Annotated in this window: 101 protein-coding genes, 7 tRNA genes, 1 other RNA gene and 1 pseudogene (2 of these 110 only partly in view); 56 read left to right on the top strand and 54 right to left on the bottom strand. The window is 71.7% G+C overall.

Features of this window, described 5'->3' with window-relative positions:
- Positions 1-507, top strand: the 3' portion of a protein-coding gene (locus tag ACZ3KJ_RS06115; protein ID WP_467525751.1) for a hypothetical protein. Its footprint begins 30 nt before the window's first position; 507 of the gene's 537 nt are visible here — the last part of the coding sequence; its start codon lies off the left edge, out of view; its stop codon occupies positions 505-507.
- A 276-nt stretch (positions 508-783) separates the two neighbouring features.
- On the opposite strand, the gene ACZ3KJ_RS06110 is transcribed toward ACZ3KJ_RS06115, so the two are convergent.
- The 3 genes from ACZ3KJ_RS06110 to ACZ3KJ_RS06100 all read right to left on the bottom strand — a co-directional run bounded on the left by ACZ3KJ_RS06110 (position 784) and on the right by ACZ3KJ_RS06100 (position 3,616).
- Positions 784-1,749 (bottom strand): DUF5926 family protein, encoded by a 966-nt coding sequence (locus ACZ3KJ_RS06110; RefSeq protein WP_467525009.1) that lies wholly within the window; start codon positions 1,747-1,749, stop codon positions 784-786.
- Positions 1,750-1,959: 210 nt separating this feature from the next.
- Positions 1,960-2,511, bottom strand: a complete 552-nt coding sequence (locus tag ACZ3KJ_RS06105; protein WP_389518921.1) for an ATP-binding protein — start codon at positions 2,509-2,511, stop codon at positions 1,960-1,962.
- 283 nt (positions 2,512-2,794) lie between these two features.
- On the bottom strand, positions 2,795-3,616 hold the full coding sequence (locus tag ACZ3KJ_RS06100) for a glycerophosphodiester phosphodiesterase (protein WP_467525008.1): 822 nt from the start codon (positions 3,614-3,616) through the stop codon (positions 2,795-2,797).
- A 311-nt stretch (positions 3,617-3,927) separates the two neighbouring features.
- On the opposite strand from ACZ3KJ_RS06100, the gene ACZ3KJ_RS06095 reads away from it, so the two are divergent.
- The 5 genes from ACZ3KJ_RS06095 to ACZ3KJ_RS06075 all read left to right on the top strand — a co-directional run bounded on the left by ACZ3KJ_RS06095 (position 3,928) and on the right by ACZ3KJ_RS06075 (position 8,160).
- The gene (locus tag ACZ3KJ_RS06095) at positions 3,928-5,511 is read left to right on the top strand and encodes a S1C family serine protease (protein WP_467525007.1); all 1,584 of its coding nucleotides are present in this window, start codon (positions 3,928-3,930) and stop codon (positions 5,509-5,511) included.
- A 106-nt stretch (positions 5,512-5,617) separates the two neighbouring features.
- A tRNA-Ser gene (locus ACZ3KJ_RS06090) sits at positions 5,618-5,704 on the top strand.
- 481 nt (positions 5,705-6,185) lie between these two features.
- Positions 6,186-6,260: transfer RNA gene (locus tag ACZ3KJ_RS06085), tRNA-Trp, on the top strand.
- Positions 6,261-6,598: 338 nt separating this feature from the next.
- Positions 6,599-7,480 (top strand): GNAT family N-acetyltransferase, encoded by an 882-nt coding sequence (locus ACZ3KJ_RS06080; RefSeq protein WP_467525006.1) that lies wholly within the window; start codon positions 6,599-6,601, stop codon positions 7,478-7,480.
- A gap of 107 nt (positions 7,481-7,587) precedes the next feature.
- Positions 7,588-8,160, top strand: a complete 573-nt coding sequence (locus tag ACZ3KJ_RS06075) for a GNAT family N-acetyltransferase (protein WP_467525005.1) — start codon at positions 7,588-7,590, stop codon at positions 8,158-8,160.
- 89 nt (positions 8,161-8,249) lie between these two features.
- On the opposite strand, the gene ACZ3KJ_RS06070 is transcribed toward ACZ3KJ_RS06075, so the two are convergent.
- The gene (locus tag ACZ3KJ_RS06070) at positions 8,250-9,134 is read right to left on the bottom strand and encodes a bifunctional DNA primase/polymerase (RefSeq protein ID WP_467525004.1); all 885 of its coding nucleotides are present in this window, start codon (positions 9,132-9,134) and stop codon (positions 8,250-8,252) included.
- Between the two features lie 347 nt (positions 9,135-9,481).
- Between ACZ3KJ_RS06070 and ACZ3KJ_RS06065 the strand changes: the two genes are divergently transcribed.
- The 3 genes from ACZ3KJ_RS06065 (at position 9,482) to ACZ3KJ_RS06055 (ending at position 12,431) form a co-directional block, all read left to right on the top strand.
- Complete coding sequence (locus ACZ3KJ_RS06065; RefSeq protein ID WP_467525003.1) at positions 9,482-9,796, top strand: hypothetical protein; 315 nt, start codon at positions 9,482-9,484, stop codon at positions 9,794-9,796.
- 281 nt (positions 9,797-10,077) lie between these two features.
- Positions 10,078-10,626 (top strand): SigE family RNA polymerase sigma factor, encoded by a 549-nt coding sequence (locus tag ACZ3KJ_RS06060; protein WP_467525001.1) that lies wholly within the window; start codon positions 10,078-10,080, stop codon positions 10,624-10,626.
- Between the two features lie 149 nt (positions 10,627-10,775).
- The gene (locus tag ACZ3KJ_RS06055) at positions 10,776-12,431 is read left to right on the top strand and encodes a long-chain fatty acid--CoA ligase (RefSeq protein WP_467524999.1); all 1,656 of its coding nucleotides are present in this window, start codon (positions 10,776-10,778) and stop codon (positions 12,429-12,431) included.
- 246 nt (positions 12,432-12,677) lie between these two features.
- Here ACZ3KJ_RS06055 and ACZ3KJ_RS06050 read toward each other — a convergent pair whose 3' ends face one another.
- Positions 12,678-13,940 (bottom strand): MFS transporter, encoded by a 1,263-nt coding sequence (locus tag ACZ3KJ_RS06050; RefSeq protein WP_467524997.1) that lies wholly within the window; start codon positions 13,938-13,940, stop codon positions 12,678-12,680.
- A 146-nt stretch (positions 13,941-14,086) separates the two neighbouring features.
- Between ACZ3KJ_RS06050 and ACZ3KJ_RS06045 the strand changes: the two genes are divergently transcribed.
- Entirely contained in the window at positions 14,087-14,689 is a 603-nt protein-coding gene (locus tag ACZ3KJ_RS06045; RefSeq protein ID WP_389518912.1) for a TetR/AcrR family transcriptional regulator, read from the top strand.
- A 38-nt stretch (positions 14,690-14,727) separates the two neighbouring features.
- Here the strand turns inward: ACZ3KJ_RS06045 and ACZ3KJ_RS06040 are convergent, their stop codons facing one another.
- Together ACZ3KJ_RS06040 and ACZ3KJ_RS06035 are read right to left on the bottom strand one after the other, a co-directional pair.
- On the bottom strand, positions 14,728-19,668 hold the full coding sequence (locus ACZ3KJ_RS06040) for a hybrid sensor histidine kinase/response regulator (RefSeq protein WP_467524995.1): 4,941 nt from the start codon (positions 19,666-19,668) through the stop codon (positions 14,728-14,730).
- Positions 19,669-19,970: 302 nt separating this feature from the next.
- The gene (locus ACZ3KJ_RS06035) at positions 19,971-20,450 is read right to left on the bottom strand and encodes an SSI family serine proteinase inhibitor (protein ID WP_467524993.1); all 480 of its coding nucleotides are present in this window, start codon (positions 20,448-20,450) and stop codon (positions 19,971-19,973) included.
- Positions 20,451-20,606: 156 nt separating this feature from the next.
- On the opposite strand from ACZ3KJ_RS06035, the gene ACZ3KJ_RS06030 reads away from it, so the two are divergent.
- A tRNA-Ser gene (locus ACZ3KJ_RS06030) sits at positions 20,607-20,697 on the top strand.
- A 209-nt stretch (positions 20,698-20,906) separates the two neighbouring features.
- Positions 20,907-20,979 (top strand) — tRNA-Arg (locus tag ACZ3KJ_RS06025).
- A gap of 104 nt (positions 20,980-21,083) precedes the next feature.
- On the opposite strand, the gene ACZ3KJ_RS06020 is transcribed toward ACZ3KJ_RS06025, so the two are convergent.
- Positions 21,084-21,431, bottom strand: coding sequence for a tyrosine-type recombinase/integrase (locus ACZ3KJ_RS06020; RefSeq protein ID WP_467524992.1), 348 nt, complete (start codon positions 21,429-21,431; stop codon positions 21,084-21,086).
- 250 nt (positions 21,432-21,681) lie between these two features.
- Positions 21,682-21,792, bottom strand: a pseudogene (locus ACZ3KJ_RS06015) (hypothetical protein); the annotation flags it as partial.
- Between the two features lie 430 nt (positions 21,793-22,222).
- On the opposite strand from ACZ3KJ_RS06015, the gene ACZ3KJ_RS06010 reads away from it, so the two are divergent.
- A complete protein-coding gene (locus ACZ3KJ_RS06010) occupies positions 22,223-22,501 on the top strand; it encodes a hypothetical protein (RefSeq protein WP_467524991.1) in 279 nt (92 codons plus the stop codon).
- Between the two features lie 145 nt (positions 22,502-22,646).
- Here ACZ3KJ_RS06010 and ACZ3KJ_RS06005 read toward each other — a convergent pair whose 3' ends face one another.
- From ACZ3KJ_RS06005 to chvE, 3 genes are all read right to left on the bottom strand, one after another.
- The gene (locus ACZ3KJ_RS06005; RefSeq protein WP_467524989.1) at positions 22,647-24,428 is read right to left on the bottom strand and encodes a SulP family inorganic anion transporter; all 1,782 of its coding nucleotides are present in this window, start codon (positions 24,426-24,428) and stop codon (positions 22,647-22,649) included.
- Positions 24,425-24,568, bottom strand: coding sequence for a hypothetical protein (locus tag ACZ3KJ_RS06000; RefSeq protein ID WP_467524988.1), 144 nt, complete (start codon positions 24,566-24,568; stop codon positions 24,425-24,427). The genes ACZ3KJ_RS06005 and ACZ3KJ_RS06000 overlap by 4 nt, the downstream gene beginning before the upstream one ends.
- A gap of 100 nt (positions 24,569-24,668) precedes the next feature.
- Positions 24,669-25,757 (bottom strand): multiple monosaccharide ABC transporter substrate-binding protein, encoded by a 1,089-nt coding sequence (chvE, locus tag ACZ3KJ_RS05995; protein WP_467524987.1) that lies wholly within the window; start codon positions 25,755-25,757, stop codon positions 24,669-24,671.
- A gap of 943 nt (positions 25,758-26,700) precedes the next feature.
- Between chvE and ACZ3KJ_RS05990 the strand changes: the two genes are divergently transcribed.
- From ACZ3KJ_RS05990 to ACZ3KJ_RS05960, 7 genes are all read left to right on the top strand, one after another.
- Positions 26,701-27,600, top strand: coding sequence for a DUF2797 domain-containing protein (locus ACZ3KJ_RS05990; protein WP_467524986.1), 900 nt, complete (start codon positions 26,701-26,703; stop codon positions 27,598-27,600).
- Between the two features lie 243 nt (positions 27,601-27,843).
- Positions 27,844-28,584: a response regulator transcription factor gene (locus ACZ3KJ_RS05985; RefSeq protein ID WP_385079160.1), complete on the top strand. Its 741-nt coding sequence runs from the start codon at positions 27,844-27,846 to the stop codon at positions 28,582-28,584.
- The gene (locus tag ACZ3KJ_RS05980; protein ID WP_467524984.1) at positions 28,581-30,218 is read left to right on the top strand and encodes an ATP-binding protein; all 1,638 of its coding nucleotides are present in this window, start codon (positions 28,581-28,583) and stop codon (positions 30,216-30,218) included. The genes ACZ3KJ_RS05985 and ACZ3KJ_RS05980 overlap by 4 nt, the downstream gene beginning before the upstream one ends.
- Before the next feature lie 14 nt (positions 30,219-30,232).
- The gene (locus tag ACZ3KJ_RS05975) at positions 30,233-31,729 is read left to right on the top strand and encodes a bifunctional glycosyltransferase family 2/GtrA family protein (protein ID WP_467524982.1); all 1,497 of its coding nucleotides are present in this window, start codon (positions 30,233-30,235) and stop codon (positions 31,727-31,729) included.
- Entirely contained in the window at positions 31,726-33,963 is a 2,238-nt protein-coding gene (locus ACZ3KJ_RS05970) for a glycosyltransferase family 39 protein (protein WP_467524980.1), read from the top strand. The genes ACZ3KJ_RS05975 and ACZ3KJ_RS05970 overlap by 4 nt, the downstream gene beginning before the upstream one ends.
- A 171-nt stretch (positions 33,964-34,134) precedes the next feature.
- Positions 34,135-35,643, top strand: a complete 1,509-nt coding sequence (locus ACZ3KJ_RS05965; RefSeq protein WP_467524978.1) for an MFS transporter — start codon at positions 34,135-34,137, stop codon at positions 35,641-35,643.
- Positions 35,644-35,735: 92 nt separating this feature from the next.
- Positions 35,736-36,500 (top strand): TetR/AcrR family transcriptional regulator, encoded by a 765-nt coding sequence (locus tag ACZ3KJ_RS05960; RefSeq protein ID WP_467524976.1) that lies wholly within the window; start codon positions 35,736-35,738, stop codon positions 36,498-36,500.
- Positions 36,501-36,649: 149 nt separating this feature from the next.
- Here the strand turns inward: ACZ3KJ_RS05960 and ACZ3KJ_RS05955 are convergent, their stop codons facing one another.
- The 4 genes from ACZ3KJ_RS05955 to ACZ3KJ_RS05940 all read right to left on the bottom strand — a co-directional run bounded on the left by ACZ3KJ_RS05955 (position 36,650) and on the right by ACZ3KJ_RS05940 (position 41,177).
- A complete protein-coding gene (locus ACZ3KJ_RS05955; RefSeq protein WP_467524974.1) occupies positions 36,650-37,120 on the bottom strand; it encodes a PPOX class F420-dependent oxidoreductase in 471 nt (156 codons plus the stop codon).
- A 49-nt stretch (positions 37,121-37,169) separates the two neighbouring features.
- Positions 37,170-37,991 carry a YceI family protein gene (locus tag ACZ3KJ_RS05950; RefSeq protein WP_467524972.1) on the bottom strand — a complete coding sequence of 274 codons (822 nt, stop codon included), beginning with the start codon at positions 37,989-37,991 and terminating at the stop codon, positions 37,170-37,172.
- Between the two features lie 104 nt (positions 37,992-38,095).
- Entirely contained in the window at positions 38,096-40,564 is a 2,469-nt protein-coding gene (locus ACZ3KJ_RS05945) for an MFS transporter (protein WP_467525749.1), read from the bottom strand.
- Positions 40,565-40,658: 94 nt separating this feature from the next.
- Positions 40,659-41,177, bottom strand: a complete 519-nt coding sequence (locus tag ACZ3KJ_RS05940) for a MarR family winged helix-turn-helix transcriptional regulator (protein ID WP_467525747.1) — start codon at positions 41,175-41,177, stop codon at positions 40,659-40,661.
- Positions 41,178-41,403: 226 nt separating this feature from the next.
- Here ACZ3KJ_RS05940 and ACZ3KJ_RS05935 point away from each other — a divergent pair, with 226 nt between their 5' ends.
- Positions 41,404-41,601 (top strand): hypothetical protein, encoded by a 198-nt coding sequence (locus tag ACZ3KJ_RS05935; RefSeq protein ID WP_467524970.1) that lies wholly within the window; start codon positions 41,404-41,406, stop codon positions 41,599-41,601.
- A gap of 272 nt (positions 41,602-41,873) precedes the next feature.
- On the opposite strand, the gene ACZ3KJ_RS05930 is transcribed toward ACZ3KJ_RS05935, so the two are convergent.
- The 8 genes from ACZ3KJ_RS05930 to ACZ3KJ_RS05895 form a co-directional block, all read right to left on the bottom strand.
- A complete protein-coding gene (locus ACZ3KJ_RS05930) occupies positions 41,874-42,788 on the bottom strand; it encodes an RNA polymerase sigma factor SigF (RefSeq protein ID WP_389518897.1) in 915 nt (304 codons plus the stop codon).
- 316 nt (positions 42,789-43,104) lie between these two features.
- A complete protein-coding gene (locus tag ACZ3KJ_RS05925) occupies positions 43,105-43,962 on the bottom strand; it encodes an RNA polymerase sigma factor SigF (protein WP_385077004.1) in 858 nt (285 codons plus the stop codon).
- Between the two features lie 454 nt (positions 43,963-44,416).
- Entirely contained in the window at positions 44,417-44,710 is a 294-nt protein-coding gene (locus ACZ3KJ_RS05920; RefSeq protein WP_385077001.1) for a Dabb family protein, read from the bottom strand.
- Between the two features lie 43 nt (positions 44,711-44,753).
- Positions 44,754-44,930 (bottom strand): hypothetical protein, encoded by a 177-nt coding sequence (locus ACZ3KJ_RS05915; RefSeq protein WP_385076999.1) that lies wholly within the window; start codon positions 44,928-44,930, stop codon positions 44,754-44,756.
- Between the two features lie 139 nt (positions 44,931-45,069).
- A tRNA-Ser gene (locus tag ACZ3KJ_RS05910) sits at positions 45,070-45,154 on the bottom strand.
- A 45-nt stretch (positions 45,155-45,199) separates the two neighbouring features.
- Positions 45,200-45,631, bottom strand: a complete 432-nt coding sequence (gene tadA, locus ACZ3KJ_RS05905; RefSeq protein WP_389519380.1) for a tRNA adenosine(34) deaminase TadA — start codon at positions 45,629-45,631, stop codon at positions 45,200-45,202.
- A 221-nt stretch (positions 45,632-45,852) separates the two neighbouring features.
- Entirely contained in the window at positions 45,853-46,374 is a 522-nt protein-coding gene (locus ACZ3KJ_RS05900) for a tRNA adenosine deaminase-associated protein (protein WP_467525745.1), read from the bottom strand.
- A gap of 324 nt (positions 46,375-46,698) precedes the next feature.
- Positions 46,699-46,893: a hypothetical protein gene (locus ACZ3KJ_RS05895; RefSeq protein WP_467524968.1), complete on the bottom strand. Its 195-nt coding sequence runs from the start codon at positions 46,891-46,893 to the stop codon at positions 46,699-46,701.
- A gap of 137 nt (positions 46,894-47,030) precedes the next feature.
- Here ACZ3KJ_RS05895 and upp point away from each other — a divergent pair, with 137 nt between their 5' ends.
- A complete protein-coding gene (upp, locus tag ACZ3KJ_RS05890; protein WP_467524966.1) occupies positions 47,031-47,666 on the top strand; it encodes a uracil phosphoribosyltransferase in 636 nt (211 codons plus the stop codon).
- A 270-nt stretch (positions 47,667-47,936) separates the two neighbouring features.
- Here upp and ACZ3KJ_RS05885 read toward each other — a convergent pair whose 3' ends face one another.
- Together ACZ3KJ_RS05885 and ACZ3KJ_RS05880 are read right to left on the bottom strand one after the other, a co-directional pair.
- Positions 47,937-48,575 (bottom strand): LytR C-terminal domain-containing protein, encoded by a 639-nt coding sequence (locus ACZ3KJ_RS05885; protein ID WP_467524964.1) that lies wholly within the window; start codon positions 48,573-48,575, stop codon positions 47,937-47,939.
- Positions 48,576-48,743: 168 nt separating this feature from the next.
- Positions 48,744-49,040, bottom strand: coding sequence for a type II toxin-antitoxin system VapB family antitoxin (locus tag ACZ3KJ_RS05880; RefSeq protein WP_004943146.1), 297 nt, complete (start codon positions 49,038-49,040; stop codon positions 48,744-48,746).
- Positions 49,041-49,144: 104 nt separating this feature from the next.
- Between ACZ3KJ_RS05880 and ACZ3KJ_RS05875 the strand changes: the two genes are divergently transcribed.
- Positions 49,145-50,728 carry a helicase HerA-like domain-containing protein gene (locus ACZ3KJ_RS05875; protein ID WP_467524963.1) on the top strand — a complete coding sequence of 528 codons (1,584 nt, stop codon included), beginning with the start codon at positions 49,145-49,147 and terminating at the stop codon, positions 50,726-50,728.
- Positions 50,729-50,746: 18 nt separating this feature from the next.
- On the opposite strand, the gene ACZ3KJ_RS05870 is transcribed toward ACZ3KJ_RS05875, so the two are convergent.
- The 3 genes from ACZ3KJ_RS05870 to ACZ3KJ_RS05860 all read right to left on the bottom strand — a co-directional run bounded on the left by ACZ3KJ_RS05870 (position 50,747) and on the right by ACZ3KJ_RS05860 (position 51,968).
- Complete coding sequence (locus ACZ3KJ_RS05870) at positions 50,747-50,881, bottom strand: hypothetical protein (protein WP_401692403.1); 135 nt, start codon at positions 50,879-50,881, stop codon at positions 50,747-50,749.
- A gap of 73 nt (positions 50,882-50,954) precedes the next feature.
- A complete protein-coding gene (locus tag ACZ3KJ_RS05865) occupies positions 50,955-51,293 on the bottom strand; it encodes a hypothetical protein (RefSeq protein ID WP_467524961.1) in 339 nt (112 codons plus the stop codon).
- A gap of 78 nt (positions 51,294-51,371) precedes the next feature.
- A complete protein-coding gene (locus tag ACZ3KJ_RS05860) occupies positions 51,372-51,968 on the bottom strand; it encodes an HhH-GPD-type base excision DNA repair protein (RefSeq protein ID WP_467524960.1) in 597 nt (198 codons plus the stop codon).
- 203 nt (positions 51,969-52,171) lie between these two features.
- On the opposite strand from ACZ3KJ_RS05860, the gene ACZ3KJ_RS05855 reads away from it, so the two are divergent.
- The 5 genes from ACZ3KJ_RS05855 to ACZ3KJ_RS05835 all read left to right on the top strand — a co-directional run bounded on the left by ACZ3KJ_RS05855 (position 52,172) and on the right by ACZ3KJ_RS05835 (position 58,714).
- Positions 52,172-54,430: a penicillin acylase family protein gene (locus tag ACZ3KJ_RS05855; RefSeq protein WP_467524958.1), complete on the top strand. Its 2,259-nt coding sequence runs from the start codon at positions 52,172-52,174 to the stop codon at positions 54,428-54,430.
- The gene (locus ACZ3KJ_RS05850) at positions 54,423-55,130 is read left to right on the top strand and encodes a GNAT family N-acetyltransferase (protein ID WP_467524956.1); all 708 of its coding nucleotides are present in this window, start codon (positions 54,423-54,425) and stop codon (positions 55,128-55,130) included. Before ACZ3KJ_RS05855 ends, ACZ3KJ_RS05850 begins: the two co-directional genes overlap by 8 nt.
- A gap of 47 nt (positions 55,131-55,177) precedes the next feature.
- Positions 55,178-55,618, top strand: a complete 441-nt coding sequence (locus ACZ3KJ_RS05845; RefSeq protein WP_467525743.1) for a cupin domain-containing protein — start codon at positions 55,178-55,180, stop codon at positions 55,616-55,618.
- On the top strand, positions 55,615-56,379 hold the full coding sequence (locus ACZ3KJ_RS05840; protein WP_467524954.1) for an SDR family NAD(P)-dependent oxidoreductase: 765 nt from the start codon (positions 55,615-55,617) through the stop codon (positions 56,377-56,379). Before ACZ3KJ_RS05845 ends, ACZ3KJ_RS05840 begins: the two co-directional genes overlap by 4 nt.
- Before the next feature lie 316 nt (positions 56,380-56,695).
- Positions 56,696-58,714, top strand: a complete 2,019-nt coding sequence (locus ACZ3KJ_RS05835) for a copper resistance CopC family protein (protein WP_467524953.1) — start codon at positions 56,696-56,698, stop codon at positions 58,712-58,714.
- Positions 58,715-58,801: 87 nt separating this feature from the next.
- Here the strand turns inward: ACZ3KJ_RS05835 and ACZ3KJ_RS05830 are convergent, their stop codons facing one another.
- Both ACZ3KJ_RS05830 and ACZ3KJ_RS05825 read right to left on the bottom strand, forming a co-directional pair.
- Positions 58,802-59,626 carry a hypothetical protein gene (locus tag ACZ3KJ_RS05830; RefSeq protein WP_467524951.1) on the bottom strand — a complete coding sequence of 275 codons (825 nt, stop codon included), beginning with the start codon at positions 59,624-59,626 and terminating at the stop codon, positions 58,802-58,804.
- Between the two features lie 372 nt (positions 59,627-59,998).
- On the bottom strand, positions 59,999-60,520 hold the full coding sequence (locus ACZ3KJ_RS05825; RefSeq protein WP_467524949.1) for a hypothetical protein: 522 nt from the start codon (positions 60,518-60,520) through the stop codon (positions 59,999-60,001).
- Positions 60,521-60,673: 153 nt separating this feature from the next.
- On the opposite strand from ACZ3KJ_RS05825, the gene ACZ3KJ_RS05820 reads away from it, so the two are divergent.
- Positions 60,674-60,919, top strand: coding sequence for a PLDc N-terminal domain-containing protein (locus ACZ3KJ_RS05820; RefSeq protein ID WP_467524948.1), 246 nt, complete (start codon positions 60,674-60,676; stop codon positions 60,917-60,919).
- 141 nt (positions 60,920-61,060) lie between these two features.
- Here the strand turns inward: ACZ3KJ_RS05820 and ACZ3KJ_RS05815 are convergent, their stop codons facing one another.
- The 8 genes from ACZ3KJ_RS05815 to ACZ3KJ_RS05780 form a co-directional block, all read right to left on the bottom strand.
- Positions 61,061-61,483 carry a PIN domain-containing protein gene (locus tag ACZ3KJ_RS05815; protein WP_467524946.1) on the bottom strand — a complete coding sequence of 141 codons (423 nt, stop codon included), beginning with the start codon at positions 61,481-61,483 and terminating at the stop codon, positions 61,061-61,063.
- A complete protein-coding gene (locus ACZ3KJ_RS05810; RefSeq protein ID WP_467524944.1) occupies positions 61,480-61,695 on the bottom strand; it encodes a type II toxin-antitoxin system VapB family antitoxin in 216 nt (71 codons plus the stop codon). Before ACZ3KJ_RS05810 ends, ACZ3KJ_RS05815 begins: the two co-directional genes overlap by 4 nt.
- Before the next feature lie 102 nt (positions 61,696-61,797).
- Complete coding sequence (locus ACZ3KJ_RS05805; protein ID WP_467524943.1) at positions 61,798-64,224, bottom strand: helicase-associated domain-containing protein; 2,427 nt, start codon at positions 64,222-64,224, stop codon at positions 61,798-61,800.
- A 548-nt stretch (positions 64,225-64,772) separates the two neighbouring features.
- On the bottom strand, positions 64,773-65,447 hold the full coding sequence (locus ACZ3KJ_RS05800; protein ID WP_467524942.1) for a nitroreductase: 675 nt from the start codon (positions 65,445-65,447) through the stop codon (positions 64,773-64,775).
- A 118-nt stretch (positions 65,448-65,565) separates the two neighbouring features.
- Complete coding sequence (locus tag ACZ3KJ_RS05795) at positions 65,566-66,177, bottom strand: flavin reductase family protein (RefSeq protein WP_467524941.1); 612 nt, start codon at positions 66,175-66,177, stop codon at positions 65,566-65,568.
- Positions 66,178-66,180: 3 nt separating this feature from the next.
- Positions 66,181-66,408, bottom strand: a complete 228-nt coding sequence (locus ACZ3KJ_RS05790; protein ID WP_467524939.1) for an MbtH family protein — start codon at positions 66,406-66,408, stop codon at positions 66,181-66,183.
- Between the two features lie 51 nt (positions 66,409-66,459).
- Positions 66,460-67,179 (bottom strand): tryptophan 2,3-dioxygenase family protein, encoded by a 720-nt coding sequence (locus ACZ3KJ_RS05785; protein WP_467524937.1) that lies wholly within the window; start codon positions 67,177-67,179, stop codon positions 66,460-66,462.
- Positions 67,180-67,181: 2 nt separating this feature from the next.
- Positions 67,182-67,901 (bottom strand): thioesterase II family protein, encoded by a 720-nt coding sequence (locus ACZ3KJ_RS05780; protein ID WP_467524936.1) that lies wholly within the window; start codon positions 67,899-67,901, stop codon positions 67,182-67,184.
- Positions 67,902-68,193: 292 nt separating this feature from the next.
- Here ACZ3KJ_RS05780 and ACZ3KJ_RS05775 point away from each other — a divergent pair, with 292 nt between their 5' ends.
- From ACZ3KJ_RS05775 to ACZ3KJ_RS05765, 3 genes are read left to right on the top strand one after another with little or no spacing between them, the layout of a single operon-like run.
- Positions 68,194-69,390: a cytochrome P450 gene (locus tag ACZ3KJ_RS05775; RefSeq protein WP_467525741.1), complete on the top strand. Its 1,197-nt coding sequence runs from the start codon at positions 68,194-68,196 to the stop codon at positions 69,388-69,390.
- Positions 69,391-69,436: 46 nt separating this feature from the next.
- Entirely contained in the window at positions 69,437-69,643 is a 207-nt protein-coding gene (locus ACZ3KJ_RS05770; RefSeq protein WP_467525739.1) for a ferredoxin, read from the top strand.
- Positions 69,644-69,648: 5 nt separating this feature from the next.
- Positions 69,649-70,953, top strand: a complete 1,305-nt coding sequence (locus ACZ3KJ_RS05765) for a cation:proton antiporter (RefSeq protein ID WP_467524934.1) — start codon at positions 69,649-69,651, stop codon at positions 70,951-70,953.
- A 20-nt stretch (positions 70,954-70,973) separates the two neighbouring features.
- Here ACZ3KJ_RS05765 and ACZ3KJ_RS05760 read toward each other — a convergent pair whose 3' ends face one another.
- On the bottom strand, positions 70,974-71,861 hold the full coding sequence (locus ACZ3KJ_RS05760) for a sigma-70 family RNA polymerase sigma factor (protein WP_467524933.1): 888 nt from the start codon (positions 71,859-71,861) through the stop codon (positions 70,974-70,976).
- Positions 71,862-71,993: 132 nt separating this feature from the next.
- On the opposite strand from ACZ3KJ_RS05760, the gene ACZ3KJ_RS05755 reads away from it, so the two are divergent.
- Positions 71,994-73,586 (top strand): MFS transporter, encoded by a 1,593-nt coding sequence (locus ACZ3KJ_RS05755; RefSeq protein WP_467524931.1) that lies wholly within the window; start codon positions 71,994-71,996, stop codon positions 73,584-73,586.
- 487 nt (positions 73,587-74,073) lie between these two features.
- Complete coding sequence (locus ACZ3KJ_RS05750; protein WP_467524929.1) at positions 74,074-74,478, top strand: winged helix-turn-helix domain-containing protein; 405 nt, start codon at positions 74,074-74,076, stop codon at positions 74,476-74,478.
- Between the two features lie 96 nt (positions 74,479-74,574).
- On the opposite strand, the gene ACZ3KJ_RS05745 is transcribed toward ACZ3KJ_RS05750, so the two are convergent.
- The gene (locus tag ACZ3KJ_RS05745) at positions 74,575-75,129 is read right to left on the bottom strand and encodes a YceI family protein (RefSeq protein WP_467524928.1); all 555 of its coding nucleotides are present in this window, start codon (positions 75,127-75,129) and stop codon (positions 74,575-74,577) included.
- 87 nt (positions 75,130-75,216) lie between these two features.
- Between ACZ3KJ_RS05745 and ACZ3KJ_RS05740 the strand changes: the two genes are divergently transcribed.
- The 8 genes from ACZ3KJ_RS05740 to ACZ3KJ_RS05705 all read left to right on the top strand — a co-directional run bounded on the left by ACZ3KJ_RS05740 (position 75,217) and on the right by ACZ3KJ_RS05705 (position 84,318).
- A complete protein-coding gene (locus ACZ3KJ_RS05740; protein WP_467524927.1) occupies positions 75,217-76,101 on the top strand; it encodes a sigma-70 family RNA polymerase sigma factor in 885 nt (294 codons plus the stop codon).
- A 144-nt stretch (positions 76,102-76,245) separates the two neighbouring features.
- The gene (locus ACZ3KJ_RS05735; protein ID WP_467524926.1) at positions 76,246-77,838 is read left to right on the top strand and encodes a tryptophan halogenase family protein; all 1,593 of its coding nucleotides are present in this window, start codon (positions 76,246-76,248) and stop codon (positions 77,836-77,838) included.
- A gap of 100 nt (positions 77,839-77,938) precedes the next feature.
- Positions 77,939-78,466: a flavin reductase family protein gene (locus tag ACZ3KJ_RS05730; RefSeq protein ID WP_467524925.1), complete on the top strand. Its 528-nt coding sequence runs from the start codon at positions 77,939-77,941 to the stop codon at positions 78,464-78,466.
- Positions 78,463-79,533, top strand: coding sequence for an LLM class flavin-dependent oxidoreductase (locus tag ACZ3KJ_RS05725; protein WP_467524923.1), 1,071 nt, complete (start codon positions 78,463-78,465; stop codon positions 79,531-79,533). Before ACZ3KJ_RS05730 ends, ACZ3KJ_RS05725 begins: the two co-directional genes overlap by 4 nt.
- The gene (locus ACZ3KJ_RS05720) at positions 79,530-81,290 is read left to right on the top strand and encodes a non-ribosomal peptide synthetase (RefSeq protein ID WP_467524921.1); all 1,761 of its coding nucleotides are present in this window, start codon (positions 79,530-79,532) and stop codon (positions 81,288-81,290) included. Before ACZ3KJ_RS05725 ends, ACZ3KJ_RS05720 begins: the two co-directional genes overlap by 4 nt.
- A gap of 48 nt (positions 81,291-81,338) precedes the next feature.
- Positions 81,339-82,550: a cytochrome P450 gene (locus ACZ3KJ_RS05715; protein ID WP_467524919.1), complete on the top strand. Its 1,212-nt coding sequence runs from the start codon at positions 81,339-81,341 to the stop codon at positions 82,548-82,550.
- Positions 82,551-82,592: 42 nt separating this feature from the next.
- Positions 82,593-83,936 carry an FAD-dependent oxidoreductase gene (locus tag ACZ3KJ_RS05710; protein ID WP_467524917.1) on the top strand — a complete coding sequence of 448 codons (1,344 nt, stop codon included), beginning with the start codon at positions 82,593-82,595 and terminating at the stop codon, positions 83,934-83,936.
- A gap of 55 nt (positions 83,937-83,991) precedes the next feature.
- A complete protein-coding gene (locus ACZ3KJ_RS05705) occupies positions 83,992-84,318 on the top strand; it encodes an antibiotic biosynthesis monooxygenase family protein (RefSeq protein WP_467524915.1) in 327 nt (108 codons plus the stop codon).
- A gap of 16 nt (positions 84,319-84,334) precedes the next feature.
- Here ACZ3KJ_RS05705 and ACZ3KJ_RS05700 read toward each other — a convergent pair whose 3' ends face one another.
- On the bottom strand, positions 84,335-85,360 hold the full coding sequence (locus tag ACZ3KJ_RS05700; RefSeq protein ID WP_467524913.1) for an isocitrate/isopropylmalate dehydrogenase family protein: 1,026 nt from the start codon (positions 85,358-85,360) through the stop codon (positions 84,335-84,337).
- 288 nt (positions 85,361-85,648) lie between these two features.
- Here ACZ3KJ_RS05700 and ACZ3KJ_RS05695 point away from each other — a divergent pair, with 288 nt between their 5' ends.
- Positions 85,649-86,215: an MFS transporter gene (locus ACZ3KJ_RS05695; protein ID WP_467524912.1), complete on the top strand. Its 567-nt coding sequence runs from the start codon at positions 85,649-85,651 to the stop codon at positions 86,213-86,215.
- Between the two features lie 33 nt (positions 86,216-86,248).
- Here ACZ3KJ_RS05695 and ACZ3KJ_RS05690 read toward each other — a convergent pair whose 3' ends face one another.
- Both ACZ3KJ_RS05690 and ACZ3KJ_RS05685 read right to left on the bottom strand, forming a co-directional pair.
- Entirely contained in the window at positions 86,249-86,749 is a 501-nt protein-coding gene (locus ACZ3KJ_RS05690; RefSeq protein ID WP_467524910.1) for an NUDIX domain-containing protein, read from the bottom strand.
- Positions 86,750-86,785: 36 nt separating this feature from the next.
- A complete protein-coding gene (locus tag ACZ3KJ_RS05685) occupies positions 86,786-88,138 on the bottom strand; it encodes a tetratricopeptide repeat protein (protein WP_467524908.1) in 1,353 nt (450 codons plus the stop codon).
- A 225-nt stretch (positions 88,139-88,363) separates the two neighbouring features.
- Between ACZ3KJ_RS05685 and ACZ3KJ_RS05680 the strand changes: the two genes are divergently transcribed.
- From ACZ3KJ_RS05680 to ACZ3KJ_RS05665, 4 genes are all read left to right on the top strand, one after another.
- Positions 88,364-89,113 carry a hypothetical protein gene (locus tag ACZ3KJ_RS05680; protein ID WP_467524906.1) on the top strand — a complete coding sequence of 250 codons (750 nt, stop codon included), beginning with the start codon at positions 88,364-88,366 and terminating at the stop codon, positions 89,111-89,113.
- Positions 89,114-89,195: 82 nt separating this feature from the next.
- Positions 89,196-90,107, top strand: coding sequence for a phosphotransferase family protein (locus ACZ3KJ_RS05675; RefSeq protein WP_467524904.1), 912 nt, complete (start codon positions 89,196-89,198; stop codon positions 90,105-90,107).
- 1 nt (position 90,108) lies between these two features.
- Positions 90,109-90,801 (top strand): class I SAM-dependent methyltransferase, encoded by a 693-nt coding sequence (locus ACZ3KJ_RS05670; protein WP_467524902.1) that lies wholly within the window; start codon positions 90,109-90,111, stop codon positions 90,799-90,801.
- A gap of 30 nt (positions 90,802-90,831) precedes the next feature.
- Positions 90,832-91,413, top strand: a complete 582-nt coding sequence (locus ACZ3KJ_RS05665) for an HAD domain-containing protein (protein ID WP_467524900.1) — start codon at positions 90,832-90,834, stop codon at positions 91,411-91,413.
- A 160-nt stretch (positions 91,414-91,573) separates the two neighbouring features.
- Here ACZ3KJ_RS05665 and ACZ3KJ_RS05660 read toward each other — a convergent pair whose 3' ends face one another.
- The 4 genes from ACZ3KJ_RS05660 to ACZ3KJ_RS05645 form a co-directional block, all read right to left on the bottom strand.
- Entirely contained in the window at positions 91,574-93,337 is a 1,764-nt protein-coding gene (locus ACZ3KJ_RS05660; protein WP_467524898.1) for a relaxase/mobilization nuclease domain-containing protein, read from the bottom strand.
- On the bottom strand, positions 93,327-94,172 hold the full coding sequence (gene mobC, locus ACZ3KJ_RS05655; RefSeq protein ID WP_467524896.1) for a plasmid mobilization relaxosome protein MobC: 846 nt from the start codon (positions 94,170-94,172) through the stop codon (positions 93,327-93,329). Before mobC ends, ACZ3KJ_RS05660 begins: the two co-directional genes overlap by 11 nt.
- Before the next feature lie 164 nt (positions 94,173-94,336).
- Positions 94,337-95,278 (bottom strand): DUF2637 domain-containing protein, encoded by a 942-nt coding sequence (locus ACZ3KJ_RS05650; protein WP_467524895.1) that lies wholly within the window; start codon positions 95,276-95,278, stop codon positions 94,337-94,339.
- A 417-nt stretch (positions 95,279-95,695) separates the two neighbouring features.
- Complete coding sequence (locus ACZ3KJ_RS05645) at positions 95,696-96,886, bottom strand: DUF3631 domain-containing protein (RefSeq protein ID WP_467524893.1); 1,191 nt, start codon at positions 96,884-96,886, stop codon at positions 95,696-95,698.
- A gap of 382 nt (positions 96,887-97,268) precedes the next feature.
- Here ACZ3KJ_RS05645 and ACZ3KJ_RS05640 point away from each other — a divergent pair, with 382 nt between their 5' ends.
- The 3 genes from ACZ3KJ_RS05640 to ACZ3KJ_RS05630 all read left to right on the top strand — a co-directional run bounded on the left by ACZ3KJ_RS05640 (position 97,269) and on the right by ACZ3KJ_RS05630 (position 99,452).
- On the top strand, positions 97,269-97,784 hold the full coding sequence (locus ACZ3KJ_RS05640) for a helix-turn-helix domain-containing protein (protein WP_467524892.1): 516 nt from the start codon (positions 97,269-97,271) through the stop codon (positions 97,782-97,784).
- A gap of 125 nt (positions 97,785-97,909) precedes the next feature.
- Positions 97,910-98,206, top strand: coding sequence for a helix-turn-helix domain-containing protein (locus ACZ3KJ_RS05635; RefSeq protein ID WP_467524891.1), 297 nt, complete (start codon positions 97,910-97,912; stop codon positions 98,204-98,206).
- 10 nt (positions 98,207-98,216) lie between these two features.
- Positions 98,217-99,452, top strand: coding sequence for a tyrosine-type recombinase/integrase (locus ACZ3KJ_RS05630; RefSeq protein ID WP_467524889.1), 1,236 nt, complete (start codon positions 98,217-98,219; stop codon positions 99,450-99,452).
- Positions 99,453-99,545: 93 nt separating this feature from the next.
- Here the strand turns inward: ACZ3KJ_RS05630 and ACZ3KJ_RS05625 are convergent.
- Positions 99,546-99,630, bottom strand: a tRNA-Ser gene (locus ACZ3KJ_RS05625).
- Between the two features lie 72 nt (positions 99,631-99,702).
- Between ACZ3KJ_RS05625 and ffs the strand changes: the two genes are divergently transcribed.
- The 6 genes from ffs (at position 99,703) to ACZ3KJ_RS05595 (ending at position 109,170) form a co-directional block, all read left to right on the top strand.
- Positions 99,703-99,801, top strand: an RNA gene (gene ffs, locus ACZ3KJ_RS05620) — signal recognition particle sRNA small type.
- Between the two features lie 141 nt (positions 99,802-99,942).
- Entirely contained in the window at positions 99,943-102,354 is a 2,412-nt protein-coding gene (locus ACZ3KJ_RS05615; RefSeq protein ID WP_467524888.1) for a DNA polymerase III subunit gamma and tau, read from the top strand.
- A gap of 482 nt (positions 102,355-102,836) precedes the next feature.
- Complete coding sequence (purD, locus tag ACZ3KJ_RS05610) at positions 102,837-104,102, top strand: phosphoribosylamine--glycine ligase (protein WP_467524886.1); 1,266 nt, start codon at positions 102,837-102,839, stop codon at positions 104,100-104,102.
- Positions 104,103-104,412: 310 nt separating this feature from the next.
- Positions 104,413-106,326 carry a M48 family metalloprotease gene (locus ACZ3KJ_RS05605; protein ID WP_467525737.1) on the top strand — a complete coding sequence of 638 codons (1,914 nt, stop codon included), beginning with the start codon at positions 104,413-104,415 and terminating at the stop codon, positions 106,324-106,326.
- A gap of 355 nt (positions 106,327-106,681) precedes the next feature.
- Positions 106,682-108,181 (top strand): N,N-dimethylformamidase beta subunit family domain-containing protein, encoded by a 1,500-nt coding sequence (locus tag ACZ3KJ_RS05600; RefSeq protein WP_467524884.1) that lies wholly within the window; start codon positions 106,682-106,684, stop codon positions 108,179-108,181.
- 89 nt (positions 108,182-108,270) lie between these two features.
- Complete coding sequence (locus ACZ3KJ_RS05595) at positions 108,271-109,170, top strand: phosphoribosylaminoimidazolesuccinocarboxamide synthase (RefSeq protein ID WP_467524883.1); 900 nt, start codon at positions 108,271-108,273, stop codon at positions 109,168-109,170.
- Between the two features lie 169 nt (positions 109,171-109,339).
- On the opposite strand, the gene ACZ3KJ_RS05590 is transcribed toward ACZ3KJ_RS05595, so the two are convergent.
- From ACZ3KJ_RS05590 to ACZ3KJ_RS05570, 5 genes are all read right to left on the bottom strand, one after another.
- A tRNA-Gly gene (locus ACZ3KJ_RS05590) sits at positions 109,340-109,412 on the bottom strand.
- A gap of 23 nt (positions 109,413-109,435) precedes the next feature.
- Positions 109,436-110,044 (bottom strand): response regulator, encoded by a 609-nt coding sequence (locus tag ACZ3KJ_RS05585; RefSeq protein ID WP_467524882.1) that lies wholly within the window; start codon positions 110,042-110,044, stop codon positions 109,436-109,438.
- On the bottom strand, positions 110,041-111,426 hold the full coding sequence (locus ACZ3KJ_RS05580) for a sensor histidine kinase (RefSeq protein ID WP_467524881.1): 1,386 nt from the start codon (positions 111,424-111,426) through the stop codon (positions 110,041-110,043). Before ACZ3KJ_RS05580 ends, ACZ3KJ_RS05585 begins: the two co-directional genes overlap by 4 nt.
- Before the next feature lie 286 nt (positions 111,427-111,712).
- Positions 111,713-112,456 (bottom strand): ABC transporter permease, encoded by a 744-nt coding sequence (locus ACZ3KJ_RS05575; protein WP_467525735.1) that lies wholly within the window; start codon positions 112,454-112,456, stop codon positions 111,713-111,715.
- Between the two features lie 95 nt (positions 112,457-112,551).
- Positions 112,552-112,858, bottom strand: partial view of an ABC transporter ATP-binding protein gene (locus ACZ3KJ_RS05570; protein ID WP_467524879.1) — the end only. It continues 689 nt past the right edge of the window; the window shows 307 of its 996 coding nt (coding positions 690-996); its start codon lies off the right edge, out of view; its stop codon occupies positions 112,552-112,554.

Below are 112,858 nucleotides of genomic sequence, written 5' to 3'. Positions count from 1 at the left end.
GGTCGAACGGGAGCGGAGGACGGGCGCCGTACGGAGGCGGACTCCCGCGCGGACGCCAAGGCGGCCCCCGCCGGTCCGTCCCGCTCTCCCCTGCTGCTCGGCCACGGCCTGGCCACCGCGGCCCGCTGCGGTCCCGAACTCAGCTCCCCCGACGGTGTCGAGGCACAGACCTGCGTGCTGGTCCAGGGCGAGGAGACATGGGCGCGCACGTACTACCGCAACGCGACCGGCCGGTTCCTGGACGCCGTTCTGAGCTTCATGGGACCCCAGGGGCGTACGGTGCGGATGCGTTGTGCGGTGGGCGCCGACGACGAGCCGGGGACCTGTGAGACGCCCCGCGAGCGACTCCGGGGCCGGCCGACGGATTACACCGCGGTCGCGGAGTTCGCCGCGGCGGCCGGCGCCGGGCCGCTGCTGTTGCGGTCCGGCAGCAACGCGGCGGGCGACGCGGCGGGCGACGCGTCCAGCCACTCGTTCGGCAACATGGCGGAGGCCAAGGGAAGTTGAGGCCGGGCGGCTGCCGTGACGGCGTGCGCGGGCATGCAAAGACCCGGTTGCTGGCGACGGGGGATGCACCAGCAACCGGGCTACTGGAACGGTAACAAGAGATCGGCCCCAGGCAAATTCGATCTCTTGTCTTCATTACCTTTCCGGACACCGGAAGATGGCCGCTTCCGGCCTCGACTCGCCCTGGTCGCCCGGTAGTTGTGAGCGGAGTCACGCCGGCCGGCCGTAGTGACGTGCTGACCGGTCGGTCAGCACGCCGGTGTCCGGGACCACGGTTCAGCTGAGCGTCACCTGTCGGTTGGTCAGACCGCCGCGCGCGCGGCGCTCGTCGGCGGTGAGCGGAGCGTCCGAGGCCAGGGCGGTGGCGAGACGCTCGGCGAACTCCGCGGCCGGCTTCTCCACGTCATCGGCCGAGACCCCGCTCGGCAGGTCCCAGACCGGCACCGTCAGGCCGTGCGCCCGGAAGGAGCCCACCAGACGGGTGCCCTCGCCGAGGCTCGAACGGCCCGCCGCGTGCAGCCGCGCGAGGGCGTCCAGAAGCCGCTCCTCCGCGTGCGGCATGACCCAGCGCAGGTGGTTCTTCTCCGGCGTCTCGCACCAGTAGGCGGCGTCCACGCCGGTCAGCTTCACGGTCGGGATCGCCGCCGCGTTGGCCCGCTCCAGGGAGGCGGACACCTCCGGCGTGGCGTTCTCCGGATCCGGCACCCAGAACTCGAAGCCGGCGTGCACAACTGGCTCGAACGCGCCTTCGGGGTCGAGCAGGTCCTGCATCCGCGGGCCGTCGGCCGGAGCGCGGCGGCCCTGCACGGGCGTGCCGGGCTGCGCCTCGAGGGCGCGCTGGAGCGTGTCGGCGAGGTCGCGGCTGAGGTCGCCCGACGCCGTGTCGTTCTGGAGACCGAGCAGGACGGAGCCGTCGTCGCGGCGCAGCGCGGGCCAGGCCATCGGCAGGACCGTGGCGAGCGTGACCGACGGGACGCCCTCGGGCAGTCCGTCCTTGAGCGTCAGCTCGACGGTGGCGGCCGGGACCAGTTCGCGCAGCGCCACCCAGTCGCACTCGCCCGGCAGGCCCTCGAACGGACGCTGCACCAGCTCGGTGACGGCGTGCGCGGCGGCCCGGCCGTGACAGGCCTTGTAGCGGCGGCCGCTGCCGCAGGGGCAGGGCTCCCGGGCACCGACGACCGGGATCTCCCCGTCGGTGATCTGCGGCCGGCCGGCCTTCGTCTGGGGTCGCTTCTTGGCCATCTGGGTGTCTCCCGGGTACGGCTCGTCTGGTACGGCGGGAGCCTAGCCGCTCGTCCGCTCCGTCACGGGAACCTGTGGACAACGGACGGGCTCGTGGACCCGGGAGAGTGCCCGGAGGTGACTGCGGATGGCCCTGAGACGGCCTCTGGGCCGGGCTGGCGGCCCATGCCGCCAGCCCATGCCGCCGGTCCATGCCGTCGGTCCGGGCCGTCAGTCCAGATCGTCGAACACGTCCGCGAAGTCCAGGCCGGGGATCGACACCACTGCGGGGGCCGTGATCCGGGAGGCGAAGTCGTCGCGTCGTCCGCCGGCGTCGGGGTCGTGCACGTCGTCGTGGACGACGACCCACACGGTGACCTCGCCCCGGGCGTCGTCGCGGACGCCCCAGTCGTCGGACAGTGCCGTGATGATGTTGAGTCCGCGGCCGCCGTGCGCGGTGACCGACGGGGTCGCCGGGGCCGGCCGGGTCGGACCGCCGCCGTCGGTCACCTCGACGACCAGGCGGCCGCCGGGATCCACGCGCCAGGCGGCCCGCACGTCACCGTCCCCGGCGAGGGCGTCGCCCAGGGGCCGGCCGTGCTTGCACGCGTTGCTCAGAAGCTCCGACAGGATCAGTACGGCGTCGTCGATGACCGCTTCCGGCACCCCGCCCCTGCGCAGTTGGTCGCGCATGCGGTGTCTCGCCTTCCCCACGCCCGCAGGGCCATGGGGTACGGCCATGCTTGACGACGTGGGCACCTCCTGTGCCACCACCAACGCCACCCCCGAGACCTCCTTCGCCCCACGCCACGGTGTGGATGCCCCATTGGCCTGTACCGGAAACCGGCCAATCCATGTGCTGTGGGGCACTCGCGACGATCGAATACGGACCGAACGCGCCGGAGCACTCCCCGTGACGGCACGGTCTGCGGTGGCTGGATTTTTTCGGTATGGCTGATAACGGAGGATCCTTCAGGTGGCCAGTGTGGTCAAGGGGTCTGAGAGGGACTTGTGCGACTTCTGTGGTTTCTCTCGGAGGTATTCCCCCGTCGCCGGGCCGCTCGTCTCAGCCCCTGTTCAGCCGGTGCAGCACCGCGCGCGGGCGGTTGGTGATGATGGCGTCGACACCCAGCTCGACGCAGAGGTCGACGTCCTCCGGTTCGTTCACCGTCCACACGTGCACCTGGTGGCCGGCCCGCTTCAGCCGCCGCACGTAGGCGGGGTGGCTGCGCACGATCCGGATCGACGGGCCCGCGATCCCCACGCCCGCGGGCAGCCGTCCGTCGCGCAGCCGGGGCGAGACGAACTGCATCAGGTAGACGGTCGGCAGCGTCGGCGCGGCGCTCCGCACGCGGTGCAAGGAGCGGGCCGAGAAGCTCATGACCCGCACCGGGGACTCGGCCGGCGTGGCCGGCGCGTCCAGGCCGAACCGCTTCAGCAGGAGCAGCAGCCGTTCCTCCACCTGTCCGGCCCAGCGGGTCGGGTGCTTGGTCTCGATGGCGAGCTCGACCCGCCGCCCCGCGTCGGCGACGAGCGCCAGCAGCCGCTCCAGGGTCAGTACGGAGGTCTCCTCGCGGTCCTCGGGCCGGACCTCCCAGTCGGGCTCCTCGCGCGCGTCCCGTGCTTTCCAGGAGCCGAAGTCGAGGGCCGCGAGGTCGGCGAGCTCCAGGGCGGAGACGGCGCCGCGGCCGTTGGACGTACGGTTGATCCGGCGGTCGTGCACACAGACCAGATGGCCGTCCGCGGTCAGCCGTACGTCGCATTCGAGGGCGTCCGCACCGTCCTCGATCGCTTTCCGGTAGGCGGCCAGAGTGTGCTCGGGGGCCTCTTCGGAGGCTCCTCGGTGGGCGACGACCTGGATCATGTGCTGCTGCCGTGCGTGGGTCACCGCGTCATGGTGCCACCGGGGCGGGGTACGCGTCCGGCGAAGGAATGCGGGCATCGGGGACCGGTCTTCTGAGAACCCTCTGAGAACCGCCTGAGATGTTCTGATGAAGTGCCCGAATTGCAGAATATTGCCCCATGTAAAGAATGGCCATGAACCCACAGCCACCGCTTATGGTGCTCTGACGGCCCGTGGGAAAAGCTGAGACGTACAAAAGCACATGCACAGCTGCAGCGCGCCGGGTCGACGAAAAGCGTGAACGAGCGTGACCGAGTGCGACCGAGGACAACAGCCGTGGATCGAGGAGAAGAGCTGTGAGCACCGAGAACGAGGGCACCAACGAGGGCACCACGGTTCCCCCGGCCCCGTCCGCACCCCCCGTGCCGGTGGATTCTCCCTCGGCCGCCCCCCAACCGCAGTCCCAGGCACAGCAGCCGCCGCAGGCGCAGCCGCCCGTGCCCGACACCGGCGCGCCGCGGGGTGACTGGCCTCCGCCCACGGTTCCCCAGGGTGCCGCCGCGCCCGGCTCGTCCGCGCCGGAGGCCCACTGGCCGCCGCCCCAGCCGCCGGCCACTCCGCCGTACGCCGACGGCCTCGGCGGGAATCCGGGGCAGCCCGGCCACCCCGAGCAGCCCGGCCACCCCGATCACGTCGCCCCCACCGCCCCCACCGGCCCCACCGCGCACTTCGACCACGCAGCCCCCTCCGACCACGCGGCCCACGCCGCCGGTGAGCCGGTCTGGGGTGCCGCCTACCAGCAGCCCGCTCCCCCCAAGGCCCGTCGCGGGCGCGGCGCGCTGGCCGCCGCGGTCCTGGTGGCCGCGCTGGTCGCCGGCGGCCTGGGCGGTGGTCTCGGCTACACCCTCGCCAAGAACGACGACGACTCCGGCTCCACCACCGTCTCCGCCTCCGACAGCGGCGGCTCGGTCAAGCGCGACCCCGGCACGGTCGCCGCGGTCGCCGCCACCGCGCTGCCCAGCACGGTCACCATCGAGGCCGAGTCCAGCAGCGGTGAGGGCGGCACCGGCACCGGCTTCGTCTTCGACACCCAGGGCCACATCGTCACCAACAACCACGTGGTGGCCGACGCGGTCGACGGCGGCAAGGTCACGGCCACCTTCCCGAGCGGCAAGAAGTACGACGCCGAGGTCGTCGGACACGCCCAGGGCTACGACGTGGCGGTCATCAAGCTCAAGAACGCCCCCTCGGACCTGAAGCCCCTGACGCTGGGCGACTCCGACAAGGTCGCCGTCGGCGACTCCACCATCGCGATCGGTGCGCCCTTCGGCCTGTCCAACACGGTGACGACGGGCATCATCAGCGCGAAGAACCGCCCGGTGGCGTCGTCCGACGGCACCGGCAGCTCCTCCTCCTACATGAGCGCCCTGCAGACGGACGCGTCCATCAACCCGGGCAACTCCGGCGGCCCGCTGCTGGACGCCAAGGGCAACGTCATCGGCATCAACTCCGCGATCCAGTCCACCGGCAGCGGCGGTATGGGCGGCACCAGCCAGTCCGGCTCGATCGGCCTGGGCTTCGCCATCCCGATCAACCAGGCCAAGTACGTCGCCCAGCAGCTGATCGAGACGGGCGAGCCCGTCTACGCCAAGATCGGCGCCTCCGTCTCCCTGGAGGACACCGCGGGCGGCGCGAAGATCACCGACGAGGGCCAGAGCGGCTCCGCCGCGGTCGAGTCGGGCGGCCCCGCCGACAAGGCCGGCCTCGAGCCCGGCGACGTCATCACCAAGCTCGACGACACGGTCATCGACAGCGGCCCGACCCTGATCGGCGAGATCTGGACCCACCAGCCCGGCGACAAGGTCACCATCACCTACGAGCGCGACGGCAAGTCCCACACCGTGGAACTCACCCTCGGCTCCCGCGAGGGCGACAGCTGATCCGGCCCACGCGCGCGTAGCTCCCCGGTCCGGCCACGACCGAACCACACGCGCACGTGCCCACCCGTTACTCTTGTCCCCGCGCCGCGGACCACCCACGGCGCGGGGAGGCGTGCCCGAGCGGCCGAAGGGAACGGTCTTGAAAACCGTCGTGGCAGCGATGTCACCGTGGGTTCAAATCCCACCGCCTCCGCGCAGGTAGAAGCGTCGCAGGTCAGAAGGGGTGCCTCTCACTGAGGGGCACCCCTTCTGCATGGAGCCTGTCTCACGTTGATCCGGCCGTGTCGCGTTCTGGATCAGTGCGTGTGGACCAGGCGTGGACCGGAAATCGGCTGACCGAGGCCGGGAACCCGCTGGTCAGCGGCCTAGTGCGGTCCAAAGCGTGGACCATGCCCAGGACAGCGAGAGGCGCGCCAGCCTCACCCTGGTAGGGGTGAGGCTGCTGGCGCCTTTGGTCGGAGTGCCGCCCGGTCTATTCGCCGTCGTCAGCCTCCAAGGCCCTCTCGATCTCTTCGTTCGCGCGCGCTGCTGATTGCGGTGGAGCGCGTTGGCGTAGAAGCGGAACAGGACTGCGATGCTGTGGCCAGCGCGTGGAACAAGTTCCTGTCCGATCGGCACGGTAGGGGCACGGAACCTTTGACGGCAGCGGGAGTCCATAGGATGACGGACGGGGCGGAGCCGTAGCGCAGAGGTCGTCGCGCGCGGTCTCCAAAATCGCGAGGACGCCGGTTCGAATCCGGCCGGTTCTGCCTTCCCGCCCGTCCTACCGTTGACGTGAGGTGCAATGCCGGAGGCTTGCGACTTTGCCGAGTTGCTGTGCTTCGGAGCCTTCTAGCCAGAGTGCCGATCCGGCCCGAGGCGTGCAACGTGTCGGTGGGGGAGCCGACCACGTGAACGATCCGGCGCTGGTATGCACTACCTACTCCGCCGCAGTCGGGCGGGGACGAGGCGGGCCTGCCCGAGTGGCCGAAGGGGTGTCTCTCTCCGGAGGGGCACCCCTTCCACGTGGGCCTGTCTCGCCGTGAGGTGGGTCCGTCGCGAAGGGGAAATCAGGGGCGCGGGCCTGTGGTGTACGAAATCATGGACCATGCGACCGGATGACTGGCACCTCACCGACGACGTGAACGACTTCCTCGCCCGAGCCGGGGACTTCCTGCGCTCACGGCCGGGCCCGCACGTCATGCAGCTGACGTGGGCCGAGAGAGTACGAGCGCGTGGGGCGGAGGCGTTCGGCACCGGAGCTCCTGTCTTCGGCGCGCTGGAGCGAGCGGGCGAGGTCCGCGCCACCTTCCACTACCTTCCGCCCCGCGGGGTGGGCCTCTCCCCTCTCTCACCCGATCAGGCCGACTCGCTCGCCGCTCGCCTGGCCGCCCTCGGCCACGTCCTTCCCTCCGTCGGCGCGGACCACAGCACCGCCACCGCTTTCGCCGAGGCGTGGCAGCGGCACACCGGGGCGACGCCCGAACTCCGTGACACGAGACTCCGTCTGTACCGCCTCGGCACGCTCACCCCACCCGAGCCGCTGCCGGCGGGCCGGGGCCGTGTCCTGGGCGAGCAGGACCTCGAACAAGTCATGTTCTGGTGCGGCGAGTTCGCCAAGGCCGTCGGGGAGGACGTCTCCATCGACGCCGACACGTGGGCCGACACGCGCTTCGCCGACAAGCGCTACACGCTCTGGGAGACCCCGGACGGCACGCCCGTCTCCATCGCGGGCATGAACCCGTTGATCGGTGGCCAGATCCAGGTGGACATCGTCTACACCCCGGCCCACCTGCGCGGTCGCGGCTACGCCGGCGCCGTGACGGCGGAGGTGAGCCGGGCCGCGCTGGCCGCGGGCGCGAGGGACGTCGTCCTCTTCGCGGACCAGGCCAACCCCACCAGCAACGCCCTCTACCAGCGCCTCGGTTATCGCACACTTAGCGACTGGGCGGCGTACGACTTCTCGTACACCGCACCGGACGTCGGTTGAGCGGGGCCGCCCACTCGGACCCCGTCAGCACCGTGAACGGGCCGCGCAGGCCGGTTCCGGTGCGGCGGGCGGGGGCGTGCCCAGCCCGCCGTGGGTAGGCTCCCGGCATGTATCCGGTCACCCGCTCCGGTGCACGGCTGAGCCTCCGTGAGTTCGCCGCCGACGACGTCGACGCGGTGCACGCCGTTTACGGCAGCCCCGAGGCGACCGCGCACCTGTCGTTCGAGCCGCGCACCCGTGACCAGGTCGCCCGGACCCTGAGCCGGTCCGTCGCCGCCGCGACCGCAGCCCCGCGCACCGAGTACGCGCTCGCCGTGGTCGAGCGGGCGACGGACCGGCTGATCGGCTTCGGGCGTCTGGCCACCGACCCGCACCAGCAGGGCGGAGCCACCCTCGGCTTCGCCCTGCGTCCGGACGCCTGGGGCGTGGGGTACGGCGTGGAGACGGTGCGGCTGCTGCTCGGCGTCGGGTTCGAGGACCTGGGCCTGCACCGCGTCTGGGGAGCGAGGTCGCCCCTCAACGAAGCCTCCGCCCGGACGATGGCGGCCGTCGGCATGGTCGAGGAGGGCGTGATCCGCGAGCACGTGCTGAAGGGCGGGGCCTGGCGGGACTCCGTCGTGCACGCGATCCTCGACCGCGAGTGGCGGTCCGCCGGCGGGAGGGCGGCGGGGGTGCGCTGACGCGGAGGGTGGCGGCAGAGCGCTGACGTGGACGGCGGCGGGGACGGGGGGCGAGGACGGGGGCGGGCGACGTCCCGTTTCCGGTCCCGTCAGGTCTCCCGTCCTCGCCCTGTCAGGCGTCGTGCCGAGGCCACCGTCGTGCGCGCCTCGCGCTCGGTCAGTCCGGTGCGTACGGCCGCGGCGACGAGAGGCTCGGCGAGGGCCGGGCCGATGCCGTCCTCGTAGGCCCGGCAGGCCGCCCAGAACAGCCGGGTGTTGCGCTGGCCCTCGTGGGCGGCGAGGACGAACCGGACCAGGCCGCGCCCGTGGGCACCGCCCGCCGTCGGGGGCGTGGAGGGGTGCGGACGGGGCGGGGGGAGCAGAAGCAGCAGGAGGGCGCGCGGGCAGCGCGCGGGGGCGAGGTGCGCGGTGCCGGGGGCGGTGGCGTACACGCCGTGTGCGGTGCGGGAGCCGGGGCCGACGAGGTAGCCGCCGGCGCCCCGGATGTCGATGCCGGGGGCGAGGCGGCCGGCCGAGTTGGGGACGGCGACGTCCGGTGGGCCGGTGAGCCAGAGGTGGCGGCCGCCGGACGGGGTGAGCACGACGACCGTGGGCGGGATCGTGAAGAGGTGGCGAAGGGCCAGTTCGCGCAAGGCGGCCGTGGAGTCCGCGCCGGGCTTGGTGTCCAGGTCGACGCCGATCAGGTGGTGCGGGGGCCGGCCGCAGGCGATGCCGTAGCCGGTGGCCCAGGGGGCGGCGGCGAACAGTGCGCGCAGGCGCGCCGGGTCGGTGGTGGCGTCGTACACGCCGTGGCCGGGGCGGCCGCACTCGCCGTGGCAGGGCGGGGCGGCCGGGTCGTCGCGGTGGGGGGAGCGCAGGGCCGGGAGTTTCGTCCGGGACAGGGGGATGACGGCCAGGCCGCGTTCGGCGGCCGCCAGGGCGTGGGCGAGGACCGGCGGGGTGGCCTGCCGGGAGTTCCGGTCGGTGGTGGCCATGGAATCATGTTCGTACGCGCATTCGAATTAGGGAAGAGGGGCGGGTGGCGACGCGCCGAAGGCGGCCCGCATCGGCCGGAAGGATGGCGGAACGCTTCACCTCTTGGGGGGCTTGGGGAGTGGGGTGTCCGGCTTGCCCGGGGTCGCGGTGTGCCGGGCAGGAAAAGGGGCGAAAGGGGTTTATCGACTTGTCATCACGCTTGCGTGCGAATGGTGCTGTCCGAGGTGGTTCGCCGGGACGCGGTGGGCAACTCTGGTCTCGCGACGTCGTCACAGCGCCGGGACGGTCGGCCAACTGCCTGGCGGAGAACCCTCATCCATGGTTTCCGGATTTCTGGAGGAACAGCATGGCAAGCATCCGTACCGCCCGCGTCATCGCCGCCGTCTCCGCCCTTCCGCTGGCCGTCGCCCTGTTCACCGGCGTCGCGGTGGCGGACAACGGCGGCTTCGCGGACGACGGATCGAACGCGGGTGTCGCCAGCGTCGTGGGCAGCGGCGTCGGTGACGACAACAACGGCAACTCCTCCACCACGCAGCAGAACGCGGTCGGGTGGGGGGCCTCGAACCAGAGCAACACCGCGCAGGTCGACGACTCCGCCTTCACCTCCGTCAACCAGGGCAACGGCAACGTGGTGCTCACCTTCGCCCCGCTGTGGCTGTGACCCGCATGACCTGAGGGGGCGGTGCCCGGCCCGCCGATCTCCGTGTCGGGTGTGCTTCGTGGGGTGAACGCGTTCCTGCGCGGCGGTGCTTCGGTACCGCCGCGCAGGCGCGTTCCGCCCCTTCCCGTGGCCGGCGCCCCCCAGGGGTGAACCCCGGTGCGCATCTCCCGCTCGTCCACCCTCAGGAGGTGGGGCGGGCCCCACTCCTACAACCTGAGGGGGACTCCGCTTCGGCACCTGCGGGCGATCCGCGGGGCCGGGGCGGCTCCTAGCGTGGAGGCATGACCACACCCGTCTGCACCAGCGCCTCGAAGGGCATGACGCGGCCCTCCCCGTACCCGTCCTTCTCGTCGTACGTCAGGGCCCGTCAGCCGGTGCTGCTGCGCACCGCCCGGTCGCTGACGGCGAACCCGAGCGACGCGGAGGACCTGTTGCAGACCGCGCTCGCCAAGACGTACGTCGCGTGGGAACGGATCGAGGACCACCGGGCGCTCGACGGCTACGTCCGCCGGGCCCTGCTGAACACGCGTACCTCGCAGTGGCGCAAGCGCAAGGTCGACGAGTTCGCCTGCGACGAGCTGCCGGAGCCGGAGCCGCAGCCCGGGGACGACGATCCGGCCGAGCGGCAGGCGCTGCACGACGCGATGTGGCGGGCGATCATGAAGCTGCCCTCCCGGCAGCGGGCGATGGTGGTCCTCCGGTACTACGAGGACCTCAGCGAGGCGCAGACCGCGGAGGTGCTCGGCGTCTCGGTGGGCACGGTGAAGTCGGCGGTGTCCCGCGCCCTCGGCAAGCTCCGCGAGGACCCCGAACTGGACGTCGCCCGGTGAGCCGGCCCGGCGCGGACGCTTCGCGCACCGCACCCCGAACGTGACCTGATCGATCGGCGCCCCCTAGTGACATACCGCGCGGTATGTGCGCAGAATCAGCGCAACCGTTACCACCGCGTAGGCAATGTCGCCGCACCTGGGAGGACGCCGTGCTGAGCACCATGCAGGACGTACCGCTGCTGATCTCGAGGATCCTGACCCACGGGTCGACGATCCACGGCACCTCGCAGGTGACCACCTGGACCGGCGAGGGCGCCCCGCAGCGCCGCTCCTACGCCGAGATCGGCGCCCGCGCGGCCCAGCTGGCGCACGCCCTGCGCGAGGACCTCGGGGTCGTCGACGACGACCGGGTCGCGACCTTGGCCTGGAACAACGCCGAGCACGTCGAGGCCTACTTCGCGATCCCCTCCATGGGCGCGGTCCTGCACACCCTGAATCTGCGCCTGCCTCCCGAGCAGCTCATCTGGATCGTCCACCACGCGGCCGACAAGGTCGTGATCGCCAACGGGTCGCTGCTGCCGCTGCTGGCCCCGCTGCTCCCGCACCTGAAGACGGTCGAGCACGTGGTCGTGACCGGCCCCGGCGACCGCTCCCTCCTCGCGGGCGCCAGCGCCCGGGTGCACGAGTACGAGGACCTCATCGCCGGCAAGCCGGCCTCCTACGACTGGCCCGAGCTGGACGAACGCCAGGCCGCCGCGATGTGCTACACCTCCGGCACGACCGGCGACCCCAAGGGCGTGGTCTACAGCCACCGTTCGATCTACCTGCACTCCATGCAGGTCAACATGGCCCAGTCGATGGGCCTGACCGACCAGGACACGACACTGGTCGTCGTGCCCCAGTTCCACGTCAACGCCTGGGGCCTGCCGCACGCCACCTTCATGACCGGCGTGAACATGCTGATGCCGGACCGTTTCCTCCAGCCCGCACCGCTCGCCGAGATGATCGAGTCGGAGAAGCCGACCCACGCCGCCGCCGTGCCCACCATCTGGCAGGGGCTGCTCGCGGAACTGACCGCCAGGCCCCGCGACGTCTCCTCCCTCACCCAGGTCACCATCGGCGGTTCGGCCTGTCCGCCCTCCCTGATGACGGCCTTCGACGGCCTCGGCATGCGCGTCTGCCACGCGTGGGGCATGACGGAGACCTCCCCGCTCGGCACCATCGCCCGCCCGCCGGCCCACGCGGTCGGCACCGACGAGGAGTTCGCCTACCGCCTCACCCAGGGCCGCTTCCCGGCCGGCGTCGAGGCCCGCCTCACCGGTCCCGGCGGCGAACGCCTCCCCTGGGACGGCGAGTCCGCCGGCGAACTGGAGGTCCGCGGTTCCTGGATCGCCGGCGCCTACTACAACGGCCCGGACGCCGACCCGCTGCGTCCCGCCGACAAGTTCAGCGAGGACGGCTGGCTGAAGACGGGCGACGTCGGCACCATCTCCCCCGACGGCTTCCTCACCCTCACCGACCGCGCCAAGGACGTCATCAAGTCCGGCGGCGAGTGGATCTCGTCCGTCGAGCTGGAGAACGCGCTGATGTCCCACCCGGACGTCACCGAGGCGGCCGTCGTCGCCGTCCCCGACGACAAGTGGGGCGAACGCCCGCTGGCCACGGTCGTACTGAAGGAGGGCTCCAGCGCCGACTTCGAGACCCTGCGCGCCTTCCTCGCCCAGGAGGGCAAGATCGCCAAGTGGCAGCTCCCGGAGCGCTGGACGATCATCGAGGCGGTCCCGAAGACGAGCGTGGGCAAGTTCGACAAGAAGGTGCTGCGCCGGCAGTACGCGGAGGGGGCGCTGGACGTCACGCGGCTCTGACGGCGCGCGGTCAGGGGTGGTGCGCGCAGCCATGAGCGGCGGCCATTGAATGGCGCGAGGCCATTGAATGGCGCGCGGCCACTGAAACGGCGCGCGGCCACTGAAACGGCGCGCGGCCACTGAAACGGCGCGCGGCCACTGAAACGGCGCGCGGCCACTGCACGACGCACAGCCACTGGGCGGGTCCTCGAAGGCCTGCCCAGTGGCCGCTGTGTGTCTCAGGGTGCCGTTGTCACGGCCCCACCGTCACCGCCGTACCGCGGTGCTCCCCCACCCCACCGCCAGCCACACCGCGGCCACCGCGACCACGCCGCTCCAGCCCCAGTGGGCGAAGGCGAGGCCGGCCAGGGCCGAGGCGGTGGCGCCGCCGGCGAAGCCCGCGACGACGTAGGCGCTGTTGGCGGTGGCCGGCTCGGAGGTGGTGGTGAGGGCGAGGGTCTGGTTGGCGACGTGGGAGGCGACGAGGGCCGCGTGGATGGCGATCGCGGCCAGGAAGAGCGCCGGCATCACCCGGCCGCCCAGCCAGAACAGCGGCACGGACACGGCGGCGAGCAGGTACGCGGTACGGACGACCCGGGCGGCGCCGAAGCGGTCGACCAGACCGCCGGCGAGCGGCGCGACGACGCTGGCGGCGAGGCCGAAGAGACCGAAGAGGCCGGCGGTCGCGGTGGACAGGCCGTAGGGGCGGCCGGTCAGCAGCAGCGCCAGCGACGTCCACAGGGCGCTCCAGGCGCCGTACATGCCGGCCTGCCGCACGCACGCCCGCCACAGGTCGGACGAGTGGCGCACCAGGCCCGGCATGTCGCGCAGGCCGGTGAAGAGGCCGCCCGCGCGGCGTCGGCCGCGTTCGGAGGGCAGGGCGGCGGCGGTCAGCAGGCCGAGCGCGGTGGTGAGGACGGCCGCGCCGGCGAACACCGCCCGCCAGCCGAAGGCCTGTCCGGCGAGTCCGCCGAGGACGCGGGCCGCGACGATGCCGGTGAACAGCCCGGCGACGACCGCGGCGACATGGCGGGCGCGGTGGTGGGCGGGGGCGCGTTCGGCGACCAGCGGGACGAGCAGCTGCGGGACGACGGTCGCCGCGGAGGCGATGAGCACGGCGGCGGCGAGCGCGGTGGTCCCCGCGGCCAGGGCGCCGGCGACCAGCGCGGCCGCGGCGACGAGGGACAGCACGGCGACCAGCGGGCGCCGGTTGACACGGTCCCCGAGCGGGGCGAAGAAGAGCAGGCCGGCGGCGTAGCCGAACTGGGCGACCGAGGCGATCCAGGCCACCGCCGACGACGTGGAGCCGAAGTCCCGGGCGATGAGGGGGAGCAGCGGGGCCGCGACGTAGATGTTGCCGGCCGTCACGGCGGTGCAGAGGGCGATGAGGGGGAGGAACAGGCGGCCGGAGAAGAGGCCGGTGTCCCGGGCGGGCGCCGGGGCCGGCCGGGCCGTGCGGCCCTGCTCGGTGTCCTGGACCCCCGGGGCCTGCGGGGCCTGTCGGATCTGCTGCGGGCTGGCGGACGGCATGGCGGCGGATGCTCCTTCGAGTCGGCGCTGAGTGCCGAGCACTAATAACCAACCAGTTGGTTGGACGAGAGGGGGAACAGTCTCGAACGGTCGTCCATTCCCTGTCAACCAACCAGTTGGTTGCCTGGCGTGGCTACCATGTCCCCATGGCAACGAGCAGCCCCCGCGGCACCACCCCTCGCGACCCCGAGGCCACCAAGGCGCGCATCTTCGAGGCCGCCGTCGCCGAGTTCGCCCGGTACGGCATCGCGGGCGCCCGCATCGACCGCATCGCCGCCGAGGCGAGGGCCAACAAGCAGCTCATCTACGCGTACTTCGGCAACAAGGCGGAGCTGTTCACCCAGGTCCTCGGCCGCTGCATGGTGGACCTCGCCGCCTCCGTCCCCGTCGACCCGGACGACGTCGAGGGCTGGATGGACCGGCTGATGGACTACCACGCCACCCACCCCGAACTCCTGCGCCTCCTCTACTGGGAGGGCATCGAGTACGGCACCGCCGACCTGCCCGACGAGACGGAACGGCAGGAGCACTACGCCCGCAAGGTCGCCGCCGTCCAGGACGGCCAGGACCGCGGGGTGATCAGCGACGCGATCCCGGCCCGCGACCTGATGTTCCTGCTGGTCGCCCTGGCGAACTGGGCCACCGCCGTACCGCAGATGAGCCGCATCCTGGTGGGCGGCGAGGACGACGACCGCGCCCGCCTGCGCGCCTCCGTGAAGGAGGCGGCCCGCAGGCTGGTCGCGCTCTAGGGCGCTTCTGACGGATCTCCGCGGCGTCGCGCCGCCGCTCAGTTGGTGCCGATCCGCGCGAGCAGGTCCACGATCCGGGACTGGACCTCCGCGCTGGTGGACCGCTCCGCGAGGAACAGCACCGTCTCGCCGGAGGCCAGCCGGGGCAGGTCCGCCTGGTCGACGGCGGCCGTGTAGACGACCAGCGGGGTGCGGTTGAGCTGCTGGTTCGCCCGCAGCCAGTCGACGATCCCGGCCCGGCCCCGGTGCACCTGCATCAGGTCCATCACCACCAGGTTCGGCCGCAGCTGCGAGGCGAGCGTGACCGCGTCCGCGTCGCTCGCCGCCCGCGCCACCTGCATCCCGCGCCGCTCCAGCGTCGCGGTCAGGGCCAGCGCTATCTCCGCGTGCTCCTCGATCAGCAGCACCCGCGGCGGATGCTGCTCACTGTCCCGCGGGGCGAGCGCCTTCAGCAGAACGGCGGGATCGGCGCCGTACGCCGCGTCGCGCGAGGCCTGTCCGAGCCCGGCCGTGACGAGCACCGGCACTTCGGCGGCCACCGCGGCCTGCCGCAGCGACTGCAACGCGGTCCGCGTGATCGGTCCGGTCAGCGGGTCCACGAACAGCGCGGCCGGGAAGGCGGCGATCTGCGCGTCGACCTCCTCGCGCGAGTGCACGATGACCGGCCGGTAGCCGCGGTCGCTGAGCGCCTGCTGGGTGCTCACGTCCGGAGCCGGCCACACCAGCAGCCGGCGCGGGTTGTCCAACGGCTCCGGCGGCAGCTCGTCGTCCATCGGCTGCGGCCGCGGCGGGTCCGCCACCTCGACGGCACCGCCCGGCCCGTCGAGCGGTTCGGGCCCCTCGGCGGCGTTCTCGTCCGGCGCTCCTATGGCGTACGAGCGGCCGACGCCCTCGGTCCCGGGCGCGGGCCGCGCCTGTCCGGCCGGCGCCTGCCCCGGCAGCGGCTGCCCCGCGAGGGACGGCTGCGGAGCGCCGGGCGCCACCGCCCCCTGGGGTCCGGCGGCCCGCGGCACGGACGCCCGGGGCTCGGACACCTGCGGCACGGGCGCCTTCGGCACACCGGGCTGCGGTACGGCGGGCTGCTCGGCCGACGGGTGCGGACGGGCCGCCTGTTCCGGTCGCGCGTCCGGGTCGGGCGGCGTGCCCAGCTTGCGCCGCCGCCCCGAACCGCCGGGCGAGTGCGGGGCCGGGGTGGCCGTGGACGGGGGCACCTGCGCCTGCGGGACCTGCGGGACCTGCGGGACCTGCGGGACCTGCGGGGCCTGGGCGGCCTGGCGGGTGAAGGGCACGCCCTGGCCGAGCGTACGGACGCTGATCGACCGGCCCTGCGTGGAGTTGGGGTCCACGCCCGCGGCTGCTGCGGCTGCTGCCGCGGCCGCTACGGATTCGGCGGGCAACGGCTGCGCGGCACGCGTCTGAGCCGACGTCTGTGCCGGTGCTTGCGCTTGTGCCTGTGCGACGGCCTCGGGCGGGAGCGGGGTGCCCGTGCTCGGGGTGTTGGTGCTCGACGGCGCGGTGCCCGGGGCGGGCGCACCGGGGATCTCGGCCGCGGCAGCCGGGGCCGCCTCGGCGGGCAGGGGCTGCCCCGGAGCGGGCGGCCGGCCCGCGGGAGCCTGCGCGCCGGGGGCCGGTACGGCCGGGGCCTGGACGGAGTCCTGCGCGGGCACGCCGACCTGCCCCGACGCCGGCGGCAGCGGAGCGCCCGCGGGCTGGGCGAGGGCGGCCGGCTGTCCGGGCACCGGCTGACCGGCGGCCGACGGCTCCGGCAGGGGCTGCGCGGGCACCGGCTGGCCGGGAACGGGCATCGATTGACCGGGGACCGGCACCGGCTGACCCTGCACGGGCACCGGCTGAGCGGGTACGGGCACGGCTTGCCCGCCTCCGGCCACACCACCCTGCGGACGAGCCGCCTCACCGGCCCCACCGGGCTGCTGTCCGACCGCGGCCCGCTGCCCCGGCACCGGCACCGCTCGACCGGCACCGTCCTGGACCTGCGCCTGCCCTTCCACCTGGGCCGCCTCCGCCGTCGGCGGGGACACCGCCCGGCGCCGACGGCCGGTCGGAGCGTTCGTCGGATGCGGCTGCGGCGGCGTGTGGTCGTCGTCCTGGCCGTGCGGTACGGCGTCGTGCCGGCCGTGGTCGTGCGACGCGTCCTCGGCCACACCCTGCACGGACGCCACGGCCTGCGACGGAACGGGCATCTGCCCCGGCACCGGCTGACTCTGCACGGGCACCGGCTGGCCGGGAACGGGCATCGATTGACCGGGGACCGGCACCGGCTGACCCTGTACGGGCACCGGCTGACCGGGAACGGGCACCGGCTGACTCTGCACGGGTACCGGCTGACCGGGAACCGGCACCGGCTGGCCGGGAATGGGAAGCGGCTGCCCGGCAAGGGGAACCGCGGTGCCCCCTGGGGGCACAGGAGAAACCCCTGGGGGCACGGGAGAGGCCCCGGGCGGCACGGCGGCCGGACCCTGCCCCACGGCGTGCCCCGCGGCCTGCCCCCCGGCCTGCGCCTCGACGGCACCGTCCGGTCCGTCGGATGCCCGGTCCGCCTCGGCCGGCGGCAGGGCGAACACCGTACGGGGCCCCGCCTCCTGCGCGGCGGCCCGTTCCGTCGCCGCGGCCAGGGCGCGCCGTCGGCGTCCCGTCGGCTCCGCGCCCTCCGCGGGATCCTGCGCCTCGCCGCCCGCGACCGCGGGCAGGGCGGCCGGCAGGGCCTGCGGTTCGTCCGCGGCCCGGCGCACGGCGGGCTGGGGCACTCCCTGCGGCGGAACGGTGCCGCCGAGGCCCGTACCCGACGCGGCGGTGCCCGCCGCGTGTTCGGCAGCCGTCACGACGGCCCCCTCGGCCACCCCGGTGCCGGCGCCGCCGCCCTGACCACCGCCCTGACCGGCAGGTTCGGCCGGCCGCCCACGCCGCCGCCCGGTTCCTCCGGAGCCACCGGTGGCTCCACCGGTGCCACCGGGAGCCTCCACGTCGTCCACCGGACCGGCGGCCGGCACCTCGTCGGCGGCCAGGGCGCGCCGGCGACGCCGTCCGGTCGGCGCGACGGACTCCGCCTCGGCGCTGTCGGCCGCACCGGCGCCCGCGCCCGCGACCTCGCTCTCCAGGAAGGCGTCGACGGACGACCGCCGGGCCCGCCGCCGCCCCGCGCCGGAACCGTGCCCGGCCTCGGCACCCTCCGCGGCGCCCGCTTCCGCCCTCTCGGACGTCATCGCCGGCACCTGGCCCTGGGCCGGTGCGTCGGACGCCGCCGCCGGCAGGGCGACCGCGCCGCCGCCCGCGGGGGTCTGTCCGGCGGCGACCGCCCCCGCGCCCCCGCCCAACGGCACTTCGAGGACGTACGCGTTGCCGCTCATCCCCGGCACCTCGTGCGTCTGGAGCACACCGCCGTGCGCCCGCACGATCCCGCGCACGATCGGCTCGTGCACCGGGTCGCCCCCGGTGTACGGCCCGCGTACCTCGATCCGGACCACCTCACCGCGCTGCGCGGCGGCGACCACGACCGTGTTGTCCATGTAACCGCCCGCCGAGACGGGCGCGTTGCCGGTGGCGTCGACGCCGGCGACATCGGCCACGAGGTGCGCGAGCGCGGTCGCGAGGAGCCGCGCGTCGACCTCGGCCTCGATGGGCGGCGCGTGCACGGCGAACTGCACCCGCCCCGGCCCGACGAGCTCGACGGCCCCGTCGACACCGGCGGCGACGACGGCGTCGAGCATCACCTTCGTACGGTGGATGCCCTCACTGCCGGCGTCGAGCCGCTGGTAGCCGAGGACGTTGTCGATGAGGGTGGTGATGCGCGCGTAGCCCGCCGAGAGGTGGTGCAGCACCTGGTTGGCCTCGGGCCACAGCTGCCCCGCGTCGTCCGCGGCGAGCGTGGACAGCTCGCGGCGCAGCTCGTCGAGGGGCCCGCGCAGCGACCGCCCCAGCAGGGTCAGCAACTGCTCGTGCCGGGCGGCGAGGGCCTCGTACCGGTCCTTCTCGCGCTCCCCCAGGGCGGCGTAGCGCTCCTCGCCGGCGGACAGCTCCTCCGCGTGCCGCTCGCGCAGTTCCTCGAGCTCGGTGACGTGCTGCTGGCGCAGGGCGGTGAGGTCGGAGGCGTGCTCCTCGGAGAGCGTTTCCAGCTCGTCGGCGTGCTTCTTCTCGAGGGCGTCCTTCTCCTCGGCGAGGGTGTCGAAGGGCCGCCGGTCGGTGAAGGTCATCACGGCGCCGACCAGCTGGTCGCCGTCCCGCACGGGCGCGGTCGTCAGATCGACGGAGACCTTGTCGCCCGACTTCGACCACACCACCTGCCCGCGCACCCGGTGCTTGCGCCCGGACCGCAGGGTGTCGGCGAGCGGCGACTCGTCGTACGGGAAGGGCGAGCCGTCGGCGCGCGAGTGCAGCATGAGCGTGTGGAGCTCCTTGCCGCCGAGATCGCTCGCCCGGTAGCCCAGGATCTGCGCGGCGGCCGGATTGACGAGCACGATCCGCCCGTCGGTGTCCGTCCCCACGACCCCCTCGGACGCGGCCCGCAGGATCATCTCGGTCTGCCGCTGGGAACGCGCCAGCTCCGCCTCGGTGTCGACGGTTCCCGACAGGTCGCGTACGACGAGCATGAGCAGCTCGTCGCTGGCGTAGCCGTAGCTGTCGTAGGCCTGCTGCCCGTTCTCCAGGTTCGCGCTGGTGACCTCGACGGGGAACTCGCTGCCGTCCGTCCGCCGTGCGACCATCCGCGTCGGCTTGGTCCGGCCGCGCGGATCCATGTGGTCGGGCCGCCGCATGGACCCAGGGATCAGCTTGGAGTCGAACTGCGGCAGCAGATCGAGGAGCCCCCGGCCGACGAGCGCGGTACCGGGCGCCTCGAACGCCTCCAACGCGATCGTGTTCGCGTTCACGACGGTCCCGTTGGCGTTGACCAGCAACAACGCGTCGGGAAGCGCGTCCAGTATGGCTGCGAGGCGAGCAGCGCCTCGGGATGGCCTGCTGCTCACGAGTCGCTTCCTCCCTGTTACCGCACCTTGCCGACCGCTCGGGCCATCTTGCCAACCGTCCCGCAGCGTGTCACGCGAGGGAGTCTAAGGGCTGGGGCGGTGCTCGGGGCGCCGGATGAGAGGGAGCTCGCACGACGAGGTGACACGGAACCCGTGACCACCCGCCCCGGCTTCGCGGCACCTTCGCGCGACGTTTACGGGACGGATGCCTCGGCCATGAGCGAGCTGTGCGAGCGGCGGCCGCGGCCACGGACGCGGCCACGGCGCCCTCACCCTCACGGTGTTCACCGTGCTCACCGCGCTCACCGCGCGACGGCCGGCCCCACGTCCGGCAGCAGCGGCACGAACCGGTCCCACCGCTCGATCGCGCACCCGTCGCGGCGGTCGTACGTCGCGTCGACGGTCCGCCCGGCCCACCGCCCGGTGACGCGTGCGGTGGCCGGCCCGCCGTACTGCATGGTGCACATGCTGCCGTCCGGCACCGGCGCGAAGACGTCCTCGCCCCACCGAGTGTTCCGGTCCACCGCCCGGCAGGCTCCGGGCGCGTCCGGGTGGCTTCCGCGGTCCGGACGGCAGTACACCTCGAACGTGCCGTCCAGCCCCCGCCCCGCTCCCCTCACGGCGACCGTGAGGTGATCACCTTCCCCCGGCGACGCGTGCGCCACGGCCGGCCCGGGGCCGACGGCCAGGGAGCCGAGGAGGACGGAAACGGCGGAGAGGGTGAGGCCGAGCCGACGGAACGGCGTGACCTGGACCGCGGTGTCGAGTGCGACGGGCAACATGCCCTGACTAACGCCTCGGCCACGACGACGTTCCGCCCCGCGAAGTCTTTGCCCTGCGGCCCGACTGCCTAGTACCGTAGAGGCCGATTGGTGACACGACGCTCGACTGTGTCATCATCTGCACGCACCACTCGCACACACGCGAGGGGATGTGCTGGAGGCGTCGCCTAGTCCGGTCTATGGCGCCGCACTGCTAATGCGGTTTGGGCCTTAAAGCCCATCGAGGGTTCAAATCCCTCCGCCTCCGCCCTCACCGAAGCCCCGGTCCTCCCGACCGGGGCTTCGTCGTTGCCCCGCCGGAACCCTCTGGAACCCCCCTCGTGGACGTTTCCGCAGGTCACAACGGGTGCGGGAATCGGATTTCACATGACGGCGGCAGTCATGTAATGTTCTTCCTGTCGCCGCAAGCGGGCCGGAAGGGCCGGGAGCGGAAAGACAAAAAAAGAAGAATGACAAGCACTCGTAGCTTAACGGATAGAGCATCTGACTACGGATCAGAAGGTTGCAGGTTCGAATCCTGCCGAGTGCACACAGGTCAAAGGCCCCGCCGGTTCGCCCGGCGGGGCCTTTGACATCAACGGGTGACGTCAACGTCTACGTCGGTCGCAGTGACGACGTCATCAAGGTCTCCGACTACAAGATCTCGTCTTCGGGATCGTCGCCCAACGCGTCGTCCATGCGATCAGTGGCGGCCTTGAGCGTCGTGCTCATCACGTGCGCGTAGGTGTCCAGTGTCATCGTGATCGTGCTGTGCCCGAGCGTCTCCATGATCGTGCGAGCGTCCACGCCCTGTGCGAGCAGGAGAGAGGCGCAGGTGTGCCGAAGATCGTGCACCCGCACGCGTCGCACGCCGGCGTCCCGGCACGGGATGGTGAGCATCCGGTTCAGACCGCGCGGGTCCGTGACGCGGCCGGTCGGCGTGGTGGAGATCAGCCCGTCGGGCTGTCCCGGCGCCGGCTGCCACTTCTTTCCCGCGACCATGCGTTCGCGCTCCTGCCGGGCTCGGTGCTCTGTGTGGGGTCCCGAAGATCAGCTCACGGCGGATGCGCTGGACGTTCCGGGCGGATGGGTGACGCTTGGAGCAGCGGCCCACGGCGCAGCACGACCGCTTGCCCTCGGGGCGCTCCGCGTCCGCACCCCGCAGGCAGCACAGGCGGGAGTCCGCGAACTCCGCGAGGAACCGGCGCACGTCCGACGGCGACAGCCGGTGCAGCCGCTTCTTGCCGAGGGCGGGGCGGATGTACAGGCGGGTCAGACCCTCGTAGCTGTTCAGGGTGGACGGCTTGAGCCGTGCGGGTGCGATGGTGGCGAGCCAGTAGGTGAGGTGGTCGCCGAACGCCATGGTGGACTCTGCCGCGGGAATGCCCTGGCGTGTCTTCTCCTGCAACTCCGTGAGTTTGTCGGCCACTTCCTTGCGGGTCTTGCCGTAGACGAACTTCCGGGTGCGGGGTGCGGGGTGCCGTCGGGGCGGTGGACGTAGGCGGCGGCGTGGTAGCGGCCGTCCGGTCTGGGGCGGATGACTGGTTGGCAAGTACATCTCAAAACTGACTGTGGGCTTATGTGAGATATCACCCGTGCAGGTGCCATCGGGAGGCGTGGCGTGTGGGCGTTTGGCGGCCCGGGCATGTACGCGGCAGGCCGTGCATATGCAAACGGCCCGGTCGGCGCAGCCGATCAACACGCCCCCCGATGACATGCCCGGCTTGGCTATGCCTGCCTGCCGTCAAGGGGAGTTGGCACCAGCCGATGTTCAAGCCCGAAGGGAGAAACCGATGCCCCACCAGGTAGTGCGAGGGAACGTCAGCAAAGAAGGCAAGCGCGAAGACGGCCGCGGCTTCAAGGTCCTCAAGACCGGCGCGGGCACCTACGCGATCCTCTTCAGCGAGGAGTTCCCGGAGACGCCCACCATCACCGTGACGATCCGCGGCGACTACAACCTCGTCGACAACGCTCACGTCGCCGAGGTGAGCACCGAGCAGGCCATCATCAAGACGGGCGACTACTACGGCGCCCTGAGCGACCGCGAGTTCGGGTTCATCGCACTCGACTGACACCGTCAACGGGCGGGTCCCCGGCAGGGTAAGTGCCGGGGACCCGCCACGTCGGCAGAGCATACGCGTGCCGCGCAGCGTCCGGGCGGCCGGCCAACCGGCTGCGAAGTGATCAGGCGGGCGTTGAGAACGGCTGATCCGCTTCTCACGGCTTGTCCTCCGTCGGCGGGGGCTGTGCGCCGGGCCGCTCCGTCTCCGGTCGCGTCCACTCCGCCCCGGTGCGCAGGCGGAACGCGGCGACGGCGGCCTCCACGGTGGGGAAGAAGTGGCCCGGGTCGATGGTGCGGGTCAGCTCATAACGTTCGATCTTGCGCCGGACGGGATCCTTGAGCTCGGCGAAGACCAGATGGACCCGTTCGGCGTTGAGGGCCTCGTCCAGCTCCTCCAGCGTGTCGGCGGCGGTGGTGTCCACGTCGGTCATGGGCTCGGCGGCGATGACGATCCACTCGGGCCGCGGCTCGGTGGCGGCCAGCCGCCGCACCTCGTCGCGGAAGGTCTTGGCGTTGGCGAAGAACAGCGGCGCGTCGAACCGGTAGATCACGAGTCCGGGCAGCCTCTGGGCCTGCGGGTAGGACCGTACGTCGTGGTACCCCTCCAGCCCGTCCACCTTCCCGAGCGCGGTGTTGTACGGCCACCAGGCCCGCCGGAAGACGTTGAGCACGGACAGGGCGACGGCGATGGCGATGCCTTGCAGGACGCCGAGCAGGGCCACCCCGAGGAACGCGGCGGCCGACAGCAGGAACTCGGTCCGGCGCTGCCGCCACAGCCGTACGCTGCCCGCCACGTCGGCCAGGGACAGCGAGGCGGTGACGACGATGGCGGCGAGGGCGGGCTGGGGGAGATCGCGGAACATCCCCGGGGCGAGCAGGAGCATGAGGACGATCAGCGCCGCTCCGACGACGCCGGTCAGCTGGCTCCTCGCCCCGGCACGCTCCGCCACGGCCGTCCGGGAGCCGCTGGTGCTGACGGGGAAGCCCTGGAAGAGACCGGCGGCCAGATTCGCGGCCCCCACCCCGGCCATCTCCTGGTTGCCGCGCACTTCCTGCCCGGTACGGGCCGCGAAGGCGGACGCGTTGGAGATCGTGTCGGCCAGCGACACGAGGGCGATGCCCAACGCACCGCCGAACAGCGGGGCCAGGTCGGACGCGCGGACGTCGGGGACCGTGAAGGGTGGGAAGCCCTGGGGAAGCTCGCCGACCAGGCTGACGCCGTGCCCGTCCAAGCCGAACACGGCGACCGAGGCGATCGCCAGGGCCACCATCACCAGCACGCCGGGGATCTTCGGCACCGTGCGCTGAAGCACCAGGATCAGCGCGATGCCGCCGACTCCGATCGCCGCCGAGGCCGGTACCACCGCCCCGTCGGCGATTTTCCGCATCAGCCCGACGCACTCACCGACCAGGTTGTCGGCCTCGACCTCGAACCCGAGCAGTTTGGGCAACTGCCCGATGAGGATCGTGAGCGCGAGGCCGTTCAGGTAGCCGATCATCGTCGGCTTGGAGATCAGGTCGGCGATGAAGCCCAACTTCGCCACCGAGGCCAGGATCATGATTCCCGCCACCATGAGGGCGAGCATCGAGGCCAGGGCCACGGCCCGGTCGGGGTCACCGTCCGAGGCCACCAGGGGCAGCACGACGGCGGCGATCATCGGCCCCAGCGAGGAGTCGGGGCCCAGGACCAGGATCCGGGACGGTCCGCAGACCGCGTAGCCGAGCAGGCAGAGGACGGTCGTGTACAGGCCGGTGATGGACGGCAGGCCCGCCAGCTCGGCGTACGCCATGCCCTGCGGCACCAGCAGGGTGGTGAGCACGACGCCGGCGACCACGTCCTTGGCCAGCCATGCGCGGCGGTAGGACGCCGCGGCGCGGACGCCGGGAACGGCACGCAGCCGGGACCGGAGCCCGTCGCCGCGGTGGCGGGCTGTCACGTAGGCCTGCCCGCCTTCGGCCGGCGGGCCGCGAGCTCGCCCGGCTCCTGGGCGAACAGAAGCCCGGGGGCGCGTAGTGGGAGCCGGCCGGGCTGCTCGGTGTCGATCGCGAACGCCCCCTTCAGGGACTGCTGCGGCATGCCGGCGGTGAGCCGCTGACGGGAGCCGTCGTGCCGACGCCGTCAGCGGGCTGACCGCCGTGGAGCGTGCCCCGGGGGTCGGCCCCGGTCGGGCGTGCGGCTACTTGAGGTCGGCGTCCGTGTAGTAGCCGCCCGCGATCAGGACGTAGTCGTAGTTGGTCTTGTCGACGCTCGTCGGTTGCAGCAGGTAGGCGGGGACGGCCTTGATGCCGTTGTTGTAGGCCCTGCGGTTGTTGATCTTCGGCGTCTTGTCGTTGAGGATGTCGTCGGCCATGTCCGCGGCGACCTCGGCGAGCAGGCGGGGGTCCTTGAAGACGGTCTGCGCCTGCTGGTCCGCCTTGATCGACTTCACCGAGGCCAGTTCGGCGTCCTGCCCGGTGATGATCGGGAGGGGCTTGTCGCCGGAGCCGTAGCCGTCCGCCTTCAGCGCGGACAGGATGCCGAGGGACATGCCGTCGTACGGGGAGAGGACCGCGTCGACCTGTCTGCTCCCGTAGGACTCGGCGAGGATGTCGGTCATGCGCTTCTGCGCGGTGGCCCCGTCCCAGCGCAGGGTGGTGACCTCGTCGAGCGCGGTCTGGCCGGACCGGACGACCAACTGGTCGCTGTCCAGGTACGGCTGCAAGAGGTGCATCGCGCCGTCGAAGAAGTACTTGGTGTTGTTGTCGTCGCTGGAGCCGGCGAACAGCTCGATGTTGAACGGGCCCTTGCCGTCCTCCAGGCCGAGCTGGTCGATGATGTAGCGGGCCTGGAGCCGGCCGACCTGCTCGTTGTCGAAGGAGACGTAGTAGTCGACGTTCTCGGTGCCGAGGATGAGCCGGTCGTAGGAGATCACCGGGATGTCCGCGGCGGCGGCCTGCTCGAGCACGTCGTTCAGCGACTTGTTGTCGATGGCCGCGATGATCAGCGCGTCGACGCCCTGCTTGATCAGGTTCTGGATCTGCGAGACCTGGGTCGCCGGGTCGTCCTCGCCGTAGACCAGCTTGGCCTTGTACCCCTTCGCCTTCAGATCGTCGACGACGCTCTTGCCGTCGATGATCCAGCGCTCGGAGGCCTGGGTCGGCATGGCGATGCCGATGGTGCCGCCCTCGGAGCTCGCCCCGACGTCCTGGCTGCCGCAGGCGGACAGGGTGAGGGCGAGGGACGTGGCTCCCGCGAGGGCGGCGAGGGCGGCTCTTCGGTTGCGCATGGTGATCGTTCCTGGTTCTTCTCGTCGTTGAGAGGATGACGGCGTATCAGACCGGTGCCGAGCGGTGGTGCGCGATGGAGCGGTGGAACGGGCCGGCGCGGGGTGGTGAGCAGGGGGCGTGCGGCGGGCGTGCGGCGGGCGCGCCGTGCTCGTTCCCGGGCGGTGTCCGGGGGCGGATGCCGTAGGGGTTCGTTACGGCTGGGTGCCGTGTGATCTGGACGGGTCGTCCGTCGGCTGGAGCGGTGTGCCGCGGCGGATCCGTCCGGCGGTCCTGCGATGCCGAGGTGATGGGGGGTCAGGTCGGCGGATTCGCCGCTCGAGCCGGTGCTCAGGGGGCGCGGTGTTCCGCGGAGCGCCGGTCGGTGTGTCGGCGTCCGTGCGGGCGGTGCGGGCGTCGGCGCCGGTACGGCCGGGCACCCGGGGCTCGCCGGCTCGTGTGGTCCCTCTGCCGGTGTGCGCCTGTACGTACGTCAGGCCGCATAACCGCGTCGCGGACACACGTGTGCTCTTTCCGGGGATGCGCAGGGCACTCGCCTTTCAACCGTTCGAAATACCGTCACGCAGTCGGGGATTGGGCGTGGCGTGTGACCCTAGGAGCGGGTGTGCAGGCTGTCAACGGAATGGACGGAAACTGTGTGAGGTAGGTGTTGGTGGAGTGGCTGATGGGGCGTGGGGGATCGCGTCGGTCTCCGGCGGAACCTCCTGTTGAGGCGCCTGGTGGCGGTCCGCTGCCGGCCGAGGGAGTGGGGGTGGGGAGTGGGCCGCCTCCGGTGCCCTCGTGGGCGCGGGGGCCCGGGACCGGGGGGCTGAGTTCTCCGACCTCGTGGGCACTTCAGCGGGCGGGGCGGGGCAGGCCGCCGGGTGTGCGGCGTCGCGAGGGGTGAGGGGTGCGGGCGCCGGAGCGAGGGGGCGTTGTCAGTGGTGGGGCCTACCGTGGTGGGTGATGGCACGGGTGTGGAGGTGCACGGGGCTGCGGTGGTCGGCGCAGGGGCCCGTGCTGATGTGGGACGGCGGGCGTCGCAGCCCGCTGTCCTGGGGGAAGCGGGTGGCCTTCGGGGTCGCGGAAGGGGGTGTGCGCGGATGCGTGGGGGCTCGGGGGCATCCGTGTCCGGTGCGGGCGGTCGTGCCGGGGAGGAGCGCGGGGGCCCGGTGCGAGGAGTGCGCGCGGCTGGACCGGGCGCACTCCGTCGCCGCCGACGGGATCGCCGACGATCCCCGGCCGTACCGGGTGTACCTCGCATGGTTCGGGCCCGGCCTGGTCAAGGTCGGGATCACGGCGGTCGAACGGGGGACGGCCCGGCTGCTGGAGCAGGGAGCCGTCTGCTTCAGCTGGCTCGGCACGGGCCCGCTGATGGCCGCCCGGCGTACGGAGGAGCTGCTGCGCGCTGCCCTGGGCGTGCCCGACCGGATCCCGTACGCCGAGAAGCGGGCGGTGCGGGCGGCGCTGCCGGAGGGCGAGGCGGAACGGGCCGTCGAGACGTCGGAGCTGCACGCGCGGGCCGCCGCGCTGGCCGGCTGGCCGGAGACGCTCGTCCGGGAGCCCTTCCGGGCCGTCGACCACCTCCACGCCTTCGGGCTCGCCGGGGCCCCGCCCGCCGTCGCGGAGGTGAGTGAGCTCGTCGCCGGGGCCGCGGTCGACGGGGAACTGGTGGCGGCCGCCGGACCGGATCTGCACCTGGCGACCGCGCGGGGGGTCGTCGTGCTCGACACCCGGTTGATGAGGGGCTGGGAGCTGGTGCCGGCGACGGCCGACGGCGGTGAGGGGGCACCACGGCTGCCCCTCCCCCTGCCCCTGCGGCGGCTCAGGGGAGAGGGGCGGCGGCTCCAGGACGGGCTGTTCTGACCCGGCGCAGAGCCGTTCTGACCCGGCGCAGATGAGAGCGGGCAGGCCCGGTGACAGCTTTTTTTAAGGACTTCGATCGAGTAATCAGGACATCCACCCCCTGGGAAGGGGTGGGCAAAGCGGTCGATAGATGAACAAAGGGAGTGCTTGTTAGGTCTTTCCTAAGAGCTGCCTGTGTGTTTCTCAGGAAAATCACAGACAGCGAAAAGCGTGCTCTCAGAGGACGGCGACATGGTGTCCTCCATGACCACGACCTCGCCCCAGGGGCGCACCGAACTGCTGAGGCCGGACGGGAGCCCCGTCCGGGTGCTTGTGGTGGACGACGAACTGTCGATCACCGAGCTGCTGTCCATGGCCCTTCGTTACGAGGGATGGCAGATCCGCAGTGCGGGGGACGGCACGGGCGCCATCCAGACCGCGCGCGAGTTCCGCCCCGACGCCGTCGTCCTGGACATGATGCTGCCCGACATGGACGGACTGACCGTCCTCGGCCGGCTGCGGCGCGAGCTGCCGGACGTCCCGGTGCTGTTCCTGACCGCCAAGGACGCGGTCGAGGACCGGATCGCGGGTCTGACCGCCGGCGGTGACGACTACGTCACCAAACCGTTCAGCCTGGAAGAGGTCGTCGCCCGGCTGCGCGGGCTCATCCGGCGCTCCGGCGCCGCCGACCGCCGCTCCGACTCCGTGCTGGTCGTCGGGGACCTCACCCTCGACGAGGACAGCCACGAGGTGTCGCGCGCCGGGGTGAACATCCACCTCACCGCCACCGAGTTCGAGCTGCTGCGCTTCCTGATGCGCAACCCGCGGCGCGTGCTCAGCAAGGCCCAGATCCTCGACCGTGTGTGGTCGTACGACTTCGGTGGCCAGGCCAATGTGGTCGAGCTCTACATCTCGTACCTGCGGCGCAAGATCGACGCGGGGCGTGAGCCGATGATCCACACCCGGCGTGGCGCCGGTTACCTGATCAAGCCCGCGGCGTCATGAGCGGGCGACGACGGCCGCGTCCGCAGAAGCGACGAGCGGGACAGCCGCGCACCCTGCGGACCCGGCTCGTCGTCGCGTCCGTGGCCCTCATCGCGGTCGTGTGCGCGGTGATCGGAACCGTGACCACCCTCGCGCTGCGGTCCCACCTGTACGAGCAGCTGGACAACTCGCTGCGCGAGGCCAGCATGCGGGTCTCCGGCGGACCGGTCGGGCTGGAGGGGGAGCAGAAGGGCGGCGGCAAGGACGGCAACGGCACCACGGTGCCCGAGCAGGCCAAGGCGACTGACCTCGCCGACTTCGTCACCCGCGCCCCGCAGCCGAGCGGCACCCTCGCGGCCAAGGTCGACAACGGATCGATCACCGACGCCAAGATCGGCGAGAAGTCCAACGACGACCAGAACATCCCGCGGCTGAACGACAAGGCCCTCACCGAGACGCAGATCAAGGCCCTCGGCACGGTCGCCCAGGACGAGAAGGAACACACCGTCGAGATCCCCGGTCTCGGCGACTACCGGGTCCGCTTCGTCCAGGGCAACAACGGCGACTACTACGTCGGCATCCCGACCCACGAAGTCGACAACACCATCACCACCCTCCTCCTCGCCGAGGTCTGCGTCACGGCGGCCGGTCTGGTCGCCGCCGCCATCGCCGGCTTCGTCCTCGTCAGCGTGGCCACCCGCCCGCTGCGCAAGGTCGCCGCCACCGCCACCCGTGTCTCCGAGCTGCCCCTGCACACCGGCGAGGTCCACCTCAGCGAACGCGTCCCGGAGTCCGAGACCGACCCGCACACCGAGGTCGGCCAGGTCGGCGCCGCGCTCAACCGGATGCTCGACCACGTCCACGGCGCCCTGCACGCCCGCCAGCAGAGCGAGATGCGGGTCCGGCAGTTCGTCGCCGACGCCAGCCACGAGCTGCGCACACCGCTCGCGTCCATCCGCGGGTACGCCGAGCTCACCCGGCGCGGCCGGGAGCAGGTCGGGCCGGACACCCGGCACGCCCTCGGCCGGATCGAGTCCGAGGCCGGCCGGATGACCCTGCTCGTCGAGGACCTCCTGCTGCTCGCCCGCCTCGACGCGGGCCGCCCGTTGCAGTTCGAGCAGACCGACCTGATCCCGCTGGTCGTGGACACCATCAGCGACGCCCGCGCCGCCGGCCGGGACCACGTCTGGCGGCTGGAGCTGCCCGACGAGCCGGCCCTCGTCTCCGCCGACGCCGCCCGCCTGCAACAGGTCCTCGTCAACCTGCTCGCCAACGCCCGCACGCACACCCCGCCCGGGACGACCGTCACCGCACGCGTGCAGCGGCGCGGCCCGTGGCTGTGCGTGGACGTCCAGGACAACGGCCAGGGCATCCCGCCGGACCTGCTCCCGCACGTCTTCGAACGCTTCGCCCGCGGCGACTCGGCGCGCTCCCGCTCCACCGGTTCGACCGGCCTCGGCCTGGCCATCGTGCAGGCCGTCGCCACGGCGCACGGCGGTGCCGTCACCGTGGACAGCGTGCCCGGACAGACCGTGTTCACCGTCTATTTGCCCGCACTTGCCCCGCCCGTTCCCCAGCCGGCCGCCGAAACGAACTGGCAACTTGACTCACAGGTACACCACAGTGCCACCACATGGGTGCAACAGGGCACTTGACGAAGGTCGTTGACATGCGAACCGACTCTTCTCCCGGCACCCTGCCGGCGCGGGAGCACCTCCCGGCCGACGCAGCCGGTACGCCTGTCCTGGACGTAGTGATCCCCGTCTACAACGAGGAGAAGGACCTCCAGCCGTGCGTCCTCAGACTGCACGACCACCTGGCGCGGACGTTCCCGTACCCGTTCCGCATCACCATCGCGGACAACGCGTCGACCGACACCACCCCCGACGTGGCGCGGCTGCTGGAGTCGCGCATCCCCGAGGTGACGTCCTTCCGGCTGGAGCAGAAGGGCCGCGGCCGTGCGCTGCGGACCGTCTGGTCCGCCTCGGAGGCCCCGATCCTCGCGTACATGGACGTGGACCTGTCCACCGATCTCAACGCGCTGCTGCCGCTGGTGGCGCCGCTGATCTCCGGCCACTCCGACCTGGCGATCGGCTCGCGGCTGTCCCGCAGCTCCCGCGTGGTCCGCGGCGCCAAGAGGGAGTTCATCTCCCGCTCGTACAACCTGATCCTGCGCGGCTCGCTCCAGGCGCGCTTCTCCGACGCGCAGTGCGGTTTCAAGGCGATCCGCCGGGACGTCGCGCAGATCCTGCTCCCCCTGGTGGAAGACACCGGCTGGTTCTTCGACACTGAGATGCTGGTCCTCGCCGAGCGCGCCGGTCTCCGTATCCACGAGGTGCCGGTCGACTGGGTCGACGACCCGAACTCCACGGTGCACATCGTGAAGACGGCGACCGACGATCTGAAGGGGGTATGGCGCGTGGGCCGGGCACTGGCCACCGGCTCCCTGCCGCTGGACCGGCTGACCAGGCCGTTCGGTGACGACCCCCGCGACCGCGAGATCATGGACGTACCCAAGGGACTGGCCCGGCAGCTCGTCGGGTTCTGTGTCGTCGGTGGCCTGTCCACCCTCTTCTACCTGCTGCTCTACAGCGGCTTCCGGCAGTTCACCGGTTCCCAGTTCGCCAACGCGCTCGCGCTGCTCGTCTCCGCGATCGCCAACACGGCGGCCAACCGCCGGCTCACCTTCGGGGTGCGCGGTCGCGCCGGCGCCGCCCGTCACCAGGCCCAGGGCCTGGTCGTCTTCGGCATCGGCCTCGCGCTGACCAGCGGCTCGCTCGTCGCCCTCAACGCGGCGACCTCCGACCCGGCGCACTCCACCGAACTGGCCGTCCTGATCGCCGCCAACCTCGCGGCGACCGTGCTGCGCTTCCTGCTCTTCCGGGTGTGGGTCTTCTCCGACCGGCGGGAGGGCGAGAGCCGGCCGACGCACGTCGTCGCCTCCTCCGTCCCGGTACCGACGGCGTACCCGGCCGCCGGCGCCCCGCAGGCACCGGCGGCACAGGCACCGGTGGCGCACGGCCACGGCACGGCCCAGGGCGCCTGCGCACCGCACGACACCACCCAGTTCCGCGCCGGCGAAGCCGCGGACGGCACCTGGAGGGACGCCACCATGCAGTTGCAGCCGGTGCGCCCCCACGACACCGATCCGAGGGACGCCCGATGACCACCGACCTCGACCGGCCGGACTCCTGGAGCCGGCCGGAGACCGTGACGCCCGCGGGACACGACCCGGCTGACCCGGCCCACCCGGCTGATCCGGCCCACCCGTCCGATCCGGCCGGCCCGACCCCCGAGGCGGGCGAGCCGAAGCAGCCCCTGGCGCGCCGGCTGTGGCGCGGCCGTCCCGAGGACCCGCGCTGGGTGCGCCCGGCCTTCCTCGGCCTGCTGCTCGCCACCCTCGTCCTCTACCTCTACAACCTCAGCGCCTCCGGCTACGCCAACTCCTTCTACTCGGCGGCCGTCCAGGCCGGCAGCCAGTCCTGGAAGGCGTTGTTCTTCGGCTCGCTGGACGCGGCCAACGCCATCACCGTCGACAAGCCCCCGGCCTCGCTGTGGCCGATGGCGCTGTCGGTGAAGATCTTCGGCCTGAACTCGTGGGCGATCCTCGCTCCCGAGGTCCTGATGGGCGTCGGCACGGTCGCCGTCGTCTACGCGGGCGTGCGCCGTCGGTTCAGCCCGGCCGCCGGTCTGATCGCGGGCGCGGTGCTCGCGCTCACCCCCGTCGCCGCGCTGATGTTCCGGTTCAACAACCCGGACGCGCTGCTGGCGCTGCTGATGGCCGTGGCCTGCTACTTCGTGACCCGTGCCCTGGAGGACGGCCGCACCAAGTGGCTGGTGTGGGCGGGTGTCGCGATCGGTTTCGCCTTCCTCGCCAAGACGCTCCAGGCCTTCCTGGTCCTGCCGCCGCTGGCCGTCGTGTACGCGGTCTGCGCGCCGGTGCCGCTGAAGAAGCGTTTCGGACAGCTGGCCGTGGCCACCGGGGCGCTGGTCGTCTCCGGCGGCTGGTGGGTCGCGATCGTCGAACTGTGGCCCGCCTCCTCCCGCCCGTACATCGGCGGCTCGCAGAACAACTCCTTCCTGGAGCTGACCTTCGGCTACAACGGTCTCGGCCGCCTCAACGGCGAGGAGACCGGCAGTGTCGGCGGCGGTGGCGGCGCCGGCGGCGGCACCGGCCAGTGGGGCGAGACCGGCTGGGACCGGATGTTCAACTCCGAGATCGGCGGCCAGATCTCCTGGCTGCTCCCGGCCGCGCTGATCCTGCTGGTCGCGGGCCTGGTGGCGACCCGCCGGGCGAAGCGGACCTCGGCGACCCGGGGCGCGTTCCTGGTCTGGGGCGGCTCGCTGCTGATCACCATGGTGGTCTTCAGCTACATGGCGGGCATCTTCCACCAGTACTACACGATCGCCCTCGCCCCCTATCTGGCGGCCGTGATCGGCATGGGCGCCGGCATCCTGTGGGAGAAGCGGTCCGAGCTCTGGGCGTCGATCACCCTCGCCGCCGCCTCCGTGGCGGCCGCGGTCTGGGGATACGTCCTGCTCAACCGCACCTCCGACTACCTGCCCTGGCTGAAGTGGCTGGTCCTGATCGGCGGCCTGGCCGGCGCGCTCGGCCTGGTCTTCGCGGGGCGGCTGTCCCGGCAGCTGGCCCTCGCGGCGGCGGCCGTGAGCGTGGTCGCGGCGCTGGCCGGACCGACGGCGTACACGCTGAGCACCGTGAACTCCGCGCACACCGGCTCGATCCCGACGGCCGGCCCGGCGGGCGCGTCGATGATGGGCGGCGGACGGGGCGGCGGTCCCGGCATGGGCGGCGGTGGCGGCATGGGCGGCGGCATGCCCGGCCAGCAGGGCCAGAATGGCCAGGGCCAGAACGGCGGTGGCTTCCCGGGCGGTGGCTTCCCCGGCGGCGGTATGCCCGGCCAGAACCAGCAGAACGGCAACGGCAACACCCAGAACCAGCAGGGCAACGGCTTCCCCGGCGGCCGGACCGGCGAGGGCGGGGGCATGGGCGGCGGCGGTGGCGTGGGCGGCCTGATCAACGGCGCCACGGTCACCGACGAGGCGAAGAAGCTGCTGGAGGCCGACTCCGACCAGTACACCTGGGCCGCGGCGGCGATCGGCGCCCAGAATGCGGCGAGCTACCAGCTGGCCACCGGCGAGCCGGTGATGGCGATCGGCGGCTTCAACGGCACCGACCCGTCCCCGACGCTGGCGCAGTTCAAGCAGTACGTCGCCGACGGCAAGATCCACTACTTCGTCAGCAGCGGCTCCGGCGGTGGCATGGGAGGCAGCGGCGACGGCACCTCGTCGCAGATCACCGAGTGGGTCGAGGCCAACTTCAAGCAGGTCACGGTCGGTTCGGCCACCTTCTACGACCTCACGCAGAAGGCGAGTGACTGACACAGGGGACAACGGTTCGCAGACGGGCGGTGGCCCGGGGTTTCGACCCCGGGCCACCGCCCTTTTCCGTCGGGGACGGTCGGCTTTCGGCCGGGCGCGGCCGGCTTTCCGTCGCGTACGGTCGGCGATCAGTGCTGTACGCCGTATAAGGCTTCCTCTACGGTGTACAGCATGCCCGCCTCCCGCCCCGCCCCCCGGCCCACCGCAGAGTCCCCCGAAGGCCACCCCCAGCGCTGGCTCATCCTCGGGGTGATCTGTCTGGCCCAGCTCACGGTGCTGCTCGACAACACCGTCCTGAACGTGGCGATCCCCTCGCTGACCCGTGAGATGGACGCGGCCACCTCCGACGTCCAGTGGATGATCAACGCCTACTCGCTGGTGCAGTCCGGTCTGCTGCTCACCGCGGGCAGCGCCGCCGACCGCTACGGCCGCAAGAAGATGCTGATCACGGGCCTGGCCCTGTTCGGCGCCGGGTCGCTGGTGGCCGGCCTCGCCGGGACCAGCGGCCAGTTGATCGCCGCGCGCGCCGGCATGGGCGTCGGCGGGGCGCTGCTGCTGACCACCACCCTCGCGGTGGCGATGCAGATCTTCACGCCCGCCGAGCAGCCCAAGGCGATCGGCATCTGGTCCGCGGTGAACGCGCTGGGCTTCGCCACCGGCCCGCTCATCGGCGGTTTCGTGCTCGACCACTTCTGGTGGGGCGCGATCTTCCTGATCAACCTGCCCGTCGCGGCCCTCGGCCTGGTCGCGGTCGTGGCCCTGGTCCCCGAGTCCAGGAACCCCCGGGGCGACCGCCCCGACCTGCCGGGCGCCCTGCTCTCCACGATCGGCATGACCGCGCTGGTGTACGCGATCATCTCCGGCCCCGAGCACGGCTGGACGTCGGGCCGGGTGACGGCCACGGCGGCCGTCGCGCTCCTCGTCCTGGCCCTCTTCGCGTACTGGGAGAGCAGGATCCCGTACCCCATGCTCGACCTGGGCTTCTTCCGGGACCGCCGGTTCACGGGAGCCGTGGCGGGCACGGTCCTCATCACCTTCGGCATGGGCGGCGCGCTCTTCCTGCTCACCCAGCACCTCCAGTTCGTGCTCGGCTACGGCCCGCTGGAGGCCGGCCTGCGCACCGCGCCGCTGGCGCTGGCGGTCGTCGCCCTCAACTTCACCGGTCTGTCCGCGCGGTGGACGGCGAGGCTGGGGACGCCGGCGTCGATCCTGCTGGGCATGGTGCTGATGTCCGGCGGGCTGGTGGCGATCGCCCTCCTCGCGGCGCGGGGCTACGCCGGCACGCTGCTCGGACTGGTCCTCATCGGCGTCGGCGCGGCGATCGCCAACCCGGTGATGGCGCACGCCGTCATGAGCGCGATCCCGCCCGCGAAGGCGGGAGTGGGGGCCGGGATCAACGGCACGCTCGCCGAGTTCGGCAACGGACTGGGCGTGGCGGTCCTCGGGGCCGTGCTCACCTCCCGCTTCGCGGCGCTGGTCGCGGTGGGCGCGTCGTCGCTGCCCACGGCGCTCGCCGCGGCGGACTCGCCCGGGGAGAAGGAGCGGATCACCGACGCGTTCTCCTCCGGGCTGGTGACCAGTCAGCTGGTCGGAGCGGTGGCCGTCCTGCTGGGCGGGGTGGTGGCGGCGGGGCTGCTGCGCAGGGCGGAGCGGACGGAGGCGGAAGCCCTGGCCGCGTGAAACGACGCCGACGGGCAACACACCTAGCATCGTCACCATCGTCACCGGTGACCGGACTCACCGGACCCACCGGACTCGGAGGAAGGTGCCCCATGGGACAGGCTGCTGCCGGCAAGGCCGCGCGGGCCAGCGTGTGGCTGGACGACAGGGCACGCCGACGCGGCCGCGGGGGCGGACAGCCGTCGGGCCTCGACCGGCGGCGGATCACCGAGGTCACCGTGCGGCTGCTGGACGCCGAGGGGCTCGACAGGTTCTCCATGCGGCGGCTGGCGGCCGAGCTGAACGTCACGGCGATGTCCGTCTACTGGTACGTCGACACCAAGGACGACCTCCTCGAACTCGCCCTGGACGCGGCCTACGGCGAGCTGGAGCTGCCCGACCCGTCGGCCGGCGACGCCAACTGGCGCGACCAGCTACGGGCGCTGGCCACGGCGTACCGCACGCTGCTGGTGCGCCACCGCTGGCTGTCGCCGCTCGCCGGGCGCTACCTCAACGTCGGCCCGAACTCCCTCGCGTTCTCCCGCACGGTCCAGCAGGTCGTCCGCCGCACCGGCCTGCCCGCGCACCGCATCACGAGCGCCATAGCCGCCGTGTTCCAGTTCGTGTACGGCTACGGCACGATCGAGGGCCACTTCTTCGGCCGGGTCGCGGACACGGGCATGACCGCGGACGAGTACTTCCAGCACGCCATGACCTCGGTGACCGAGGCCCCGCAGGCCGCCGAGGTCGTGGCGGAGTCCCGGGACCTCATGGCGGCGCGCGGCGGGGACACGGTCGCCGAGATGCTGGACCGGGACTTCATCTTCGCCCTCGACCTGCTGGTGGCGGGCATCGAGGTGATGGTGGAGCGGGGCTGACCGCTCCGGCCGCCGCGGTGACGGGCGTCCGGACCCTCACCCGGGACCTTCACCCGGGACCTTCACCCGGGACCCTCACCCGGGGCCCGCGCCCGATGCCCGCGCCCGATGCCCGCGCCCGATCCCTCGGGCGGCCTCTCGGGCGGCCCCTACGCCTGCGGAGCCAGCCGCGCCGGGAAGCCGCCCGTTGCCACCGGGCCCCACCGCTCCGGCGTGATCCGGATGATCGACTTCCCCTGCTTCACCATCGCCTCCCGGTACTCGTCCCAGTCCGGGTGCTCACCGGCGATGTTGCGGTAGTACTCCACCAGCGGCTCGACGGAGTCCGGCGCGTCGACGACCTCGGCCGTGCCGTCGACCTGCACCCACGGTCCGTTCCAGTCGTCGCTCAGGACGATCACGCTGACCCGCTCGTCCCGGCGGGCGTTGCGGGTCTTGGCGCGCTCCGGGTACGTGGACACCACGATCCGGCCCGAGTCGTCGACCCCGCAGGTCAGCGGCGAACCCTGGGGGCTGCCGTCGGCCCGCCGGGTGAGCAGGATCGCGCGGTGGCGGGGGCGTACGAAGTCCAGCAGCTCGTCGAGGGTGACGGAGGTGTTGGTCGCGATGTTCGGTGCCATGGAACCAGCGTAGGGGCGGGCCGGGCCGCCGTTCCCGACCCTGGCCGTCCTACGCCTGGGGGAGCCCCTCTCCCTGCACCGCCTGGATGTCCAGCTCCACCTTCAGCGTCGTGCCGATGGCGGCGATGCCCGCCTGGACGACCTGGTTGTAGTTCATGGCGAAGTCCTCGCGGTGCAGTTCCGCGGTCGCGCGGAAGGCGGCGCGGACGCCGCCCCACGGATCGGCGCCGGTGCCGAGGTAGGCGAGGTCCAGGTCGACCGGGCGGACGACGCCGCGCATCGCCAGCTCCCCGTGGACGGTCCACCGGTCGGGGCCCGCCGCCGTCAGCCCCGCCGAACGGAAGGTGATCTCCGGGTACGTCTCGACGTCGAGGAAGTCCGCGGAGCGCAGGTGGGTGTCGCGCATGCCGTTGCCGGTGTCGATGGAGGCGGCGCGGATGACCGCCTCCACCCGGGACTTGGTGACGTCGTCGGGGGCGATCTCGACGCTCGCCGAGAACTCCGTGAACCGTCCGCGCACGCTGGAGATGCCCAGGTGCTGGGCGACCGCGCCCACCGTGGAGTGGGCCGGGTCGACGGTCCACGGGCCGGGCGGCGGCAGTTCGGTGCCGCCCTGCCGGGCCAGCGTCACCGTGCCGACCTCGGCGCGTCCGCTCGCGGTGACGAGCGCGCTGGAGGCGGCGGGCGCGTAGCCCACGGCCGTGACGATCACGACGTACGCGCCCGGCGCCAGGGCCGTCGTGTCGCGGACGGCGCCCTCGGCGTCGGCCTCGGCGCGCAGCACCTGCGTGCCCGTCATGTCGGTGACGGTGACGACCGCGTGCGACACGGCCCATCCGTCCCGGGTGCGGATCCTGGCGGTCAGTGCCATCTCGGGTAACTCCTAGGAAGAGGACCGGCCCGTGGCGGACGCGCCTCCGCTCAGTGCGCGCCCGGCACGGGCCGGGGTTCAGTGCTGCCGGTGGTGCCGGCCGGTCACTCGCCGGGGTGGGCGAGCTGGATGTCGTGGCCGTCGACGCCGGTGCCGCCGACGGTCAGCGCGGTGGCCACCGGCGGGTAGCCGGTCGCGATGACGGTGTACTCGCCGCCGTCGAGGTCGGCGAAGGCGTACGCCCCGTCCGCGCCGGTCGTGGCCGTGCCGACCACGTTGCCCGCCGCGTCCACCAGGGTGACCCGCGCGTCGGCCAGCGGGCCGTGCGGCGCCCGGACGACACCCTTGAGCTGGGCGCCCGCGTCGAGGACGGCCTCGATCCGGGTCACACCGGTCGCGCCGATCTCCACGGGCAGCGCCCGCGGCCGGAACCCGGCGGCGTTCACCGCGACGGTCACGGCACCCGGCACCAGTTCCGCGAAGGAGAACGCGCCCTGTTCGTCGGAGGTTCCGGTGGCCAGCAGGTCGCCGCGCACATCGGTGACGATGACCATGGCGTCCTTGACGGGATCGCCGGACTGCGCCGCCCGTACGACACCGAGGAGTCCGCTGGTGCCGCTGAGCAGGATGTCGTAGGCGACCGGCTCGCCGTTCACCACGATCGTGGACGCCTGCGGCTGGAACCCGTCGGCGGAGGCGATCAGGACGTACGAGCCCGTGCCCGGCGCGTCCAGCACGTAGGAGCCGTCGGCCTGCGCGACCGACCGGCCGAGCTGCCGCCCCGCGAGGGAGATCAGGGTGACGGCGGCCTGCGGGACGGGCGTGTTCTCCGCGCCGCGGACGAAGCCGTGGACGGGGATGCCGCCGTTGCCGGTGGACGCCGTGGGCGCGTCGAGGGTGGCGACGGCCGCGAGCCGCTGTGTGCCCGAGGGGCCCGCTTCGGTGCCCGCGTCGGTGCCCGCCTCGGTGGCGGAGGCGACGACGAACCGGTCGGTGGACTGCTCTTCGGCGGCGGCCGGCGCCGCGGCGGCGGCCGGGGCCTCCTGGGCGGCCGTGGCCGCCTGCGCCATCGCGCCCGCGGTCCGCAGCGGGACCTCCTTGATGAACAGCGTGATGACGAAGGCGAGCAGCGCCATCCCCGACGCGATCAGGAAGACGTCCGCGATGCCGTGGCCGTACGCGCTCTCCATGACCGTGCGCAGCGGCGCGGGCAGCGTGTCCATGTCCGGGATCGAGCCGGTGGAGCCGGAGCCCGACGCGAGGGAGGCGTACTCCGGGCCGAGGCCGGCGATGCCGTCCTTGGCGTAGTCGGTGATCCGGTTGGCCATCACGGCGCCCAGCGCCGAGACGCCCATCGCACCGCCGAGGGAGCGGAAGAAGGTGACGGTCGAGCTGGCCGAGCCGAGGTCCTTCGGTTCCACCTGGTTCTGCGTGGAGAGCACCAGGTTCTGCATCATCATGCCGACGCCGAGGCCCAGCAGGGCCATGAAGACGGCGGTCTTCCAGTAGTCGGTGTCGTAGCGGATGGTGCCCAGCAGTCCGAGGCCGGCCGTGATGAGCACACCGCCGCTGACCAGCCAGGCCTTCCACTTGCCGGTGCGGGTGATGAACTGCCCGGAGACCGTGGAGGAGACGAACAGGCCGCCGATCATCGGGATGGTCAGCACACCCGACATGGTCGGGGACTCGTCGCGGGCCAGCTGGAAGTACTGGGCGAAGAAGACCGTGCCGGAGAACATCGCCACGCCCACGAACAGGGAGGCGATCGACGACAGGGTGATGGTCCGGTTGCGGAACAGCCGCAGCGGGATGATCGGCTCGCTCGCCCGGGACTCGACGAACACGAAGATCAGGGCGAGCACGACCGAGCCGGCCACCATCGTGTACGTCTGCCAGGACAGCCAGTCGTACTTGTCACCGGCGAAGGTGACCCAGAGCAGCAGCAGCGAGACGGCGGCGGAGATGAAGAGCGCGCCGGCCCAGTCGACCTTCACGTCGCGCTTCACGACGGGCAGGTGCAGGGTCTTCTGGAGCACGATCAGGGCGATGACGGCGAAGGGCACGCCGACGTAGAAGCACCAGCGCCAGCCCAGCCACTCGGTGTCGGTGATGACACCGCCGAGCAGCGGACCGCCGACGGTCGCGACCGCGAACGTGGCGCCGAGGTAGCCGGAGTAACGGCCGCGCTCGCGCGGGGAGATCATCGCCGCCATCACGATCTGGGCGAGGGCGGAGAGACCGCCGACGCCGATGCCCTGCACCACGCGGCAGGCGATCAGCATGCCGGCGTTCTGCGACAGGCCGGCGGCCATCGAGCCCAGGACGTAGATGACCAGGGCTATCTGGACGAGCGCCTTCTTGTTGTAGAGGTCGGCGAGCTTGCCCCACAGGGGCGTGGCCGCCGTCATCGCCAACAGGGTCGAGGTGACGACCCAGGTGTAGGCGGACTGGCCGCCGCCGAGGTCGCCGATGATCTCGGGGAGGGCGTTGGAGACGATCGTGGACGACAGGATCGCCACGAACATGCCGAGCAGCAGCCCGGACAGGGCCTCCATGATCTGCCGGTGTGTCATCGGCGCGTCGCCGGAGCGCCCGGAGGAGCCTCCCCCGTGCTTGGCGTGGGCCCGCACACCGGCTGGTGTGGTCGTTGCCATGGGCTTCCTTCTCTTACGTAGCTTGTGCGGGTGTACGGGTGGTCGATTCGCGTACGGGAACGTGGGGCGGGGGCTGGGCCCGGTGCGGGGCCGAGCGGCAGTCGCCGAAACTGGCGCGCAGCCGGGTCATCAGCCGGATCAGCTGTCCGACCTCGTCCTCGGTCCAGTCGCCCAGCCGCTCCGCCAGCAGGTCGGTGCTGCGGCGGGAGAGTTCGGCGAGCATCGCCCGGCCGTCGGGGGTGAGGCGCAGGATGCGGGAGCGCTTGTCCGCCGGGTCGGGGGACCGGTCGATCCAGCCCCGCTCCGCGAGGTGCGCGGCGTGCCGACTGGTCACCGACATGTCCACGGAGAGCAGCTCGGACAGGGCGCTCATGCGGAGGTCGCCGTGGCGGCCGAGCAGCGTCAGCACCGCCGCCGAGCCCGCCGAGCAGTCGGGCGGCAGGATCCGCCCGAGGTCTCGCTTCACGGCCCCGACGGCGCTGAGCTGACGCACCAGTTCCTCGTACTGCTCGTACTGCGCCTGCCCGGCCATCACACCTCCCACGTTTGTTGCTTAGGGCAACCATAGAAGAGCTTGGTTGCTACAGGCAAATAAAACGGCCGTGAGCCTCGCAAAAAGTTGGCAAAGGCAAGTATTGCGGGAGTAAATGCGCTGGTGGGACGGGGTGACGCGGGCGGCGCACCGTGGGGCGGGGGGAACGGGGTTGTGGCGACCCCCACTTGGGCCGTCCCCGCCGTTTTCGCTAGTGTCTCGGGGCATGGCTAACACGCAGGGCCCCCAGGGCACCCACGACCCCGCAGGCAGCACCCAGATGTTCCGCGCGTTCGTCGACGATGGCGCCCCTCAGTCCTCCCGCCAGGCCCCCGCGCCGGCCGGTCCCCGCATCGGTCTGATCGCGGGCGTCGTCGTCGCGGTGGTGGTCGTGGCGGTGGTGGCCTGGCTGGCGCTGAAGTAGCACACCGGCGGCGAGCCGGGCTCGCCGCTCCTCCCCCCCGCCGCACCGGCACGTCCCCGCCCCACCGCACGACGAAGGCCGCCGGCGCGCCCGGTACGGCGCGTCGGCGGCCCTTTTCGTGCCGTCCGTCCCGGCGGAGCTCTCCCGGGCTCCGCGGCGGAGGTTCTCCTCGGCGTCCTGCCGCCGGGGGCTTCTCCTCGGTGGCCTGTCGGCCTGTCGGCCTGTCGGCCTGTCGGCGGAGGTTCCGCCGCTGTCGCCGGCGGTTCCGTCGTCTAGTCGGAGATCAGGCCCTCGCGGAGCTGGGCCAGCGTGCGGGTCAGCAGCCGGGAGACGTGCATCTGGGAGATGCCGACCTCCTCGCCGATCTGCGACTGGGTCATGTTGGCGAAGAAGCGCAGCATGATGATGCGGCGCTCACGGGGCGGGAGCTTGGCCAGCAGCGGCTTCAGCGACTCCCGGTACTCGACGCCCTCCAGGGCGGTGTCCTCGTAGCCGAGACGGTCGGCCAGGGAGCCCTCGCCGCCGTCGTCCTCGGGGGCCGGGGAGTCCAGGGACGAGGCCGTGTAGGCGTTGCCGACGGCGAGGCCGTCCACCACGTCCTCCTCCGACACGCCCAGCACCGCGGCGAGTTCGGCGACCGTCGGGGAGCGGTCCAGCTTCTGGGAGAGCTCGTCGCTGGCCTTCGTCAGGGCCAGGCGGAGCTCCTGGAGGCGGCGCGGCACGCGCACCGACCACGAGGTGTCGCGGAAGAACCGCTTGATCTCGCCCACGACCGTCGGCATCGCGAACGTCGGGAACTCCACGCCCCGTTCGCAGTCGAAGCGGTCGATCGCCTTGATCAGGCCGATGGTGCCGACCTGGACGATGTCCTCCATCGGCTCGTTGCGCGAGCGGAACCGGGCCGCGGCGTAGCGCACGAGCGGGAGGTTGAGCTCGATGAGCGTGTCCCGGACGTAGGCGCGCTCGGGGCTGTCCTCGTCGAGGGCGGCGAGCCGCAGGAACAGGGAGCGGGACAGGGTGCGGGTGTCGATGGCCCCCGTGGTGGCCGGGAGGGCCGGGGCCGGCGCGGCCTCGAGGGCCGTGACGTCGTCGAGCAGGTCGGGCTCGACGGGCGTGACGGGCTCGGCGGGCGCGGACTCGCTCTTCGTGAGCGTGAGCACCTTCGAGCTGCCCTGGTCTGCGGACATGCCACCCCCTTTGGGTCGCGGGACGGTCGCGGCGGACTCTCCCTGGGGAGGAAGGTCAGCCTTCACCTGAATACCGGAGCCGAAGCCTCGGCAAACGCGCTTCCGGCAGAATGTCACATGTCGGCAACACGCTGTAGTGACATGTCGACATCCAGGTCATGAATCGGCCCTGGAAAAAGGGGGTGTGACGGTGTTTCAGCGCGGATCTGTCGGGATCCGCCGAGGTGAGCGATTCGCCCGCACAGGTGATCGCTCGATCCGGCGTTCGGTTACGGATCGCCACCCGGACGGAGCACGCGCCGCGGCCGTCGGCCGGTCAGGCGTCGATCCGGTTCGCCGAGCGCAGCCGCTGGAAGCTGCGCGCCAGGAGCCGTGAGACGTGCATCTGGGAGACGCCGAGCTCCGCGCTGATCTGTGACTGGGTCAGGTTGCTGTAGTAGCGCAGCAGCAGGATGCGCTGTTCCCGTTCCGGGAGCTGGACCAGCAGGTGGCGGACCAGGTCGCGGTGCTCCACCCCGTCCAGCGCCGGGTCCTCGTAGCCGAGGCGGTCCAGCAGGCCGGGCAGCCCGTCGCCCTCCTGCGCGGCCTCCAGGGAGGTGGCGTGGTACGACCGGCCCGCCTCGATGCAGGAGAGCACCTCCTCCTCGCTGATCCGCAGCCGCTCGGCGATCTCGGCGGTGGTCGGGGTGCGGCCGAAGCAGGTGGTGAGGTCCTCGGTCGCGCTGTTGACCTGCACCCACAGTTCGTGCAGCCGGCGCGGTACGTGGACCGTGCGGACGTTGTCGCGGAAGTACCGCTTGATCTCGCCGACGACGGTCGGCATCGCGAACGTCGGGAACTGCACGCCCCGGTCCGGGTCGAAGCGGTCGATGGCGTTGATCAGGCCGATCGTGCCGACCTGGACGACGTCCTCCATCGGCTCGTTGCGGGAGCGGAAGCGGGCGGCCGCGTAGCGCACGAGCGGGAGGTTGGCCTCGATGAGCGCCCCGCGCACCCGGTCGTGCTCCGGCGTGCCCGGCTGGAGCTCCTTGAGCTGGGCGAAGAGCACCTGGGTCAGCGCCCGGGTGTCCGCGCCGCGACGCTTCTCCGGGACGGGGGCAGGCGCGGGTGCCTCCTCCTGGGGCGGCGCAGTACTGGCCGACACGGTCAACGCCACCTCTTCATCGGTCCTCATCGGTCTTTGTCGGGCTGCATCGAACGTCGTCGGCCCACTCATCCATCAAAAGCGGTCATAGCATCACAAGACATGTGCACTGTGTGCAAGCACCCCATAAGTCCGTGTTGAGGGACCAAGTTGGGGGGTGGGTGGGGAGGTGGACGGAGGGGCTGGAGGGATGAAGGGGGCGCGAGGGGCGAAAGGGGTGGGAGCGGCCTCAGGGGGCGGAGGGGCGCGGAGGAGGGTGGGCAGGCGAGAGCCCCCCGCCGTTTGCGGCGGAGGGCTCGGGGCGCGCCCTGAGGGGCGCTGAGAGGGCGTTGGGTGGCGGCACGGTCGCGCCGGGGGCGCGCCCCCCGGGCGGGCGGCGCGTGAGCGGGCGGCGCGTGGGCGGTGCGGTGCGGTGCCGTGCGGTGGCGTGTGGCGCCGTGCGGTGGCGTGTGGTGCCGTGCGGTGGCGTGTGGTGCCGTGCGGTCTAGAACTCGTAGTCGGCGACCACCCAGGTGGCGAACTCGCGCCAGAGGGCGACGCCCGCCTGGTGGGCCGGGTGCTCGAGGTACCGCTTCAGGGCGTCGGCGTCGTCGACCGCCGAGTTGATCGCGAAGTCGTAGGCGATGGGGCGCTCGCTGATGTTCCAGCCCAGCTCCCAGAAGCGCAGCTCCTCGATCCGGTCGCCCAGGGCCCGGAAGGCCGCCTCGCCCTGCACGACCCGGGGGTCGTCGCGCTCGACGCCCTCGTTGAGCTTGAAGAGGACCAGGTGGCGGATCATGGGCACTCCCAGCGTTGTGCGACGGCCGCGGCCGCCCCTTCCGCTACTGCGCCCCGTCGGCGAGCCAGGTGAAGAAGTCGCCGATGGCCTTCGCGGCGTCCGATATGCCCTCGAAGCCTATCTGGACGTAGTCCGCGGCCTTGGCCGGGTCGGTGATGATCACGTAGAGCACGAAGACCACGAGTAGGTAGACGGCGATCTTCTTTGCGTTCACCGCCACCGCGGCCTCCCCTGTGAGTACTGCCTGCGGGGCGTGCGTGCTGCGCTGCGGGCCCCCTGTCGCCGGGCGCGAGTGTAACCGTCATGTCGCCCGAAGACGATGAAGGGCCCGGTCCAATGGACCGGGCCCTTCATTTGAGCGGTAGCGGAGGGATTTGAACCCTCGGTGACTTGCGCCACACTCGCTTTCGAGGCGAGCTCCTTCGGCCGCTCGGACACGCTACCGAGGGAGACCTTACAGTACGGCGGGCACTGCTTCGAAATCGGTTCTCAGCGGGAGCGGAAGAACTCGGTGAGCAGCCCCGCGCACGCGTCCGCGAGGACGCCCTCGATCACTTCGGGCCGGTGGTTGAGCCGGCGGTCGCGGACGACGTCCCAGAGGGAGCCGGCCGCGCCCGCCTTGTCGTCGCGGGCGCCGTAGACGACCCGGTCCACGCGGGACTGGACGAGGGCGCCCGCGCACATCGTGCAGGGTTCCAGCGTGACGACGAGGGTGCAGCCGGTCAGGCGCCACTCGCCCACGCGCGCGGCGGCCCGCCGCAGGGCGAGGACCTCGGCGTGGGCCGTCGGGTCGCCGCCGGCCTCCCGCTCGTTGTGGCCGGTCGCGAGGACGGTCGTGCCGTCGGCGGCCAGCACGACGGCACCGACGGGAACGTCACCGCCCCGGCCGGCCCGGACGGCCTCCTCCAGGGCGAGCCGCATCGCGGCCCGCCAGGGGTCGCGCACGGGGTCGGGGACGGGGGCGCGCACAGGATCGGGGACGGGGGCACGTCCCTGTCCGGTGTCGCGTGCCGGGTCACCGGCGTGTGCCGGACCGGGGTCCCGTACGAGGTCGGCGTCGCGTACGGGACCGGAGGCCACGGAGGTCTCGTCGGCCTCGGTGGCCCTGTCGGCCTCGGCTCCCCGGCGCGGGTCGGGTGCGGTCAGCGGACGGTCTCCAGCACCTCCGAGGCGCCCAGGGCCTCGGCGATCTCGGTGAGCGCGTCCTCCGACAGCGACTTCAGCTCCTTCTCGCTGACGCCGAGGTCGTCGAGGACGGCGGCGTCGCCGACCGGGCCGTGCGGTACGGCCTCGGCGGCGGAACCGTCGTCCTCGCCGTCGTCGTCCTCGCCGTCCTCGGTGCCGTCGAGGTCGAGGGAGTCGAGGTCGTCACCGGAGTCCGCGTCCCGGCCGAGCAGTTCGTCGGTGAGCAGGATCTCGCCGTACGAGCTGCGGGCGGCAGCCGCGGCGTCGGAGACGTAGATGCGAGGGTCGTCCTCGCCGTCGATGCGGACGACCCCGAACCACGAGTCCTCCTGCTCGATGAGCACGAGCACCGTGTCCTCGTCGGGAGAGGCTTCCCGAGCCAGGTCGGCCAGATCCGACAGGGTCTCCACATCGTCGAGCTCTGTGTCGCTCGCTTCCCACCCGTCTTCGGTGCGCGCGAGCAGTGCGGCGAAGTACACCGTGACTCTCCCACTGGTCATAGGCGTGCCGGTTGGGGGTCCCCCCGGCGGAGGTTACGGGCGGAGAGAGCTGTGCTCCGAGCCCCACCCACTCGGAATCGTGGCAGAAACAAGGCGTCCAGGGGACGTCTTCGGCTCCCTGTGTCCGGCTGTTTTGATCGCGGGCCGGCGCGTACGTCGGTGCGCACGTCCGCAAGCAACCACCAGCGCACTCGTTGCCGCCACGTGCGGATCGTACGCGGCTTTCGGATGCGTCCACGCACGCCCACCCCCGCAACGCCCACGGCGTCGGCGATCTTTCCCGTGCGGGCAACGGGCGGGCGGCTACCAGCGGAACGTTCGCATGCGCATCGCGTGTCGCAGGCGGGCGGTCTTGGCACGGCGGGGCTGGACCCGGTCGCGCAGCGCGCGGGCCTCGGCGAGTTCGCGCAGGAACCGGGCGCGTCGTCGGCGGCGCTCGGCGTCCGTCTCCGGCGGCTCGCCCGCGTCGTGCGCCGCGTGGTCTGGCAGGTCAGGCATAGGTCCACCACCCTGGTCCGTCCCCACCACCTTCCCCCGCTCGGGGGGAATGATGCCGACGAACGGCCCCATCAGGGGGGAGAGGGTCACCGTGCGTGCGGCCGCCGGGCCGGTGGGGCCCGGTTAATGTTGTGGACATGCGTCTCCACGTCGTCGACCACCCCCTGGTCGCCCACAAGCTCACCACGCTGCGCGACCAGCGCACGGACTCCGCGACCTTCCGCCGTCTCGCCGACGAGCTGGTCACCCTGCTCGCCTACGAGGCCACCCGCGACGTGCGGACCGAGCAGGTCGACATCACCACCCCGGTCGCCACGACCACCGGCGTCAAGCTCTCCCACCCGCGTCCGCTGGTCGTACCGATCCTGCGGGCCGGCCTCGGCATGCTGGACGGCATGGTCCGGCTGCTGCCGACCGCCGAGGTGGGCTTCCTGGGCATGATCCGCAACGAGGAGACGCTGGAGGCGTCCACGTACGCCACGCGCATGCCGGAGGATCTCTCCGGCCGCCAGGTGTACGTCCTGGACCCGATGCTGGCCACCGGCGGCACGCTGGTCGCGGCGATCCGCGAGCTGATCCGGCGCGGCGCCGACGACGTCACCGCCGTGGTGCTGCTGGCCGCGCCGGAGGGCGTGGAGCTGATGGAGCGCGAGCTGGCGGGCGCCCCGGTCACCGTCGTCACGGCGGCCGTCGACGACCACCTCAACGAGCTCGGCTACATCGTCCCCGGTCTGGGCGACGCGGGGGACCGGCTGTACGGGGCCGCGGAGTAGTTCCGGCTGCGGGGCGTCTTGCAGCCGCGGGGCGAGCTTGCGGCCCCGGAGCGAGTGTGCGGCCCCGGAGTAGCTTCCGGCCGCGGGGGCAGCTTCCGGCCGGGGTGGCAGCTTCCGGCCGGTGTGGCCAAGGACTGCCGGAGACGGCCAAGGGCGGCCAAGGGTAGCCGGGGACGGCCAAGGGCGGCCCCGGGGGCGGCCGGGGATCGGTCCGTCCGGTGGGCGGCAGCGCGTCGGCAGGGGGGCCTCCGTGTCGGCAGCGCCTCCGCGTCAGCAGTGCTTGTCCGGGGTCGCCGTGGGCTGCGGCGAGGTCAGGGCGGTCAGCGCCCGGGCGGCCTGCGCCTGGCCGGTCAGGGCCTTGAACCCGTTGCCCAGGATCAGATCGATCGCGGTGCCCGTGCGGGCGGCGTCGGTGCGGCGCTCGGCGGTCGTGAGCTGGGTGGCGAGGACGGGCAGCGAGGTGTTCAGGGAGGACGCCGGGCCGAGCAGTACGCCGGTGCCGGCGACCTTCTTGTCGTACTCCTTGCCGGCGTTGCCGACCTCGCCGATGACGAAGCCGCGCTTCTTCAGTTCGTCGGCGGTGGTCTTGGCGAGGCCGCTGCGGGTGGTGGCGTTGAAGACGTTCACGGTGATCTGCGCGGGCCGGGGCAGTGCGGCGGGGGAAGCGGTGGCCGTGGGCCCGGACTTGACCGAGCAGGCGGTGCCCGAGCCGGCCGCCGAGGCCTCGCCGCCGCCGGAGAAGACGTCGATGAGCTGCACCGTGCCCCACCCGGCCACGCCGAGCACGGCCCCGCAGCCGACGACCACGCCGACCAGCCGCCCGCGCCGCCGGTGGGGCCGCATCCTGGGGTACTTGTCCCCCGTGATCCGGTACTTGCCGCCCATGCCGGGGGGAGTCAGCATGCTCATGAGCGCAGCGTAGTGGGCCTGGACGGCCGTGCCTACTAGATGATCATTCGACACCGCGCAGGACGACCCGAAAGGGCCAACCGGGAAACGGCTGAGGGCCGCCCGGGAGCCGGCCGGGGACCGGCTGAGGGTTCCCTGGGCGTGGGCTGAGGTGGGGCGGCCGGAGGCTCAGTCCAGTTCGAGGACGCGCGCGTGCAGCACCTGGCGCTGCTGGAGGGCGGCGCGCACCGCGCGGTGCAGGCCGTCCTCGAGGTAGAGGTCGCCCTGCCACTTCACGACGTGGGCGAAGAGGTCGCCGTAGAACGTCGAGTCCTCGGCGAGGAGCGTCTCCAGGTCGAGCTGCTGCTTGGTGGTCACCAGCTGATCGAGGCGGACCGGGCGCGGCGCGACGTCCGCCCACTGGCGGGTGCTTTCCCGGCCGTGGTCGGGGTACGGCCGGCCGTTTCCGATGCGCTTGAAGATCACACGGAAAGCCTACCGGGCCCGACGTTCCGGGCGCAGCCATGGCGACCGAGTGCGACGCTGGAAAAGATGTGGCGAACGGGTCAAAAGGGAACGAGGGGTTCTTGATGCACGCGCCGACCGGTGCCGCCGGGATCGCCGCCGGGTACGCCTTCGCCGGCCCGGCCCTCGAACTGGGCGCCCTGCTGTGGGACGGGGTGTGCGAGCCCGGCGCGCGCGTCCGCGTGCCCCTGCCGCTGCTCAACCGGCACGGCCTGGTCGCGGGCGCCACCGGCACCGGCAAGACCAAGACGCTCCAGCTCCTCGCCGAGCAGCTCTCCGCGCACGGCGTGCCCGTCTTCCTCGCGGACGTCAAGGGCGACCTGTCGGGCATCTCGGCGCCGGGCGCCCCGAACGCCAAGGTCGCCTCCCGCTGCGCCGAGGTCGGCCAGGAGTGGCGTCCGACCGGCTTCCCGGCCGAGTTCTACGCCCTCGGCGGCCTCGGCGACGGCGTCCCCGTCCGGGCCACGATCACCGGTTTCGGTCCGCTCCTGCTGTCCAAGGTGCTCCAGCTCAACCGGACCCAGGAGCAGTCCCTCGCCCTGGTCTTCCACTACGCGGACCGGAAGGGGCTGGAGCTGGTCGACCTCAAGGACCTGCGGTCGGTCGTCGTCTTCCTCACCTCCGACGAGGGCAAGGGGGAGCTGGAGGGCATCGGCGGCCTGTCGTCGGCCACGGCCGGGGTGATCCTCCGTTCCCTCACCGCCTTCGAGGCGCAGGGCATGGCCGGGTTCTTCGGCGAACCGGAGTTCGACACGAGCGAGCTGCTGCGTACGGCGGACGACGGGCGCGGCATCGTCTCCGTCCTCGAACTCCCCGCCGTCCAGGACCGGCCGCAGCTCTTCTCGACCTTCCTGATGTGGCTCCTCGCCGACCTCTTCCACGACCTGCCCGAGATCGGCGACGCCGACCGGCCCCGGCTGGTCTTCTTCTTCGACGAGGCGCACCTGCTGTTCGACGGTGCCTCGAAGGCGTTCCTGGAGTCCGTCACCCGCACCGTCCGCCTCATTCGCTCGAAGGGGATCGGCGTGTTCTTCGTCACGCAGTCCCCCGAGGACGTGCCCGCCGACGTCCTCGGCCAGCTCGGCAACCGCGTCCAGCACGCCCTGCGCGCCTTCACCCCGGACGACCGGACGGCGCTCCGGGCCACGGTGAGGACCTTCCCGGACTCGGCCTACGACCTGGAGGAACTCCTCACCGGCCTGGGCACCGGCGAGGCCGTCGTCACCGTCCTCGGCGAGAACGGCGCCCCGACCCCCGTCGCCGCGACCCGGCTGCGCGCCCCCGAGTCCCTGATGGGCCCGGTCGACGGGGCGGCCCTCGACCGGGCGGTGCGGGAGTCCCCGCTGTACGGGCGGTATGCACAGGCTGTGGACAGAGAGTCGGCGTACGAGAGGCTGGCGGCGCGCGCCCGCGCCCGCATCTCCGAGCCGAAGCCGGAGCCGGAGCCGGAGCCGAAGCCGAAGCCGGAGCCGGAGCCGGGGTCGCGGTCGGGGCCGGGGTCGCGATCGGCGTCCGAGCGGGACGAGCCGTCCGTCGTCGAACAGGTCGTCGGCAGCGGCGTGTTCCGGTCGCTCGCGCGGTCCATCGGCACGCAGATCGGCCGGGAGATCACCCGCTCGCTCTTCGGCACCGCGCGGCGGAGGCGGTAGCCCGCCTCCGCCGGAGTGTCAGCGGCCCCGGTCGCTCTTCGGGGCCTGCTGCGGCTTCTCCTGGTCGGTGACCTTCAGCTGCGGCTTCGGCGTACTGCGCACGGCCTCGGCGCGCAGCAGGGCGCGCAGGACCGCGTAGGGGTCGGTGGGCATGGCTGGTTCCCTCGCATGTTCCTCGCGGAGTGCTGGCTGGTCCCTGCCCGGCCGGGTGGCGGGCGGAGGCCGGTCAGCAGCGCAGGACCACGGTGCGCAGGGCGTCCAGGGCGTCCAGGGTGTCCGGGGCGTACGGCGCCCCGTGCGGCGGGGGGACGCGGCGGCCCGAGGGGACGGCGGGTGCCGGCGTCCGTCCGGGCGTGGGGCGCGGCGGCGGGGCGACCGTGCGGTGGGGGCCGCCCGCGGTGGGGCGCAGCGCCGTGTCCGGGGCGTCGAACTCGAAGGTCTCCGCGGCGGCCACGGGCGGTGCCGCGGCCGTCCCGGTGGGGGTGCCCGGCACCAGGACGACGAGCAGCAGCACGACGACCCGTAGCCAGGCGGGGCCGAACGGGAGGCTTCGTGTGCTGCTCATGGGAGGTGGTCTCCCCGCGACACGCCGACCGTTCAGCATGGTGGGGGCGAGAACCACCCGTTCGGCGCCTGGCCGGCGTCAGCCGCCCGAGGCCTGCTTCCTCGCCTTGGCCGCCGCCTTCATCTCCTGCTTGTGCGACCGCACCTTGGCCAGCGACTCCGGTCCGGTGATGTCGGCGACGGAGCGGAAGGAGCCGGACTCGCCGTAGGCGCCGGCCGCCTCCCGCCAGCCCGTCGGCCGCACGCCGAGCTGCTTGCCGAGGAGCGCGAGGAAGATCTGGGCCTTCTGCTTGCCGAAGCCGGGCAGTTCCTCCAGCCGTGCGAGCAGCTCCGTGCCGGTGCCGATGCCCTCCCAGACGGCGCTCGCGTCACCGTCGTAGTGTTCGACGAGGTACTGGCACAGCTGCTGGATGCGCTTGGCCATGGAGCCCGGGTAGCGGTGCACCGCCGGCTTCTCGGAGAGCAGGGCGGCGAAGGCCTCCGGGTCCCGGGCGGCGATCTCGTGCGCGTCGAGATCGTCGGCGCCGAGCCGGTCGGCGATGGTCCGGGGCCCCTTGAACGCCCACTCCATGGGCACTTGCTGGTCCAGCAGCATCCCGACCAGCGCGGCGAGCGGCGAACGCCCGAGCAGCGCGTCGGCCTCGGGGTCCTGGGCGAGGTGAAGAGTGACGTCCATGGTCCGATCATCCCGCGCGCACGGGCGGCGCGCCCACCGGCGCCTCGGTGGCGGGGCAGGTGGGCTTGGCGGGCCTCCCCGCATCATCTTGAGGACCGCGCCTTCCCGACCCCGCCCCTGCGTCATGGCGTCTTCACCCCTCACGTACGATTTCTCCACGAATTGTTAGGTAAGGCTTACCTAAAGATGTGAGGAGCTGCAGGGTGACGAGCGAGACCGACGTGCCTGACGGCGTCTTCCGGGACCCCTGGGGCATTCCGCACCTGCGTGCCGGCAGCGCCCGGGACCTCGCCCGCCTCCAGGGACGGGTGACCGCGCGCGACCGCGCCTGGCAGCTGGAGGTCGAACGCCACCGCGCCCGCGGCACCTCGGCGTCCTTCCTGGGCCCCGAGGCCCTCTCCTGGGACCGTTTCGTGCGCCGTGCCCGCCTCGACGACACGGCCCGGCGCTGCTTCACCACCCTGGAGGAGCGGGACCCGGAGACCGCCGACTGGGTGCGCGCCTACGTCGACGGCGTCAACGAAGGCCTCGACGGTGTCCGCGCAGCCCTGGACGGTGTCTGCCCAGCCCTGGACGGCGTCAACGAAGGCCTCGACGGTGTCCGCGCAGCCCTGGACGGTGTCCGCCCAGCCCTGGACGGTGTCGGCGGAGGCCCCGACGGTGTCCGCGCAGCCCTCGACGGCGTCGGCGCAGGCCCGGACCGTGCCGGCGGCGGCCCGGCGCCCGAGTTCGCGCGCGTCGGCCTCGCCCCCGGCCGCTGGGAGCCGTGGACCCCGCTCGCCGTCTGGCTCTCCACCCACATCCTCTTCGCCGGCTTCCCGGCCAAGCTCTGGCGCGAGGAGGCCGTCCGCCACCTCGGCCCGGACGCCGTCGGCCTGTTCGCCACCGACGGACCCGGCACCTCCGGGAGCAACGGCTGGCTGGTCGCCGGCGAGCGCACCCGCACCGGACAGGCCGTCATCGCCGGCGACCCGCACCGCTTCATCGAGGATCCCGGCGTCTACCAGCAGATCCGGCTGGCCTGCGACGAGTTCGACGTCGTAGGGCTCGCCGTGCCGGGCGTCCCCGGCATCGCCCACTTCGGGCACACCGGCACGGTCGCCTGGGCCATCACCAACGCCATGGCCGACTACCAGGACCTCTACCGCGAACGGCTGCGCCGCACCGGCGCCGGCGTCGAGGCCCTCGGCCCGGACGGCGTCTGGCGGCGCGTCGCCCGGCACACCGAACTGGTCCGCGTGGCGGGCGAGGAGACCGTCGAGGTGGAGGTCCTGGAGACCGAGCGCGGCCCGGTGATCGCCGGCGGCCCGGAGGGCCTCGACGACGGCACCCCGCTCGCCCTCGCCCTGCGCTACCCGCCCCGCGTCACCGGCGACCTGGGCTTCGGCGCCCTGCTGCCCCTGCTGCGCGCCCGCCGGGTCGCCGACGTGGACCGCGCCTTCGACGTCTGGGCGGAGCCCGTCAACGTCGTCCAGGCCGCCGACACCGAGGGCGGGCTCCTGCACAGGGTCGCGGGCCGCGTCCCGGTCCGCTCCCAGGCCAACCGCACCCGGCTAGTGGCCGCCTGGGAACCCGGCCACGAGTGGACCGGCTGGCACGAGACCCCCCGCGCCGGTCTCACCGACGGCATCGCCGTCATGGCCAACCAGCGCGGCCCCGCCGGCCCGCTCGGCGTCGAGTTCGCCCCGCCCCACCGCGCCGACCGCATCCGGGAACTGCTGGACCGGCGCCGCGACTGGTCCGCGGCCGACATGCCCGTGATCCACACGGACACCCACCTGGCGTCCGCGGCCCCCCTGCTGGACCGGCTCGCCGCCCTCGACGGCCTGACCGGCCCGGCGGCCGACCTGCGCGAGCGCCTCCTGCGCTGGGACCGCCGCATGGACGCCGGCAGCCAGGACGCCGCACGGTTCGCGGCCTTGCGCAGCGTGCTCGTCCGCCGCCTCGCCACCCAGCCGGCCTTCGCCCCGCTGACCGCCCCGCCCGCCTACCCCGAGGTCTTCCTGCCCTGGCTGGCCCTGCTCCCCCGGGTCGGCTTCGCCCTCGAACACCTCCTGCGCGCCGAGGAGCTGTACGGCATCGACCGCACCGCCCTGCTCCGGGAGGCCGTCGAGGAGGTCGCCGGTCAGCCGGCCGCCCGCTGGGGCGACACGCACCGCCTCGCGCCCTGGCGGGCCCTGCCGGACCCCGCGCAGGAGGCCCCGGCCCTCTCCGGCGACCACGACTGCGTGCTGTGCACCTCCGCCGTGCCCGGCTGGACCGACCTCGCCGCCCGCGGCCCGGCCGCCCGCTACGTCTGGGACCTGGCCCGGCGTGAGGACAGCTCCTGGGTCGTGCCCTACGGTGCCGACGGCCACCCCGACAGCCCCCACCACCACGACCAGCTGCCCCTCTGGCTCACGGGCGAGCTGGCCCCGGTCGTCACCGACTGGGCGCAGCTGAAGAAGGAGAGCGATGTCTGACCACCCCGGGTCCGGGACCACACCCGAACAGCAGCCCGAACGCCTGTCCGGACGCTCGTCAGGACAGTCCACGTCCGAACGCTCGTCAGAGCAGACCACGTCCGAGCACCCGCCCGCCTACCTGTTCGAGCGGACGGCCGACGGCTTCGGCACCGTCGGCATCCGGCCCCTCGACGCCGAGGCCGACGCGGACGTCGTCCACGGCTGGGTGCGCGAGGAGCGGGCCGCGTTCTGGGGCATGACCGGCCTGACGCGCGACCAGGTCGCCGAGATCTACGCCCACATGGCCGGCCTGGACACCCACCACGCCTTCCTCGTCGAGCTGGACGGCACCCCGGTGGCCCTGCTCCAGACGTACGAGCCCACGGAGGACCGGGTCAGCGAGTGCTACGACGTCGAGCCCGGGGACATCGGCATCCACCTGCTCCTCGCGCCGGCCGGCGGCGACGGCCCGCGGCCGGGCTGGACGTCGGCGCTGCTGGACGCCTTCACGGCGTACGCGCTGCTCGGGCTGGACCGTCGGCGGATCGTGGTGGACCCCGACGTGCGCAACGAGAAGGCGGTCGGCCGTTTCCTGCGGCACGGATTCGAGGCCGGGCCGCTCGTCACGCTGCCGGAGATCGATCTGCCGGACGTGTACCTGCCGGAGAAGAAGGCGCAACTGGCCTTCCTCCGCCGGGAGGTAGCCTTCCCCGGGTGACCTCCCCAGGCCCGGTGACCCCCGAAGACCTCGTCGCCCACTACGGGATGGAGCCGATCCCCCGTGAGGGGGGACTGTTCCGCCGTACCTGGACGGGCCCCGAGGGGCCGGACGGCCGGACCGCCGGTTCCGCGATCGTCGCCCTGCTCACCGCGGACGACTTCTCGGCCCTGCACCGCCTGCCCGCCGACGAGGTCTGGCACCACTACCTGGGCGACCCGCTGGAGCTGCTGCTCCTCGCCCCCGACGGCACCTCCCGGACGGCCGTGCTCGGCCCGGACGTCCTCGGCGGCCAGCATCCGCAGTTCACCGTCCCCGCGCGCACCTGGATGGGCGCGCGGGTCACGGCGGGCGGCGCCTGGACGTTCTTCGGCTGCACCATGGCCCCCGGGTTCACCTACGGGGACTACGAGCACGGCGACGCGGCCGGCCTCATGGCGCGCCACCCGGACCGGGCGGCCCTGATCGCGCGACTCTGCCGTCCATGACGTTGCTGACGGGCCGTCTGGCCCTGGTCACGGGAGCGAGCGGCGGACTCGGCCGGGGGATCGCGCTGCGGTTCGCCGAGGAGGGCGCGGACGTGGCGCTCCACTGCCACCGGGGCGTGGAGGCGGCGCGTGACGTCGCCCGCGCGGTCGCCGGGACGGGCCGCCGGGCGGTCGTCCTCCAGGCCGACCTGTCCCGCCCCGAGGAGTGCCGACGGCTCGTGCGGGAGGCCGCCGAGTGGGGCGGGGGACGGCTGACCGACCTGGTCAACAACGCGGGCGTACAACCCGTCCAGGCGCTGGCGGACATGTCCGCCGCCGACTGGCGGGCCGTCCTCGACACCAACCTGACCAGTGTCTTCTCCTGCACCCGGGCCGCCGCCGAGGTCATGCGCGGACAGGACGGCGGCGGCACCGTCACGCACATCGCCTCGGTGGAGGCCGGACGGCCCGCCGAGCACCACGCCCACTACGCCACCTCCAAGGCGGCGGTCGTGATGCACGCCCGCGCGGCGGCACGGGAGTACGGCTCCTGGGGCATCCGCGTCAACACCGTCTCGCCCGGCCTGATCGAACGGGAGGGCCTCGCCGAGGCCTGGCCCGAGGGCGTGCGGCGGTGGCGCGAGGCGGTCGCCGTCGGCCGGCTGGGCCGCCCGGAGGACGTCGGCGACGCCTGCGTCTTCCTCGCGTCCCCGCTCGCCTCCTGGATCACCGGCCACGACCTGGTGGTGGACGGAGGCGTCTCGGCCCGCCCGTCGTGGTGAGCAGGACCGCCCCGCCGTCCGTACGTATCCCCGAGCACACGAGTCCGAGGTACGGAGCGGTTGCGTGAGCGAAGGGCACGACGACGGACGACGGGACGGGACGACGGCGACCTCGGGAGCCCCGGGAGCCTCGGGAGCCCCGGGAGCCCCGGGAGCCCCGGGAACCCGAGAAGCAGCCCCAGGAGCCGCACGGACGACCGGCGAGCGCCGGTCCGGAGGCGGCCGGAGCGGCCCGGAGACCGGGGCGGCGGGACCACGAGGCCAATGGGGTGCACGGGACCGACGGGGTCCAGGGGGCCGACGGCTTCAGGGGCTGGTGCTGCTGGGCGCCCTGCTGGTCCTGCTCCTCCTCCCGGGCGCGGGCCGGGCGTCCGCCCACGCCGCCCTCCGCGACGCCGACCCCGCCGACGGCTCCGTCGTCCGGTCCGCGCCCCGCGCCGTCACCCTGACCTTCACCGAGTCCGTCGGCCTGCTCGACGACTCCTTCCGTGTCCTCGACCCCGACAACCGGCGCGTCGACACGGGCCCGGCACGGCACGCGCGGGGACGGGCCGACACCGCGCGGATCACCCTGCCCGCCACGCTCGGCAACGGCACCTACACGGTGGTCTGGCGAGTGGTGTCCGCCGACAGCCACCCGATCGGCGGCGCCTTCACCTTCTCCGTCGGCGCACCGTCCGCGACCCGCGCCACCCCGCCCGCCGGCCCCACCGAGGACCCGGCCACCGCCGGCCTCTTCAAGATCGGCCGCTATCTGGCGTACGGCGCGGCGGCCGTCCTCATCGGTACGGCGGCGTTCCTCGCCGTCTGCCGCCCGCCGGACCCCCGTCCCCTGGGCCGACTTCTGCTGGCGGGCTGGGCCGTCCTCACCGGCTCGACGGTCCTGCTGCTCCTGCTGCGCGCCCCCTACGAGACGGGCGCGGGCCCGGCGCGGGCCCTGGATCCGTCCGGCCTGACCCGTACCCTGACCGGCCGCCCCGGCCTCGCCCTGGCGGTACGGCTGGCCCTGCTGGCCGTGGCCGCCGTCCTGTTCGTACGGCGGCGCGGGCGCGCCCGGATCCCCCGGACGACCCTCGCCGCCGGCGCCGTCCTCGCCGTGGCCCTGGCCCTGACCTGGGCGGCCGCCGAACACGCGTCGGCCGGCATCCAGGTCCCGGCGGCGATGGCGTCGTCGGTGCTGCACCTGCTGGCGACGGCGGCCTGGCTCGGTGGCCTGACGGCGCTGCTCACCCTGCTCCGCCGGGACGCCCTCCCGGCCCGCGTGGCGGCCCGCTTCTCCCGACTGGCCGCCGCCTCGGTCGCCGTCCTGGCGGTCACCGGCGTCTACCAGTCCTGGCGCGGCCTCGGCTCCCTCGGCGCGCTCACGGACTCCGCCTACGGCCGTCTCCTGCTCGCCAAGCTGGCCGCGGTGGCACTGCTCCTCACGGCGGGCGCACTGTCCCGACGATGGACCGCACGGCTGGCGGAGGCGGAGGCGGAGGCGAACGTGGAGACGGAGGCGGCGGAGACCGACACGCCGTCGACGGACCGGAGGACGGCACCGGCGGAGACGGCGAGGCATGCGGAGACGGAGGACGGGACGAGGATGCGGCCGAAGGCACTGGCGACCGCGGCGACGTCGGCAACGGCGGCGACGGCGAAGGCACCGGCGACGGCCACGGCGGCAGCGCACGCCGCCACGAGCCCCCGGACACAGGTGCGGGACCGCATTCCGCAGCCCGCCGGCGGCCCCCCCTCGGGCACCCGGCTCTCCCCGCCGGACCCACTCCCGCCGGTCGAGCCGCCGCCCCCGCCGGTCGAGCCGCCGCCCCCGCCGGTCGAGCCGCCGCTCACGCCGGTCGAGGACGCCCACCGGCGTGCCCTGCGCCGTTCCGTCCTGGCCGAGGTCGTCGTCTCCGTGGTGGTGCTCGGGCTCACCACGGTGCTGACGGGCACCCTGCCGGCCCGCGCGGAGGCGGAGGCGGCCACCGCGGGGCGGTCCACCGGCCTGCCCGTCGCCTCCGTCACCACCGTTCCCTTCGACGCCGGAGCCACCGGCGGCCGCGGCACGGTCCAGCTCACCCTCGATCCCGGCCGTGTCGGCAGCAACTCCGTCCAAGCCGTGGTCTACGGCCCCGACGGCGGCTTCGCGGCCGTCCCCGAACTCCGCGTCTCGTTCACCCTGCCCGATCAGGACGTCGGCCCCCTCGACGCCAGGCTCACCGACCGCGGCGGCTACTGGACCGCGCCGTCCTTCACCCTGCCCGCCCCCGGCACCTGGGAGATGAAGGTGACGGTACGGACGTCGGAGACCGACCAGGTGAGCGAGACGGCGAGGGTGCGGATCGTACGGTGAAGGGACCGCCCGCCCGGACGCCGCGCGCCGACGGACCCCGTACGGGTCAGGAGGCGCCGACCGGCGTGTGGTCCTCCACGAACACCTTCAGCGCCCCGCGGTGCTCCTCGGCGTGGGCCGTGGCCGTACCGCCCAGCTCCCGGACCCGGAGCAGGGTGCGGTCGAAGAAGTCCCGGCCGGCGGGCACGAGGACGGACAGTTCCAGGTCCTCGTAGAACGCGGTGAGCGTGTCGCCCTCGGCCCGGAGGGTGAGGGGAAGGCCTTCCGGTCGGTCCGGCGGAGCAGTTCGTCGCGAGCGCCCTCGCGGTACGACGCCCAGTGGCCGGTGAACGGCAGGATCAGCTCCGGCCGGATCCTCCGCGCGTACGCGACCGCCATGGCCTGGAGGTCCTCCCACCAGGGCAGCCGCAGCCGCAGGGAGTCCACCGAGTACGTCCGCCCGGCACTCCGGACCCGCAGGACGTGACCGGACTCGTCCTCCCGCTGCTCCTGTCCGTACCGTCGATCGTGGTCGTCGACCTCGTCGACCTCGTCGACCTCGACGATCCCGTGGCAGCCGACCGGCCGGTCGCCGAGGGCGGCCAGAGCCCGGACGGGGCCCCCGAGCGACACCAGGTTCCGCTCGTACAGGTAGCCCATGTGCCGTTCGTGGTCCGTCCCGCCCAGCGCCGAGGGAGCGGCCACACTGATCGCCGCGGGGTTGTAGTCGTTGTCCGGCCGGGGGACGAGCTGCACCAGCACGGGCAGCAGCGTCTGCCGGTGGCCCCGCCCGGCGACGGACGCCCGGAAGACGTCCTTCTCCCAGCCCTCCGTGAGCCTGCCGCGAAGGAACGACCGGTACACGGCGTCCGTGTCGTCCCACAGCGCCACCCCGATGGAGAACGTGGCCTCGGCGGCGGGGATCAGCACCATCCCGCTCCCGGGGTCCTCGGCTATCGAGCCGCCCTTCACATCCACTGCGCCCGCCGTCCTGTCGTACTTGTTCGCTGCCCCCTCCCACCCCTGCTGACCAGGGAGAACGGGCGGCAGCGACGCTACCGGACGGCCTGACGGCCGCGGCGACGGGCCGGGTCCGAACGCCAACCGCCTCCGCGGCCGCGCGGTACTCCACCCTCAACTCGCCGTACGGGCGGCTGAGACGGGCCCTCGGTGATCACCATGTCCAGGAGGGCGCCGGGGCGGGGCCCGCACGGTCATCGGCCGTCACGCGGGGGACGACCGGCGGGCGGTTGCCCAGGGGCGCGGCGGCGACTGCGGCTGCGGCCGGGCCGCGGCCCGGTGCGTTCACCCGTGTCCGACCCGGTCGCCGTCGTGACTGGGGGCCAGGGGTACGAAGGGCAGCTCCGAAATCCCGAGCTCCTGGCGCATGGCGGCCGCCGTGTCCTGGACGGCCACGAAGTACGTGTGCTGCGCGGTCTGGAAGGGGCCGCCCGTCACCTGCTCGCCGTCCGCCAGCAGGTCCCGCATCGTGCGGACCGTGCGGAACGCCTCGACGCCCAGCTCGACCACGCGGGGTGGAGCGAGCATCGTCAGCGCGAAGCGCTGCTCGAACAGACCGGACTCGGAGAACGCCGCACGGACCGCGCGCCTGCGCTCCTCGGCCGTCTCGTAGGTGGCCTCCGCGGCGAAGCGCATGCCTTCGGTCGCACGGGCCAGGTGGGCGAGGTAGGTCACGAACGCCTCCCGCAGAACGGTCTGCGCCTCCGCCTTCTGCGCCCGCCTCCAGCGGTCCCGGTCCACGACGAACGTGGCGACGATGCCGGCGAGCGCACCGGCCATGGCGCTGAGCGGCGCGGTCCAGTCCATGCCGGGACTGTAGGCGGTACGCGCCGGCCGGCACACACCACCCACCGTGACGGCGCCCACCGCTCCCGTGCGTGAACCGATCGGAGGGTCTCGTGCGATGAGGGAGTGAACGCCGCTCCGGGACGGAGCCGAGTCCGAGCAAGGAGAAGACGGATGCTGCACATGATGGACCTGCCGACCCTCGTGCTGATCGCCCTCGCGGCCGCCCTCTCGCTGTGGGCGCTGATCGACTGCGTCCGCACCCCCACCGACCGCGTCCGCTTCGTACCGAAGCTGCTGTGGCTGCTCTTCCTGCTCAACGGCTCACTCTTCGCCGTCCTCGCCTGGGCCTACTTCGGCAAGAAGCCGATAGCGGACACGTCGAAGGGCCCCACCGCGAACGGTGGGACCCTTCGATAACGTGCGCCTGGGCTTCGGCGACGCTCAGCGGCGTCCTGACCTGCGGCGGAGTGGGCTCACCTCGGGTTCGGAGCAGGTGCCCGAGGGCGAGTTCGGCACACTCGACGCGCTGCGGAAGGAAGCCGAGTGAACCCGAGCGGCCTATTTGCCGCTCTCCGGGCCGTACCACTGGAGAGCCTGGCCGGTCACTGCCGCGATGCGGGCGAAGTCGTGGTCGCGGTGCAGGAGGGTGAGCCCTTGCAGCTCAGCCGTCGCGGCGACGACGAGATCGACCGCACCCGCACTGCGATGCTTTCCCTGTCTGGTGAGAGCTTCCTGGACCTGCCAGGCGCGGTCGTAGGCGCGGTCGTCGACGGGAACCCAACCGAAGATCAGTCGCATGTCCTCGATGCCGCGCGCCCTGTCGGCGGCCGACCGGGCGCTGTAGAAGAACTCCAGCTCGGTGATCGGGCAGGTGGCGATGAGCCCGGCGGCCGCCGCCTGGTCCCAGCCGTACTGCTCCGCGTCCTCGCGCATGAACCGAGCGAGCGCGCTGGTGTCGATCAGGAACTGGGCCGCGTTCACCGGCGGTAGTTCCCCTTGCTCTCGAACAGATCCAGATCGAATGCGCCGTCTCCGGCCGCGGCTCGCAGCCGGGCGAGAGCCAGGGCGCGACGCCGACTCTCCAGCACCTCGCGAAGAGCGGTGTTGACTGTCTCCTTCTTGGTGCTCGTCCCGAGGGCTTTGGCCACGTCCGCGACCAGCTCGTCGTCCAGGTCGATAACCGTCCGACTCACGAGTGCCTCCCTGATATCAAGTGTGGGGTCAAGTATATCTCGCGAGGTGTATGCAAGCCGCGCACACTGGGCACCCGGGCACCCGGCCTTCGCCGCCGAGTCCTACGCGGGCATCACGCCATGGATGCGGGAGAGAGTGAAGACGCGTTCCGCTTCGCGCAGGTGGCACCACGCGTCGAGGTAGGGCGGGTCGAGTTCCAGGTCGCTGAGGGTCCGTACGGTCCGGTTGCCCGAGGTGGCGACGTACTCGATCGTGACGGCCGCACCGGTGTCGATGGCATGGGCGACCTGGCGGACGTCGCTGTACGACAGGTTCTTCGCGTATCCGGCGACGATCTCCTCGGTGTCAGTCGCGAAAGGCACCCCGCTGCCGAACGGGTCGGGTTCCGGTGCCGTCGGCGGGGCCTTGAGCAGCCGGTCGGCCAGGACGTCCATCCCGGTGTCGGTGGGCATGTCCGAGGCGCGGGTCGCGGTGGTCCGGGGGCCGCGCCGCCCGTCGTTCCCTCGCGGGGGCGGGACGACGGCGGCCCTCTGCGGCAGGCGCTTCTCGATGCGTACCGTTCCCCCGGCGGTCTCGGCGACCGGGGCGTAGCCCGCGGCACGGAGCGTGGCGAGAGTCGTCGCGGGTGGGCTGCCGCTGACCAGGACCGTCGGGGCGAGCTGCCGCAGGGCGAGCGTGGACAGTGCGCGGTGGGCGGCGAGTTCAGCCAGGAGCGCGGGTTCGTCGCCGTGGATGACACAGGCCGCGGGGGCGATGCGCACCCGTCCATGACCTCGCGCGGTGTCGGCGATGAGATAGGTCAGCGGCTGTGGCAGGGCCGTGGCGGAGCCGGCGGCCAGGTCGGCTGTGATGTCGTCCGGGGTGCGGCCGGCGTCCAGGGCCCGGCGGACACTGCCGGCACTGAAGCGCCATACCGACGCCGTGCCACTGGTCTCCCGGTCGGCCATCGAATCCAGCAGCGCCGCGAGTCGCGCGGACGGGATGCCGGTGACGACGGCGGTGAGGTCGGCGCCGATCCGGGCCGTCGTGGTCGCGGGGGGCAGCAGCCGCCGGGCCGTGATGTCGAGCTCTTCGTCGGCGTGGGCCGCCAGGTGGGCACCGAGCGGGGACAGCGCACCCCGTGCCAGCACGCCCAGCAGTTCGCCTTCGCGGATCACGGTGCTGAACGGTGCCGTGTCCTCGGGCGAGGCATCGTCGGCGAGCGGACGGTGCCAGGCCACGAGCGGCCCCAGCTCCGAAGCGGCCTTCACACCCCGTCCTGCCGGGAGCCCCGCCGCCGCGGTGAGCAGCCCGTGGCGGGCTTGCAGACAGCCGCCGCAGTCAGGCGCACCGGCGAGCGCGGGAAGCGCCTTGCTGTCTTCGTCGCGCGCCCGGGTGGGGGTGAGCGGCAGGTCCCGCCATGCCCGGAGCAGTACGGCGAGTTGTTCTGCGGGCTCCTTCTCGGCCCAGGTGTCGTACGCCTCGGTGGGAGGTACGCGATCGCCGTCGCGGGCCAGCAGCCCGGCGGCGTACGCGGTCTCCAGGGCGATACGTACGACGGCGTCGTCCGCTTGGGCTGCCTTGCCGATGCGGGCCAGTTCACGCGCGCCGATCCCGCCCGACTTCAGCCGGGTCGGTGGAGCGGTCGCGCACGCCGACAGGACGGAGGCGGCATGGGCCGCGAACGCGGTGGCGGCCACCGCGGCCTCCCGCTCCACCTCCGAGGAGGTGACCGGCACCAACTCTGTGACGGGCGGTACAGGTTCGAACGGAGCATGCCAATCGGGCCCCCGCAGAGCCAAGGCCACCTCGACCGGCATCCGGACGGGCCCGTACCGGTGACGGTCCTGGAGCAGAAGCCCGCGGTCGAGTGCCCAACGAGCGCCCGGCTGGAGGTCGCGGTCAGGAGCCCCGAACACGACGAACGGTGACTGACGTGGCGTGGACCTGGCGCTCTGCTCAAGCAACGTCCGTGTGGCCGCCGGTGCCTGCGCCACCAACGCGGCGACCCGTTCCGCGTCGCTGTGATGCTCCACCAGAGCCGCGAGTCGCTGCTGCTTGGTGCCGGGTGGCTTGATACCCAGGACCGCCAGCATGCCGCGCAGTTCCTCCGAGGTGGTGCCGGTCAGCAGCTCCTCCAGCGGGGCGTCAAGTCCCAGGGGCGTGCTCCACGCCTGCCGCAAGGGCGTAGACATGCGCAGTGCCTCGCTGCCGTCGTGCCACACGAGCGCCCGATCCGACAGCGCCTCCAGGGTCGCGTCCAGCGCGTGCACCGCCGCAGGGGATGTCGAGCCGAGCAACTCCGCGAGACTGTCGCGGGTCGCTCGTGCTCCCAGGGCTGCCAGCGCCTCGGCGGCCTGCAAGCACGGCAGCGTGAGTCGCGGCAGGACGAGTGCCACGGACCCCGGACGTTGGAGACGGTCCGCCAGTTCCCCCACCGAGCGTGGTTCCGGAGAGGAGGCCGCGTCCTTCCGCATGGCGAGTACGCGTGCCAGGCGGGAACGGTCGAGTTCGCTCAGCCAGGTCGCAAGCGTCGATCGGGACTTCATAAGGGTGCACCTCGACTGACAGGAAACGTCGCAGGTGGGCCGAAGCCGCTTCGGCGCCAAGGTCAAGGATGGCGCAATTCCATGATCCGCGGATGCCGTACGAAGACAGAGCCCGGGGCACCTTCCTGCCGCAGGCCCGGCTCGACGAGACGAGCCGACGGCAGGAGAAGATCCGGCTGCCCGCTCACCGAAATATTCGCAATGGGCGGATACAAGTGCAACCAACTGCAACCAGCGCACAACGAAGAGCCGAGCCGCGATCGCGGCTCGGCTCTTCGTTTCGCCTGTTCAGGCGGCTGCGGAGGATACGAGATTCGAACTCGTGAGGGGTTGCCCCCAACACGCTTTCCAACTGTTCGTGTGGCCGTCCGGCAGGGTCCGTCGGTGTCCTGACCTGCGACTGAGTGGGCCCAGCAGGGCGCGCCGAACGGGCCTGAACGAGGCTGAATGCAACCCAAACTGCAACCCTCGTCGAGGTCCGTCAGGAGCCCAGACTCTTGCGACGCACACGCATGTAGTTCCCTGATCCGGTACTCCCGCCCCACTCACTAACTTGTGGCGATGTCGAGGAAGGTCACCGTCTCGTCGAGCGGGGCGCGATCCACGCGGATGCACGGTCCGGCCGGATCCGCATGGCCCACCGACACACCGCAGAAGAGGACGAGCGACTCGGCGGGGGAGACGACCTCGGCGACCGTGCGGTGGTAGATCGACCATGCCATCTGCGGGCAGCTGTGCAGTCCCTCGGCCCGCAGCAGCAGCATGATGGTCTGCAGGTACATGCCGACATCGGCCCACTGGGCCGGTCCCATGTCCTGGTCGATGTACGAGAAGAGGGCGGTAGGCGCGCCGAAGCAGTGCCAGTTCGCGATGACCGCCTTGCGCCGTGCGGCTCGGTCGTCGCGGGGGATGCCGAGAGCGCCGTACCGTTTCTCGGCGGCGGTCCTACGACGCTCCCGGTAGGGGGGCTTGAGATCGCGTGGGTACATCGCGTACTGAGGCTCGTCTCCTGGATCCCCCGCTGCAGCCCGCGCGACAGCCTGTTTCTTGAGATGCTCCAGCCGCTGACCGGTCAGGACATAGGTGTGCCACGGTTGCAGATTCGCCCCGGACGGTGCTCTGGACGCAGCCGAGAGCACTCTCTCAAGCACTTCCTTCGGGACGTGATCAGAGGTGAATCCCCGCACCGCCCGACGAGTGGACACCGCGTCGTAGACATCCAACGGCCGCACCCTCCTGTATCGCCTCACCGCCGTCGGGCTGCTCTCTGTGCCGGGCAGCCCCACCCTTCTCAACGGTTCGAAACGATCGGAGGTGACATCCGGGCGGTGAAATCACGCCTTACCCGCCCACGACGTAGCGGTCCGACGTGCGGACGTAGTCCGCGGCGCCCATGCGCCCGACCGATCCCAGCCGGTCCAGGTCGATGTGGAAGTCGGTGTCGTCGATCAGCCCCTCGTCCGCAGTGACATGGACCACTTCCCCGATGACGACGAAGTGGTCGCCGACCGGGACCACCGCGGACGTCCGGCACTCGAAGGCGATGGGGGAACCGTCGATGCGCGGGGAGCGGACTCTCCGGCCGGGCAGTGGCCGCAGTCCCGCCGGTTCGTACTCCGACTGCCCGTACGGCAGCGGTTTCGCCGAGGCGGTGGCGGCCTCCGCATGCTTTTCGATCAGCACGTTGATGGTGAACTCCCCCGTCCCTCCTTCGGCCGGCACCCTGACGTTGCGGCACGAGTCCTTCTCGGTGCCGTCGGCCCGTCGGCCGACGCAGAACAGCAGGGCCATCGGGGAATATCCCACCGCCGTGTAGTAGGAGAAGGGGGCCAGGTTGATCGCTCCGTGCGGGGAAACTGTGCTCACCATGGCCACCGGCCGGGGGACCACGCTCCACAACAGCAGCCGCTCGCGCTGCCGCACGGTCATGTCCGCGACGTCGATGTCCGTCATGGATCAGCAGTTTCCATCGACGATGGGCCGTACCGAGCTGGAATCTCGAAGGCTGTGGGGTCGTAGGTCCTTCCACTCGCGGTCGATGTAGGAGAGGCACTCGTCCAGCGCGCTGGCGACCCCGACGGGCGACCAGCCCGCCGGGATGACTTGGCCCGCGGGCCAGACCGAGTATTGCCGCTCAAGGTTGATGACGACGTGATGGAGGCCGGTGGTGTTGTCCGCTGTCATGGAAAGCCCGCCTTCGTCTCGTGGAGGGGTGAGGGTCCTGTGCCGTGCGTCTCACGCGGGGCTGGGGGCGAGTTCCTCCAAGTGCAGGGCGCCGCGCAGACGCCGCAGCTCGGGGAAGGGGAGAGTGATCCGGCGCATGAGGAACTCCTCCCCAGACGTTCCTCCGGTGCCCTGCTGGCCTCCGACCATCTTCGACATCAGGCCGAGGTGTGCCACCTTCCAGCGCCAGTAGCCGTTGCCGATGTCGAGTAGCGCCTCTGCCACCTGGTGCAGGCCACCGCCGGCGATCCCGAGGCGGCAGACATCGGCCACCGTGCGGCCCTGACGGCTGGCGCTCGCTGTGAACGCCCGGTACAGCTCCCCCTCCCCTTCGCCATCTCCGAGCAGTCCGCTGAGCTCCATGAACTGCTCCGACTGTGCCCCACTGGCCGTTCCGAGGTAGGGCCGGAACTGGACGAAATGGCGCAGTGGGAGGCGTTCCAGGACGAGCACCTGTTCGTGCAGGACACGGAGCAGTTCGGCCGCGCGCTGGAGGACTTCCACGCTGGTGTCCACCCCTTCGGCCGACCCGCCGGCGGAGGACAGCAGGTCCCTGGCCAGGCTCAGATCCGCCACGACCTGCTTCAGCCACAGCTCGCAGGACTGGTGGGCGACGATGAAGAAGTGCTCGGCCAGGACCACACTCCGGTCGGCCGACTCGGGTATCTGCGTCTTCTGGAGAGACAGCAGTACGTCTGTCTGGAGATAGGAGGAGTAGTTCAACTCGGCCATGATCAGCTCCGCGTCAGTGAGTCCGGGTGGAGTGCGGTGTCGAGGAAGGCGGTGATGTCGGCGAGGAGGTGCCCGGCGTTCTGGAAAAGATGGAAGTGGTGCCCTTCCTGTTCGAGCAGGCTGAACGGCCCAGTGGTCACCGAAGCCCAGCCGGCCAGCAAGACGGCGTCCACAAGGGGGTCACTGATGCCGTGGTAGCAACGAACGGGGCAGGGCAGAGGGGTGGTCCCTGGCTCCGGCCGGTACTCCTCGTGCGCCGTGATGTCCGCACGCAGTACCCGCAGCAACACATCCATCAGTTCCGGCTCGTCGACGACGTCGGGGTCAACGCCGCCCAGGGAGCCGATGAGGTGCCACAGTTCACCGTCGGAGAGCTGTCCGGCCCGGACCTGGCCCGCCGCGCCGGGGGGTGGGCAGCTCGAAGTCAGCAGACCAAGGGGTCCTCTGCCCAGCGTGCTGAGAGTCAGAGAGGTCTCGTAGGCGACGAGGGCACCCAGGCTGTGCCCGAACAGTACGGTGGGGAGCGGCGGCAGGCGCAGCAGCTCGGAGGAGAGTTCCGAACTCAGCGCGCGTACGTCGGCCGACAGCGGCTCGCCGAAGCGGTCGCCGTGCCCCGGGTACTGCACCGCGAGAAGTTCCACAGCTGTTGGGAGCGCGGCGGCCCATGCCCCGTATCCCGCTGCGGTGCCTCCGGAGTGTGGGAGGCAGACCAGCCTCGCCATGGGTGCGTGTGCTTGAACCAGCGTCCGCAGGCAGTGATCCCGGCGTGTACGAAGCATGAGGTGCTCCTCCGGTTCGGATGTACTCCTCCGGTTCGGATGTGTTCGTAAGTTCTCACGGCGCATCGGGCCGGCGGGGCAATCTTTCGGCTCTCCGTCACTTCCCTGCCGACGGCGAAAGACTTCTGACACAACTGGGGCGAGCCGTTCGGCCGTCTGTGATGATCCGCTTACCGGAGCCGGTGCCGGGCACTGCGAGCAGTGCGTTTCCCGTCTTCAGTGGGGATTGCGGACGATGAGCCGAACAGCGGTCGCCTCGCTCGATCTGACCGACTCACGCACATTCATGGAGCACGATCCATTCGAGTTCTTCGCCGAGGTGAGGGCGAGCAAGCCCGTTTACTGGCACGCCTCCTCGGACGGCAGACCCGGCTTCTGGGTGGTGGCCGGGTACACCGACGTCGTCTCCTGTTACGGCGCTTCCGAAGACCTGGCTTCGGGCAGGGGCACCGTGCTCGACGTGCTGTTGCGCGGCGACGACTCCGCCGGCGGGAGGATGCTGGCCGTCACCGACCGGCCGCGCCACCGGGAACTGAGGGCCCTGATGTGGCGCGCCCTGTCACCGAAGGTGCTCGGCAGGGTCGCTCTGAAGATCGAGGAGCGTACGGCCGCGCTCGTCGAGGACACCCTCGGCCCGGAGCCCTTCGATTTCGCCACCCAGGTCGCGGAACACGTGCCGATGAACACGATCTGCGATCTGCTGTCGATCCCCGAGGCCGAACGGCCCGATCTGCTGCGGTGGAGCAAAGGGGCGCTGACCGGCGCCGACGAACTTGACTCCCTGGAATCACGCAACGAACTCGTCCTGTACTTCATGGACCTGGCCCAGCGGCGGCGCCACGCCCCTGGTGACGACGTGATCAGCACGATCGCCACCGGGCTGATCCAGGGCGAACCGCTGAGCCTCGAAGAGGTCGCGCTCAACTGCTACAGCCTGATCATCGGCGGCGACGAGTCCTCACGGGTCTCCGCCATCAGCACCGTGAAGGCCCTCGCCGAGCATCCTGCGCAGTGGCGGGCACTGAGGGCAGGCGACATCGATCTGGACACGGCCGTGGAAGAAGCACTGCGCTGGGCGACGCCCTCGTTCCACTTCGCTCGTACCGCCACCCGCGACCAGGTCATCGGGTGTCGGCAGATACGGGCGGGGGACATTGTGACGCTGTGGAACATCTCCGCCAACAACGACGAGCGGGCGTTCGTCGAACCGCGCACTCTCGACCTGTCTCGCTCCCCGAACAAGCACGTCGCTCTGGGCCACGGTCCGCACTACTGCCTCGGAGCCTTTCTCGGCCGGGCCGAACTGCGCGCCCTGCTGAGTGTCCTCGCCAGGACCGTTCGGGACGTGGAAATCGCCGGGCCAGCCACTCGGATTGAGTCCAACTTCCTCAACGGCTACAGCTCGCTGCCGGTGCGCTTTCTCCCGAGGTGACGGCACGGACAAGGGGACGGAAATGCGAACCGAGAAGAGGAACGACATGCATGTGACGGTCGACCAGGAGCGCTGCATCGGCTCGGGAATGTGCGTCCTCGCCGTGGGCGAGGTGTTCGACCAGCGGGAGGAGGATGGTGCCGTCCGCCTGCTGCGGGAGGACGTACCGAATACGCTCCGAGACCGGGTGCGCCGTGCCGCTGAGGTCTGCCCCTCACGGGCGATCACTGTTCAGCAGGACGCGGAGGCTTAGGCAGGGTGCCGGACGTCATAGCCCCGCCGCTTGGCGGGCACGCGCTGCTGGTTCTACTGGTCCAGGCGTCCTTGCTGCTCGCCGCCGCACTGCTGCTCGGGCGGCTCGCGGCACTGTGGAAACTTCCGGCTGTGTCAGGTGAGTTGGCTGCTGGCATCCTACTCGGCCCTTCAGGAGTCGGTCGGGTGGCCCCCGGTTTTCTCCATTGGCTCCAGATGTCGCAGCCGTCCCAGGTACATCTCCTGGACGCGGTAGGTCAGTTCGGTGTCATCCTTCTCGTGGGGACGACCGCCCTGGAGATCGACCTCACTCTGGTGCGGCGTACCGGCCGGACGTCCCTCACCGTGGGCGCCTTCGGCCTCTTGATCCCTCTGGCACTCGGCTGCGCTTGGGCCTTACTGGCGCCGTCCGCCCTGCTGCCGGCCAGCCGCGACCGCGGCCTGTTCGTCTTCTTCATCGGCGTGGCCATGTGCGTCAGCGCCCTGCCGGTGATCGCCAAGATGCTGTCGGACATGCGGCTGCTGCACCGGGACATCGCCCAGCTGACCATTGCGGTGGGTGTGGTCGACGACGTCGCCGGCTGGATGCTGCTGTCCGCGGCTTCGGCCGCGGCAGCGAGCGCGTTTACGTTCGGATCGGTCGCCGTGCCACTGATCCGGCTGGTGCTGATCACAGCCTGTGCCGTGCTGCTCGGCCGCCCGGTGGTCCGATGGCTGATGACCAGGGCGCATGACCCGCACACCGTGATAGCTACGGCGACCCTGCTGATCGTCGGGTGTGCGGCGGCCACGCAGGCTATGGACATGGAGGCGTCCTTCGGGGCTCTCATCGGCGGCCTGCTGGCCGGTGCCGCCGGGCCGGAGACGACGAGGGCACTGATGCCCCTGCGCGCCGTCACGCTCTCGGTCCTCGCCCCTCTCTACTTTGCTGAGGCCGGCTTGCGGATGAACTTGTTCGCCCTCGGTACACCGATGATCGCGCTCGCCGCACTGGGCGCGCTCGGCGTGGCGACTGTGGGCAAGTTCGCCGGGGCGCTGCTTGGCGCCCGTGTCGTCGGCCTCGACCGCCATGCGGCCCTGGTGCTCGGGGCCGGGATGAATGCGCGCGGAGTCATCCAGATCATCGTGGCCGGAATCGGTCTGCGGATGGGCGTTCTGAACACCGCCTCCTACACCATCGTGGTACTGATCGCGGTCGGCACCTCGTTGATGGCACCGCTGGTGCTGCGTCGGGCCGTTCGTCACATCGCGCTCAATGATGACGAGCGGGCGCGTCTACAGCGGGAACGGGAACTGGCGGGCGCCTCCTGAGGAGACGCTCGGCCTACGTTCTATGCCGTGAATGCGGCGAAGTCGATCGCGGCGAGGCGCTCCGGGTCGAGCAGGATCTGAATCTGCGTGATCCGGTCCTGGCGGACGGCGAAGCCCATCACCGACACCGGTGCGCCGTCCCGATGGACCAGGGCGCCGGGGGAGCCGTTGACGAGAACCGCGGTCACCGTCACGCCAGGCTGACGGAACAGTGCGGCTCGCTCCGCCACGAAGCGGGGGCCACGGATCGCGGCCGTGGCAGAAGCGAGCGCCAAGCCGCCGTCCGCGCGGAGTTCGATGTCCGGGTCCAGTACGGTCACCAGCCCGTCGAGGTCGCCGTCGCGTGCCGCGGCGAAGAACGCGTCCACCAGCATGCGCCGGGTGGCGAAGTCACCGCCTGAGTCCGTCTCCTGGGCGCCTTTCACTCTGCTTCGCGCCCGGCTGGCGAGCTTCCGGGTCGCCACCGTCGTCCGCCCGATGACGGCCGCGATCTCGTCGAACGTGAGATGGAACATGTCGTGCAGCACGAAGGCGACCCGCTCCGCGGGGGCAAGCGTGTCCAGCACGATCAGTAGCGCGAGGCTGACCGAGTCGTTCAACAGTGCCTCGTCCTCGGGACTCTGGGACGGCTCGTGCCCAATGACCGGGTCCGGCAGGTGCACGCCGACCGGATCCTCCGGCCGCGCAGCGCGTGACCTCAGGGTGTTCAGGCAGATCCGGCTGATCACCGTGGTCAGCCAGGCGCGGAGGTTGTCCACCTCGTCCGCGTTGCTGCGGCTGAGTCTGATCCAGCCCTCCTGTACGGCGTCCTCGGCCTCGGCATGCGAGCCCAGCATCCGGTACGCGACATTCCTCAGGTGCGGCCGGAAGCCCTCGAACTGCTCCGCCAGCCGATCGTCGTCGTGCACGGTCACACTCCTCGGTCGCCAGGGGTCGTCACTAGTGGGCGGTTAGCCGACCCGATGCATGTGGACCCGACTTGGAGCACGGATGATCACTTCTTCATTGCATATCACACGGACTTCGAGGAGGGGGTTGACATGAGCCTTTCTCTCACCGAGCCGCGGCGGCGCCGGCTGACCCTGTTCGCGATGTGCATGGCCACGTTCATGACCTCACTCGACCTGACCATCGTGAACGTGGCACTGCCGTCGATGCAGAGTGAACTGCACATGAGTGCTGCAGAGCTGGAGTGGGTGATCAGCGCGTACTCACTGAGCTTGGCCGCGATCATCCCGGCCAGCGGAGCGCTCGGCGACCGATACGGCCGCAAACGGGTCTTCCTGACTGGCATGGTCGTCTTCCTGGCCGGTGTGATCGCCTGCGCCGTGGCCTGGAACGCGGCCTCCCTCATCGCATTCCGTGCCGTGCAGGGCGTAGGTGGGGCCGCGATGCTCGCCCTGGGGCTCTCGATCATCACGGAGACCTATCCGCAGGAGCAGCGGGCCGGCGCCATCGGGGCCTGGGCAGCCATCGGCGGCACCGGCTTCGGCGCCGGACCCGTCGGCGGCGGAATCCTGCTCACCTACTTCGGCTGGCCGTCGGTGTTCTGGATCAACCTGCCCTTCGCGGCCCTGGGCATTGCCTGCACGGCTGTCGCGGTCCGCGAGTCGCGCAATCCCCAGGCCCGCAGGCTGGACCTGCCGGGGATGGTGTTCAGCTCCCTCGGACTGGTCTTCCTCACGCTCGGCTTCGTCGAATCGTCCGACCGGCCCTGGGGCGCGGCGCTGGTGGCGGTGCCCCTGGCTGTTGGGGCGGTCTTGCTGGTCGCCTTCTTCTGGTGGGAGCGTCGCACGCCGCACGCCATGCTGCCGCCGGCCCTGCTGCAGGCACGCAGCTTCGTAAGTGCCTCGGGCATCTACATGTTGACCTATGGCGGGATGAGCGGCGCGCTCTTCTGGGTGACGCTGTACTTCCAGAACGTCGCGGGCTGGTCGGTGCTGCGCACGGGACTGTCGTGGCTGTTCATGAACATTCCGTTCCTGACCATGGCGCAGTTCGGCGGGCGGCTGGACTCCCGCTTCCGGTCATCGGTGGTGGCCACTGGGGGGACTCTGGTAGCCGCTGTTGGTGTGTTTCTGCTCAGCCGGGCGGGAACCACCCCCTTTGCTGTAAGCGCCCTCGGATACGCGCTGTACGGCGGTGGCTTCGGCACGTTCGTGCCCGCCGTGACCCATGTGGCGATGCGCGACGTGCCCTCCGGTGTCTCGGGCGCGGCCTCCGGGGTGCTGAACGCGTCACGGCAGGTCGGTTCATCGGTGTGCCTCGCGGTGCTCGGCACTGTGGGCGTGAACGCGGCTTCCTCCGCCTGGCGGGGCAAGGTGTCCGGGCTGGACGGCGCGCGTCGCGACGCGGCACTCGGTCAGGGGCACAACGTGGGCGGCGGCCGGGTGCACATAGTGGTGGACACGCTTGGCAGCTCGTTCCGGCAGACCACCGTCGACTCCTTCCTACACGGTTACCAGCTGGCCGTGGGGATCGCAGCGGCCTGCACCGCCGTAGCAGCAGGACTCGCCTGGACGGGATTCCGGCATCGGACCCGGCAGCCGGGCGGTGTCACGAGCCCGAAGGCGACGGCCCAGGAACATGAGGCCACGATGACCGGGAATGGACCCCACCGGCAGAGTCGGTGATCCACATCACGATGGATCGGTGGTCCGCGAGGGCAGGATGGGAGGTGATCCATCCGCCAGGGCGGGGGGGGGGGGGGGGGGGGGGGGGGGGGGGGGGGGGCGGGGCGGGGGGGGGGGGGGGGGGCGGGGGGCGGGGGGGGGGGGCGGGGGGCCGCGCGCCGCGCGGGGGGGGGGCCCCCGGCGGGCGGCCCCCCCCCCCCCCCCCCCCCCGCCCTGGGCCTGGCTTGACAACTGCGTCAGTGAAAGTGCGCGACCGGTCCCCGAACCATGCCGCCTGCGGACGCCGGTGGGTCCGCCACCGGCCGCATTGCCATGACAGTTCCGGATCTGGGCGCATCCTTCGCCGAATCAACAAGGTCAAATCGCAAGATTGCCTGTTAGCTGCGGGGAGACATTCTTGAGCAAAGGTGTCAAGTTAATACGCTGACCCATAGAAGCCGACGCGCGGAATTACTGCAGAAGAGCCGGAATTCCCCGGCTGCTGGTGGTGGAGGCAGGCAACGACGCGCCTGTCTGCGTCGACCCCACGGAGGACTGGATCCGAGCACCGGCCCCCCGCGGTGACGTCGAGGCACGGATCCAGGCGCTGACTCAGCGTGTCTACGGGCGGAAGAAACCCACAGTCGATTCCACCGGAATCCTGTATTTCGGCACGGATTCGGTGGCCATCTCCAGTACGCAGATCGGCATCATGGAGCATTTCGTTGCCCACTACGCCGAAATGGTCTACCGGGCGGAGCTCGAACAGCACGTGTCGAAGGCTAACGGGAAGATCTCCAGAAATGCCCTGGACCTGCAGATCATGAGGCTGCGCCGCCGCATAGTGTCGGTCGGTCTCAGTATCCGCACTGTCTGGGGTCGGGGTTACATTCTCGAAGCTGCAGCCGACTGACGCATCGCGCCTTGGTGGCAGCAGCCGATCGCTCCGGTGCGCCCTCTGCCCGCAGGTCGCGCGGGCAGAGGGCTGTCCATATCAGGGCCCCGCTGGTCAGGAGTCCGAGAGCGAGGCTTGGATGTCCAGGGTGATCCGTACACTCTCACCCACGACAGCAGCGGGGATGTGCTGGGCGAGACCGAAGTCGGCCCGGCTGACCGTCATCGAGGCGCTGACACCGAGCACCGGCACCTTGCGCACCGGGTCGGTACCGAATCCACCCGGCTCGGCCACCAGGGTGACGGACTTGGTCACTCCCCGCATGGTCAGCTCGCCATCAATGAGGAGCCGGTCCTCGTGCCGGCGTACGAGTGTGGAGCGGAACACGAGTTCCTTGTGCTGGTCGGCCGCCAGAACGTCCTCGCCGCGGATGTAGCCGTCCCGGGCGGCGTAGCCGGTGTCGATGCTGCCCGCCTCGATGCGGGCGGTCACCGAGGCGTCCTCGGCGCTCTCCCCGGTGCAAATCGTGCCGTCGAAAGCATTGAAACGACCGTGTACCCGGGTCACCCCCAGATGGCGAACGCTGAACCGGACTTCGGAGTCGGAAGTGTCGATGGTCCAGGTCCCTGCGGTGTATCCAGGGATGTTCTCGGAAACGGTTTCGGTCATGCCGCCTTCTCCTTACCGGTTGTGCGTCACACAGCCCGCGATTCACGGGTCATGAGTACGACGGACTGTGAACCGGAAAGGTGACCGATGGACGCGCGCCAATCCTTGGCAGATTTCTTCGAGGAGAACCGCAGGGACCTGCTCGGACTCTCGTACCGCATGCTCGGCTCCCACGAGGAGGCGGAAGACGCGGTGCAGGAGACCTGGCTGCGCCTGGAACGCGCCGACACGACGGCGGTGCGGAACTTGCCAGGCTGGCTGCGCACCGTCACGTCCCGCGTCTGCCTCGACATGATGCGCAGTCGGCACGGGGGGCGCGAGGAGCGCTGGGACGATGGCCTGGCGTCGGCCACCGTGGCCACGGGCGAGGGCGACCCCGAGCACGAGGTACTCGAAGCCGAATCCGTCGGTCTCGCGCTGCTCGTCGTACTCAACACCCTCAGCCCCGCCGAGCGAGTGGCGTTCGTGCTGCATGACATGTTCGGCGTGCCGTTCGACGAGATCGGCGGAATCCTGGACCGCACCCAGGCGACCGCCAAGAAGCTGGCCAGCCGCGCCCGGCACAAGGTACGCGCCCCGCGTGAGCGGCATCTGGTGGAGGTGGACCAGCACCGGGAGGTCGTGGCCGCCTTTCAGGCCGCGGCCTGCACCGGGGACACCGGGATCATCGCCGCCCGCCTCGCACCGGATGTGGTGCGGCGCGCCGACGCGGCGGCTCTGCCGCCGGACCGCCCGGCCAGGGTGCAGGGCGTCGGCCCGGTCGCTCATGAGATCAGCCAGTTCGGGGGCGCGGCCCGGCACTCGGAACCCGCCCTGATAGACGGTCGGACCGGTCTGCTCGTGGCGCCCGGAGGCCGGCTTCGCCTCGCCATGTGCTTCCGCATCGAGAACGGCTTGGTGAAGGAGTACGAGCTGGTGGCGGACCCCGCCCGGCTCAGGCGGCTGTGCATCAGGCTGTTTCCCGAACCGTGAGCGCGGCCTCCGGGGGCTCGCCCGGTCGGCCTGGCGGAGGACGTTCTTTCGTAAATCTTTTTCTGCCGGACGGTCCTGCTCCGGCCCGTGCGAAAGTCTGCGTGCAACGTCCAAGGATCTGACCGCACCACCAGGACGGAAATCATGATCAAGGACATAGTGATCGTCGGCGGCGGTACAGCCGGCTGGATGACAGCCACGTACCTGAAGGCGAGTTTCGGCGACCGACTGGCCGTCACGCTCGTGGAGTCGAAGGCCGTTTCCACGATCGGCGTCGGCGAGGCCACCTTCAGCACGGTGCGGAACTTCTTCCGGCATCTCGGGCTGAGCGAGCCCGAGTGGATGCCCCGCTGCCACGCGTCGTACAAGCTGGCCATTCGCTTCGAGAACTGGAGGGAGAAAGGTCATCGCTTCTACCACCCCTTCGAGCGCCCGCGCGTAGTCGACGGTTTCTCGCTCGCCGACTGGTGGCTGCACGAGGGCCCGAGCGAGCGCTTCGACCAGGACTGCTCGGTCCTGGCCGCGCTGTGTGACGCCAAGCGCTCGCCCCGCCATCTCGGCGGTGGCCTGTTCGAGGAGGTCTTCGAGGCCGGGGAGGCGCGGGACATGGCCCGCGCGATCCCGGAGGGCCATGGAACCCAGTTCCCGTACGCCTACCACTTCGACGCCACCCTGCTCGCCCAGTTCCTCAGCGAGTACGGGGCGGAACGCGGCGTACGGCACATCCGGGACGACGTCCTCGATGTGCGCCTCGACGAGGACGGCTTCATCTCGGATGTGCTGACGAGGGACCACGGGGAGATCACCGGCGACCTGTTCGTCGACTGCACCGGCTTCCGCGGGCTGCTGCTGAACAAGGCTCTGGGCGTGCCGTTCGTCTCGTACCAGGAGTCCCTGCCCAACGACAGCGCGGTGGCTCTGCGCGTGCCCGTGGACGTCGCCACCCGAGGCATGCGCCCGTGTACGACCGCCACGGCCCAGGAGGCCGGTTGGATCTGGACCATCCCCCTGCTCGACCGGATCGGCACCGGCTACGTCTACTCCAGCGCCTACACCACGCCCGAGGAGGCGGAACGGACGCTGCGCGCGTTCGTCGGGCCGGAGGCTGCCGGTCTGGACGCCAACCACATCAAGATGCGGATCGGCCGCAGCGCCGAGTCCTGGGTGAAGAACTGTGTGGCCATAGGCTTGTCCAGCGGTTTCGTCGAGCCGCTGGAGTCAACCGGGATCTTCTTCATCCAGAACGCGGTCGAGCAACTGGTCAAACGGTTCCCCGGCACCCGTGACGACGAACTGCTGCGCCGCTCCTACAACCGCCAGGTCGGCGACGTCATGGACGGCGTCCGGGAGTTCCTCTTCCTGCACTACTACGCCGCTGCCCGCTCGGACAACGCGTACTGGCGGGACGCGAAGACCCGCACCATGCCCGACGGCCTGGCCGAACGCCTCGAACAGTGGCGTTCCACGCTGCCCGACGAGAACTCCGTCTTCCCGCGCTTCCACGGCTTCGAGCCGTACTCGTATACGGCCATGATCCTCGGCCTCGGCGGACTCGATCTGCGGCCATTGCCCGCGCTCGGTCGGCTGGACGCGACCGCGGCCCGCCACGAGTTCCAGCGCGTGCGCAGCCAGGCCGCGGCACTGATCGACCGGCTGCCCGGTCAGTACGAGTACCTCGTCCACCAGGCCGCCGGATTCGACGACACCATGACCGGGCGCCTCGTCCCAAGTGCCTGACGGCGTGCCAGGAGGTGCCTTCGCCATGCCTGTGTCCAAGGCAGATTCCGCCGGCCGCACTGCGGCCAAACCGGTCTCCGCAACCGCGTACAGAAAACTGATGGCGGCCTTCCCGGCCGGCGTCGCGGTGGTCACCGCCGCCGACGAGGACGGACAGCAGTTCGGGATGACCTGCACTGCCGTCTCCAGCGTGTCGGTCAGTCCGCCCACGCTGTTGGTCTGCATCCAGCACTCCAGCCGCACCCTCGCGGTCCTCAGTAGAACCGGGCGTTTCGCCGTGAACCTGCTGGACGATCGGGCCCGCACGGTTGCCGAACTGTTCGCCAGCCGGGGTCCGGACCGCTTCGAGCACGTGGCGTGGACCGCCGGACCGGGGTGCGGCGGACCACACCTCGCCCACGACGCACACTCCGTCGCCGACTGCCGGGTCACCGGCTCGGTGCCCGTCGCCGATCATGTCGTCGTCTTCGGTGAGGTCTTCAGGGTCACCACCGGGAGCGGCGCACGGCCGCGCCCGCTGGTCTACGGGATGCGCGAGTACTGGTCCCTGGCCCACACGGGCGCCGCGCCGCACCTCGCCCCGCTGCCGGGATACCCCTCGAACTCGGACCCCGAGAGGAAGAAATGACGAGCTACGGGATATCGCTGTTGCCGGACACCCTCCCGGAGCAGCGCAGTGCCCAGGAGTACTACGCGAACCTGCTGGCAGTGTCCGAGCTGTCCGAGGACCTCGGGCTCGACTACGTCAAGATGACCGAGCACTACCTGCACTCCTACGGCGGGTACTGCCCCGATCCGCTTGCCTTCCTGTCGGCTGTCGCGGCACGCACCAGCAGAATCCGGTTGATGACAGGGGGCATCCAGGCTTCCTTCCACCACCCGATCCAGCTCGCGGCACGCACCGCCCAGCTCGACGCGCTCAGCGGCGGCCGGCTGGACGTCGGCTTCGCGCGTGCTTTCCTGCCCTACGAGTTCGACTCCTTCGGCATCGAGATGGACGGCAGCACGGAGCGCTTCCGTGCCACCGTCGACGCCGTCGTCCGGCTGTGGACCGAAACTGGCGTGAGCGAGGACACGCCGTACTTCCGCTACCAGAAGGCCAACTCCCTGCCGCTGCCGACCCAGGACCCGCACCCTCCCGTGTGGGCCGCCGCGCTCCTCACCCGTGCCAGCTTCGAGTGGATCGGCGACTCCGGCTACAACCTCCTGATCGCCTCGGCGCCCAGCCGGGAACAGGTGCACCAGGTGCGCGAGATGATCGAGGTGTACCGCAGCAGGTTCAGCAAGGCACGGAAGAACGCCGGCAAGCAGCCCCGGGTCGCGATCAGCGTCGCGCTGTACCTGGCCGACTCGGACGAGGAAGCGGTCGAGCAGGGCACCGCGGCGCTACGTCGGCACTGGGACACCTTCGGCTCGGCCGCCGCCTCATGGCGCAGCCGTACTTCCACGTCGTACCAGGGCTACCGCGAGGCTGTGGTGGACAAGCACCAGACCGGCCCGAGCGAGGCCGCAGGACTCGCGGTCATCGGCTCGCCCGACAGGGCGGTCGAGCAGCTGCGGCAGATCGAGAGTGAACTCGGGACGGACATCGTTCTGTTCCAGCTCGACTACGGTCAGCAGCCCCTGGAGACGATGGAACGCAGCCTGAAGCTGTTTGCGTCCGAGGTCCGCCCCCACCTGGGCGGGACGCGGTGACCGCGAGGCCCGTCGGCCGCACGATGCCCGAACTGTTCGAGATACAGGCGGCGAGCACCCCAGACGCTCCGGCCGTCCTGTACAAGGACACCTTGCTCACCTACCGCGCGCTCAACCAGCGCGCCAACCAGCTGGCCCGGCTGCTGATCGACCGGGGCGTTGGCCCGGACCGCCTGGTCGCGCTGGCCGTCCCACGCTCCCCCGAGCTGGTCGTGGCACTGCTGGCGATCCTCAAGGCAGGCGGCGCCTACCTCCCCCTCGATCCCCGCTACCCGGCCGCCCGCAAGGCGTTCATGGTCCGAGACGCCGCCCCGACCCTGCTCGTGCGTGCCGGAGCGGGCTCGGCCGAAGGGGTGGAGCTGGACGAGGTCGTGCTCGACTCCGAGGCGTGCGCCGAAGCCTGCTCCCGGTACAGCGCCTCGGACGTGCGCCAGGCCGAACGCCCCGAGCCGCTGTCGGACCTGCACCTCATGTACGTGATCTACACCTCCGGTTCGACCGGGACACCGAAGGGCGTCGCGGTCACCCATGAGGGCGTCGCAGATCTGGTCGCCACCCAGGCGGACCGCTTTCGGCCGGCTCCCGGCGAGCGTGTCCTGGCCTGGGCCTCGGTCAGCTTCGACGCGGGATTCTGGGACATCGCGCTCGCCCTGTTGCACGGGGGCACCCTGGTGGTGGCCGACGATGAGGACTTGCTGCCGGGCGACGCCCTGCACGAGACCCTGGTCAAATACCAGATCGACCACGCGGTACTGCCGCCGGCCGCTCTGAGCGTCACCGACAGCCGGGGAGTGCTTCCCCAGGGCACGATCATGTCCACGGGCGACGCCTGCACCCCCGCGCTGCTGCGGACCTGGGCAGCGGGGCGTCGCATGTTCAACGGCTACGGCCCCACCGAGGTGACGGTCGGCTGCACCATCGCCGGCCCGATCACCGAGGCGGACGGCGTGGGCATCGGCGTCCCCTGGGCCGGGGCCCGGGTCTATGTGCTCGACGAGCACCTACGGCCCGTGGCCGACGGCGAAGAGGGCGAACTGTACCTGGCGGGCTCCGGGCTGGCCCGCGGTTATGTGGGCCGTCCAGGGCTGACCGCCGCGCGGTTCCTGCCCGACCCCTTCGGGCCGCCAGGCAGCCGCATGTACCGCTCCGGTGACCGCGGCCGAAGGGATACCGACGGCCGGTTCCACTTTGCTGGCCGGGTCGACGGCCAGGTGAAACTGCGGGGATTCCGCATCGAACTGGGCGAGATCGAAGCCCTCCTCACCGATCAGCCGGACATCGATCTGGCCGCAGTGGTCGTCGAGGGAGCACTCGCCGACGCCCGGCTCGTCGCGTACGCCACCGCCCGCCCCGGCGCCGCCGTCGATCCCGCCGATCTACGCGTCCGGCTCGCCGGCGCCCTTCCGGAGTTCATGGTGCCGACCCGCATCGAGGTGCTCGACGCCTTTCCCACCCTGCCCAACGGAAAGATCGACCGAGGCGCCCTGACGGGTCGGCGCGGCACCGCCGCCCCGCAGCCGACCGGCACCTCCCAGGAGGCGCGATCGCCGGAGGACCGGCTGTACGACACGGTCGCCCGACTGCTCGGCCTGCCGGAGGCCGCCCCCGAGGCGAACTTCTTCGACCTGGGCGGCAACTCCCTGCTCGCCGGGCGGCTGATCGGCTCGCTACGCGAGGAGCTGGGCGTGCGCGTGCCCATCCGGGTGGTGCTCGGGGCGCGCGACCTGAGGGAGATCGCCCAGTCCCTGAACGGGTGACACACCAAGGACGGCCGTACCGGGGCCGTGGCCCCGGTACGGCGAGGAATGGAGAGTTCTGTGACGCAGAAACTGGCCCAGTTCCCGATCCTGAAGGAGCCGGCCTGCCCCTTCGACCCGCCGTCCACCATGCGCGCGCTCGACGACCCGGTGCAGGTCAGGCTCTGGGACGGCAGCACCCCCTGGCTGATCACCGGATACGACCTCGGACGTAAGCTCCTGGTCGACCCCCGGGTCAGTGCCGACTCGACCAAGCCCGGCTATCCGCACTTCGACCTGGGCAGCCGAGAGCGCCGCAAGGACGGACGCTCGTTCGTGGCCATGGACGATCCTGAGCATGCCCGGCAACGCCGCATGGTCTCCTCACCGTTCGCCATCCGCAACATCGAGGCGCTCAGGGGCGATGTCACCGCCATCGTCAACGGGCTCATCGACGACCTGCTCGCCGGGCCCAACCCGGCCGACCTCGTCAGCCGGTTCGCTTTCCCAACCTCCACCCAGGTGATCTGCCGGATGCTCGGAGTGCCGTACGCCGACCATGAGTTCTTCCAGGAACAGAGCACTCTGATGCTGCACCGGGACAGCTCGCCCGACATGGTGGTGGGTGCCCAGGAGGCGCTGCGCGGCTATCTCAGGGAACTGATAGACCGGCAGACCAAGGAGCCGGCCGATGGCCTGATCTCCTCGGTGATCGAGACCCAGGTACGCACCGGCGCCCTGAGCCCCGAGCAACTGTCGTACATCTCTATGACGCTGCTGGTCGCCGGGCTGGAGACCACCGGGAACATGATCGCCCTGGGCACGCTGGCCCTGCTGCGCAACCCCGACCAGCTGGCGCTCCTGCGGGAGACCGAGGACCAGACGTTGATCAACCGCGCGGTCGACGAACTGATCCGCTACCTCAACATCTCTCATTCCGGCCGCCGGCGCGTGGCCCTGGAGGACATCACTATCGGAGACACCACCATCCGCGCCGGAGAGGGGATCATCCTCGCCAGTGAGCTGGCCAACCGGGACCCGGAGAACTTCCCCCATCCCGACCGCCTGGACATCACCCGCGACGCTGCGCACCACCTGGCCTTCGGCTTCGGCCCCCACCACTGCCTCGGCCGCCCGCTCGCCACCCTCGAACTCCAGGTGGTGTACGGCACGCTCTATCGGCGCATCCCCACCCTGCGGCTCGCCATCGACTTCGCCGACGTCCCGTTCAAGTACGACGGTGTGGCCTACGGCGTCCGCGAGCTTCCGGTGGCCTGGTAGCCGGCCGGGCCCTGTGCCGACCCGTCTCAGGAGGAGCCCAACATGCACGACCCGCGTACGGACGCACCGGCGACGAGGAGCGGCATCGTGGTGGTCGGGGCCGGGCTGGCCGGTCCGGTCGCCGCGATCTACCTGGCCCGCCGGTTCGGCCGGGTCACCGTGCTGGAACGGAATGCCGACCCCCGTCACATCCCGGCCGGGCAGGGCCGGTCCCTCATGGTGATCCTGTCGCACCGAGGATGGCGCGTGCTGCGCGAACTCGGCCTGGAGGACGCCGTACGCCGGATCTGTGTGCCGCTCACGGCCCGCTGCGGTCATCTGCCGGACGGCAGCACCGTGGTCACCGCCTACAGCCGTGACGGAGCACCGATCTGGGCCATCGAACGGCATCGGCTGCACCGCCTCCTCCTGGACGCGGCTGAGGCCGAGCCGGGAGTCGGTCTCCACTTCGAGCGCCCGGTCCGCGCCGTCGATCTTCAGACACCAGCGTTGCTGGTACGAGCCGGCACCGCCGAGCGGTGGATCCAGTGCCGGCACGTCATCGGCTGCGACGGCGTCCACTCCGCGGTCCGTGCAGCCCTGGTCGAGCAGGGCGCTCACGAGCAGGTGAGCACCCTGGAGCTGGCCTACCAGGAGATCGTGCTCGACCTCCCTTCCTGCGATCGAGGGCTCATGCACTACTGGCCGGCCGGTGACGCCCTCTTCGGAGCGTTCCCTCTGGCCTCCTCCGAACTGTTCGCGGGTTCGGTGTTCTTCCGGAATGACGGCCCCGCGCCCTCCTACACCGCCGCGGTCGGCGGCCCCGCGCTGGCCCGGCAGTTCGCCGACGTCTTCCCCGGCCTGGCCGCCGGCATTCCGGACCTGGATCGGCAGTTGGCTACCAAGCCGGTCTCCACCGTGCGGCTCACCCGCTGCGACACATGGACCTCAGGCGGCCGGGCCGTACTCGTCGGCGACTCCTGCCATGCCATGGCCCCTTTCATGGGACAGGGCATGAACTGTGCTTTCGAGGACGTCCGCACACTCGTGAGCTGCCTGGACCGGGAGGGCGACTGGCAGCGGGCGTTCACGGCCTACGAGCGGTCCCGGAAAAACGACGGCGACGCAATAGCCGACATCTCCTACCAGCACTACAGAACGATGTCCCGGCTGCCCGATCCCCGGCACGAGGCCGAAGAGGCCGTGGCCCGGCGGCTGGTGGCCCTGATGCCGGACCGGTTCGTGCCGCTCTACGAGCGCTGCGCGTTCAGCGAGGAGAGCTACAGCACCGCGCGCGCCGAGGACAGGAAGCTGCGGGAGCTGGCCCGGCGGATACTCAGCCGACACGGCTCCACCGCCGCCGACCTGCCCGATATGCAGCTACGCGCGTCCGTCCCCGCCCAATGAGCTGGCACCGCGCGTCAAGCACGTTCATCCAAGAAGGAATTGCCGGGAGGGCACAGTGATTCTGGTCGTCTTCAGGTCGCGTTTCTCGGAGCAGGTCGACGACGCGTACGGAACAACGGAAGAGTACCTGGCGAAGAAGGTCCGGGAGATGGCCGGCGACGACCTGGTCCATCTCAAGAACTATGTCGCCGAGGACGGGGAGCGCCTGGCCCTGGTGTGGTGGCGGAACCCCGAGACCCTGGAGAAGTGGCGCAACGACCCCGAGCACCAGGACGCCCAGCAGCTTGGCCGGGACAAGTGGTACAAGTTCTTCGAACTCAGCGTCGCCGAGATCGTCCGCACCAGCTCCAGCGCGGACCCCGAGGAGTACCCAGCGCCCTGAGCGCAGGTACCGCCCGTCACAGCGAGGCGAGCACCGCGCGGGTCACCTGCTCCGTACTCAGCGAGCCCCCCAGGTCAGAGGTGACCCGCCCGGCCGCGATCGATCCGGTGACTGCGGCGTCGATCGCGGCCGCTTCGGCCTCGCGTCCCAGATGCCGGAGCAGCAGTGCCGTGGTGAGCAGGCACGCGAAGGGGTTGGCCTCGCCCTTTCCCGCGATGTCGGGAGCCGAGCCGTGTACCGGCTCGAACAAGCCGAAACCGGTCTCGGGGTTCAGACTCGCCGACGGCGCCAGACCAATTCCCCCGGCCAGCGCAGCCGCCAGATCGCTGAGGATGTCGCCGTAGGAGTTGCTCGCCACGATCACGTCGAAGCGGTCCGGCTCGGTGACGAGCTTCATCGCGGCGGCATCGATGTAGAGGTGCCTGGTGGCCGTCCCGGGATGCTGTTCCGCCGCGCGTCGCCAGCACGCCTGCCACAGACGGCCACCGGCTCGCACGGCGTTGGCCTTGTCCACGAGACAGACTTCGCGGCGCGTGGTGGAGAACGCGAAGTCCAGGATCCTGGAGACGCCGTGCCAGGTGTTGACGTCCGCGTCGATGGCCACCTCCTGGGGGGAGGACACACGGAGGTTGCCTCCGATGCCGCTGTAGAGCCCCTCGGTGTTCTCGCGGACGATCACACAGTCGATCGCGCGGCACGCCGGATCCCGCAGTGGGCTGAGCCGATCGTGCAACAGTCGGACCGGCCGGCAGTTCGCATACAGGTCGAAGCTGTGCCGTAGACGCAGCAGAACACCGCGTACATAGTCGGTCTCTTCCACATCGGGCCGTCCGATGGCCCCCAGCAGGACAGCGGAACTCGCGGATATCCGCGACAGATCCGCCTCACTCAGAGCCTGGCCCTCACGGCGGTAACGATCCGCGTCGACGTGATCGAGGACATCGATCGACAGGCCGGTATCAAGCGCATCCAGCACCTTGAGCGCACACTCGACCACCTCAGGACCGATGCCGTCGCCAGGGATGACAGTGATGGAATCCAACGGTCACCCTTTCTGGAGTTGGGAAAGGGAGCATCCGCCGACCGCTCGACGACCTGGGCACGGCGTAGGGTCAGGCTAGGTGGCTCCTATCCCCGACTGTTCGCTTCTGTCATGGATCATTCATCCCGGTGAGGTTCCCCCGAGATGCGGGGAGGGCGGCTGGTGGTACTGGTGGTGACCGCCGAAGGACTCGACTCATCGCTTCTCATGACCGAGGTGGCGGTGACCTTCCGATAGCGCTCACCGCCTGGCCCGAGCACCGCCACCTCCGGCAAGCCGGCCGCTCGCGTGCCGTGGCGCACCCTTCCCCGCCCCTACTGGCGAGTGCTGGCCGTCCTGACCTGCTTCAACGTGGTCAACTTCTCTGACGCCCTGCTCCGGCTGCGCGCCCACGACCTCGGCCTGTCCACCGCCGGAGTCGTCGGGGCCTACGCCGTCTACAACCTCGCCTACGCCGCCCTCTCCTACCCGGCCGGGGCACTTTCCGACCGGCTGCCCCGCCCGCTCGTGTTCGCCGCCGGGCTACTGTTCTTCGCCACCGGCTACCTCGGCCTCGGCCTCATCCACGCCCCCTGGCTGGTGTTCGTGGTGCTGCCGCTGTACGGCGGCTTCAACGCCTGCACCGACGGCGTCGGCAAAGCCTGGATCTCCACCCTCGTCCCCGACCAGGCACAAGGCAGCGCCCAAGGGCTCTACCAGGGCGCGATCGGCGCCGCCGTCCTCCTCGCCGGCCTGTGGGCCGGACTGGCCTGGGGCACCAACGGGCACATACCCCTGCTGGTCTCCGGCACTGCGGCGCTCGTCCTGGCTGCCGCTCTTCCCGTGCTCGGCCGCGCCAGCAGGGCCTCTCGATGACTGCCCGCGCAGCAGAGCCGAGAACGCTGCCGACTATCTCCAACCGTCAAGTGATACCTGGGGACCATTACTGAGGTAGCTGCGGAGAGCGCTGGCAGTCGTATCGACGAATTCTGCGGGGATCGCGTCAGCGTCGACCCAGCAGACCTGAGCGTGCTTCCGCGGCTCGCGGTTCTCGGGTTCGCCGGTCCATTCGTGGGCGGCGAAGACCACGGTGAGGAAGCCGTTGGGAGCCTCCACGCCCCAGGCGCCGTGGATGATGTGGGCGACCTGCAGGGACTCCGGCTTCACGGTCAGGCCGGTCTCTTCGTACAGCTCGCGCACCGCGGTCTCGGTGATCGGCTCGCCGGGCTCGCTCTTGCCGACGGGGAGGTCCCACATGCCCTGGGCGAACTTGGCGTTTTGGCTGCGCTGGAGGAGGACGACGCGGTTGGCGGCCTTGTCGTGGACGATGACGGCGGCGACCAGCAGGGTCATGGATTCGAGGGCGGGCGGGAGGGCTTTGGGCTGGTCGTCGGTGTTCGGCTGAACCACGGTTGGTGTCCCTTCGTCGGCCGGTTAGTGGGCAGCTTAGGCCAGCGCTTCGCGGGCGCGGCGGGCCAGTTCGGCCGACCCGGGCACCCTGCGGCGCTGGTACACGGCGAGGGTGTAGCGAAGCGAACTGATCGCCTTGCGGGTGCGGTCGGAGGCCATGCCCTCCATGAGCGTCAGGGCCTGGGACCAGGCGGCGACGGCCTCGTCGGCTCGGGCCTGGGCGGCAAGGCTGTCGCCCAGGTCGGCGTAGGTGAGGGCGTGGACGCGCCTGTACTTCTGCGGATCCCAGCGGACCAAGGCGTCGCGGTGCTGCTGCTCGGTACCGACGTGATCGGCTAGGTCGGTCAGTGTGCGGGCGGTGTGGCTGGCCACAGTGCCGGCGGCCGGGCCGCTGACGCGGGAGTAGCTCGGCTGTGGGCCGTCTTCGCGTAGGAGGGCATCTTCGGCGGCGAGCAGGGCGCGGGCCGCTGCTGGCTTCTCGCCCACAGCGGCGTACGCGCGGGCATGGGTGATGTGGAGCAGGGCCTCGGTCTGGCCGTCGACGCGGCCCAGGCCGCGGGTCAGTGCGCCCTCGACGAGGTCGACGCAGTGGTGGGGCTGCTTGAGACTGAGGGCCTGGTGGGCGAGGGCGCGCATCATCCAGGCGGCGTGGCCGTGCGGGTCGGCTTCGCAGGCGAGTTGGTAGCCGACCTGGTAGTAGCGCTGGGCGGCGCCTTCCTGACCGAGGTCGTGGTGCTTCCAGCCTGCGAGGTAGGCGAGTTCTGCGACCGCTCCGAAGGCTGCCTGACGTAAGGCTTCGTTCGGGAACCGCCCTCGGAGCATGGGGGCTGCGGTGTCGGCGAGATACGCGGTAACGGTGGTGAGCCCATGGCCGCCACCGAGACGCTCGTCGGCAGCACTGAAAGCCGCGGTGATCTGGCGTACGACGTCCACGTCCTCCGTACCGACCAGGGAGCTACCGGTGCGGGCCCGGAGCATGCGAGCAGTGGCTTCGTGGTCATACGCAAGGGGCATGGCGACGCCGGCTGCGGTGAAGGCGGCCACGGCCAGGAAGCGCCGGCGTTCGACGTCGGCGCGGCCCAGGTCGGTTGCGGCGAGGACGGGATCGGCTTGCTCGGTCGGTGCCTCGCCTCCGCGGAGACCGATCTCCGTCTCAGTGACCGTGCGGCCTGCTCGCCGGGACAGTGCCTCGGCGAGGTATCGGGCGGTCCGGCCGGTCGGCTGGCGGTTGCCGTTCACCCAATGGGAGACAGCCGACTTGTTGGTCTGGAGGGTCTCTCCGTTCTCGGCAGCGATGCGTCGGATGTCCTTCGCCAGAGCCTCGTAGGTGCAGCCCGTCGCCTCGATGGTCTCGCGCAGGCGGGAGTTGGGTTCTCTCTGCGCTGCCACGATCGCCTCCGCTCCGGAGCTGTAAACCGCGTATACCGCCTCGACTGCCTCTCACCGTACCCACTGTGCGTGACGGCGTGTTCACTGAATATCAGCCGCCCGGCACGGTCCGACACCGTGACCAGGCTCCCCCCTTCGGCCGGGCAGCTCCCCGAAGTTCCGTACGCCCTCTCCGGGTTCAGGCATGCCTGTGCCCGAACCCGGCCGATCAGAGACGGAGACACGGTGACCACCATCGACACCACGACCATCACGGCCCAGCTGCCCCACGCGTTCGACGAGCGCTGGAGCCGACTGCCGGGCATCCAGGTCGACGGCCGGCGCATCACGATCGACCCGGCCGAGTACTTCTTCCGCTTCGAGTCCAACACATGGCTCGTCGCCGACTGGGAGCTGGTCAAGTCCCAGCTCCTGGACGTAGAGGAGACCACCGAGAGCGCGGTCGCGCAGCTCGCGTTGGACTTCATCAAGGCCCACGCCGAGTCCACCTCGGACGCCGCCCGCGTGCTGGCCACCGCCTACGAGGTGTACGCGTATCTGTTCCGCGACGAGCACCTCGCCGGCCTCGGTCTGCCGCAGATCACCGCCGAGCACCTGCGAATGCTGCGCGAGGCGGCCACCCTGATGGCACTCAACAAGGTGGAGCTGGACGGGCACATCTCCAACGTCGGCCCGTACTGGTTCTTCCCCGCTGCCACCTCGGTCGTCTTCGACCTGGATGACGAGATGGGCGGGATGCTCGACGAGATCTACCACGGCGGCTGGTTCAACGAGCACCGGCGCATCGAGTCCATCAAGGCTCACGCCGCCCTGGGCGGCAGGCTCGTGCACGGCTGCCAGTCCGTGCCGGACCAGGCCGGCGGCGTAGTCGCCCCCTACGGTGCCTCGATGACCGTCTTCCGCGACGACCTCACGGCCTTCAAGGCCGGCTGGATCGAGCAGGTCTACGCCCACCGCGTCAGCCCTGCCGCGTAGCAGTACGACACACACCAGGCTCCGGGGCGGGCAGGCACTTCTCGCCCGCCCCGGACGCCACCACCGCACTGGAGAGCCCTTCATGGACGCGACCCTCAACGCCGAGCTCCTGGACAACCTGCTGACTCTCGCCAACCAGACCTGCGCATCGAGTGAACAGGTGCGCGTCTGGTCCATGTCCGGTGTCGAGCGCCTGACCTTCACCGACGGCAGCACCGCAATCTTCAAGTACGCCATGAGGCCCTTCGACAAGGAGGACCAGGCACTCCGGCTGGCAAAAACGCTCGGCGTCCCCGTACCTTCCGTTCACGCCTCGGCAGTCCTGGACGGCTGGCTCGGGATGCTGCTGGAAGACCTCGGCGCTCCCATCCGCGAAGCCGACGACCTCGACGGCGCCGCCGCAGCCGTGGTTCTGCACCGCACCCGCACGGCCGCCGCCCTGCCCGTCCTCGATCAGGAAGGTCTGCGCGGCCTCCCGGCGCGAGCCTTGGAACACCTCGGCCACCTGCGCAAAGCCGACCGGTGGGAGGACACCCACGACATCGAGGACGCTCTCGACCGCATCACCGAAGCCGCCGAAGCACGCTCGGCCGGCGCCACGGCCGGCCCGTTCGGCTGGGTGCACTCCGAGTTCCACCCCACCAGCCTCCACATCGGCCGACGCGGCTGGCGCCTGCTGGACTTCGCCCGTGCCTTCACCGGCCCCGGCCTGCTCGACCTCGCCAGCTGGCACGGCACCCTCGACGCCCCCGACCCCGTACGTCTGCGCGTCTTCCTGGAGACGTACGTCACCGAGGGCGGCACCCCCGACGCCCTCGCCGAGCGGGGCGGGCTTCCGGCGGAGAAGTGGGCGCTGGGCTGGCACCGCGTCTGGGCCGTCGAGTGGTTCATGGAGCAGTCCACCCGCTGGATCAACGACCCGGCCACCGACCCCGCCTACATCAAGGCCGTACGCCGACACCTCACCGACGTCCTCCACCTCCTGGAGGTCTGACGTGCTCGCCCAGGCGTCCCCCTGGTACGTCCACGCCCTCCAGCGCACCACGGCCACCCCCGCCGAGCCCCTGTCCGTCCCCGCGCGGATGGAATGGACCACACGGCCCGGCAGAGGACCCGGCGCCGAAATCCTCGGACCGGATCTGCGCCGCAAGCGACTGCTGGAACTCGGCTGCGGCCCCGGCCACAACGCCGCCCACCTCGCCACCCGCTACGGCGCCCACGTCACCGGCGTGGACCTCGTCGGCCTTCAGGTCCGCCGCGCCCGCTCCCACTACGGCCGACTGAACAACCTGACCTTCGTCGCCGGCCACGCCCTGCACTACCTGCAAGCCTCCGACGAGCACTTCGACGCGATCTACTCCGTCTTCGGAGCGATCGGCCTCGTCGCCCCTGAGCTTCTGCTCCCGGCCATCGCCCAGCACCTCAAACCCGGGTGCACTCTCGCCTTCTCCGTCCCCCACCCTCAGCGAGGCGGCAGGCGCCCTTCCACCGACGACCGGCCCAGCCGGGACTACGTCACCCTCCCCGACCGCACGCGCCTGCCCATCGCCCGCTGGGAGTTCGACGCGGAACGCTGGGAGAAGCACCTCGGACGAGCGCGCCTCTGGCTCGCCGCAGCCCAGGAATTCAACGACGCCCGCCACGGCCTCTGGCCCACCACCCTGCTGATCACCGCGCGCAAGCTCTGACCCCAGCCCCCGGCCCCCTGGGAGAACCCGATGCGCCCGCCCTACCTGCTCCTCGACGTCGACGGCGTCCTCATCCCCTTCCCGGACTCGGAAGGAGCCGGCCCCGCCACCCACGCCCGCCACGACGTCGTACCCGCCGGCCGGACCGCCGACAACCCGGTCACCATCTGGCTCAACCCCACGCACGGCCCCCTGCTCATGCACGTGATCCGGACCGGCCTGGTTACCCCTGTCTGGTGCACCAGTTGGCGCCAGGACGCGACCACGCTCATCGGCCCGCTGCTCGGCCTCCCGCCCCTGCCGCACGTCGACCTCCCGCGCCCGCAGATCACGACCAGCCACCCCAACGGCTACCTGTGGAAACGCGACCACGTCGACGACTGGCTCGGCGACGCGCCCGCCATCTGGATCGACGACGACTTCACCAACCTCGACCACGAGTGGGCCAGGGAGCGCACCGCCCGTGGCCATGTCACCGCCCTAATCCAGCCGGACCCGCACGTCGGGCTCCTGGCCGAGCACCTGGTCGAGGTCCTGGCTTGTGCCGCCCTGTTGCCCGTCGCGCGGGCTGATGCGGGGGCCTTTTCAGGAAACGCGGGCCGTGTCTCCTGAGTGGACACGACCCGTGTTTCCTGAGTGGACACTGGACCCGGCTGTTGTTCCTTTTCGGAAGGGGCTGTTTGTTCAGTCTCTGAACGGGCTTTGGCGGAGATCATCGGTCCGCGGCCCGGGGCCTGGCGAGTGCGGACATGGCTCGGCGTCGGCGTTTGCGCTAACGCTTGCGGCGCATGGTGTCGTCGAGCTGCTGGATGGTGGCTGGTGTGGGGGTGGGCCTGGGACTGGTGTTGATGGCAGTCGATTGGCGGGTGCGGGTGGTGGCCGCGCGAGTACGAGCGTTTGTCTGGTCGGCGGTGCTGTTGCGGAGTCGCCAGACGAGGACTTCGGCGGGCCGGTCGGCGCTGTCCAGTTCGCGTCGCCCAGCCGCAGCTGCGAGCGCCTGCCGGGGTGGGATGCCTGCTGATTCGGCTTGGGCCAGGGCCGTGGCGAGGGCGGGCCAGGCCGGGTCAGCGAGGATTCGCCCGGCGTGGTCGGGTACGGCCGCTTGGACAACTGCTGCGAGGCGTCGGGTCTCGTCGGGTCCGGGGGCTCGTTCGCTGAGGCGTGCGAGTACGGGGCGGGCGGTGTGCTGGTAGGCGGCTTGCAGGTGTGTGAGGGACTGCTGGGCGGCGGCGGCCTGCTGTTCGTGGCCGTGCCGTTGGTGCCAGTGGTCCAGGGCGATCAGTATGTAGACCGCGGTGGCCAGCAGGGCTACCACGGCGGAGCCGTCCTCGCCGCCGACGGCGCGCATCAGTTCCTTGCCTGCCTGCCGTAGAGCGTATGCGCTCTGGTGTTCGGCGTGGATCGCTGAGCGGTTCGCGCGGTCGAACGCGGCTGCTGCGGCATGCAGTTCGGCTCGGGCTCCCTTCGGGGCGGTGGCGGCGGTGTTGTGGAGCAGTTCGGCGAACGCTGCCGCCTGGGCCTGTACCTGCCTGTCGAACGCCTCTTGGTCATGTCCGTCTTCCGGTCCGAGCAGGAAGGTATGGGTGGTGCGCAGTTCGGTCTCCGCGCGCCTCCATGCGTCGGCCTTCGTGCTCCGGCCGTTCACGCGGACCGATGCCCTGACCGTGGTGTCGGCGGGGGCTGGGATGAAGCGTTCACGCAGGCGGTTGAGGGACAGGTCGGGGGCGAGGGTGGAGCCGGCGTAGTAGATCGGCTCGTCGTTGGCGTCGGTGTCGCCGGGGGCGGCGAGGCTGTAGCCGGTGGTCTCACCGGTCTCCGGGCCGATCCGTGTCTGGACCTTGATGCCCAGGGCGGTGAGTACGGCGAAGTACTCGTGTTCATCGCGCGCGGCTGCTGCTGCGGCGTATGCGTGCTCGCGCAGCCATTGCCGCGTGGTCGTCTTCTGGCCCTGGCGCTCGGCCTTGGCCACCTCGGCCCCGGTGGGTGTCTTCGGGGCGGTGCCGTCGCCGGACTTCAGGCGCCGAAGCCCGAGTTCGATCTCGATCTTGCGGCACTCGGCCTGGGCGCGCTGGCCGTCGCGCTTGTTGCGGGGGCGGCGGCCGTCCTCGCGCACGCTGGTGGCCAGGATGTGGATGTGGTCCTCGGCGTGCCGCACCGCGATCCACCGGCAGCTCGCATCATCGCCGTGCGGGGCGATGCCGGTGGCGTGGACGACGCGGCGGGCGACCTCGGCCCATTCGGCGTCGGTGAGGTAGCGGTCACCAGGGGCTGTGCGGACAGGGCAGTGCCATACGTGCTGCGGCACCTTCTTCCCGGTGCGCTGTCGGCGCAGTTCGACCGGCTGGTCGAGGTACTGCGCGAGCTCGGAGAGCGCGGCCTGGTGCTCTTCGAGGGGGACGCGTCCGGGATCGGTGATACCGGGCATGGCGAAGGCGGCGACGATGTGCGGGTCGGTGTGCTCGTTGCGGCGGCCCGGTCCGAAGAGGTAGGAGAGGAGGCCGCGTGTGCGGTCCCCGGTGGAGACGTCAGGCACCACGGTGACCACCACCCTCCAGGACCTGGTCCAGCGCGCGACGCGCCAGCCGCGCGGCCTGGTGCAGTTCGTCGAGTACCTGTTCGGCCCGGTCGGGCAGGTCACCGCTGTGGATCGCGCGGACGATCTGGTTGAGGTTCGAGCCGATCCGGTGGAACTCCCGCAGCAGCCTGCCGAACAGGACCATCAGCTCCTGGGTCGCCTGCGGCGAGGGCAGCGCGGGGACGGCGGCGGGACGCTGGTCGGGCAGGTAGGCGTGGGCGAACGTCAGTGCCGCGTCCATTAGGTAGGCCGAGCGGGAGCGCTTCGCCTCCTGTGCGGCGCGGTCGATGAAGTCGCGCTCCGCCGTTTCGGCCGAGCACGTCAGTTGCACAGTGCGCTTGATCCCGGATCGCGGCCGGTACAGCACTTCGCTCAGCCGCCGGCGACGTGCGGAGCCGGGCGATGTGTCGTCATCTGCGGGGGCGGGGACGTCGTACGCGGCGATGCCGCGGTGCACGAACGCGTCGGCGGTGACGGTCGGTGCGAAGCGCGCGACAGCGTCGGCGGGCTCGATCGGATCGGCGCGGTCGACGGTGGGCTGGTCCGGGTGGAGGTCGCGCTCGGCCTCCACCCTCCCGTGGTCCGTGCCCCGCTGGGCACGGGCTTCGTCCGCCGCCCTCGGGGTGGATCCGAGCGCGAAGTCCGCATCGCCACCGGCGATGTGGACTTCGCCCCAGCTCGCTCCGCTGTTGCTTGGGGTGCTGTCCGATGTGTCGTCGCGGTGCGTGGCCGCAGTCTGCTGGCGGTTTCCGGGGCGCGTGCGGCGGGCTTTCCGGGAGAAGGGGTTGGGGCTCATGAGCGGTGGGTGCTCCAGTGCGGGATCGGGCGGGGTGCTGCTCGGGAGGTCAATGTGGGCAGGTAAGGCGGTTTGGCCGGGCCGGGCTTCTCGGGTAGACGCAGGGAAGGAGGGCGCCGCCCGGAGCCAGTTCGGCTCTGGGCGGTGGCCCTTTGTGAGGCGTCTCAGCCGGTGGGATGCGGGAGTGCCTGCGTGCGCTGGCGGGCCAGGGCAATGGCTTCGGCCAAGCGGCCGGTTGCGGCCCCGAGTCCGGCGTTCTCGACCGCCTCTCGGGCGCTGTCGCGGGTCAGCCCGGAGCCGTCGGGGTATGCAGCGCTGATGACGTCGGCGAGCTGGGTGATGGACGCCAGAGGGGGCCGTCCTCCTTTGGGGACGGGCTGAAGAACTGCACCCTCCTCCGGCTCCTGTCCGGATGCCTCCTCTGCATCGTCCGGATCATCTGCGCCACCGGGTACGGCCTGGACCACGCTTCCGGCTTCTGAGGTTTCGACGTCCTCGTCCGGTGGGCTGACGGCGAGGCTCTCCTCGCGTGGGTTGTCCGCTGAGGTCAGCGGTGCGGGGTCGGCGTCCGGAACCTCTACGGGGTTCGGGGGCACCGGTTGCGTACCGTCCGGAACCGGTACCGGAGTTCCGGACGGGGGCGCGGTGGTGGATGCCGGCGTGGTGCCGTAGCGGGTGATGAGGATGTGGAGGTGGGTGGCGCCGGCGAGGGCGAGCGGGGCAATGGCGGACAGCACGGCGACGGTGACGTCATCCAGGTGGAGGGTTTCGGAGCCCGGCTGGTTGAGGTCCAGGGCGTGCAGGCCGTTGGCCCAGATGCTCGCGCAGGTGGCCGCGATGAACAGCGTCCACGCGTAGAGGCGCGCCGGTCGCGGAGCCTCTCGCAGGACGAGCAGCGCGCGTACGCCGTAGGCGATGAACCCGTCGATGACGACGGGGAAGAGGTAGGTGAGCTGGTGGCGGACGTGGACGGCGGTGGCCATCTGCCGCAGCGCGTCGAACGACAGGGCGCATCCGGCGACGCCGAGCAGGACGATGGCCAGTCGGTCCCACGAGGTCGCGCGGTGGCGGACTGTCGGAGCGGTGGGTATGGCGGAGTCGGGCATGGTGTGGGGGCCTCGCATATGGGGGCGTGGGTGGTGTCTGTGGGATCCGTCTTGGCCGTCTTGGCGTTGACGCTGCAGGTCAGGCCGGTGCGGCAGGGCTCTGCCGTGGCGTCTTCGCGCGCTGCGCCGCGCGTCTTTCTGCCATGCGGGCTCACCGGACAGGGGGCATTCCTGAGCCGGCGAGCTGTCACCGTGAGGGCGGCCAGCGACCTGGCCTCCGGTGCCAAGACGCATTGATATCCGTCTTGGGACGCTGTGCCGTCTTGGACAGATGGCCTTTGACCTGCTGTTTTGCGGCTGGGACGGCAAGGACGGCACGAGACGGCGCAGGCCGGGGTCGGCCTGCCGTGGCCGTCGAGGTGAGGTGCTCTGCCGGTCGCTGCCCGGTCGGGCTGGGGCAGCGCCGGCAGGGCAGGGTCAGCTCGGCTGTGTGCCGGGAGCCGCGTTCGGGGCGTCGAGGGGGTGGACGGTGGGGCAGTAGCGCTTCCAGGCGTCCGTGAACTTGGCGCGCGCGTAGCCCTTGCGCTGGGTGTGGTCGGGCATACGCACGTTGCCGGACTTGATACCGAACTCGCGAAGCATCGCTGACAAGGCGCGTGGTGTGAGTCCGCCGCGCGCCGAATCGGCCCAGGGTGCCTCGGGGTCGCTGTTGAGCGCGTAGAGGAGGGCGTCCGTCGACACGCTCTCCGGCTCTCCTGCGGCGACGAAGGCGCGGCGGATGTCGGCGAGGATGCGAGCGTTGCTCGGGCTGTCCTCCTCGGCCTCGACCTCGGCCGCGACCATCTGCGCGCACGCGGCGCGGGCACGCTCGGGCCACGTGCCGCCCGCGAGGTCGGCGACGATCACCAGGGGCTCCCAGGTATCGGCCGCGCGATCCGCGACCGGCATGTCCGGCTCCAGGTGCAGGGCTCGCTCCGCAAGCGGCTTGGCCCAGCGGGCGAGCCGGGTGCGCAGCTCGTGCAGCATCCGGCTGTCGCGCTTGGTTCGGTAGGGGCTCACGCGCTCGCCTTCGGCTCGGCGGCGCATCCGGATGACCACGGAGCGGTCCATGATCGTGCCAGGGAGGTCGCCGATACCCGCGATGGCCGCCATGGCGAAGGTGGCGAAGCGGTGCGGAGCGTGCTCCTTGCCCACCACACGCAGGACCGGTCGGCCGCGCTGGTGCCCGGCGTTGAGCAGCCCGCGCAGATCCTCGTTCTTCTCAGCCTGCTTGGGGCTGCCGAAGATGGTGTCGGCCTCGTCGACCAGCAGGGTCGGCGGCTCCTCGGTAATGGAGCGGAAGATTGCCGCCGCTGTGGAGTTCACCGTGATGACCGGGTTGTGGACGGTCTCGGTGAGCACGTCGAGCAGGCGGGACTTGCCGCAGCGCTTCGCAGGCCCCACCACGGCCAGGCGCGGCGCATGCTGCCACGAGGTCTGCAGATGGGTTGCCGCGACCCACAACACGACCGCGTCCAGGGCCTCTTCGCTGGGCAGGATCACGAACTTGGCGATCGCTGCCTTGAGCTCGTCCAGCAGGGCCGAGCCTTCCGTTGCCGGGGCTTTGGGTGGTGCGGGCAGCGGGGATATGGCTGCGTCATGGGTGTTGGGGGTTGTACTCTCGTTCAAAGGAGATCCTTACTCGGCGGCTGCGGGGGGCAACCCGTTCCGCCGGGGGTGACTGTCCTGGGATGGGCGGTAGCGAGGTTTCCGAACGACCCCCGGTGTTCGTAGCGCCGGGGGTTTCGTGTCTCTCGGGCGAGAATCGCTCTCCCTAACCCTCGTGGGGTTGGAATCCTGATGCTTCCATGGAATTTTATACCCTCTCTTGCTGGGCCATGTCAACCTCCTGCCGGTTGGAACATTCAGAACGTAGAGGCATAGTGCCTGTTCAGTGCGGCGTGTTGCATGGGTCACGTTGATCGATATTCCCTTGCGGGTTGGCCTGACCATGCTGCTATGGTTTAAGGGTCATCGGCTGAGTCCGCGTCCATAGGGAGGGAGGTTGAAGATGGACGACCCCAAGCCGCAGCGCTGGAGCCCGCCGGAGGGTGAGGCGTTGGTGGCCCACAATCTGAAGATCATCCGGAAGGCCGCGCGACTGTCCCAGGGGGACGTCGCCGAGCGCATGAGGCAGCTTGGCTTCAAGCTCCATCAGACCCAGATCGCCAAGATCGAGAACGGCAGCCGCTCCATCACCTTCAACGAGGTGATCGGCCTGGCCAAGGTGCTGAGCGTTCCGGCAGAACACTTCATGACCGTGCCTGTGGCTGGCCCCGACGATCCGAACTACGAACTCCAGGAAGCGTCCTTCGCCATCCAGGCCGCCGAGCAGGAGTGGAGAGTCGCGCAGGATCTGGCTGACGCTGCCAAGGCCCGGCTCGATGAGGCCGAGCGCACATACGACGAGGTCGCCGAACGCCTTGGCGTCGACGCCCAGGAGCAGTCGGCAGAACTCGTCTGGTACCCGGCTCCGAACTCGCCCGGAGACCCGTTCCGCGAGGACGCCGGCCCTTCGGCCGAATAGCCGTCCGCCCGCCGCCCCTCGGTGCTACGAACGCCGAGGGACGGACGTCGGGCCATTTCACCGCCCATCCCATGCAGTCACCCCAGCGGTCGCGTTGCCCCGCGACCGCCGAAAGGCATCCCTTCATGTCTTCTTTGCTTGCCCGTTTCGCCGACCTGCTCGGCGTCACTCAGCAGGAGCTTCTCGACGCCGTGCAGGAGCACACCGCGCCTCAGCAGGACTCCACGCGAGTCGCCCTCACGGTGGAGGAGGCGGCCCGCCGTCTCGGTGTGGGCCGCACCACGATGTACGCGCTCGTCGCCTCCGGTGAGGTGCAGTCCGTCCAGATCGGCCGACTTCGTCGCGTCCCCGTTCAGGCGCTCGACAGCTACCTCGCCGCCCGTACGCAGGCTTCGGCGTCGACCGTCGCCCTCGCGGCTTGAGGGGGCTGGCATGGCAAAGTCCCGACAGCCCAACGGCGCTTCTTCGATCTACCTCGGCAAGGACGGGAAGTGGCACGGCTACGTCACCGTCGGCGTCAAGGACGACGGCAAGCCCGACCGCCGCCACATCAAGCGCAAGACCCGTGCCGACGCGACCAAGGCCGTTCGCGACCTGGAGAAGCAGCGCGACGCCGGCAACGTCCGCAAGGCCGGACAGACCTGGACCCTCGCGGCATGGCTGACCCACTGGGTCGAGAACATCGCCGCGCTGCACGTCTCCGAGAACACCATCGACGGCTACCGCGTGGCGGTCTACCACCACCTCATACCCGGCCTCGGCGCACACAGGCTGGAGAAGCTGGAGCCCGAACACCTGGAGCGCTTCTACAAGCGGATGCAGGACAACGGCAGCTCGGCCGGAACCGCGCACCAGGTCCACCGGACCGTACGCGCCGCCCTCAACGAGGCGGTACGGCGACGCCACCTCACCCTGAACCCGGTCTCCATCGCCAAGGCCCCGCGCCTGGAAGAGGAGGAGGTCGAGCCGTACACCGTCGAGGAGGTGCAACGGCTCCTGGACGAGGCCAACCGGCAGCGGCATGCGGCGCGGTGGGTCATCGCCTTGGCGCTCGGGCTGCGGCAGGGCGAGGTGCTCGGCCTGAAGTGGACCGACATCGATTTCGACCTCGGCGTGCTCATCGTCCGCCGTGGCCGACTCCGGCCGCGCTACCAGCACGGCTGCGGCGACCGCTGCGGACGCAAGCCTGGCTACTGCCCGCAGAAGATCAACACGCGGCGGGAGACAAAGGACACCAAGTCCCGTGCGGGGCGGCGGTCCATCGGGGTTCCCAAGCCGTTGCTCGACCTGCTCGCGCGGCACCGGTCGGAGCAGGAGCGGGAGCGGCAGGCCGCCGCCGACCTCTGGGTGGAGAAGGGCTACGTCTTCACCACACCCACGGGCGAGCCGCTCAGCCCGAACACTGATCACCATCAGTGGAAGGCCCTGCTCAAGGCGGCAGGCATCCGTGACGGCCGACTCCATGACGCTCGTCACACCGCAGGAACCGTGCTGCTCATCCTCGGGGTTCCGGACACCGTCGTGGACGTGATCATGGGATGGGAGCCCGGCCAGTCCGCCCGCATGCGCCGGCGGTACCAGCACCTGACGGCTCGGGTGCTGAAGGACACCGCCGACAAGATCGGCGGCCTCCTCTGGGACGAGCGCGACGAGTCGCCTGCCGCCTGATCGCGGCAACTGCAACCCAAACTGCAACCCTCCAACGACGAAGGACCCGACCGCTCAGCGGTCGGGTCCTTCGTTTGCCCTGGTGGGCAAAGGCGGAGGATACGAGATTCGAACTCGTGAGGGGTTGCCCCCAACACGCTTTCCAAGCGTGCGCCCTAGGCCTCTAGGCGAATCCTCCGGTGGGAACATTACATGACCGAGAGGAGTGCTCGCGAACTCGTTCCCCGCCCCTGACATCAGGTAGCCTTGGCGCAGCCCCTCACGCGGCGCTATCTGACTGAACTCCCCCAGGGCCGGAAGGCAGCAAGGGTAGGTCGGCTCTGGCGGGTGCGTGGGGGGCGCTTGCTTTCCCCGGGTTGTCCCAGGTTCTCCCGGACTTTCGCGTCCGCTGTGAGCTTCCACTGGGTGGGTGGTGTCCCCGGCGAGCCGTGCTGAGGCCATGGAGCTCGGGCGAGTCCGGTTGTCGGTGGGCGCCTATAACCTCGTAGGCGTGTCGTCTCTCGCGTTGTACCGCCGCTACCGCCCGGAGTCCTTCGCCGAGGTCATCGGGCAGGAGCATGTCACCGACCCGCTGCAGCAGGCGCTGCGGAACAACCGGGTCAATCACGCGTACCTGTTCAGCGGGCCGCGCGGATGTGGCAAGACGACCAGCGCGCGCATCCTGGCCCGGTGCCTGAACTGCGAGCAGGGGCCCACGCCGACTCCCTGCGGGGAGTGCCAGTCGTGCCGGGACCTAGCGCGGAACGGACCGGGGTCCATCGACGTCATCGAGATCGACGCCGCCTCGCACGGCGGTGTGGACGACGCCCGTGACCTGCGGGAGAAGGCCTTCTTCGGGCCCGCGGGCAGTCGCTACAAGATCTACATCATCGACGAGGCCCACATGGTCACGTCGGCCGGCTTCAACGCGCTGCTCAAGGTCGTCGAGGAGCCGCCGGAGCACCTGAAGTTCATCTTCGCCACCACCGAACCCGAGAAGGTCATCGGGACGATCCGTTCGCGGACCCACCACTACCCCTTCCGCCTGGTCCCCCCGGGCACCCTGCGGGAGTACCTCGGCGAGGTGTGCCAGAAGGAGGACATCCCCGTCGAGGACGGGGTGCTGCCGCTCGTCGTGCGCGCGGGCGCGGGGTCCGTGCGTGACTCCATGTCCGTCATGGACCAGCTGCTCGCCGGCGCGGGCGCCGACGGTGTGACGTACGCCATGGCCACCTCGCTGCTCGGGTACACGGACGGCTCGCTGCTCGACTCCGTCGTCGAGGCCTTCGCCACGGGCGACGGGGCCGCCGCCTTCGAGGTCGTGGACCGTGTCATCGAGGGCGGCAACGACCCACGGCGCTTCGTCACCGACCTCCTGGAGCGGTTGCGGGACCTGGTGATCCTCGCCGCCGTCCCGGACGCGGCGGAGAAGGGCCTCATCGACGCCCCCGCCGATGTCATCGAGCGGATGCAGGCCCAGGCCGGCGTCTTCGGCGCCGCCGAACTCAGCCGCGCCGCCGACCTCGTCAACGAGGGCCTCACCGAGATGCGCGGGGCGACCTCGCCCCGCCTCCAGCTCGAGCTGATCTGCGCGCGCGTCCTGCTGCCCGCCGCCTACGGCGACGAGCGGTCCGTCATGGCCCGCCTCGACCGCATCGAGCGCGGGGTGAACTTCTCCGCGAGCGGCGCCACCGGGATGCCGGCCATGGGGTACGTGCCCGGTCCCGAGGGGCACGGGGGAGCGGCCGGGGTCCCCGCCGCCGCACCGATCCCGCCGGGTGGCGGCGCGGCGGCCGCCCGCGCGGCGGTACGCGGTCCAGGAGCCCAGCCGCAGTCCCAGCCGCAGTCCCAGCCTCAGCCCCAGCCCCAGGCCACCACCCCGCCTCCCGTTCCGTCCGCGCCCCAGCCCGCGGCACCGGCCGCCGCACCCGCACCCGCACCCGCACCCGTCTCCGCTCCCCCTTCCGCCCCTGCCGCCGCCCCGGCACCCGCTCCCGCTCCGGCCCCCTCGGCCCCCGCCCCGGGTGCCTGGCCCACGGCCGCTCCCGCAGGCGGCGGACGCCGCCCCGGCGGCTGGCCCACGGCCGCTCCCGCGGGCGGTGGAGTCCGTCCTTCTGCGCCCCCCGCGGCCCCGCCCGCCGGCTCCCCGGCCACCGCGACCCCGGCCGGCCCCGCGCCCGCTGCCTACACGCCCCCGGCGGGTGGCCTCGACCCCCGCACGCTCTGGCCGAACATCCTGGAGGCGGTCAAGAACCGCCGCCGCTTCACCTGGATCCTCCTCAGCCAGAACGCCCAGATCACCGGCTTCGACGGCACCACACTCCAGCTCGGCTTCGCCAGCGCGGGCGCCCGCGACAACTTCGCGAGCAGCGGCAGCGAGGACGTGCTGCGCCAGGCCCTGGGCGAGCAGTTCAACGTCCAATGGAAGATCGAGGCGATCGTCGAGACCGCAGGCGGCTCAGGCGGTTCAGGCGGCTACGGAGGACCTGCCTCTCCGGCCGGCGGTCTCGGCGGCTACGGCGGTGCCGGTGGCCCGTCCGGTCCCGGTGGTCCCGGCGGCTTCTCCGGCTCCGGCGGCCCCTCCGCCTTCGGCGGCGGTGGCGGCGCCCCGGGCGGCGGTCAGGGCACGCCCGGCGGCTACGGCTCATCGGGTGGCTACGGCGGTGGCGGCGGCGCTCCCCAGTCCGCCTCCCCGGCCGCGTCCACCGGCCTGAGCACCGCCCCGGCCCGGTCCGCGACCCCGGCGGCCCCCGCCCCTGCGGCACCCCGCCCGCAGCCCTCGTCCGCCCCGGAGCCCGTGGCCCTCGAGGACGACATCCCCGAGGACGACGACCCCGACCTCAACGAGTCCGCCCTCTCCGGCCACGAACTGATCGTGCGGGAGCTGGGAGCGACGGTCGTGGAGGAGTTCACGAACGAGTAGCGGGCCCGCACACCCGCCGGGGCAGCCCGATCCGCCGGGACAGCGCCCCCGGCCTCACGGCACACCCGCCCGGACAACGCACCCGGCGGGACGGCAGCACCGGACCGCCCGGCGTGACGTCAAGCGTGGCGTCACGTGGAGGGACGGAACGGAAGGGCCGAGAAGCGGGACGCCACCACGGCACGGCCGGCGCCACGGAACCGGCCGTACGCCGAGCGCCAGCGGGCCGCCGGCACGGGAACCGCCCGCCCGCCGAGCGCCAGCGGGCCGGTGGCACGGGAACCACCCGCCCACCGAGCGCCAGCGCACCGGCGACACCGAACCGCCCGCCCACCGAGCGCCAGCGGACCGGCGCCAAGCAACCGCCCGCCCGCCGAGCGCCGCCGACGCGCCTCCCCTCGGAGGAACCTACGAAGGATCCGCCCCGCTCCCTTCAGAAGCCCGCACAAACCGCTCCCCCCGACGCCCGTTAGGCTGGCCCCGTGAACGTCCTCGTCATCGGCAGCGGCGCCCGCGAACACGCCCTGTGCCGCTCACTGTCCCTCGACCCCGCCGTCACCGCGCTGCACTGCGCCCCCGGCAACGCCGGCATCGCCGAGGTCGCCGAGCTGCACCAGGTCGACGCCCTGGACGGCAAGGCCGTGTCCGAGCTCGCCACCGAGCTCGGCGCCGACCTCGTGGTAGTGGGTCCCGAGGCCCCGCTCGTCGCCGGGGTCGCCGACGCCGTGCGCGCGGCGGGCATCCCGGTCTTCGGTCCCTCCGGGGAGGCCGCTCAGCTGGAGGGCTCCAAGGCGTTCGCCAAGGACGTGATGGCCGCGGCCGGCGTGCCGACCGCCCGGTCCTACGTCTGCACCACGCCCGACGAGGTGGCCGAGGCCCTCGACGCCTTCGGCGCCCCGTACGTCGTCAAGGACGACGGCCTGGCCGCCGGCAAGGGCGTCGTGGTGACCGACGACCTCGAGGCCGCGAAGGCGCACGCGGCGGGATGCGAGCGGGTCGTCATCGAGGAGTTCCTCGACGGCCCGGAGGTCTCCCTCTTCGCGATCACCGACGGCGACACGGTCGTCCCGCTCCAGCCCGCCCAGGACTTCAAGCGCGCGCTCGACGGCGACGAGGGCCCCAACACCGGCGGCATGGGCGCGTACTCCCCGCTGCCCTGGGCCGACCCGGCGCTGGTCGACGAGGTCAGGCGGACCGTGCTCCAGCCGACCGTCGACGAGATGCGGCGCCGCGGCACCCCCTTCTCCGGCCTGCTCTACGCCGGCCTCGCGATCACCAGCCGCGGTGTGCGGGTGATCGAGTTCAACGCCCGGTTCGGCGACCCCGAGACCCAGGTCGTCCTGGCCCGGCTGAAGACCCCGCTCGCCGGCGTCCTCATGGCCGCCGCCACCGGTACCCTCGGCGACCTCGCGCCGCTGCGCTGGAGCGAGGAGGCGGCCGTCACGGTGGTCGTCGCCTCCCACAACTACCCCGGCACCCCGCGCACCGGTGACCCGATCACCGGCCTCGCCGAGGTCGCCGCCGAGGACGCCCCGTACGCCTACGTGCTGCACGCCGGCACGCGGCGCGACGGCGACGCCGTGGTGAGCGCGGGCGGCCGGGTCCTGTCCGTCACCGCCACGGGCGAGGACCTCACCCAGGCCCGCGAGCGGGCGTACCGGTCGGTCGCGCGGATCGGTCTCGACGGCTCCCAGCACCGCACCGACATCGCGGCGAAGGCCGCGGCGGAGGCGGCGGCGAAGGCGTAACAGGCCGGCCAGCAGGCACTTTCGGGCCCCGGTTCCAGCAGGTGAACACCTCTGGAATCCGGGGCCTTTTCGTTGCCCTCCGTCATACACCTTTCCCCAAAGCCATTCCATCGAGTGAGCGCTGCCGTATCCGGCTGACGGGGGCCGGAGGGCCAACTAGGGTGCGGCGCAAGCTCTCCGGCACTTGGCCCATCGGCATTGCGATGTCGGTCGCGGGTGCCACAGTGGGGGAGTGAGCGAAACGCAGCGGGCTGGGCCGGACAGGACAGCCGGGATCGAGGGGAGGGGGTGAGGTCCGGCCGTGACCGGTATGGGAAGGGAAGCGGGCGCGCAGGCCGCCAGGGCCCGGGCGCTGGCCGTACTGCGCATCCGCGGCTGGGCGCTGGCGGTGGCGCTGCTGCCGGCGGCGGCCGCCGCGATCCTGCTGGCCGGTGCCTCCTCCGGGCACCTGGTGGGCCCCGGCTGGGACGTCGCCCGCGGGGTCGTGTCCGCGCTCGCGCTCGTCGTGCTGACCGCCGCCGGTGTCGTCGCCCTGGTCGTCGCGCGGGCCCGCCCCGCCGTCAGCCCCACGGTCGCGATCGCCGAGAGCGCGGCTCCCGACCTGTACCGGCTGGTGCGCGACCTCGCCGAGCGGCTCGACGTCCCCGCGCCGTCGGCCATAGCGCTCACCCCGGACTGCGACAGCTGGCTGGAGGACCGGACCCACCCGGCCCACGGCCCGCCCGCGCCGCGCGACCCGGACGAGATAGCCGGGCCGGGCCGGAACCTTCACCGCCGTACACCGACCGCGCCCGTCCTCGTCATCGGCTCGCCCTTCCTGTGGTGGATGCGGGTGGCCGAGCTGCGGGCCGTCCTCGCCCCGGTCGTCGCCGGCACGGGACCCTCGGCGCACCCCGACATAGCGGCCGCCCGGCGCTTCGTGCGGGGGCTGGACGCCGCGGTGGCCGTCTCCTCGGACCGCGGCGGCCGCTGTCCCGGCGTACGCCTGGTCTGCGCGGGCGTCGGCCGGGTCGCGCGGCTGCTGCTGCGCGGCTGTCAGGTCCACGCGGCGGAGATGGAGCGGGGGGTGGCCGCGGCGGCGGCCGAGCGCGCGCAGACCGTGGACTACGGCCTGCGGATCGTCGCGCAGGAACAGGTGGGGCTGGCGTACGCGGGCTGGGACCGGCTCCTCACCCGGGTGGCGCTGCCCGCCTGGCGGATGGGCCGGTGGCCGTCCCGGTTGGACGCGGGCGTCGTCGCCGCCCTGACCGAACTGTCCCGGCGGGACCGCCTCGCCGAGGGCTTCGCCTCCCGGCTCGGGGAGCGTCCCGCCTGCGACCTGCTGGAGGAGCCCGGCGCGGTCGACGAGGCCGCGTCCCTGCTGGCCGCCCGTCTCTTCCACGGCGGCCCGGCGGAACCCGGTCCGGACTGGTCCCCGGTGGGCTGGCAGGACTATCCGGACGAGGTCGTGGACCGCAAGTGGCGCACCGACGCGGCCCGTCTGCACCGCGTCCTGGACGCCCTGGGCGTCCGCCGCGTCCCCGACCGGCTGACGGGGGCTTCCTCCGACGGCCCCACGCTGGCCCGGGTCCTGGACCACCTGACGGGCGCGGAACACGCGCTCCCCGGCCCGGGGGACACCGCGGCCCCACACCCGACCCCCGCGCCCGCTGTCCCGCCCGGCACCCCCGCGTCCGCCGCCACGCCCGCCACCTCCACGCCCGCCATCGCGCCCGGCACCCCCCTGCCCGCCGCCGCACCCGCCGCCGCGCCCGTCTCCGCGGCCGTCTCCGCGGCCGGCGAGGACGACGAGAGCCTGCCCGCCCCCAACCCCCGCAGCGCAGCCCTCGCCGCCCGCCTCGGCGCCGAGCTGGCCCGGGAGGAGACCGACACCGAGCCGTCCGCGGCCGCCCTGGGACTCCCCGCGCCCGGACCGGGCCCCGACCCGGCCGCCCTCTGGGACGGCGGCACGCTGCCGCTCTTCCCCCTCCAGCCCCCGCGCACCGACCGCGAGCTCCTCACCGACCACGTCACCGCGATGGTCTGCTGCGCCGCGATGGACACGGTGGGGGCCACCCCGGGCCTGGACTGGCTGGACGGCCCGTCCCTGCTGGTCGACGGCGAACGCGTGACCGATCTGGCCCCCCGCGTGCTCAGCCTGGTGGAGGAAGGCGACGCGGCCCCGCTGCGCAGCTGGCTGGTGGAGCTGGGGATACGCCCGGAGAAGCCGGTACGCCTCGGCTGACGCAGCCCGACGCCACCCGGGCGCCACGGCGGCTCCACCCCGCACCGCCCGGGACCACTGACGGAGCGGTACATTCCACTTCCAGCCGATTCCCGCCGAATAGTGACTGTCTGAGCGCGTTATGTGATGTGCTGGGACCGAACGAGCCCATGGCATGGGCACGCGACATAGGACAAACGGACAACCGCGTCAACCATCGGGCAACAGCCACCGACACCGGCACCACGCCGTCACGCGGGCCACCACCCCGCCGCCACGGCGTGCCACCCCGCCACCAAGGCGGACCGCCGCACCACCACCTGCCACGACCACCACCTGCCACGACCACCACGGGGGCCAAAGGGAGGGGAGCACCATGGGACAGGACCACATCCGTCGGTGGGAGTCGGGAGCGCTGGCGCACGCCGTGACGGACCCGTTCGGACAGGGCCCCCTCCCCTGGCTGCGCGGCAGCGAGACCTACTTCGACGACACCGGCCAGGTCGTCCCCTGGTACGTCGACCCGGCCCCCGCCCCGGGCCACGCCCGGGACGCCGCTCCCCGCATCCCGTCCCCCCGCGCCTCCGGCGGCCCGCGCTCCGCCGACGACGTACGCCGCCAGATCAAGGGTTTCGTCTCGACCGGCGCGGTCGCCCCCGGTGACGCCCTCGACTTCCACGTCACCGTCGACCCGCCCCAGGAATTCGCCGTCGACATCTACCGCATCGGCCACTACGACGGCGACGGCGCGGCGAAGATCACCACCAGCCCGCGGCTGTCCGGCATCGTCCAGCCCCCGCCGCTGACCGCCGACCGCACGGTCTCCTGCCACCACTGGTGGCTCTCCTGGCGGCTACAGGTCCCGTCGTACTGGAACATCGGGGCATACGTCGCCGTCCTCACCACCGCCGACGGCCACCGTTCCCACATCCCCTTCACCGTCCGCGACAGCCGCCCCGCCGACCTGCTCCTGCTGCTCCCCGACATCACCTGGCAGGCGTACAACCTCTACCCGGAGGACGGCCGCACCGGCGCCAGCCTCTACCACGCCTGGGACGAGCAGGGCCGCCTGCTGGGCGAGGCGGACGCCGCCACGACCGTCTCCTTCGACCGCCCCTACGCCGGCGCGGGCCTCCCGCTCCACGTCGGCCACGCCTACGACGTCATCCGCTGGGCCGAACGCTACGGCTACGACCTCGCCTACGCCGACGCCCGCGACCTGCACGTCGGCCACATCGACGCCACCCGCTACCGCGGCCTGATCTTCCCGGGCCACGACGAGTACTGGTCGCAGACCATGCGCCGCACCGTGGAACGCGCCCGCGACAGCGGCACCTCGCTGGTCTTCCTCTCCGCCAACACCCTGTACTGGCAGGTGGAGCTGGGCCCGTCCCCGTCGGGTGTCCCCGGCCGCCTGCTCACCTGCCGCAAGCGCAAGGGCCCCGGCCGCTCCGTCCTGTGGCGCGAGATCGACCGGGCCGAGCAGCAGTTGCTCGGCATCCAGTACGCGGGCCGGGTCCCGGAACCCCGCCCGCTGATCGTCCGCAACGCCGGCCACTGGCTGTGGGAGGCGACCGGCACCCACGAGGGCGAGGGGATCCAGGGCCTGGTCGCCGGCGAGGCCGACCGCTACTTCCCCCGCACCCCGCTCCCGGACCACGAGGAGCGCACCCTCCTCGCCCACTCGCCGTACACCGACACGGCGGGCGTCCTGCGCCACCAGGAGACCTCCCTGTACCGGGCCCGCTCGGGCGCCCTGGTCTTCGCCTCCGGCACCTTCGCCTGGTCGCCGGCCCTGGACCGCCCCGGCCATGTGGACCCCCGCGTCCAGCGCGCCACCGCGAACCTCCTGGACCGCATCTGCAAGCGCGACTGAACCCCCGCCCCGACCACCCGACCCTCTGTCCTGATCGATCCCGGTCTAAGGGAGAATCAAGTCATTGGACAGAACCACGGGGAGGAACCGTGTCCGGATTCGTAGAAAAGCCCGAGCCCCTTCAGGTGCCGGGCCTGGTGCACCTCCACACCGGCAAGGTGCGTGAGCTGTACCGCAACGAGGCGGGCGACCTCGTGATGGTCGCCAGCGACCGTACGTCCGCCTTCGACTGGGTGCTGCCGACCGAGATCCCCGACAAGGGCCGCATCCTCACCCAGCTCTCCCTGTGGTGGTTCGACCAGCTGGCCGACCTGGTCCCCAACCACGTCCTCAGCACCGAGCTCCCGGCCGGTGCCCCCGCCGACTGGGCCGGCCGCACCCTGGTCTGCAAGTCGCTGCGGATGGTCCCGGTGGAGTGCGTGGCCCGCGGCTACCTCACCGGCTCGGGCCTCGCCGAGTACAAGGAGTCCCGTACGGTGTGCGGCCTGGCCCTGCCCGAGGGCCTGGTCGACGGCAGCGAACTCCCCGCTCCGATCTTCACCCCGGCCACCAAGGCCGCGGTCGGCGAGCACGACGAGAACGTCTCCTACGAGGAGGTCGCCCGCCAGGTCGGCGCCGACACCGCCGCCCAGCTGCGCCAGGCGACCCTCGCCGTCTACGGCCGGGCCCGCGCCATCGCCCGCGACCGGGGCATCGTCCTCGCCGACACCAAGTTCGAGTTCGGCCACGAGGGAGACACCCTCGTCATCGCCGACGAGGTCCTCACCCCGGACTCCTCCCGCTTCTGGCCGGCCGACCAGTGGCAGCCGGGCCGCGCGCAGCCGTCGTACGACAAGCAGTTCGTGCGCGACTGGCTGACCTCGTCCGCCTCGGGCTGGGACCGGGCGAGCGAGCAGCCGCCGCCGGAGCTGCCCCAGGAGATCGTGGACGCCACGCGCGCGAAGTACGTGGAGGCGTACGAACGCCTCACCGGCACGAGCTGGTCGTAGGGCCGACCAGGGCGTGGCCCCGATCCGGGTCACGCCCTCGCCCCCTCCCCGTCCCGCCCCACGGAGCAGGCGCCGAAGAGCGCGAAGAAGGCGCGAAAGAACGAGGCCGCGAGAAGGTGCGAAGGCGCGAAAAAGCCCCCCGACAGAAGCCGGGGGGCTTTTCTCCGCGAGCGGACGACGAGGCTCGAACTCGCGACCTCAACCTTGGCAAGGTTGCGCTCTACCAACTGAGCTACGTCCGCGTTGCGCCGTGGCGCGAGAGCAACTATACCCAACCCCGCTCGCGTGCGAGCCGCACCGCCGCATGCCGGTTCTCCGCCCCGAGTTTGGAGACGGCCGACGAGAGGTAGTTCCGCACGGTTCCCGGCGACAGCGCGGCCCGCTCGGCGATCTCCGCGACGGGCGCCCCGTCGGCGGCGAGTTCCAGCACCTCGGCCTCGCGCGAGGTCAGCGGCGAGTCCCCGGCGGCGATGGCGTCGGCGGCCAACTCGGGGTCGACGTACCGGTTCCCGGCGTGCACGGTCCGGATGATCTCGGCGAGCCGCTGCGCGCTCACCGTCTTCGGGACGAACCCGCGCACACCCGCCGCGAGCGCCCGCTTCAGATGCCCCGGCCGGCCGTGGCTGGTGACGATCAGCGTCTGGCACGCGGGCAGTTCCGCCCGCAGCGATGTGGCGACCTTCACACCGTCCGCGCCGGGCATCTGGAGGTCCAGGACGGCCACGTCCGGCGCGTGCGCCCGCGCCATGGCCAGCGCCTCCGGGCCGGTGGCCGCCTCGGCGACGATCACCAGGTCGTCCTCCAGCGAGAGCAGCGCGGCCAGCGCGCCCCGGATCAGATGCTCGTCGTCGGCGAGCAGCACCCGCACGGTCACGCGGTGACCTCCCGTACCGCGGCCGTCTCCCGCAGGGGCACCTCGGCCACCACCCGGAACCGCCCGGCGCCGGCGAACCCGGCCTCCAGCGTGCCGCCCACCTCCGCGAGCCGCTCCCGCAGCCCGGCGAGCCCCGACCCACCCCGGCCGCCTCCCACCGCACCCCCCGCGCCCCCGGAGGAATCCGCGCCGCCGCCGACGGACCCCGCTCCACCACGGACCGACTCCGCGCCGCCGCCGACGGACCCCGCTCCACCACGGACCGACTCCGCGCCACCGCCGACGGACCCCGCTCCACCGCCGACGGGCTCCACCCCGTCGTTCTCCACCGTCAGCACCACATGTCCCTCCGTCACCCGCAGTCTCACAGAACACCGTGTGGCGTCCCCGTGCCGCAGCACGTTCGTGGTCGCCTCCCGCACCACCCACCCGAGCGCCGACTGCACCCCGGCGGGCAGCCGGTCGGCCGCCCCGGCCGGGGCCCGCACCTCGCACTCGATCCCGGCGGCCGTCAACACGCCGTGCGCGCCGGTGAGTTCCACGCCCAGATCGGCCTCCCGGTAGCCCCGTACGACGTCGCGCACCTCGCGCTGCGACTCCTGCGCGATCCGCTGCACCTCGATCATCTGCTCGACCGCCTCCGGCCGGTCCCGCCGGGCCAGTTGGACCGCCAGCTCGCTCTTCAGGGCGATGACCGCCAGGTTGCGCCCCAGCACGTCGTGCAGGTCCCGCCCGAACCTCAGCCGTTCCTCCGCGACGGCGAGCCGGGTGCGGGTCTCGCGGGCCTCGTCGAGTTCGTAGACGGCGTTGAGGAGCCAGACGGAGAAGACCGACGTGAAGGCGAGGAAGCCGGAACCGAGGAGCACCGCGAGCGACGTGGCCAGCACCTCCGTCCCGGCGGCGCCGAACGCCGGCGCCAGGGCGGCGGCCCCCGCGCCGAACCCGGCGACCAGGTACAGCACCCGGCTGCGCCGCCGGATGCCGAGCGCGATCGTGCCGGCGCCGAAGACGAGCACCCCCACGAATATCCCGCCGAGTGCGGAGACCGCGTCCGTGTGCTCGTCCCGCCCGTCGGTGACGGCGAGCGCCAGCAGGGCCGGCGCGCCGGTGACGGCGGCCAGCGCGCACATCAGGCGCACCGGCTGCTCGCGGCGCCCGCGTACCCAGTCCAGCGCCCGCAGGGCGGTCACCGTGGCGAGCACCGCGTGGGCGAGCAACAGGACGAACAGCCAGCCGCCCGCCGGTGCGCCGACCCCGCCGAGGACCGGCGGACCGAAGGTCCCGACCTCGATCGCGGGGAAGACGAGGTACGACCACCGCGTGTACGTCTCCACCTTCGCGGGCGTGCTCTTCCGCCGCCACCAGCCCCCCGTCCCGCGCACCGGCACGACCTCCCCCGTTCTCCGCTGTCCTCTGCCGTTCCCCGCCGTTCCCCGCCGTCCCCCCGTGGTTCTCCGCGGTCTCCGCAGCGTCACCGTCGCACCGCTCCGGCCGCCGCCCGCGAGACCACCCCGGAGGACCGAGGCCCCGGCGCGCCCGGTCCCCTCCCGGTGCCCCGGACCCCCGGCCCTGCCGTCCTGCCGTCTGGCCGTCCGGCCCTCCAGCCGTCAGCCCAGACGGATGGCCGCCCATACGGATGGCCGTCCATACGGATGGCCGGTCGGCCGCTCAGCGCCGCGGCTCCCACCGGAACCACCGCCGTACAGCAAACACCGCCACCACCGTCCAGGCCAGCGCGGTGGCCAGGGCGGCCAGCGTTCCGGACGCCGAGAGGTCGCCGGTCCAGCCGCCGCGGACGAGGGTGACGACCGGGCTCAGCGGCAGCAGTCCGCACCCGGAGGCGACCCGGTCGGGCAGCAGTTCGAGCGGTATGGTCACCCCGGAGGCGACCATCGACACCAGCACGAACGGCATCGTCGTGACCTGCGCGCTCTCCACGGTCCGGGTCAGACCCGCCGTGACCGCCGCCAGCGCCGCGCACATCACAACCCCCACTAGCACCCCCAGCACCGCCAGATGGGGGGGCTCGGGGGCGGGCACGTCGAGGAAGGCCGTACAGGCCGCGGCCAGCACCAGGCACTGCACGAGCCCGGTGGCGAGCACCGGCAGCGCGGAACCCGCGAGCACCTCCGCATCCCGCAGTTCCCCGGTGCGCAGCCGCTTCAGCACGAGTTCCTCGCGCCGGGCGGTGTAGATCCCGGTCAGTGCCCCGTACACGCCGAACAGCAGCGAGAACCCGATCGAGGCGGGCAGCAGCACCAGCCCGACGGTGAGGCCGGCCTCGCCGACGTCCATCTCGTCGACCACCGACCGCAGGCTGAACGGCAGTGCGAGCGGCAGCAGTACGGCGGTCACGAGGGTGGCCCGGCTCCGCCCGAGCAGCACCAGCTCGGCCCGCGCGAGGGCGGCCATCCGGCGCACCGGCGTGGTCCCCGCACCCCTGCCCGCGCCCACCGCGCTGCTCCTGGATCCCCTCGTCACCGGACCCCCGTCGGCCGTGGCGCCGCTCATGCCGCGACCTCCCCGTCCTCGGCCCCGGCGGCGCGTGCGATGCCGAGGAACGCCTCCTCCAGCGACGCGGACCGCACGTCCAGCTCCCGCAGTTCGACGCCGGTCCGCTCGGCCCACACCAGCAGCCCGGTGGCCGCCCGCTGCACCTGACGGGTCCGCAGCCGCACGAGGCGTCCGTCCGTCTCGTGGCCGCACACCCCCAGTTCGGCCAGCGGCGGCAGATCGCCGGCGAAGTACCCCTCGGGCAGGCGGAAGGAGATCCGGGACGGCTGTGCGGCGGTCACCTCGGCGGGCGTCCCGGCG

This window comes from Streptomyces sp. NPDC003248, from assembly GCF_055563235.1.
Note: the sequence above shows the minus strand (reverse complement) of the source record. Positions and strands in the feature narration are given on the sequence as shown.

Bases quoted from the DNA above. Each gene is read 5' to 3' on its own strand.
- ACZ3KJ_RS05605 (WP_467525737.1), top strand. From the start codon at position 104,413: ATGGGAAGGGAAGCGGGCGCGCAGGCCGCCAGGGCCCGGGCGCTGGCC.
- ACZ3KJ_RS05895 (WP_467524968.1), bottom strand. From the start codon at position 46,893: ATGCCTGACCTGCCAGACCACGCGGCGCACGACGCGGGCGAGCCGCCG.
- ACZ3KJ_RS05970 (WP_467524980.1), top strand. From the start codon at position 31,726: ATGACCACCGACCTCGACCGGCCGGACTCCTGGAGCCGGCCGGAGACC.
- ACZ3KJ_RS05870 (WP_401692403.1), bottom strand. From the start codon at position 50,881: ATGCCCACCGACCCCTACGCGGTCCTGCGCGCCCTGCTGCGCGCCGAG.
- ACZ3KJ_RS06050 (WP_467524997.1), bottom strand. From the start codon at position 13,940: ATGCCGTCCGCCAGCCCGCAGCAGATCCGACAGGCCCCGCAGGCCCCG.
- ACZ3KJ_RS05780 (WP_467524936.1), bottom strand. From the start codon at position 67,901: ATGGCGAGGCTGGTCTGCCTCCCACACTCCGGAGGCACCGCAGCGGGA.
- ACZ3KJ_RS05795 (WP_467524941.1), bottom strand. From the start codon at position 66,177: ATGACGGACATCGACGTCGCGGACATGACCGTGCGGCAGCGCGAGCGG.
- ACZ3KJ_RS06065 (WP_467525003.1), top strand. From the start codon at position 9,482: ATGGCAAGCATCCGTACCGCCCGCGTCATCGCCGCCGTCTCCGCCCTT.
- ACZ3KJ_RS05850 (WP_467524956.1), top strand. From the start codon at position 54,423: ATGTCTGACCACCCCGGGTCCGGGACCACACCCGAACAGCAGCCCGAA.
- ACZ3KJ_RS05975 (WP_467524982.1), top strand. From the start codon at position 30,233: ATGCGAACCGACTCTTCTCCCGGCACCCTGCCGGCGCGGGAGCACCTC.
- ACZ3KJ_RS05775 (WP_467525741.1), top strand. From the start codon at position 68,194: ATGAGCCGAACAGCGGTCGCCTCGCTCGATCTGACCGACTCACGCACA.
- ACZ3KJ_RS05790 (WP_467524939.1), bottom strand. From the start codon at position 66,408: ATGACAGCGGACAACACCACCGGCCTCCATCACGTCGTCATCAACCTT.
- ACZ3KJ_RS05945 (WP_467525749.1), bottom strand. From the start codon at position 40,564: ATGACACACCGGCAGATCATGGAGGCCCTGTCCGGGCTGCTGCTCGGC.
- ACZ3KJ_RS05635 (WP_467524891.1), top strand. From the start codon at position 97,910: ATGTCTTCTTTGCTTGCCCGTTTCGCCGACCTGCTCGGCGTCACTCAG.
- chvE (WP_467524987.1), bottom strand. From the start codon at position 25,757: ATGCGCAACCGAAGAGCCGCCCTCGCCGCCCTCGCGGGAGCCACGTCC.
- ACZ3KJ_RS05820 (WP_467524948.1), top strand. From the start codon at position 60,674: ATGCTGCACATGATGGACCTGCCGACCCTCGTGCTGATCGCCCTCGCG.
- ACZ3KJ_RS06060 (WP_467525001.1), top strand. From the start codon at position 10,078: ATGACCACACCCGTCTGCACCAGCGCCTCGAAGGGCATGACGCGGCCC.
- tadA (WP_389519380.1), bottom strand. From the start codon at position 45,631: ATGCGGCTCGCCCTGGAGGAGGCCGTCCGGGCCGGCCGGGGCGGTGAC.
- ACZ3KJ_RS05845 (WP_467525743.1), top strand. From the start codon at position 55,178: ATGGAGCCGATCCCCCGTGAGGGGGGACTGTTCCGCCGTACCTGGACG.
- ACZ3KJ_RS05730 (WP_467524925.1), top strand. From the start codon at position 77,939: ATGGCGGCCTTCCCGGCCGGCGTCGCGGTGGTCACCGCCGCCGACGAG.
- ACZ3KJ_RS05980 (WP_467524984.1), top strand. From the start codon at position 28,581: ATGAGCGGGCGACGACGGCCGCGTCCGCAGAAGCGACGAGCGGGACAG.
- ACZ3KJ_RS05865 (WP_467524961.1), bottom strand. From the start codon at position 51,293: ATGAGCAGCACACGAAGCCTCCCGTTCGGCCCCGCCTGGCTACGGGTC.
- ACZ3KJ_RS05840 (WP_467524954.1), top strand. From the start codon at position 55,615: ATGACGTTGCTGACGGGCCGTCTGGCCCTGGTCACGGGAGCGAGCGGC.
- ACZ3KJ_RS06020 (WP_467524992.1), bottom strand. From the start codon at position 21,431: ATGGTCGCGGGAAAGAAGTGGCAGCCGGCGCCGGGACAGCCCGACGGG.
- ACZ3KJ_RS05710 (WP_467524917.1), top strand. From the start codon at position 82,593: ATGCACGACCCGCGTACGGACGCACCGGCGACGAGGAGCGGCATCGTG.
- ACZ3KJ_RS05885 (WP_467524964.1), bottom strand. From the start codon at position 48,575: ATGAGCATGCTGACTCCCCCCGGCATGGGCGGCAAGTACCGGATCACG.
- ACZ3KJ_RS05715 (WP_467524919.1), top strand. From the start codon at position 81,339: ATGGAGAGTTCTGTGACGCAGAAACTGGCCCAGTTCCCGATCCTGAAG.
- ACZ3KJ_RS06035 (WP_467524993.1), bottom strand. From the start codon at position 20,450: ATGTTGCCCGTCGCACTCGACACCGCGGTCCAGGTCACGCCGTTCCGT.
- ACZ3KJ_RS05985 (WP_385079160.1), top strand. From the start codon at position 27,844: ATGACCACGACCTCGCCCCAGGGGCGCACCGAACTGCTGAGGCCGGAC.
- ACZ3KJ_RS05960 (WP_467524976.1), top strand. From the start codon at position 35,736: ATGGGACAGGCTGCTGCCGGCAAGGCCGCGCGGGCCAGCGTGTGGCTG.
- ACZ3KJ_RS05805 (WP_467524943.1), bottom strand. From the start codon at position 64,224: ATGAAGTCCCGATCGACGCTTGCGACCTGGCTGAGCGAACTCGACCGT.
- ACZ3KJ_RS05650 (WP_467524895.1), bottom strand. From the start codon at position 95,278: ATGCCCGACTCCGCCATACCCACCGCTCCGACAGTCCGCCACCGCGCG.
- ACZ3KJ_RS05875 (WP_467524963.1), top strand. From the start codon at position 49,145: ATGCACGCGCCGACCGGTGCCGCCGGGATCGCCGCCGGGTACGCCTTC.
- ACZ3KJ_RS05940 (WP_467525747.1), bottom strand. From the start codon at position 41,177: ATGGCCGGGCAGGCGCAGTACGAGCAGTACGAGGAACTGGTGCGTCAG.
- ACZ3KJ_RS05735 (WP_467524926.1), top strand. From the start codon at position 76,246: ATGATCAAGGACATAGTGATCGTCGGCGGCGGTACAGCCGGCTGGATG.
- ACZ3KJ_RS06010 (WP_467524991.1), top strand. From the start codon at position 22,223: ATGCCCCACCAGGTAGTGCGAGGGAACGTCAGCAAAGAAGGCAAGCGC.
- ACZ3KJ_RS05630 (WP_467524889.1), top strand. From the start codon at position 98,217: ATGGCAAAGTCCCGACAGCCCAACGGCGCTTCTTCGATCTACCTCGGC.
- ACZ3KJ_RS05935 (WP_467524970.1), top strand. From the start codon at position 41,404: ATGGCTAACACGCAGGGCCCCCAGGGCACCCACGACCCCGCAGGCAGC.
- ACZ3KJ_RS05600 (WP_467524884.1), top strand. From the start codon at position 106,682: ATGGGACAGGACCACATCCGTCGGTGGGAGTCGGGAGCGCTGGCGCAC.
- ACZ3KJ_RS05785 (WP_467524937.1), bottom strand. From the start codon at position 67,179: ATGGCCGAGTTGAACTACTCCTCCTATCTCCAGACAGACGTACTGCTG.
- ACZ3KJ_RS05930 (WP_389518897.1), bottom strand. From the start codon at position 42,788: ATGTCCGCAGACCAGGGCAGCTCGAAGGTGCTCACGCTCACGAAGAGC.
- ACZ3KJ_RS05860 (WP_467524960.1), bottom strand. From the start codon at position 51,968: ATGGACGTCACTCTTCACCTCGCCCAGGACCCCGAGGCCGACGCGCTG.
- ACZ3KJ_RS05675 (WP_467524904.1), top strand. From the start codon at position 89,196: ATGGACGCGACCCTCAACGCCGAGCTCCTGGACAACCTGCTGACTCTC.
- ACZ3KJ_RS05830 (WP_467524951.1), bottom strand. From the start codon at position 59,626: ATGGTGCTGATCCCCGCCGCCGAGGCCACGTTCTCCATCGGGGTGGCG.
- ACZ3KJ_RS06045 (WP_389518912.1), top strand. From the start codon at position 14,087: ATGGCAACGAGCAGCCCCCGCGGCACCACCCCTCGCGACCCCGAGGCC.
- ACZ3KJ_RS05640 (WP_467524892.1), top strand. From the start codon at position 97,269: ATGGACGACCCCAAGCCGCAGCGCTGGAGCCCGCCGGAGGGTGAGGCG.
- ACZ3KJ_RS05990 (WP_467524986.1), top strand. From the start codon at position 26,701: ATGGCACGGGTGTGGAGGTGCACGGGGCTGCGGTGGTCGGCGCAGGGG.
- ACZ3KJ_RS05755 (WP_467524931.1), top strand. From the start codon at position 71,994: ATGAGCCTTTCTCTCACCGAGCCGCGGCGGCGCCGGCTGACCCTGTTC.
- ACZ3KJ_RS05665 (WP_467524900.1), top strand. From the start codon at position 90,832: ATGCGCCCGCCCTACCTGCTCCTCGACGTCGACGGCGTCCTCATCCCC.
- ACZ3KJ_RS06000 (WP_467524988.1), bottom strand. From the start codon at position 24,568: ATGCCGCAGCAGTCCCTGAAGGGGGCGTTCGCGATCGACACCGAGCAG.
- ACZ3KJ_RS05950 (WP_467524972.1), bottom strand. From the start codon at position 37,991: ATGGCACTGACCGCCAGGATCCGCACCCGGGACGGATGGGCCGTGTCG.
- ACZ3KJ_RS05745 (WP_467524928.1), bottom strand. From the start codon at position 75,129: ATGACCGAAACCGTTTCCGAGAACATCCCTGGATACACCGCAGGGACC.
- ACZ3KJ_RS05955 (WP_467524974.1), bottom strand. From the start codon at position 37,120: ATGGCACCGAACATCGCGACCAACACCTCCGTCACCCTCGACGAGCTG.
- upp (WP_467524966.1), top strand. From the start codon at position 47,031: ATGCGTCTCCACGTCGTCGACCACCCCCTGGTCGCCCACAAGCTCACC.
- ACZ3KJ_RS05920 (WP_385077001.1), bottom strand. From the start codon at position 44,710: ATGATCCGCCACCTGGTCCTCTTCAAGCTCAACGAGGGCGTCGAGCGC.
- ACZ3KJ_RS05575 (WP_467525735.1), bottom strand. From the start codon at position 112,456: ATGGCCGCCCTCGCGCGGGCCGAGCTGGTGCTGCTCGGGCGGAGCCGG.
- ACZ3KJ_RS05770 (WP_467525739.1), top strand. From the start codon at position 69,437: ATGCATGTGACGGTCGACCAGGAGCGCTGCATCGGCTCGGGAATGTGC.
- ACZ3KJ_RS06070 (WP_467525004.1), bottom strand. From the start codon at position 9,134: ATGGCCACCACCGACCGGAACTCCCGGCAGGCCACCCCGCCGGTCCTC.
- ACZ3KJ_RS05825 (WP_467524949.1), bottom strand. From the start codon at position 60,520: ATGGACTGGACCGCGCCGCTCAGCGCCATGGCCGGTGCGCTCGCCGGC.
- mobC (WP_467524896.1), bottom strand. From the start codon at position 94,172: ATGAGCCCCAACCCCTTCTCCCGGAAAGCCCGCCGCACGCGCCCCGGA.
- ACZ3KJ_RS06110 (WP_467525009.1), bottom strand. From the start codon at position 1,749: ATGGCCAAGAAGCGACCCCAGACGAAGGCCGGCCGGCCGCAGATCACC.
- ACZ3KJ_RS05925 (WP_385077004.1), bottom strand. From the start codon at position 43,962: ATGAGGACCGATGAAGAGGTGGCGTTGACCGTGTCGGCCAGTACTGCG.
- ACZ3KJ_RS05965 (WP_467524978.1), top strand. From the start codon at position 34,135: ATGCCCGCCTCCCGCCCCGCCCCCCGGCCCACCGCAGAGTCCCCCGAA.
- ACZ3KJ_RS05740 (WP_467524927.1), top strand. From the start codon at position 75,217: ATGGACGCGCGCCAATCCTTGGCAGATTTCTTCGAGGAGAACCGCAGG.
- ACZ3KJ_RS05725 (WP_467524923.1), top strand. From the start codon at position 78,463: ATGACGAGCTACGGGATATCGCTGTTGCCGGACACCCTCCCGGAGCAG.
- ACZ3KJ_RS06075 (WP_467525005.1), top strand. From the start codon at position 7,588: ATGTATCCGGTCACCCGCTCCGGTGCACGGCTGAGCCTCCGTGAGTTC.
- ACZ3KJ_RS06080 (WP_467525006.1), top strand. From the start codon at position 6,599: ATGCGACCGGATGACTGGCACCTCACCGACGACGTGAACGACTTCCTC.